Source organism: Mycolicibacterium arabiense, assembly GCF_010731815.2.
In the GTDB taxonomy this organism is placed as follows: Bacteria; Actinomycetota; Actinomycetes; order Mycobacteriales; family Mycobacteriaceae; genus Mycobacterium; species Mycobacterium arabiense.
In genome coordinates this window covers 4,304,007-4,418,824 of record NZ_AP022593.1, presented here as the reverse complement: position 1 = coordinate 4,418,824, position 114,818 = coordinate 4,304,007, and the positions used below count along the sequence as shown (strand labels likewise).

Annotated in this window: 109 protein-coding genes and 2 tRNA genes (2 of these 111 cut by a window edge); 49 read left to right on the top strand and 62 right to left on the bottom strand. The window is 69.1% G+C overall.

The window, feature by feature from the left end:
* Together G6N61_RS22870 and dacB are read right to left on the bottom strand one after the other, a co-directional pair.
* Window positions 1-767 carry the 5' portion of an Rv3626c family coenzyme F420 biosynthesis-associated protein gene (locus G6N61_RS22870; RefSeq protein WP_163921429.1) on the bottom strand. 343 nt of this gene lie to the left of the window's left edge, so the window shows 767 of its 1,110 coding nt (coding positions 1-767); it begins with the start codon at window positions 765-767; its stop codon lies off the left edge, out of view.
* A complete protein-coding gene (dacB, locus tag G6N61_RS22865) occupies window positions 764-2,152 on the bottom strand; it encodes a D-alanyl-D-alanine carboxypeptidase/D-alanyl-D-alanine endopeptidase (protein ID WP_163921426.1) in 1,389 nt (462 codons plus the stop codon). The genes G6N61_RS22870 and dacB overlap by 4 nt, the downstream gene beginning before the upstream one ends.
* A 145-nt stretch (window positions 2,153-2,297) precedes the next feature.
* Between dacB and G6N61_RS22860 the strand changes: the two genes are divergently transcribed.
* A complete protein-coding gene (locus tag G6N61_RS22860) occupies window positions 2,298-2,786 on the top strand; it encodes an inorganic diphosphatase (protein ID WP_163921424.1) in 489 nt (162 codons plus the stop codon).
* An 82-nt stretch (window positions 2,787-2,868) separates the two neighbouring features.
* Entirely contained in the window at window positions 2,869-3,387 is a 519-nt protein-coding gene (locus G6N61_RS22855) for a 2-oxo-4-hydroxy-4-carboxy-5-ureidoimidazoline decarboxylase (RefSeq protein ID WP_163925038.1), read from the top strand.
* A gap of 27 nt (window positions 3,388-3,414) precedes the next feature.
* Here the strand turns inward: G6N61_RS22855 and G6N61_RS22850 are convergent, their stop codons facing one another.
* The 11 genes from G6N61_RS22850 to G6N61_RS22800 all read right to left on the bottom strand — a co-directional run bounded on the left by G6N61_RS22850 (window position 3,415) and on the right by G6N61_RS22800 (window position 15,655).
* On the bottom strand, window positions 3,415-4,137 hold the full coding sequence (locus tag G6N61_RS22850; RefSeq protein ID WP_163921422.1) for a hypothetical protein: 723 nt from the start codon (window positions 4,135-4,137) through the stop codon (window positions 3,415-3,417).
* A gap of 79 nt (window positions 4,138-4,216) precedes the next feature.
* Window positions 4,217-5,539 carry an acyltransferase family protein gene (locus G6N61_RS22845; RefSeq protein WP_163921420.1) on the bottom strand — a complete coding sequence of 441 codons (1,323 nt, stop codon included), beginning with the start codon at window positions 5,537-5,539 and terminating at the stop codon, window positions 4,217-4,219.
* Between the two features lie 411 nt (window positions 5,540-5,950).
* The gene (locus G6N61_RS22840; protein ID WP_163921418.1) at window positions 5,951-6,934 is read right to left on the bottom strand and encodes a 2-hydroxyacid dehydrogenase; all 984 of its coding nucleotides are present in this window, start codon (window positions 6,932-6,934) and stop codon (window positions 5,951-5,953) included.
* Window positions 6,935-6,938: 4 nt separating this feature from the next.
* On the bottom strand, window positions 6,939-8,315 hold the full coding sequence (gene gudD / locus G6N61_RS22835) for a glucarate dehydratase (protein WP_163921416.1): 1,377 nt from the start codon (window positions 8,313-8,315) through the stop codon (window positions 6,939-6,941).
* Window positions 8,316-8,400: 85 nt separating this feature from the next.
* Window positions 8,401-9,243 (bottom strand): IclR family transcriptional regulator, encoded by an 843-nt coding sequence (locus tag G6N61_RS22830; RefSeq protein WP_235887263.1) that lies wholly within the window; start codon window positions 9,241-9,243, stop codon window positions 8,401-8,403.
* Window positions 9,244-9,280: 37 nt separating this feature from the next.
* Window positions 9,281-10,003 carry a sulfite exporter TauE/SafE family protein gene (locus G6N61_RS22825; protein ID WP_163921414.1) on the bottom strand — a complete coding sequence of 241 codons (723 nt, stop codon included), beginning with the start codon at window positions 10,001-10,003 and terminating at the stop codon, window positions 9,281-9,283.
* A gap of 22 nt (window positions 10,004-10,025) precedes the next feature.
* Window positions 10,026-11,033 (bottom strand): ABC transporter ATP-binding protein, encoded by a 1,008-nt coding sequence (locus tag G6N61_RS22820; protein ID WP_163921411.1) that lies wholly within the window; start codon window positions 11,031-11,033, stop codon window positions 10,026-10,028.
* The gene (locus G6N61_RS22815) at window positions 11,026-12,060 is read right to left on the bottom strand and encodes an ABC transporter ATP-binding protein (RefSeq protein WP_163921408.1); all 1,035 of its coding nucleotides are present in this window, start codon (window positions 12,058-12,060) and stop codon (window positions 11,026-11,028) included. The genes G6N61_RS22820 and G6N61_RS22815 overlap by 8 nt, the downstream gene beginning before the upstream one ends.
* Before the next feature lie 23 nt (window positions 12,061-12,083).
* A complete protein-coding gene (locus tag G6N61_RS22810; protein WP_163921405.1) occupies window positions 12,084-13,070 on the bottom strand; it encodes an ABC transporter permease in 987 nt (328 codons plus the stop codon).
* A gap of 12 nt (window positions 13,071-13,082) precedes the next feature.
* Window positions 13,083-14,012 carry an ABC transporter permease gene (locus G6N61_RS22805; protein ID WP_163921402.1) on the bottom strand — a complete coding sequence of 310 codons (930 nt, stop codon included), beginning with the start codon at window positions 14,010-14,012 and terminating at the stop codon, window positions 13,083-13,085.
* A gap of 38 nt (window positions 14,013-14,050) precedes the next feature.
* Window positions 14,051-15,655 (bottom strand): ABC transporter substrate-binding protein, encoded by a 1,605-nt coding sequence (locus G6N61_RS22800; protein ID WP_235887262.1) that lies wholly within the window; start codon window positions 15,653-15,655, stop codon window positions 14,051-14,053.
* Window positions 15,656-15,987: 332 nt separating this feature from the next.
* Here G6N61_RS22800 and G6N61_RS22795 point away from each other — a divergent pair, with 332 nt between their 5' ends.
* A complete protein-coding gene (locus tag G6N61_RS22795; RefSeq protein ID WP_163921399.1) occupies window positions 15,988-16,980 on the top strand; it encodes a 2-hydroxyacid dehydrogenase in 993 nt (330 codons plus the stop codon).
* Here the strand turns inward: G6N61_RS22795 and G6N61_RS22790 are convergent, their stop codons facing one another.
* From G6N61_RS22790 to G6N61_RS22770, 5 genes are all read right to left on the bottom strand, one after another.
* Complete coding sequence (locus G6N61_RS22790; RefSeq protein ID WP_163921396.1) at window positions 16,981-17,910, bottom strand: LysR family transcriptional regulator; 930 nt, start codon at window positions 17,908-17,910, stop codon at window positions 16,981-16,983.
* A 68-nt stretch (window positions 17,911-17,978) separates the two neighbouring features.
* Entirely contained in the window at window positions 17,979-19,250 is a 1,272-nt protein-coding gene (locus G6N61_RS22785) for a glucarate dehydratase family protein (RefSeq protein WP_179973707.1), read from the bottom strand.
* Window positions 19,247-20,188 carry a 5-dehydro-4-deoxyglucarate dehydratase gene (locus tag G6N61_RS22780; RefSeq protein ID WP_163921389.1) on the bottom strand — a complete coding sequence of 314 codons (942 nt, stop codon included), beginning with the start codon at window positions 20,186-20,188 and terminating at the stop codon, window positions 19,247-19,249. The genes G6N61_RS22785 and G6N61_RS22780 overlap by 4 nt, the downstream gene beginning before the upstream one ends.
* 74 nt (window positions 20,189-20,262) lie before the next feature.
* Complete coding sequence (locus G6N61_RS22775) at window positions 20,263-21,819, bottom strand: aldehyde dehydrogenase (NADP(+)) (RefSeq protein WP_163925035.1); 1,557 nt, start codon at window positions 21,817-21,819, stop codon at window positions 20,263-20,265.
* Between the two features lie 121 nt (window positions 21,820-21,940).
* On the bottom strand, window positions 21,941-22,324 hold the full coding sequence (locus G6N61_RS22770; RefSeq protein WP_407666293.1) for a hypothetical protein: 384 nt from the start codon (window positions 22,322-22,324) through the stop codon (window positions 21,941-21,943).
* 222 nt (window positions 22,325-22,546) lie between these two features.
* Between G6N61_RS22770 and G6N61_RS22765 the strand changes: the two genes are divergently transcribed.
* The 5 genes from G6N61_RS22765 to G6N61_RS22745 are packed head-to-tail and all read left to right on the top strand — an operon-like array spanning window position 22,547 to window position 30,040.
* Window positions 22,547-26,404: a Pls/PosA family non-ribosomal peptide synthetase gene (locus G6N61_RS22765; protein WP_163925034.1), complete on the top strand. Its 3,858-nt coding sequence runs from the start codon at window positions 22,547-22,549 to the stop codon at window positions 26,402-26,404.
* Entirely contained in the window at window positions 26,401-27,723 is a 1,323-nt protein-coding gene (locus tag G6N61_RS22760; protein ID WP_163921381.1) for a M1 family metallopeptidase, read from the top strand. Before G6N61_RS22765 ends, G6N61_RS22760 begins: the two co-directional genes overlap by 4 nt.
* Window positions 27,720-28,979: an MATE family efflux transporter gene (locus G6N61_RS22755; RefSeq protein ID WP_163921378.1), complete on the top strand. Its 1,260-nt coding sequence runs from the start codon at window positions 27,720-27,722 to the stop codon at window positions 28,977-28,979. The genes G6N61_RS22760 and G6N61_RS22755 overlap by 4 nt, the downstream gene beginning before the upstream one ends.
* A gap of 9 nt (window positions 28,980-28,988) precedes the next feature.
* Window positions 28,989-29,702 (top strand): polyprenyl-phospho-N-acetylgalactosaminyl synthase PpgS, encoded by a 714-nt coding sequence (locus G6N61_RS22750; protein ID WP_276078573.1) that lies wholly within the window; start codon window positions 28,989-28,991, stop codon window positions 29,700-29,702.
* A complete protein-coding gene (locus tag G6N61_RS22745) occupies window positions 29,699-30,040 on the top strand; it encodes a DUF2304 domain-containing protein (protein ID WP_163921375.1) in 342 nt (113 codons plus the stop codon). Before G6N61_RS22750 ends, G6N61_RS22745 begins: the two co-directional genes overlap by 4 nt.
* On the opposite strand, the gene G6N61_RS22740 is transcribed toward G6N61_RS22745, so the two are convergent.
* Window positions 30,037-30,975 (bottom strand): NAD-dependent epimerase/dehydratase family protein, encoded by a 939-nt coding sequence (locus G6N61_RS22740; RefSeq protein WP_163921372.1) that lies wholly within the window; start codon window positions 30,973-30,975, stop codon window positions 30,037-30,039. The two genes, G6N61_RS22745 and G6N61_RS22740, sit on opposite strands and share 4 nt — an antisense overlap.
* 36 nt (window positions 30,976-31,011) lie before the next feature.
* Between G6N61_RS22740 and G6N61_RS22735 the strand changes: the two genes are divergently transcribed.
* The 5 genes from G6N61_RS22735 to G6N61_RS22715 all read left to right on the top strand — a co-directional run bounded on the left by G6N61_RS22735 (window position 31,012) and on the right by G6N61_RS22715 (window position 37,399).
* Complete coding sequence (locus G6N61_RS22735) at window positions 31,012-32,814, top strand: hypothetical protein (RefSeq protein WP_179973509.1); 1,803 nt, start codon at window positions 31,012-31,014, stop codon at window positions 32,812-32,814.
* Between the two features lie 153 nt (window positions 32,815-32,967).
* Complete coding sequence (locus tag G6N61_RS22730) at window positions 32,968-35,226, top strand: TPR repeat domain-containing protein (RefSeq protein WP_163921369.1); 2,259 nt, start codon at window positions 32,968-32,970, stop codon at window positions 35,224-35,226.
* Between the two features lie 104 nt (window positions 35,227-35,330).
* Window positions 35,331-36,074, top strand: coding sequence for a hypothetical protein (locus G6N61_RS22725; RefSeq protein WP_163921366.1), 744 nt, complete (start codon window positions 35,331-35,333; stop codon window positions 36,072-36,074).
* 30 nt (window positions 36,075-36,104) lie between these two features.
* Window positions 36,105-36,482 carry a carboxymuconolactone decarboxylase family protein gene (locus tag G6N61_RS22720; protein ID WP_163921364.1) on the top strand — a complete coding sequence of 126 codons (378 nt, stop codon included), beginning with the start codon at window positions 36,105-36,107 and terminating at the stop codon, window positions 36,480-36,482.
* 23 nt (window positions 36,483-36,505) lie between these two features.
* Entirely contained in the window at window positions 36,506-37,399 is an 894-nt protein-coding gene (locus G6N61_RS22715) for an alpha/beta fold hydrolase (protein WP_163921361.1), read from the top strand.
* A gap of 18 nt (window positions 37,400-37,417) precedes the next feature.
* Here G6N61_RS22715 and G6N61_RS22710 read toward each other — a convergent pair.
* A tRNA-Thr gene (locus G6N61_RS22710) sits at window positions 37,418-37,490 on the bottom strand.
* A gap of 108 nt (window positions 37,491-37,598) precedes the next feature.
* Complete coding sequence (locus tag G6N61_RS22705; protein ID WP_163921359.1) at window positions 37,599-38,819, bottom strand: DNA polymerase III subunit delta'; 1,221 nt, start codon at window positions 38,817-38,819, stop codon at window positions 37,599-37,601.
* An 83-nt stretch (window positions 38,820-38,902) separates the two neighbouring features.
* Here G6N61_RS22705 and G6N61_RS22700 point away from each other — a divergent pair, with 83 nt between their 5' ends.
* The gene (locus G6N61_RS22700; RefSeq protein WP_163921357.1) at window positions 38,903-40,504 is read left to right on the top strand and encodes an adenylate/guanylate cyclase domain-containing protein; all 1,602 of its coding nucleotides are present in this window, start codon (window positions 38,903-38,905) and stop codon (window positions 40,502-40,504) included.
* On the opposite strand, the gene topA is transcribed toward G6N61_RS22700, so the two are convergent.
* The 3 genes from topA to G6N61_RS22685 form a co-directional block, all read right to left on the bottom strand.
* A complete protein-coding gene (topA, locus tag G6N61_RS22695; protein ID WP_163921354.1) occupies window positions 40,501-43,320 on the bottom strand; it encodes a type I DNA topoisomerase in 2,820 nt (939 codons plus the stop codon). The genes G6N61_RS22700 and topA overlap by 4 nt on opposite strands.
* Window positions 43,321-43,454: 134 nt before the next feature.
* The gene (locus G6N61_RS22690; RefSeq protein WP_163925031.1) at window positions 43,455-44,045 is read right to left on the bottom strand and encodes a hypothetical protein; all 591 of its coding nucleotides are present in this window, start codon (window positions 44,043-44,045) and stop codon (window positions 43,455-43,457) included.
* Between the two features lie 192 nt (window positions 44,046-44,237).
* Entirely contained in the window at window positions 44,238-44,441 is a 204-nt protein-coding gene (locus G6N61_RS22685) for a cold-shock protein (protein ID WP_163921351.1), read from the bottom strand.
* A 236-nt stretch (window positions 44,442-44,677) separates the two neighbouring features.
* Here G6N61_RS22685 and G6N61_RS22680 point away from each other — a divergent pair, with 236 nt between their 5' ends.
* Both G6N61_RS22680 and G6N61_RS22675 read left to right on the top strand, forming a co-directional pair.
* Window positions 44,678-47,017, top strand: a complete 2,340-nt coding sequence (locus G6N61_RS22680) for a DNA 3'-5' helicase SftH (protein ID WP_163921348.1) — start codon at window positions 44,678-44,680, stop codon at window positions 47,015-47,017.
* A 272-nt stretch (window positions 47,018-47,289) separates the two neighbouring features.
* A complete protein-coding gene (locus G6N61_RS22675; protein WP_163921345.1) occupies window positions 47,290-48,360 on the top strand; it encodes a PAS domain-containing protein in 1,071 nt (356 codons plus the stop codon).
* Between the two features lie 7 nt (window positions 48,361-48,367).
* Here G6N61_RS22675 and G6N61_RS30955 read toward each other — a convergent pair whose 3' ends face one another.
* From G6N61_RS30955 to ssd, 7 genes are all read right to left on the bottom strand, one after another.
* On the bottom strand, window positions 48,368-48,751 hold the full coding sequence (locus tag G6N61_RS30955; protein WP_276078574.1) for an Rv3654c family TadE-like protein: 384 nt from the start codon (window positions 48,749-48,751) through the stop codon (window positions 48,368-48,370).
* The gene (locus G6N61_RS30950; RefSeq protein WP_235887260.1) at window positions 48,729-49,022 is read right to left on the bottom strand and encodes a TadE family type IV pilus minor pilin; all 294 of its coding nucleotides are present in this window, start codon (window positions 49,020-49,022) and stop codon (window positions 48,729-48,731) included. The genes G6N61_RS30955 and G6N61_RS30950 overlap by 23 nt, the downstream gene beginning before the upstream one ends.
* Window positions 49,023-49,045: 23 nt before the next feature.
* Complete coding sequence (locus G6N61_RS22665; protein WP_377039319.1) at window positions 49,046-49,225, bottom strand: DUF4244 domain-containing protein; 180 nt, start codon at window positions 49,223-49,225, stop codon at window positions 49,046-49,048.
* Between the two features lie 87 nt (window positions 49,226-49,312).
* The gene (locus tag G6N61_RS22660) at window positions 49,313-49,876 is read right to left on the bottom strand and encodes a type II secretion system F family protein (protein WP_163921337.1); all 564 of its coding nucleotides are present in this window, start codon (window positions 49,874-49,876) and stop codon (window positions 49,313-49,315) included.
* Complete coding sequence (locus G6N61_RS22655; protein ID WP_163921334.1) at window positions 49,873-50,658, bottom strand: type II secretion system F family protein; 786 nt, start codon at window positions 50,656-50,658, stop codon at window positions 49,873-49,875. The genes G6N61_RS22660 and G6N61_RS22655 overlap by 4 nt, the downstream gene beginning before the upstream one ends.
* The gene (locus G6N61_RS22650; protein ID WP_163921330.1) at window positions 50,655-51,815 is read right to left on the bottom strand and encodes a TadA family conjugal transfer-associated ATPase; all 1,161 of its coding nucleotides are present in this window, start codon (window positions 51,813-51,815) and stop codon (window positions 50,655-50,657) included. Before G6N61_RS22650 ends, G6N61_RS22655 begins: the two co-directional genes overlap by 4 nt.
* Window positions 51,812-52,870: a septum site-determining protein Ssd gene (gene ssd, locus G6N61_RS22645; protein WP_308215017.1), complete on the bottom strand. Its 1,059-nt coding sequence runs from the start codon at window positions 52,868-52,870 to the stop codon at window positions 51,812-51,814. The genes G6N61_RS22650 and ssd overlap by 4 nt, the downstream gene beginning before the upstream one ends.
* A gap of 72 nt (window positions 52,871-52,942) precedes the next feature.
* On the opposite strand from ssd, the gene G6N61_RS22640 reads away from it, so the two are divergent.
* From G6N61_RS22640 to G6N61_RS22630, 3 genes are all read left to right on the top strand, one after another.
* Complete coding sequence (locus G6N61_RS22640) at window positions 52,943-53,308, top strand: type VII secretion target (RefSeq protein WP_179973508.1); 366 nt, start codon at window positions 52,943-52,945, stop codon at window positions 53,306-53,308.
* Window positions 53,305-55,071 (top strand): alpha/beta hydrolase, encoded by a 1,767-nt coding sequence (locus tag G6N61_RS22635; RefSeq protein WP_163921321.1) that lies wholly within the window; start codon window positions 53,305-53,307, stop codon window positions 55,069-55,071. Before G6N61_RS22640 ends, G6N61_RS22635 begins: the two co-directional genes overlap by 4 nt.
* Window positions 55,072-55,483: 412 nt before the next feature.
* Entirely contained in the window at window positions 55,484-56,341 is an 858-nt protein-coding gene (locus G6N61_RS22630) for an HAD-IB family hydrolase (protein WP_163921318.1), read from the top strand.
* A gap of 434 nt (window positions 56,342-56,775) precedes the next feature.
* Here the strand turns inward: G6N61_RS22630 and G6N61_RS22625 are convergent, their stop codons facing one another.
* The gene (locus G6N61_RS22625) at window positions 56,776-57,522 is read right to left on the bottom strand and encodes a Fic family protein (RefSeq protein WP_163921315.1); all 747 of its coding nucleotides are present in this window, start codon (window positions 57,520-57,522) and stop codon (window positions 56,776-56,778) included.
* A 170-nt stretch (window positions 57,523-57,692) separates the two neighbouring features.
* Here G6N61_RS22625 and acs point away from each other — a divergent pair, with 170 nt between their 5' ends.
* Entirely contained in the window at window positions 57,693-59,645 is a 1,953-nt protein-coding gene (gene acs / locus G6N61_RS22620) for an acetate--CoA ligase (RefSeq protein ID WP_163921312.1), read from the top strand.
* Between the two features lies 1 nt (window position 59,646).
* Here the strand turns inward: acs and G6N61_RS22615 are convergent, their stop codons facing one another.
* Window positions 59,647-60,309, bottom strand: a complete 663-nt coding sequence (locus tag G6N61_RS22615) for a S1 family peptidase (protein ID WP_163925030.1) — start codon at window positions 60,307-60,309, stop codon at window positions 59,647-59,649.
* A 191-nt stretch (window positions 60,310-60,500) separates the two neighbouring features.
* Here G6N61_RS22615 and G6N61_RS22610 point away from each other — a divergent pair, with 191 nt between their 5' ends.
* Window positions 60,501-61,007 (top strand): phage holin family protein, encoded by a 507-nt coding sequence (locus G6N61_RS22610; RefSeq protein ID WP_163921309.1) that lies wholly within the window; start codon window positions 60,501-60,503, stop codon window positions 61,005-61,007.
* Window positions 61,008-61,982, top strand: coding sequence for an alpha/beta fold hydrolase (locus G6N61_RS22605; RefSeq protein ID WP_163921306.1), 975 nt, complete (start codon window positions 61,008-61,010; stop codon window positions 61,980-61,982).
* Here the strand turns inward: G6N61_RS22605 and marP are convergent.
* The 4 genes from marP to nth are packed head-to-tail and all read right to left on the bottom strand — an operon-like array spanning window position 61,979 to window position 65,371.
* On the bottom strand, window positions 61,979-63,166 hold the full coding sequence (gene marP, locus G6N61_RS22600) for an acid resistance serine protease MarP (RefSeq protein ID WP_163921301.1): 1,188 nt from the start codon (window positions 63,164-63,166) through the stop codon (window positions 61,979-61,981). The genes G6N61_RS22605 and marP overlap by 4 nt on opposite strands.
* Window positions 63,163-63,945: an NUDIX hydrolase gene (locus tag G6N61_RS22595; protein WP_163921298.1), complete on the bottom strand. Its 783-nt coding sequence runs from the start codon at window positions 63,943-63,945 to the stop codon at window positions 63,163-63,165. The genes marP and G6N61_RS22595 overlap by 4 nt, the downstream gene beginning before the upstream one ends.
* Window positions 63,942-64,589: a TlpA family protein disulfide reductase gene (locus tag G6N61_RS22590; protein ID WP_163921295.1), complete on the bottom strand. Its 648-nt coding sequence runs from the start codon at window positions 64,587-64,589 to the stop codon at window positions 63,942-63,944. Before G6N61_RS22590 ends, G6N61_RS22595 begins: the two co-directional genes overlap by 4 nt.
* 29 nt (window positions 64,590-64,618) lie before the next feature.
* Window positions 64,619-65,371 (bottom strand): endonuclease III, encoded by a 753-nt coding sequence (gene nth, locus G6N61_RS22585; protein ID WP_235887259.1) that lies wholly within the window; start codon window positions 65,369-65,371, stop codon window positions 64,619-64,621.
* A gap of 94 nt (window positions 65,372-65,465) precedes the next feature.
* Here nth and G6N61_RS22580 point away from each other — a divergent pair, with 94 nt between their 5' ends.
* Entirely contained in the window at window positions 65,466-65,804 is a 339-nt protein-coding gene (locus G6N61_RS22580) for a hypothetical protein (protein WP_163921292.1), read from the top strand.
* Window positions 65,805-65,908: 104 nt separating this feature from the next.
* Window positions 65,909-66,583, top strand: a complete 675-nt coding sequence (locus G6N61_RS22575) for a Crp/Fnr family transcriptional regulator (protein WP_163795365.1) — start codon at window positions 65,909-65,911, stop codon at window positions 66,581-66,583.
* A 4-nt stretch (window positions 66,584-66,587) separates the two neighbouring features.
* On the opposite strand, the gene G6N61_RS22570 is transcribed toward G6N61_RS22575, so the two are convergent.
* The 3 genes from G6N61_RS22570 to G6N61_RS22560 are packed head-to-tail and all read right to left on the bottom strand — an operon-like array spanning window position 66,588 to window position 68,047.
* Window positions 66,588-67,370, bottom strand: a complete 783-nt coding sequence (locus G6N61_RS22570; protein ID WP_179973507.1) for an MBL fold metallo-hydrolase — start codon at window positions 67,368-67,370, stop codon at window positions 66,588-66,590.
* A 48-nt stretch (window positions 67,371-67,418) separates the two neighbouring features.
* Window positions 67,419-67,889 carry a RidA family protein gene (locus G6N61_RS22565; protein ID WP_163921289.1) on the bottom strand — a complete coding sequence of 157 codons (471 nt, stop codon included), beginning with the start codon at window positions 67,887-67,889 and terminating at the stop codon, window positions 67,419-67,421.
* Window positions 67,886-68,047 (bottom strand): Sp36 family protein, encoded by a 162-nt coding sequence (locus tag G6N61_RS22560; RefSeq protein ID WP_163921286.1) that lies wholly within the window; start codon window positions 68,045-68,047, stop codon window positions 67,886-67,888. The genes G6N61_RS22565 and G6N61_RS22560 overlap by 4 nt, the downstream gene beginning before the upstream one ends.
* A gap of 74 nt (window positions 68,048-68,121) precedes the next feature.
* On the opposite strand from G6N61_RS22560, the gene G6N61_RS22555 reads away from it, so the two are divergent.
* Both G6N61_RS22555 and G6N61_RS22550 read left to right on the top strand, forming a co-directional pair.
* The gene (locus G6N61_RS22555; RefSeq protein WP_163921284.1) at window positions 68,122-69,150 is read left to right on the top strand and encodes an ATPase BagA; all 1,029 of its coding nucleotides are present in this window, start codon (window positions 68,122-68,124) and stop codon (window positions 69,148-69,150) included.
* 34 nt (window positions 69,151-69,184) lie between these two features.
* Entirely contained in the window at window positions 69,185-70,309 is a 1,125-nt protein-coding gene (locus G6N61_RS22550; protein WP_163921281.1) for an ATPase BagB, read from the top strand.
* 4 nt (window positions 70,310-70,313) lie between these two features.
* Here G6N61_RS22550 and G6N61_RS22545 read toward each other — a convergent pair whose 3' ends face one another.
* Complete coding sequence (locus G6N61_RS22545; protein WP_163921279.1) at window positions 70,314-70,670, bottom strand: WhiB family transcriptional regulator; 357 nt, start codon at window positions 70,668-70,670, stop codon at window positions 70,314-70,316.
* A 314-nt stretch (window positions 70,671-70,984) separates the two neighbouring features.
* Here G6N61_RS22545 and ponA2 point away from each other — a divergent pair, with 314 nt between their 5' ends.
* The 5 genes from ponA2 to G6N61_RS22520 all read left to right on the top strand — a co-directional run bounded on the left by ponA2 (window position 70,985) and on the right by G6N61_RS22520 (window position 77,081).
* Window positions 70,985-73,453 (top strand): transglycosylase/D,D-transpeptidase PonA2, encoded by a 2,469-nt coding sequence (gene ponA2, locus G6N61_RS22540; protein ID WP_163921277.1) that lies wholly within the window; start codon window positions 70,985-70,987, stop codon window positions 73,451-73,453.
* 95 nt (window positions 73,454-73,548) lie between these two features.
* Window positions 73,549-74,508 (top strand): metallophosphoesterase, encoded by a 960-nt coding sequence (locus G6N61_RS22535; RefSeq protein ID WP_163921275.1) that lies wholly within the window; start codon window positions 73,549-73,551, stop codon window positions 74,506-74,508.
* Window positions 74,505-75,629 carry an L-cysteine desulfhydrase Cds1 gene (gene cds1 / locus G6N61_RS22530; RefSeq protein ID WP_163921273.1) on the top strand — a complete coding sequence of 375 codons (1,125 nt, stop codon included), beginning with the start codon at window positions 74,505-74,507 and terminating at the stop codon, window positions 75,627-75,629. Before G6N61_RS22535 ends, cds1 begins: the two co-directional genes overlap by 4 nt.
* Before the next feature lie 342 nt (window positions 75,630-75,971).
* Window positions 75,972-76,045 (top strand) — tRNA-Pro (locus G6N61_RS22525).
* 310 nt (window positions 76,046-76,355) lie between these two features.
* Window positions 76,356-77,081: a DUF6766 family protein gene (locus G6N61_RS22520; protein WP_235887258.1), complete on the top strand. Its 726-nt coding sequence runs from the start codon at window positions 76,356-76,358 to the stop codon at window positions 77,079-77,081.
* Here G6N61_RS22520 and G6N61_RS22515 read toward each other — a convergent pair.
* From G6N61_RS22515 to G6N61_RS22505, 3 genes are all read right to left on the bottom strand, one after another.
* Window positions 77,078-77,302 (bottom strand): hypothetical protein, encoded by a 225-nt coding sequence (locus G6N61_RS22515; RefSeq protein WP_163921271.1) that lies wholly within the window; start codon window positions 77,300-77,302, stop codon window positions 77,078-77,080. The two genes, G6N61_RS22520 and G6N61_RS22515, sit on opposite strands and share 4 nt — an antisense overlap.
* A gap of 84 nt (window positions 77,303-77,386) precedes the next feature.
* Entirely contained in the window at window positions 77,387-78,373 is a 987-nt protein-coding gene (locus tag G6N61_RS22510; protein WP_163921269.1) for an LLM class F420-dependent oxidoreductase, read from the bottom strand.
* 33 nt (window positions 78,374-78,406) lie between these two features.
* Window positions 78,407-78,871, bottom strand: a complete 465-nt coding sequence (locus G6N61_RS22505; RefSeq protein WP_163921265.1) for a GatB/YqeY domain-containing protein — start codon at window positions 78,869-78,871, stop codon at window positions 78,407-78,409.
* An 82-nt stretch (window positions 78,872-78,953) separates the two neighbouring features.
* Here G6N61_RS22505 and G6N61_RS22500 point away from each other — a divergent pair, with 82 nt between their 5' ends.
* The 5 genes from G6N61_RS22500 to G6N61_RS22480 are packed head-to-tail and all read left to right on the top strand — an operon-like array spanning window position 78,954 to window position 84,298.
* Window positions 78,954-80,141, top strand: a complete 1,188-nt coding sequence (locus tag G6N61_RS22500) for a glycerophosphodiester phosphodiesterase family protein (protein ID WP_407666291.1) — start codon at window positions 78,954-78,956, stop codon at window positions 80,139-80,141.
* Between the two features lies 1 nt (window position 80,142).
* Window positions 80,143-80,796 carry a DUF4129 domain-containing protein gene (locus G6N61_RS22495; RefSeq protein WP_163921261.1) on the top strand — a complete coding sequence of 218 codons (654 nt, stop codon included), beginning with the start codon at window positions 80,143-80,145 and terminating at the stop codon, window positions 80,794-80,796.
* Window positions 80,797-80,856: 60 nt separating this feature from the next.
* Window positions 80,857-81,993, top strand: coding sequence for a DUF4350 domain-containing protein (locus G6N61_RS22490; protein ID WP_179973505.1), 1,137 nt, complete (start codon window positions 80,857-80,859; stop codon window positions 81,991-81,993).
* A complete protein-coding gene (locus tag G6N61_RS22485) occupies window positions 81,990-82,976 on the top strand; it encodes an AAA family ATPase (RefSeq protein ID WP_235887257.1) in 987 nt (328 codons plus the stop codon). Before G6N61_RS22490 ends, G6N61_RS22485 begins: the two co-directional genes overlap by 4 nt.
* Window positions 82,976-84,298 (top strand): DUF58 domain-containing protein, encoded by a 1,323-nt coding sequence (locus G6N61_RS22480; protein ID WP_163921259.1) that lies wholly within the window; start codon window positions 82,976-82,978, stop codon window positions 84,296-84,298. The genes G6N61_RS22485 and G6N61_RS22480 overlap by 1 nt, the downstream gene beginning before the upstream one ends.
* Here the strand turns inward: G6N61_RS22480 and G6N61_RS22475 are convergent.
* Complete coding sequence (locus G6N61_RS22475) at window positions 84,295-85,287, bottom strand: stage II sporulation protein M (RefSeq protein ID WP_163921257.1); 993 nt, start codon at window positions 85,285-85,287, stop codon at window positions 84,295-84,297. The two genes, G6N61_RS22480 and G6N61_RS22475, sit on opposite strands and share 4 nt — an antisense overlap.
* Before the next feature lie 92 nt (window positions 85,288-85,379).
* Here G6N61_RS22475 and G6N61_RS22470 point away from each other — a divergent pair, with 92 nt between their 5' ends.
* Genes G6N61_RS22470 through lfrA form a run of 3 tightly spaced genes read left to right on the top strand, consistent with a single transcriptional unit; the run spans window position 85,380 to window position 88,551 of the window.
* Window positions 85,380-86,210, top strand: coding sequence for an RDD family protein (locus tag G6N61_RS22470; RefSeq protein WP_407666290.1), 831 nt, complete (start codon window positions 85,380-85,382; stop codon window positions 86,208-86,210).
* 53 nt (window positions 86,211-86,263) lie between these two features.
* Window positions 86,264-86,830, top strand: a complete 567-nt coding sequence (locus G6N61_RS22465) for a TetR/AcrR family transcriptional regulator (protein WP_163921255.1) — start codon at window positions 86,264-86,266, stop codon at window positions 86,828-86,830.
* Window positions 86,831-86,862: 32 nt separating this feature from the next.
* Entirely contained in the window at window positions 86,863-88,551 is a 1,689-nt protein-coding gene (lfrA, locus tag G6N61_RS22460) for an efflux MFS transporter LfrA (protein WP_163921253.1), read from the top strand.
* Between the two features lie 37 nt (window positions 88,552-88,588).
* On the opposite strand, the gene G6N61_RS22455 is transcribed toward lfrA, so the two are convergent.
* On the bottom strand, window positions 88,589-89,737 hold the full coding sequence (locus G6N61_RS22455) for a cation:proton antiporter (protein ID WP_163921251.1): 1,149 nt from the start codon (window positions 89,735-89,737) through the stop codon (window positions 88,589-88,591).
* Between the two features lie 30 nt (window positions 89,738-89,767).
* Complete coding sequence (locus G6N61_RS22450) at window positions 89,768-91,108, bottom strand: carotenoid oxygenase family protein (RefSeq protein WP_163921248.1); 1,341 nt, start codon at window positions 91,106-91,108, stop codon at window positions 89,768-89,770.
* 206 nt (window positions 91,109-91,314) lie between these two features.
* Here G6N61_RS22450 and G6N61_RS22445 point away from each other — a divergent pair, with 206 nt between their 5' ends.
* From G6N61_RS22445 to G6N61_RS22430, 4 genes are all read left to right on the top strand, one after another.
* On the top strand, window positions 91,315-92,868 hold the full coding sequence (locus tag G6N61_RS22445; protein WP_163921245.1) for an NCS1 family nucleobase:cation symporter-1: 1,554 nt from the start codon (window positions 91,315-91,317) through the stop codon (window positions 92,866-92,868).
* Between the two features lie 60 nt (window positions 92,869-92,928).
* Window positions 92,929-93,465 (top strand): PadR family transcriptional regulator, encoded by a 537-nt coding sequence (locus G6N61_RS22440; RefSeq protein WP_235887256.1) that lies wholly within the window; start codon window positions 92,929-92,931, stop codon window positions 93,463-93,465.
* Between the two features lie 96 nt (window positions 93,466-93,561).
* A complete protein-coding gene (locus G6N61_RS22435) occupies window positions 93,562-94,275 on the top strand; it encodes a PadR family transcriptional regulator (RefSeq protein WP_163921239.1) in 714 nt (237 codons plus the stop codon).
* A 102-nt stretch (window positions 94,276-94,377) separates the two neighbouring features.
* Entirely contained in the window at window positions 94,378-95,235 is an 858-nt protein-coding gene (locus tag G6N61_RS22430) for an oxidoreductase (protein WP_179973504.1), read from the top strand.
* A gap of 49 nt (window positions 95,236-95,284) precedes the next feature.
* On the opposite strand, the gene glpK is transcribed toward G6N61_RS22430, so the two are convergent.
* Window positions 95,285-96,802: a glycerol kinase GlpK gene (glpK, locus tag G6N61_RS22425; protein WP_163921236.1), complete on the bottom strand. Its 1,518-nt coding sequence runs from the start codon at window positions 96,800-96,802 to the stop codon at window positions 95,285-95,287.
* A gap of 28 nt (window positions 96,803-96,830) precedes the next feature.
* On the opposite strand from glpK, the gene G6N61_RS22420 reads away from it, so the two are divergent.
* Genes G6N61_RS22420 through G6N61_RS22410 form a run of 3 tightly spaced genes read left to right on the top strand, consistent with a single transcriptional unit; the run spans window position 96,831 to window position 99,820 of the window.
* Window positions 96,831-97,595 carry a class I SAM-dependent methyltransferase gene (locus G6N61_RS22420; protein WP_163921233.1) on the top strand — a complete coding sequence of 255 codons (765 nt, stop codon included), beginning with the start codon at window positions 96,831-96,833 and terminating at the stop codon, window positions 97,593-97,595.
* Window positions 97,596-97,604: 9 nt separating this feature from the next.
* Window positions 97,605-99,095: a glutamate-cysteine ligase family protein gene (locus tag G6N61_RS22415; RefSeq protein WP_163921230.1), complete on the top strand. Its 1,491-nt coding sequence runs from the start codon at window positions 97,605-97,607 to the stop codon at window positions 99,093-99,095.
* 32 nt (window positions 99,096-99,127) lie between these two features.
* Window positions 99,128-99,820: a class I SAM-dependent methyltransferase gene (locus G6N61_RS22410; protein ID WP_163921227.1), complete on the top strand. Its 693-nt coding sequence runs from the start codon at window positions 99,128-99,130 to the stop codon at window positions 99,818-99,820.
* Here the strand turns inward: G6N61_RS22410 and egtE are convergent.
* The 10 genes from egtE to G6N61_RS22360 form a co-directional block, all read right to left on the bottom strand.
* Window positions 99,817-100,941: an ergothioneine biosynthesis PLP-dependent enzyme EgtE gene (gene egtE / locus G6N61_RS22405; RefSeq protein ID WP_235887667.1), complete on the bottom strand. Its 1,125-nt coding sequence runs from the start codon at window positions 100,939-100,941 to the stop codon at window positions 99,817-99,819. The genes G6N61_RS22410 and egtE overlap by 4 nt on opposite strands.
* Window positions 100,890-101,855 carry an L-histidine N(alpha)-methyltransferase gene (gene egtD, locus G6N61_RS22400; RefSeq protein ID WP_163921221.1) on the bottom strand — a complete coding sequence of 322 codons (966 nt, stop codon included), beginning with the start codon at window positions 101,853-101,855 and terminating at the stop codon, window positions 100,890-100,892. The genes egtE and egtD overlap by 52 nt, the downstream gene beginning before the upstream one ends.
* Entirely contained in the window at window positions 101,856-102,548 is a 693-nt protein-coding gene (egtC, locus tag G6N61_RS22395) for an ergothioneine biosynthesis protein EgtC (RefSeq protein ID WP_163921219.1), read from the bottom strand.
* Complete coding sequence (gene egtB / locus G6N61_RS22390; RefSeq protein ID WP_163921217.1) at window positions 102,541-103,815, bottom strand: ergothioneine biosynthesis protein EgtB; 1,275 nt, start codon at window positions 103,813-103,815, stop codon at window positions 102,541-102,543. The genes egtC and egtB overlap by 8 nt, the downstream gene beginning before the upstream one ends.
* Window positions 103,812-105,095, bottom strand: a complete 1,284-nt coding sequence (gene egtA / locus G6N61_RS22385; RefSeq protein ID WP_163921215.1) for an ergothioneine biosynthesis glutamate--cysteine ligase EgtA — start codon at window positions 105,093-105,095, stop codon at window positions 103,812-103,814. The genes egtB and egtA overlap by 4 nt, the downstream gene beginning before the upstream one ends.
* 134 nt (window positions 105,096-105,229) lie before the next feature.
* Complete coding sequence (locus tag G6N61_RS22380; RefSeq protein ID WP_235887255.1) at window positions 105,230-105,871, bottom strand: sensor domain-containing protein; 642 nt, start codon at window positions 105,869-105,871, stop codon at window positions 105,230-105,232.
* A gap of 2 nt (window positions 105,872-105,873) precedes the next feature.
* Window positions 105,874-106,314, bottom strand: a complete 441-nt coding sequence (locus G6N61_RS22375; RefSeq protein ID WP_163921212.1) for an organic hydroperoxide resistance protein — start codon at window positions 106,312-106,314, stop codon at window positions 105,874-105,876.
* 76 nt (window positions 106,315-106,390) lie between these two features.
* Window positions 106,391-106,918, bottom strand: coding sequence for a hypothetical protein (locus G6N61_RS22370; RefSeq protein ID WP_235887254.1), 528 nt, complete (start codon window positions 106,916-106,918; stop codon window positions 106,391-106,393).
* Window positions 106,919-107,124: 206 nt separating this feature from the next.
* Window positions 107,125-108,576 carry a catalase gene (locus G6N61_RS22365; protein ID WP_163921211.1) on the bottom strand — a complete coding sequence of 484 codons (1,452 nt, stop codon included), beginning with the start codon at window positions 108,574-108,576 and terminating at the stop codon, window positions 107,125-107,127.
* Between the two features lie 103 nt (window positions 108,577-108,679).
* A complete protein-coding gene (locus G6N61_RS22360; RefSeq protein WP_163921209.1) occupies window positions 108,680-109,162 on the bottom strand; it encodes a hypothetical protein in 483 nt (160 codons plus the stop codon).
* 153 nt (window positions 109,163-109,315) lie between these two features.
* Between G6N61_RS22360 and G6N61_RS22355 the strand changes: the two genes are divergently transcribed.
* Window positions 109,316-109,489, top strand: a complete 174-nt coding sequence (locus G6N61_RS22355) for a CsbD family protein (RefSeq protein WP_163921208.1) — start codon at window positions 109,316-109,318, stop codon at window positions 109,487-109,489.
* 58 nt (window positions 109,490-109,547) lie between these two features.
* Here the strand turns inward: G6N61_RS22355 and G6N61_RS22350 are convergent, their stop codons facing one another.
* From G6N61_RS22350 to G6N61_RS22340, 3 genes are read right to left on the bottom strand one after another with little or no spacing between them, the layout of a single operon-like run.
* A complete protein-coding gene (locus G6N61_RS22350; protein WP_163925021.1) occupies window positions 109,548-110,660 on the bottom strand; it encodes a DUF4185 domain-containing protein in 1,113 nt (370 codons plus the stop codon).
* Window positions 110,661-110,709: 49 nt separating this feature from the next.
* Window positions 110,710-111,744: an aspartate-semialdehyde dehydrogenase gene (locus G6N61_RS22345; protein WP_163921205.1), complete on the bottom strand. Its 1,035-nt coding sequence runs from the start codon at window positions 111,742-111,744 to the stop codon at window positions 110,710-110,712.
* On the bottom strand, window positions 111,744-113,009 hold the full coding sequence (locus tag G6N61_RS22340; protein ID WP_163921193.1) for an aspartate kinase: 1,266 nt from the start codon (window positions 113,007-113,009) through the stop codon (window positions 111,744-111,746). Before G6N61_RS22340 ends, G6N61_RS22345 begins: the two co-directional genes overlap by 1 nt.
* A gap of 111 nt (window positions 113,010-113,120) precedes the next feature.
* On the opposite strand from G6N61_RS22340, the gene G6N61_RS22335 reads away from it, so the two are divergent.
* Window positions 113,121-113,723: a nitroreductase family protein gene (locus tag G6N61_RS22335; RefSeq protein ID WP_163921190.1), complete on the top strand. Its 603-nt coding sequence runs from the start codon at window positions 113,121-113,123 to the stop codon at window positions 113,721-113,723.
* A 4-nt stretch (window positions 113,724-113,727) separates the two neighbouring features.
* Here G6N61_RS22335 and G6N61_RS22330 read toward each other — a convergent pair whose 3' ends face one another.
* Window positions 113,728-114,180 carry a hypothetical protein gene (locus G6N61_RS22330; RefSeq protein WP_163921187.1) on the bottom strand — a complete coding sequence of 151 codons (453 nt, stop codon included), beginning with the start codon at window positions 114,178-114,180 and terminating at the stop codon, window positions 113,728-113,730.
* A gap of 185 nt (window positions 114,181-114,365) precedes the next feature.
* On the opposite strand from G6N61_RS22330, the gene G6N61_RS22325 reads away from it, so the two are divergent.
* Window positions 114,366-114,818 carry the 5' portion of an ammonium transporter gene (locus G6N61_RS22325; RefSeq protein ID WP_163925020.1) on the top strand. Its footprint extends 801 nt past the window's final position, so 453 of the gene's 1,254 nt are visible here — the first part of the coding sequence; its start codon is at window positions 114,366-114,368; its stop codon lies beyond the right edge, outside the window.

The following is a 114,818-nucleotide window of genomic DNA, read 5'->3' as shown; positions in this document are numbered from 1 at the left end:
CGCTGCGGTTCGGACTGGATGGCGCGCATCAGCCCCAGGATGCCCTCGGCATTGGGTTCGGCTTCGACGCCGTTGCGGCGATCGCGGACGAACTCGCTGAGCCTGCCCACCACTGCGCCGGCGTCCTGGGTGGCGTCGTCGGTGAGGACGGCCAGCGCCTGCGACATGTGGTCGGCGAGCCACGGGTTGGCGCGGAACTGCACCCGGTGGGTCACCTCGTGCAGGCAGACCCACAGCCGGAAGTCCGCGGGCTGCACGCGCAGCGTCCGCTCGACGGCAATCACGTTCGGGTACACCAGCAGCAGCTCACCCGGGCTTGAGCTACTCCCCGAGTCGCTGCGCTCCTGCCCGCCGGCACTACTCCCCGAGTCGGACCCCGTCGCGAACGGGTCGTACTGCCCCAGGATCCCCGAGGACACGAAGGCCAGCACCGCACCCGTCTGCGCCCCGGTGATGCGGCGGGTCAGGAAGCCGCTGGCGTCGCCCCCGTCGCCGCCGGTCATCACCCGCATGGATTGCGATGCGGCAGTGACCCATTCGCGACGGTCGACGATCCGCGCCTCGGTGATCGTCGCGCCCTCGACCAGACCGGTGACCTCGCGGACCGGGCCCTCGGAACGCCGTGCCGCCTCCGACAACTGCTCGATGGCCTGGCGGCGGGTGTACTCGGTGACGGGCGGGGTGGGACGGACGAGCTTGCGCGCCACCGTCGCTGCGAAGTCCCAGTCGACGGTGCGTCCGACGGTGGGAGCCGAGGCGGCGCTCACGCGCTGCACCCGCACGACCGCAGTGCGGCGGCCAGGGCGTCCAGGGAGGTGCGGCCGGTGGGCCCCGCCAAGTTGGAGATGAACGTGAACGTGAGCACCCGCCCGGACTCGTCGGTGACGATGCCGGCGAGCGCGTTGGTTCCCGTCAGCGATCCGGTCTTGGCCCGCAGGTAGCCCGCGGCCTCGCGGCCGGCGTCGGTGTCGAGGTAGCGGTTCGACAGGGTCCCGCTGCCACCGGCGATGGGCAGCAGGTCGACCAGTGGACGCAGCTTGGGCTCGTCGTCGCCGACCGCGGCGGTGACGACCTCGTCGAGGGTCTCGGCGGTCAGGCGGTCGTCGATCGACAGGCCACTGGAGTCACGCAGCACGGCGCCCGCGGTGTCGACGCCCGAGCGGCGGATCTGCTCGAGCACCGCACCGGCCGCGCCGTCGAAGCTGGCGGGGCGGTCGAGCGTGGCCGCCACCTCCCGGCCGATGCTCTCGGCCATCACGTTGTCCGACGCATTCATCATCTCCCGGAGTCGTTCCATCAGCGGCGGTGACTCCACCGAGGCAATCTCGCGGCCGTCGCGCAGTGGTGACGGCAGGACGCCGACGGTGCGCGGGTCGACGCCGAGCGCCACGGCCAGTGCACGCCCGGCATCGAGTGCCGGCGTGGTCGAACGTCGGGACTCGACGCTCACGGGCTGGGTGCGTCCACCGTCGAGCATCACCGACTCGATCGGTGCGATGTCGCCGTTCTGGATGTCCAGCGGATCCCAGCCGGGTGCCATCGTCGGCCCGCTGTAGGCGCCCAGGTCCACCCGAACCGTCCTCGGCGTGACGCCCGAGCGGCGCACCTGCGCGGCCAAGTCGGTGATCCGGGCGGCGTTGCGATACCAGGTGGCGGTCTTCGGGGGCGCGGCCGACAGCGTGGGGTCGCCGCCACCCTTGAGGACCACCACGCCCGGCTCGTCGGGGTCGGCGAGCACGGTCGTGGTCAGCGTTGCGTCGCGGTCCAGGGCAAGCAGGGCGGCGGCCGCGGTCAGCAGCTTGTTGGTCGACGCGGGCTGCATCGGCACGGACGCTCCGCGCTCCCACAACTCCTCGCCGGTGGCTGCGTCGGTGATGCGGCCGGTCAGGCGGCCCAGGTTGGGGTCGGCCGCGAACGGGCCGATGACGGCGGACAGCCGCGGGGGCGCCGGTTTCGGGGCGCTGTCGTCGAGGCCGTACACCGCGGGTTCGGCGGCGGCGGGTTCCGGTTGCGGATCCACGGCCTGCGCCTCGCTGGTGCGGGGGCCTCCCGCGACGAACACCCCGGCGACCGTGACGAGGACGGCGACCGCCAGCAGCACCCCGACGCCGACGAGGACGTGGGTGGACCTGCGCCACCGGGTGGGCCGCATGACTCTCCTGGCTCGAGATGCTGACGAGCGCTTGCCCGAGGCAATGCCCTGAGTTGACAGGGTATCGCTCGTCTATGGTTGACCCGCGTCATCGCCTGGCGAGGCGCTGACCGCACTCACCACATCACACGAAGGAGCCGCGACCGTGGAGTTCGAGGTCGTCGTCGAGATCCCCAAGGGCTCGCGCAACAAGTACGAGGTCGATCACGAGACCGGCAAGGTCAAGCTCGACCGGTACCTCTACACCGCGTTCGGCTACCCCGCCGACTACGGCTTCATCCAGGACACCCTCGGCGAGGACGGCGACCCGCTCGACGCGCTGGTCCTGCTGCCCGAATCGCTGTTCCCCGGCGCGGCGATCGACGTCCGGCCCGTCGCGATGTTCCAGATGACCGACGACGCGGGCGGCGACGACAAGGTGCTGTGCGTGCCCGCCGGCGACCCTCGTTGGGATCACGTTCAGGACCTCGGGGACGTCCCGTCCTTCGAGCTCGAGGCGATCAAGCACTTCTTCGTCCACTACAAGGACCTGGAGCCGGGCAAGTTCGTCGAGGCCGCCGACTGGGTCGGCCGCAGCGAGGCCGAGGCGGAGATCACCCGGTCGCTCGAGCGCTTCAAGACCAGCGGGCACTGAGCTTCCAGGTAGCGAATTTTCCTCGGCGTAACACGGGGTAACGCAGGCGCACCATCTGCCTCGCATCATGGGCTTCGTGTTGATGCATCAGGGAGTGGGCCTGGCCGCATTCAATGCGTGGCCCGAACGCAAGGCAGTGCACGCCGTCTACGAGTGCTGCAACAGCCTGGCGCTGGCGCGCGACATCGTCGCCGGCCGCAGTTACGGCAGCCACGACGCGCTGTTCCGCCGAGCCGACGCGCTGCTGTTCTCGATGCCGGAACCTGCGATCGACCAGATTCTCGAGGCGTGTCCCACCATCGGCCGTCGGCCGCGTAGCGCGCGGTCACAGGCCGAGCAGTGCTCGGTGTGGGACGACGACGAGACCGTGATGACCGCACTGAACGACGCGGCCGCCGAGTATGCCGAGCGGTTCGGCTTCACCTTCGTGATGTTCGTCGACGGAGCGTGTGCCACCGACGTGCTGAAGGCCGTCACCGAACGCATGCATCACGACGTGGAGACCGAGCGCAAGGTCGTCCGCAACGAGCTGGCGCGCATCAACCGCACGCGGCTGGAGCGGATGCTGGGACCCGAGGGCGGCTACCAGAACTGGTGCTGACCCGGTTCGCCGGGCCTGCGCGACGCGCTACCCGTGATCGTGGTCGTGGCCGTCCGACTCCGCGGGCGCGGGGGCGGCCGGTTCGACGACGACGACCCTCGGCGGCGGGCGCTTGCCGGTGTCGGCCAGCTGCGCGGGCGCCCCTGGAACCGGCTGCGGCGGTACGGCAGGCGTCGAATGATCGTGCTGCGCATGGTCTTCCGCGGTAGCCGGGGCATGGCCGCCGTGCGCCGCCTCGGTGCCCGAGTGGTGCTGGTGCTGCAGTCCGGAGGCGACGCCCACCGCGGCCGCCGCGGCGATGACGCTGGTGGCGCCGAGCAGGACGAGCCCGTAGCCGAAAACCGGTATGGCACCGGACCGACGACCCCGGCTCCACAGCCAGGCCGCGCCCATGACGACGTAGCCCTGCAGCATGAGCGAGCAGATTCCCGCGGCCTGCACCAACTCCGGCTCGCCGGCGTGCGGCCCGAACGGGGCACCCGCGGTTCGCGACAGCGCCCACAGCGCGACCGATCCGAGGTTGGCCAGGATCCCGGTCGCCAGGAGCACCGCGCCGGGGCGACGCGTGAGAACCGCGAGCCCCCAAGCCAGTTGGAACACCGCGATCCCGGCGAAGAAGACCCCGGAGGGCACCCAGTCGCGCCAGTGGTCGGGCATGACGGCGAAGTGGATCACCGCGGCGCCGATCGAAGCGATGGCCGTGACGCGAGCGGCCAGCCCACTGTCCGTCGTCGCCACTGAAGGTGTCACTCGAAGATGGTCGCAGGGCACCATCACAGGACGGCCACAGCGCTGCAACTCATTCGAATCAGCCTGAGCTGCAGGGCACCTAGGTGGTCTTCGGGATGCCGGCGGGCGCCAGTTCGGGATCGGCGGGCACCGCGACCTTCTTCTTGCGAAGTGCCTTGGCCCACTTCATCACTGGCTTCTCGACGCCGTAGTAGGTGATCGACGCGACGGCGATCGTGACGGCCAGCAGCACCACGACGTTGCGCCACATGCCCCATGCGTCGTCGCCCGCCATCACCCCCAGCCTGCCGAGCACCAGGATCATCGGGAAGTGCCACAGGTAGGCGGACAGCGAGATCTCACCCACGTAGCGGATGGGTCGTGCGTCCAGCCATACGGCGAGCTTGGTCTTCTGCCCGCGGGCCAGCGGGGCGACGATGACCAGGATCATCAGGGCGGCGACGACGGCGACACCCGCGGTGGTGAACTGGTTGGCCACCGCCAGAGTCACCGCGGAGACGGCCAGCATGGGCAGGATCGCGGCGGCCGAGATCAGCCGCACCCGCTTGCTGATCCGCTCGCGCAGGACACCGCGCTCCATGGCCACGAACACCACTGCGGCGAACATGCCGAGGGCGAAGTTGTCGGCGTTGGTCAGGAAGCTCTTGGTGAAGACCGCAGCCCAGTTCGGACCCCAGTTGAGCAACATGAAGTCCGTCGAGCCGGAATGCGCGAAGACGACCGGAATCAGGCTGCGGCCGATCATGCCGATGACCAGCAGCAGCGCGGGCGCCAGCGCGGCGAGCACCAACGGGTTCATCGAGACGCGCTTGCGCAGCGCGAACAACGCGATGCCGAGGAGCGGCAGCGAGGCGTAGAAGGCGTACTCCAGCGTCAGCGACCACGCGGGGTTGATGCCCGTCTGGATGTACTGCGGGAAGTAGGACTGCGTGAGCGTGAGGTTGGCGAGCAGCTGCCACGGGTCGGTGATCATCCCGGTGCCCTCGTCGGTCCCGACCTTCTGCAGGACGGGGTTCTCGACGTAGGAGACCTGCAGCAGATAGTTCACGATCAGGAAGATGACCAGGTAGACCGGCATGATTCGGGCGACGCGGTGCAGTGTGTAGTCGCCGATGCTCGGCATGCGGGCGACGTCACGGTCGTCGGACAGGTTCCGCACGTAGGGCAGGAACAGCAGGAACCCACTGAGGACGAAGAAGTAGACCAGCGAGAAGCCGAGCAGGCTCGTCATCCAGGTCTGCGCGGTGTTCGGCGAGAAGTGGGTGGTGACGTGAGTGATGGCGATCGACAGGCACAGGATGCCGCGGACGCCGTCCAGGCCGATGATCCTGGCCCGCACCCGGCCCGAACCCTTCGTCGCGGGCGGGGTCGCCGCGCCCGGCGTCTCGGTCCTTCGGGTCATGCCCACGCCTCCTGAGGTCGCACCCACGCCGAGCGATAGTCCGGACGGGCAGGATTCGATACCAACGGTTCAGTTACTCTCGGAGACCGAAACGACGGTATGGAATATGACGCCATTGTGACCACGTGTTCGGATCCATTTCGTCATTGCCGTGACATCGGGGCCGTGATGTCGAATCAGCACGTCGTGACCGGTTTTCGCGAGCGCCACAACGATAGCTGATGGTGACGAATTGCGCCGAATCCAAACGTCCGAAGCGTTATTCGGATACCCGGCGACAATTTGCCAGGACGGTATTTTCGCCAATGTCGGCAATCACCATTGCGCCGCCAAGTTGCTTGTCAACGAAAGGAATCGTGCCAGCAGCTAACTAGGCTGACGGTAGCGGTGATGCGCCGGGCGACCGCGGCCTCAGGCGGGGGTGACGACGTTGCGCAGTTGCTCGCCGCGGCCGAGCCTGCCGATGTTGGCGGCGATGTCGTCGGCGCGGCCGCGGAAGGTGTCGGTGGTGACCCCGGACGAATGCGGCGTCATCACGAGGTTCGACAGCTCGCCGAACGGCAGGTCGCCGACGGCGGTGGGCGTACCGGGCGATGACGGGTAGCGATACCAGACGTCGATGGCGGCGGCCCGGATCTGACCCTCGACGAGGGCTTCGTAGAGCGCTCGCTCGTCGACCAGCGGGCCGCGCCCGACGTTGATCAGCACTCCCTCGGCACCCAGCGCCTGCAGTTCGGCCGTGCCGATCATCCCGGTGGTCGCCGGCGTCAACGGCGCCGACACCACCATGACGTCGACCTCCCGTGCGAGCGCACCGAGGCGCGAGGTGTCGCCCACCCAGTCGAGTCCGTACGCCGCGGCGTCTTGGCGCCCCGATCCGGTCACCGCTGCGCCGCTGCACCCGACCGCCCGGAACAAGTCCCACGCGCACTGACCGATGTGGCCGAAGCCGACGAACCCGATCCGGCTGTCACGGAGTGTGCCCAGCTGCGGGATGGTGTCGTCGTAGACCGACGTCGCCCACGTGCCGCGCCGCAGCGCGCGATCCTGGGCGAGGAAGTCCCGCCGTAGCACGATCGCCGTCGCCAGAACGTACTCGGCGATCGACCGTTCGTGATGAAAGGTGTTGGCCACCAGGACGTCGGGCCCGAGTGCCGAGAAGTCGACGCGGTCGGTTCCCGCGCCCGCGACGTGGATCAGCCGCAGCTTCTCCGCCGCGCCTGCCATCTCCGCGGTGAACCGTGCGCCGACGTACACCTCCGCGTCACGGAGGTCGTCGAGCAGATCGGCCACGCCGGCACCGGGTCGCCACACCGTTGTGGCGTCGTCGGGCAGGGCCGCCTCGAGGCGCTCGCGGTGCGGGGCGAGGTTGGCATCGGCGATCAGGATCTTCACGGCGTCAGTTCCGTTGCAGTGCAGGTCGTTTGGAGTCGAACGTCCAGCCGGGGACCAGATACTGCATCGCGATGGCGTCGTCGCGGGCGCCGAGCCCCTCGCTCAGGTACAGCTCGTGGGCGGCGGCCACGGCGTCGTCGTCGAGTTCGACGCCCAGCCCGGGCGCGTCCGGCACGTCCAGGTACCCGTCGACTATCTCGAAGGGCGCTTTGGTGATCCGCTGCCCGTCCTGCCAGATCCAGTGGGTGTCGATCGCCGTGATGTCACCCGGTGCGGCGGCGGCGACGTGGGTGAACATCGCCAGCGACACGTCGAAGTGGTTGTTGGAGTGCGAGCCCCAGGTGAGCCCCCACGCGTCGCACAGCTGGGCGACGCGCACCGACCCGGCCATGGTCCAGAAGTGCGGATCGGCCAGTGGGATGTCGACCGCGCCGGAACGAATAGCGTGACCCATCTCGCGCCAGTCGGTGGCGATCATGTTGGTGGCGGTCGGCAGCCCAGTGGCGCGCTTGAACTCGGCCATCACCTCACGGCCGGAGAAGCCGCCCTCGGGTCCCACCGGGTCCTCGGCGTAGGCGAGTACACCGGCCAGCTCGCGGCAGGTGGTGATGGCGTCGGCCAGCAGCCAGCCACCGTTCGGGTCCAGGGTTATTCGGGCGTCTGGGAACCGGTCCGCCAGCGCGATGACCGCCTTGGCCTCGTCGGGCGCGGGCAGCACGCCGCCCTTGAGCTTGAAGTCGCGGAAGCCGTACCGGTCGCGGGCAGCCTCGGCGAGCCGGACGACGGCTTCCGGGGTCAGGGCCTCGTCGTGGCGGATGCGCATCCAGTCGTCGGCGTCGGCGCCTTCGTCGGCCGCCGAGCGGTAGGGCAGATCGGTTCTGGTCCGGTCGCCCACGAAGAATAGGTAGCCCAGCGCCTGCACCCTGGACCGCTGCTGACCGTCGCCGAGGAGTGCGGCCACGGGGACCTCGAGGTGGCGGCCGAGGAGGTCGAGCAGTGCGGACTCGACGGCGGTCACCGCGTGCACGGTGACGCGAAGGTCGAAGGTCTGCGCACCGCGGCCGCCGGCGTCGCGATCGCCGAAGGTGCGGCGGACGTCGTTGAGCACGGCGTGGTAGTCACCGATGCTGCGTCCCTCGACCAGCCCCCTGGCGTCCTCGAGCGTGCGCGCGATGGCGGCTCCGCCCGGTACCTCGCCGACGCCGGTGTTGCCGCTGGAGTCGGTGACGATCACCAGGTTCCGCGTGAAGAACGGCCCGTGTGCGCCGCTAAGGTTCAGCAGCATGCCGTCGTGGCCCGCGACGGGGACGACGCGCATCTCGGTGACGACCGGCGTGCGGCTGGTGCCGGGCGCGCGAAGCGACGGGGAAGGGTGCGTCATTACCTCAGCCTACGAAGCGCGGTCGATGCACGTCCAACACCCTTAAGGCATTGATTGATGCCGCAGGCGCATCGAGCAGAAGTCGTCACGCGAACCACTTGTCCCCGTTGGCGACCGGGCGGAGGACGCGAGTCACCTTGTCCCCCATGGCGCACAGCGCTTCGACGATCTCGCGTTCACGGGCGGGTGTCAGGCGCGCGATCGGCACCGATGCGCTGATCGCGTCCTGCGCGGGCCGGGTGTACCGCAGTGCGACGGCGAAGCAGCGCACCGCGGGGGTGTTCTCCTCGTCGTCGGTTGCGTAGCCACGGACCAGCGCCGTCTCCAGGGCGGCGTCCAGCCCGGCGCGATCGGTGATGGTCTTGGGCGTCAGGGCTTGGAGGACCTCGGGAACGTGCCGGTCGCGTTCGTCGCCGATCCGGTCGGCCAGCAGCGCCTTGCCGAGCGCCGTGGCGTAGGCGGGCAGACGCCTGCCCACCCGGCTCGCACCGCGCTGATACTGCCGGGATTCGCGGGTGGCGAGGTATACGACGTCGGTGAGGTCGAGCCGCCCCACGTGGAAGGTCTCGTCGAGGTCCTGGCGCAGTTCATCGACGAACGGGGTGATCATCGGCAGGTACGGGTCGCTGTCGAGATAGCTGGTGCCGACGAGCAGTGCGCGGATGCCGATGCCGTACTGCGTTCCGGCGTCGTCGGCCCGCACCCACCCCTGGGTCATCAACGTGCGGAGCAGGGCGTGGGCGCTGCTGCGCGGCATGTCGAGCGCCTCGCTGATCTCGCGGATCCGCGCAGGCCGGTCTTGCCGTGCCGCCAGGTACTCGAGGAGTTCCACGGTCCGTGCGGCCGACTTCACGCCCGACCGCGACGAATTCATCTTCCGCACAACGCCGTCGACGGGTTCCGGCGTGCCCGACGTCACCGCTGCCACCCCCGTACGGTAACCCGGTGACCGGCGCCGCGGGGCCTCACAGCGCACCCACCTGCTGGACGACGAGCACGCCCGCGCCGGCCGCGGACACCACGATCGCCGTCCAGCGTTGCCGCTGCGGGTTGAGCAGCCGGTTCGCCCACCGCGACAGCGCGTAGCCGACCACGGTGGCCGGGATCAGGAACGCGAACCAGCGCCACGTGTCCCCGTCGATCGAGCCGGTGAGGCTGAGCATGCCGATGGACAGCACCGACCCGATGAGGAAGAAGCCGCTCATCGTGCCGCGCAACTCCGCGCCCGTACTGCGCTGCCACACCAGCGCCATCGGCGGTCCACCGATCGACGTCGCGGTTCCGAGGACACCGGACGTCGCGCCGGCGAGCACCAGGTTGCGTCGCCGCGGGGTCGGCGACCAGCCGAAGCTGGTCACCAGCACGCCCGCCAGCACGACGCCTGCGATCGCCAGCGCCAGAGCGCGTTCGGGCATCGCGGCCAGCAGCAGCGCCCCGGCGACGGTCCCCGGGACCCGCCCGACCAGCGCCCAGCCGGTGCCCCGCACGTCGATCGCGGTGCGTTCGCGGATCACCACCATCAGCGTGACGAGCGAGGCAAGCATGATCAGCGTGCCGGGGATCAGGCTGGGATCGACCAACGCCACCACCGGCGCCGCCAACATGCCCATGCCGAAGCCGATCGACGCCTGCAGGCACGACGCGAACAGGATCGCGACCGCGATGACGGAGTACGCCGTGACGCTCACCGGTCGTCGTCACCGAACCGGCTCACGCGCTCTGCGACAGGGCCGCACGGTCCTCGGTCAGCGGGTGGTGGCATTCCGCGGCGTGGCCCGGCACCGCGGAATCGGTTGCCAGCGGCGGCAGTTCCTCGGCGCACACGTCGGTCGCCTTCCAGCAGCGGGTGCGGAACCGGCATCCCGAGGGCGGGTTGAGCGGTGAGGGCACCTCGCCCTTGAGCAGGATCCGGTCGGCGCGGTCCACGGCGTCGAGCTTGGGCGCCGCCGACATCAGTGCCCCGGTGTAGGGGTGGCTGGGCTGGTCGAAGACGGCGTCGGTGGGTCCGGACTCGACGATGCGCCCGAGGTACATGACCGCCACCCGGTCGGCGACGTGCCGAACAACCGACAGGTCGTGGGAGATGAACACGTACGAGATCCCCAGCTGCTGCTGCAGGTCGTTGAGGAGGTTGAGCACCTGCGCCTGCACCGACAGGTCCAGCGCCGACACGGGCTCGTCGCAGATGATCACGTCCGGGTCGAGCGCGAGCGCCCGAGCGATGCCGATCCGCTGACGCTGCCCGCCCGAGAACTCCTGCGGGAACTTTTCCATCGCCTTGGCGCCGAGCCCGACGAGGTCGAGCAGTTCGCGCACCCTGGTGTCGCGGTCCTTGCGCGACGGGTGCAGTCCGCGGTGGGTTCGCCACGGCTCGGCGATGATGTCGCCTGCCGACATGCGCGCGTTGAGCGAGGCGTAGGGATCCTGGAAGACCATCTGCACGCGGCGACGGAACTCGAGCAGCTCCTTGCCCTTGAGCGCGAACGGGTCGATGCCGTCGAAGGTGACCGTGCCCGAGTCCGGGCGTTCGAGCATCATCAGCGTGCGAGCCAGAGTCGACTTACCGCAACCGGATTCGCCGACCAGGCCGAGCGTCTGGCCGCGGGCGAGGTCGAGGTCGATGCCGTCGAGGGCGCACAGCCTGTCGTGGCCCTTGCGGCCGCCGGGCACGCGGAACGACTTGGTCAGGTCGCGGACGGTGAGCAGTTGATCAGACATTGGTGACCTCCTCGGGGAAGTGGCACGCCGACCGCCGTCCGGCGCCGACGGGCGCCAGTGCGGGCCGCGTGGTGCGGCAGATCTCGGCGGCGAGCGGGCACCGCTCCTGGTACACGCACCCCTTCGGGATGGAGTTCAGGTCCGGCGGCGACCCGCCGATCGACTTGAGGTGCGCGCCCCGCTCGGCGTTGATGGGCACGGAGTTCAGCAGGCCCTTGGTGTACGGGTGCTTTGGTTCGGCGAACACCTCGGCGACCCGTCCGGTCTCGATGACGTTGCCTGCGTACATCACCGCGACGCGATCGGCTTCCTCGGCCACCAGCGCAAGGTCGTGGGTGATGAGTACGACGGCCATGTCGTATTCAGAGCGCAGGCTCTTCAGCAGTGCCATGATCTGGGCCTGCACGGTGACGTCGAGGGCGGTGGTCGGTTCGTCGGCGATCAGGACGCGGGGGTTCAGCGCGACCGCCATGGCGATCAGCAGGCGCTGCCGCATGCCGCCGGAGAACTGGTGCGGGTAGCTCTTGAGACGCTCCTCCGGCTGCGGGATGCCAACGCGCGTCATGAGTTCCACGGCCTTGCCCTTGGCGTCCTTCGCATTCATCCCGTGGTGGATGCGGAACGGCTCGGCCAGCTGGGTGCCGACGGTGTAGAGCGGGTTGAGTGCGGTGAGCGCGTCCTGGAAGACGATGGCCAGCTCCGTGCCCGCCATCTGCCGCCGCGTCTTGCGGTCGACGGCCAGCAGATCGGCGGTGCCGTTGCGGCCTGCGAGTTCGGCGGAGCCGTCGGTCACCTCGGCGACGGGTTCGAGCAGCCCGACGAGGGCGGTCGCGGTCATCGACTTGCCGCAGCCGGATTCCCCGAGCAGGGCCAGCGTTTCGCCGCGGTGCGCCGAGAACGACACGTGGTCGACGGCGCGCACGCTGCCCGCGATGGTGCGGATGTCGACCGTGAGGCCGTCGACCCGCAGCGCGGGGTCTGCTTCGGTGTGGTCGGCGGGCGGGTGCTCGGCTACCTGGGCGGTCATGACATTCCCTTCGAGAGGCGCTTTCACGACAGGCGCTTTCCGGTCTTGGCGAAGCGGGACAGGCGTTTCTGCGGGACGGTCAGGCGCCACCGCTGACCCGGGTCGGTCGCGATCCGCGCCCAGGCGGCGAGGATGGTCGCCGACACCGTGGTGATGACGATGGCCAGACCCGGGAAGAACGACAGCCACCAGGCGGTGTGCAGGTAGGTGCGGCCCTGGGCGACCATCAGGCCCCAGCTGACGTCGGGCGGCTGGATGCCGATGCCGAGAAAGCTCAGCGAGGACTCGGCGAGCATGACGTAGCAGAAGTCCAGCGTCGCCACGGTGAGCAGCGTCGGCAGCACGATCGGCACGACGTGGCGCGTGATGATCGAGCGTCCGCTGGCCCCGAACGTGCGGGCGGCGTCGACGAACACGCGGCTCGACAGCTCGGCCGACTCGGCGCGGGCGGTGCGCAGGTAGACCGGGATGCGCGTGATCGCCAGGACCGCAACGATGTTGGCGGCACTCGGCGAGAAGACGTACAGCACCACCACGGCCAGCAGCAGTGACGGGAAGCTCATGATGACGTCTGCGATCCGCATGGCGACCGTCTCGCGCCAACCGCGGTAGAAGCCGGCCCACATCCCGACGATCGAGCCCACGATCGCGGAGATCACCACAGCGGGAATCGCGACCGAGAGCGTGGTCCGACAGGCGACGACGAGCCGGGCGAGCATGCTGCGCCCCAGCGGGTCGGTGCCGAGGATGTTCGCCCAGCCGTTGGCGAGCGTGAACGGCGCCTGATTGGAGTTGTCCAGGTCGATGTCGGTGGCGAGCCCGCCCATCAGCATCGGGCCGAAGATCGCGGTCAAGAACACCAGCCCGAGCACCACGGCGGCGGCCGCGGCGACCCGGTCGTTGACCAGCAGGCGGTACCAGCTCGAGCCCGACTTCCGTCGCTTGGCTCCGGATTCGCCGACGATCGCGGTGGTGGGCTTGACTGGTACGAGATCGAGTTGAGTGCTCATGGCGCTGCTCCCTTAGACCTTGGCCGGTTCCCGCACGCGTGCGTCGAGCAGCGCGTAGCAGGCGTCGATGGCGATGTTGAGGACGAAGATGCTCACCGCGGTCAGCAGGACCGCGGCTTGGAGCACCGCGAAGTCGCGCTGCAGGATTGCGTCGATCATGAGCTTGCCGATACCGGGCCAGCCGAAGATCGCCTCGACCACCACCGCGCCGTTGATGAGGCCGACGGCGAGATCGCCTGCGACGGTGAGCGCGGGGGCTGCGGCGTTGCGCAGCGCGTGGTGGGTGACGACGCGGAAGTCGCTGGCGCCCTTGCTCCGGGCGAGCCGTACGTAGGGCGCCGACAGTGCCGATACCATCGCGCCCCTGACCACCTGCGTGAGGACGCCGAGCGGTCGGATCATCAGCGTGGCGATCGGCAGGATCCACGACAGCACGCCCGCGTCGGTGCCGGAGGTGGGCAGCCAGCCCATGAGCACCGCGAAGAGCCAGACGCCGGTGATGGCGAACCAGAAGTCCGGGATGCTCGCCGCCGTCATCGACAGCAGGCTGGAGAAGCGGTCGGCCAGCGAGTTGGGTCGGTAGGCGGCCCAACAGCCGATGATCACGGCACCGACGATCGCGAGCAGCATCGTCGCGAACGCGAGTTGCAGGGTGGCCGGGAAGGCGCGGAACGCCATCGACGACGCCGACTCCCCGGTGCGCAGCGACGTGCCGAAGTCGAGGTGCAGGACGCCCTTGAAGTAGTCGACCAGCTGGGTCAGCATCGGCTGGTCGAAGCCGTTCTTGGCGGCGAACTCGGCACGCTGATCGGCGGTGGCCGACTCGGGCAGGTAGAGGTTGGTCGGGTCACCGGTGAGGCGGGCGAGCAGGAACACGCCGAGCAACACGATGATGAGGGGCAGTGCGCTGGTGTACATCCGGCGCCGGACGAACGAGAACATGGGCTGATCTCCTGGTCGTGGAGTTGGTCGGCAGTGGCTCAGGAGACAGCGGGATCGACCGGGTCGCCGGTGCCATCGGCGGACACGGTCATCTCGGACAGCCGCATCTCGTCACCGGTGGCGGAGTTCGGGGTGTAGTCGACGCGCGGGGACTTGCCGAGGATGCCCTTCATGTGGGCGATGTAGGCCATCTGCATGATCTCCTGGGGTTCCTCGGCGAACAGCTTCGCGAAGGCGTCTTGGCGGGCCTGGCCGGTGAGGGCTTCCGCGGCGCGAATCTTGGCGTCGAACTCCGTTGTGCCGTAGGCACTCTGCGGCCCATCGCTGAGCATGTACTGGTCCATCGTGAAGGCGGCGTCGCCGGCCTGGTTGCCGTGCATGATCATCAGGAGGTACGGGCCGGTGTTCGCAGGGAACGGCCGCAGCTGGTACTGCAGCTGGCTGGCGGTGTCCATCATCTCGATCTTGACGTTGAGCCCGATGTCGGTGAACTCGCTCTGCAGCACCTCGACGGTCTCGGCGATCTTCGGGAACTGCGCGGTGCGGGCGATGAGGCGGATCTGACGGTCGACGGGCACGCCGTCGGCCTTCGCGTCGGCGACGAGTTCCTTGGCCTTGTCCGCGTCGTGCGGCCACAGCTGCAGTTGGTCGTTGTATCCGACGACGCCGGACGGAATCAGTTGTGAGGCAGGATCGCCGAGGCCGCGGAACAGCGCCTTCACGATGCCGGTGCGGTTCACCGCGTAGTTGATGGCCTGGCGAACCCGCATGTCGTCGAGCGGGGCCTCGGTGGCCTGCATGCGAAGCGCGGTGGTCTCGTTGTTCTGGAACGGGACGCCGCGGTCGCCCGCGCCGTCCTCCGGGCCGAGCGAGGTGGCGATGTCGGCCTCGTCATTGGTGATCATGGCCGCGCGTACGCTGCCCTCACTGCGCCACTGGTATTCGGCGCGGGGGAACGCCGGCTTTGGACCCCAGTAGGCGTCGTTGCGGGCCAGGATCAGCTTCTGCCCGTACTCCCAGTCCGCGATCGCGTACGGCCCGGTGCCGATCGGCTCGCGCACCTTCTCGGTCATGCTGGTGCCGACGGGCACCATCTCGACGAACGAGATGCGCAGCGGGAGAATCGGATCGGGCTGCTCGGTGGCGACGGTCAGCGTCGCGTCGTCGGGGGTGGCGATCTTCAGCTTCTCGTCGCCGAAGACGTATCCATCGACGTTGCAACCCAAGTCGGAGTTGACGGCGCGATCGATCGAGTAGGCGGCGTCCTTGGCGCTGAACGGCTTGCCGTCGGAGAAGGTGACGCCGCTGCGGACGTCGAACGTCCACTCCGTCGGCGAGGTCTGACGCCATCCGGTCGAGAGCAGGGGCTCCAGGTCGCCACTGGTGGGGTTGCGCTCGATGAGGGGCTCGGTGATGTTCGACCGGACCACGATGCCGGTGGAGGTCAGCGAGCTCTCGCAGGGTTCCAGCGTCGGCGGTTCCTGGGACAGGACGATGCGCAACGTGTTGGTGTCGAAGCCGCCGGATCCGGAGTTCGCGACCGTGCACCCACTGGCGACGAGGCAGGCGCCGGCCACCGCGAGTGCGGTGACTCCTGCGCGGCGGGTCCGCCGATGTGGCGCAGGCATCGAAGATGCGGCCATGTTTTCCTCCATGTCGGGCTGTGACGTCCACGTATGTGGATGAGGTCTGTGACGGTAGACACACCGTATGAGTGGCCGAGGAACAGCGTCAACCCACCTCGGAGGGGCTCCGACGGCCATTCTTGGGCATGATCGGCTGTCGTGATCATGGCTAAAAACATGGCTTGAGCTGGGTCGATGCATCCGCAGACGGGTTGTTGATACCCGGCAGCGGCCCCGATTCCCGCAGTTATGCCCCTTCGGTATCAAGTCATGCTAATTCCGAGTTGGACAGGTATTCGCGCGCATCCTTAAGGTAAGTACAGGCATTCCAGCCACCCGAGGAGACAGCCGTGCCCACGACCCCCGTTCCAGGCGACCGCACGCCACGCCGCGTGCTGCAGGTGGGGCCGCTCAAGCCATCCCTGTCGGAGACCCTGCGCAGCACCTACGACGCCCTGGAACTACCCGACGATCAGCAGGCGCGGACGGAGTTCCTCGACCGGTTCGGCGCGGACGTCGGCGCAGTCGTCACCTCCGGCCGCACCGGTGTCGACGCAGAGCTGATGGCTGCGCTGCCCAACCTCGGCGCGGTGGTGAACTTCGGCGTCGGGTACGACACCACAGACGTCGACGCGGCACGCGAGCGCGGCGTCGGAGTCTCCAACACCCCCGACGTCCTGACCGACTGCGTGGCGGACACCGCGGTAGGCCTGCTGATCGACACGATGCGTCAGTTCAGCGCCGCCGACCGCTACCTGCGCGCGGGGCACTGGCCGGTCGACGGCAACTACCCGCTGACCCGTCAGGTGAGCAACAGGAAGGTCGGCATCATCGGCCTCGGCCGCATCGGCAGCGCGATCGCCAAGCGGCTCAACGCCTTTGGCTGCACGATCTCCTACCACAACCGCCACGTCGTCGACGACTCCCCGTACGAGTACGTCGGCTCACCCGTCGAGCTGGCCCGCCGGGTGGACGTCTTGGTGATTGCGGCGGCGGGCGGAAGCGGGACGGCCAAGCTCGTCGGCGCCGACGTGCTAGAGGCCCTCGGCCCCGACGGCTACCTGATCAACATCGCGCGCGGCAGCGTCGTCGACGAGCCCGCATTGGTGCGCGCGCTGACCGAGGGACGCATCGCGGGCGCCGGGCTCGACGTGTTCGCCGAGGAGCCCGAGGTGCCCGTCGAACTGCTGCGGCTGGACAACGTCGTACTGCTGCCCCACGTCGGCAGCGGCACGGTCGAGACGCGCGCCGCGATGGAGGCCCTGACGCTGCGCAACCTCGAGGAGTTCCTCGCCAACGGCCGGCTCGTCACGCCGGTGGTGGAGCCCGCTGTCCGCGTGTAGCTAGTTCCCCACGAACTCGTCGACGAGGTCGTCGGTGGTCCACTCGCGTTGGGGCAGTACGTCGCGCAGCAGCCGGATGAGCGCGGGGTTGGTGCTGTCGCTGCGCCATACGGCGTCGAGTTCGACGGGCCTCTCGCGGAACGCGCCGATCGACCGGAACTCGACGCCCTCGGGGTGCAGCGTGGCCGCCGACGCGGGCACCAGCGCGATGCCGATGCCCGAGCGGACCAGCACCAGCATGGTGTGGACCTGCGTGACGGTCTGCACGTACCGCGGCGTCGCGCCCGCGATGGTGAACGTGCTGATCAGGAGTTCGTTGAAGTAGCGGGCCTGCACGGGCGAGTACATGACGACGTCCTGGCCGTCGAGGTCGTTGAGCGTCAGCTGCCTGCCCAGTTCGGTCAGCGGGTGGCCCTTCGGCAGCGCGGCGATCAGCTGCTCGTGCAGCAGCGGACGCGACACCAGTCCGGGCCGCTTCAGCGGTGGCCGCGCCATGCCGAGGTCCAGCTCGCCGGTGACCAGACCTTCGATCTGGGCGGCGGTGACCATCTCGCGCAGGTCGAGCTTGACGTCGGGCAGCTTCGCGCGGGCCGCCTCGAGCAGCCGCGGCAGCACGGCGTGCGCGGACGCCGCGGTGAACCCCACGACCACGGTGCCCAGATCGCCTGCGGGAACCCGCTTCACGGTCTGCGCCGCCCCCTCGGCGAGCTGCAGGATCCGCCGCGCGTCGGGCAGGAACGCGACGCCGGCGGGCGTCAGCGTGACCGTCCTGGTGGTGCGGTCGATGAGCTGGACGCCGAGTTCGGCTTCGAGCTGCTGGATCTGCCTGCTCAGCGGCGGCTGCGTCATGTGCAGGCGCTCGGCCGCCCGGCCGAAGTGCAGTTCTTCCGCGACGGCGATGAAGCATGACAACCGAGCCAGCGAAAACACCGATGCACTCCCAGTATCAACCAGGCCGCCTTCGTTGGCGGTCGTGCATCAGTGTAGAGCGGCGGTTCTCACCAGCGGGGGCTGATCGCCTCGTAGGTCGGGTCGATGCTGCGCATGTAGCCAGTGTCGTCGCGGTCGCGAATCCCGCACCGCAGGTACTGCTCGTGCAGCGCGCCCAGCGCCTCGTCGTCGATCTCGACGCCGAGGCCCGGCGTCGTCGGCACGGCGACCGCACCGTCGCGGATCGCCAGCACGCCAGGCTTCACCACATCCTCGGTCTTCCACGGCCAATGCGTGTCGCATGCGTACGACAGGTTGGGGGTGGCGCCGGCCAGGTGCACCATCGCGGCGAGGCTGATGCCCAGGTGCGAGTTCGAGTGCATCGACAGGCCCAGTCCGAACGTGTCGCAGATGCCCGCCAGCAACCGCGACCGCTGCAACCCACCCCAGTAGTGGTGGTCGGACAGCACGACGCCGACGGCCCGCTCGGCGATCGCGGGCTTGAGGTGGTCGAACGCCACGACGCACATGTTCGTGGCCAGTGGCATCGGCGCCTGCGCGGCGACCTCGGCCATGCCCGCGATGTCCGGCGTGGGGTCTTCGAGGTACTCCAGGATGCCCGCCAGTCCGGCGGCCACCTTCACCGACGTCTGCGGCGTCCAGGCGGCGTTGGGATCCAACCGCAGTGGATGATCGGGGAAGGCCTCGCGCAGCGCCTCGATCGCCTTCATCTCCTCGTCGGGCGGGAAGACGCCACCCTTGAGTTTGATTGCGGTGAAGCCGTATTCGTCGATCATGCGCTTGGCTTGGGCGACGATGCCCGCCGGGTCCAGCGCCTCGCCCCAGGAATCGGGTGCACCGCCGGGGTGGGCGGCCCACTTGTAGAACAGGTACGCGCTGAACGGCACCGCGTCGCGCACCGCACCGCCGAGGAGGTCGCAGACCGGTCGCCCGGTGGCGTGCCCCTGCACGTCGAGGCAGGCCACCTCGAGCGGGGAGAAGACCCGGTCCACCACGCTGGCGGACGTGATCATCCCGGCCAGGCCGGAGCCGTCACCAGTGCTGTCGCCGCCGAGCCGATCCGAGATCGCTGCACGAATGTGGTTGAGCGCGAACACGTCCAGACCGACCATCGCGTCGGCGGCCGCTTCCAGCCGCTGCAGGTGCACGACGTCGGCGTAGGTCTCCCCCAGCCCGACCAGGCCTGCATCGGTGTCGAGCTGGATGATCGCGCGCAGTGCGTACGGCTGGTGCACGCCGACGGTGTTGAGCAGCGGTGGGTCGACGAACGCGACGGGCGTGATCCGCGCCCCGGTGACCCGAATCGGAGCCGCCATCAGCGCGACGCGACGAGATCGTCTGCCAGCACCGCTCGACCCGCGGCGACGATGCGGGTCAGCTCGTCGAGGTCCTCGGGGGCGGGCATGACGAGCGGCGCGCGAACCGGACCGGCCTCGATGCCCTCCATCGTCACACCGGCCTTGATGAGCGAGACGGCGTAGCCGGGCACGGTGTCGCGCAGTCGAACCAGCGGGTGGAAGAACTCGCGCAGCAGCGCAGCGGTACGCGGCTCGTCACCGCGCTCGAGTGCGTCGTAGAACGCCAGTGCCAATTCGGGGGCGAACGCGAACGTCGCCGACGAGTACAGCGTCACGCCGATCGCGCGGTACGCCTGCTGCGACACCTCGGCGGTGGGCAGGCCGTTGAAAAACTGGAACGGCTTGCCGGTCGGGGCGAGCGCATCGGTCACGGCGCGCACGATCCTGGCCACCCGGTCGATGTCGCCGGTGCCGTCCTTGAAGCCCACCACGTTCGGGATGTTCGCGACCTCGATGGCCGAGGCCTCGGTGTAGCGGGCGTTGGACCGGTTGTAGACGATCACCGGCAGGTCGGTCGCGCCTGCGACCTCGCGGGTGTAGGCGATCAGGCCCTCCTGCGGCATCGTCACCAGGTACGGCGGCAGCAGCAGCAGGCCGTCGGCACCGGCCTCGGCAGCGAGGCGGGCGAAGATCTTCGCCTGCGCGACGGATCCGCCCGCACCGGCGTAGACGGGCACCCGTCCACCTGCCACCTCGACGGCGGTCCGCACGATCTCCGCGAACTCGTTCGACTCGAGTGCGTGGAATTCCCCCGTGCCGCAGGCGATGAACACACCGCCGGGGCCGGCGTCGATACCCCGGCCGACGTGCTCGGCGAGCGCGGTCAGGTCGACCTCACCGGTCTCGGTGAACGGTGTGACGGGGAAGAACAGGACTCCATCGAGGGGCGAAGCGGGCATGGCGGAACTCCTTTTCACGGAATGTGAGTGGCTCTGGCGGGTGGATGGGTGAGCCGGAGTCCTCCGGCCGATGTTCAGTCTCGGGTGAGTTCGCCGTCGATCCGGCGCCATGACCCGTCGGGGTTGCCATCGGCGATGGCGCTGGGCAGCAACGCCTTCGGCACGTCCTGGTAGGCGACCGGCCGCAGGAAGCGCTCGATGGCACGTCCGCCCACCGAGGTGGTCCGGGAGTCCGACGTCGCAGGGAACGGGCCGCCGTGCACCATGGCGTAGCCGACCTCGACGCCGGTGGGCCAGCCGTTGAACAGGATTCGGCCCGCCTTGGTCTCCAGAGTCGGGAGCAATGCGCGCGCCGCGTCGAGATCGGTGTCGTCGGCGTGCACCGTGGCCGTCAGCTGTCCTTCGAGACCTGCTGCGACGGTGGACATCTCGTCGACGTCGGCGCACCGGACGATGATGCTCGACGAGCCGAACACCTCGCCCTGGAGCACCTCGGAGCCGGCGAACGTGGGTGCGTCGGTGCTGAACAAGGCCGGGCGGCAGGCCACGGGGTTGTCGCTGTCGGCGCCGCGCTCCACCAGATCGGCCTCGGCCGAGAGCGCGTCGACGCCGGATGCGTAGCTCTTCGCGATCGCCGGGGTGAGCATCGGGGTGGCCGACGACTGGCTCAGTGCGTCGCGTGCTGCGGCGACGAAGGCGTCGAGGCCGGGCCCGTCGACGGCGATCACCAGGCCGGGGTTGGTGCAGAACTGTCCGGACCCCATGGTCAGTGAGCCGACGAACGCACGGCCGAGGTCGCCGCCGCGGGTCGCCAGGGCGCCGTCGAGCAGGAAGACGGGGTTGACCGAACTCATCTCGGCGTACACCGGGATGGGTTCGGGCCTGCCTGCGGCCGCGGCGACGAGCGCCAGTCCGCCCGAACGCGATCCGGTGAAGCCGACGGCCTTGATCCGCGGGTCGGTCACCAGTGCGGTGCCGAGGCCCGGGCCGGAACCGAACAGCAGCGAGAAGGTGCCCGGGTGCAGGCCCTCGGCGGTGACGGCGTCGGTGATGGCGCGGGCCACCAGCTCGGAGGTGCCGGGGTGGGCGTCGTGCGCCTTGACGACGACGGGGCAGCCCGCGGCCAGAGCCGACGCGGTGTCGCCGCCGGCGACCGAGAAGGCCAGAGGAAAGTTGCTGGCGCCGAACACCGCGACGGGCCCGAGCGGGATGGCCCGCTGGCGGATGTCGGGACGCGGGAGCGGCTTGCGGTCGGGCAGTGCCGGATCGATGCGGGCTCCGGTCCAGCTGCCCTCGCGCAGGATGGCGGCGAAGAGCCTCAGCTGGCCGGTGGTGCGGCCGACCTCGCCGGTGATCCGGGCCTCCGGCAGGCCGCTCTCGGCGACGGCACGGGCGATCAGGGGTGCGGCGATGGTCTCCAGATTGGCGGCTATCGATTCGAGGAAGCGTGCGCGCTGCTCGGAGGTCGTGGCCCGGTAGGGGCCGAACGCCTCGGCGGCCGCTGCGCAGGCGGCGTCGACGTTAGCCTCGTCGCCGTAGCGGTAGCCGGGGTCGAGCAGGGTTCCGTTCGCGGGGTCGAAGCCGCGGATCTCCTGCCCGGTGCCGGTGACGAGCTTGCCTGCGATGAGCATCTGTCCGGTGAGTCGAGTGGACTCGGCGATGGTTGCTGTCACGCGCCCAACGCTATTGCCCCCACCGATACATGTCCAAGACCAATTTGGCAGCGACTAATGCAACGCCTGCATCAGTGCGTCATGCGGATTTCTGGTCCCGATCCGTCAGCAGGCGCAGGACGTCGTGGCCCAGCCGACGCAGCTGCTCGGGTTCCAGAGCGGTGGAGGGGACGAGTGTCACCCCGTCGGCGACGCCTGCCGAGTCGATGTCGGCGATCAGACCCGTCAACCCGGCGACGGTGCCCGCGTAATGCACGGTCCCGGTGTCGCCGATGGACCGGAAGTCACCGGGGACCGCCACGGCGACGTCCAAGATGACCGCGACGTCGGCGCCGTCGGCGTGGATTCGGTCGGTGCGCCGCTTGGCGCGCTGCAGGTCCGGCGCGGTCAATCGGACCACCGGCCCGCCGCCCGCCGTCAACTCACTGAGGTCGCCGGGGTCACTGCCTGTCTGATCTGCCACGAAGAGCCGCACCTCCGCGAGGCTAGCGACGGAGTCCGGCATCGACGAGGGTTCCGATCAGGGCGAGTTCATCGGGATGGACCGGTGGTACCGCCACGGTGCGGCGCGCGTCGGCGGCCACCGCGCGCTTAGTAGTTTGTAGCCGTGACAGCAGAGAGTGGCGACGTCGAACTCCAGGGACAAGACCTACTCGGGATTCCGGCTCAGTACCTGCTCTCGGAGATGGCGCCGCCACCGCGGACGCTCATCGACATCCTCTACGCCACCGCCGAGCGTCACCCCGATGCGCCTGCTCTCGATGACGGGGACGTGCAGCTCACCTACGCCGAGTTAGTTGCCGACGTCGAGGAAAGCGTGGCCTGGCTGGCGCAGCGGGGCATCGGACGCGGCGACCGCATCGGCATCCGGATGCCGTCGGGCAGCTACGCGCTGTACGTGGCGATCCTCTCGACGCTCGCGGCGGGCGCTGCCTACGTTCCCGTCGACGCCGACGATCCCGACGAGCGCGCCGCGCTGGTGTTCGGCGAGGCCGGTGTGGTCGGCGTCATCACCGAACAGGGTCTGGTCCGCGGCCACGGCTCGTCGCGCGGGTGGCGCGCGGGGAAGCCGATGGTCCGCGACGACGCCTGGATCATCTTCACCTCCGGCTCGACCGGAACGCCGAAGGGCGTCGCGGTCACCCATCGCAATGCCGCGGCATTCGTCGACGCGGAGGCGCAGATCTTCCTGCGCGACAACCCGCTCGGCCCGGGTGACCGGGTGCTGGCCGGGCTCTCGGTCGCCTTCGATGCGTCGTGCGAGGAGATGTGGCTGGCATGGCGGCACGGCGCCTGCCTGGTGCCCGCGCCCCGGTCGCTGGTGCGCAGCGGCATGGACCTGGGGCCGTGGCTGGTGTCGCGGGACATCACCGTGGTGTCCACCGTGCCGACCCTCGCAGCGCTGTGGCCTGCCGAGGCGCTCGAGGCCGTGCGGCTACTCATCTTCGGCGGCGAGGCGTGCCCACCCGAACTGGGCGAACGGCTCGCGGTCGACGGGCGCGAGGTGTGGAACACCTACGGCCCCACCGAGGCCACGGTCGTCGCCTGCTTGGCACCGCTCGACGGCAAGGGTCCCGTCAGCATCGGCCTACCGCTGCCCGGCTGGGACCTCGCGGTGGTCGACGCCTCCGGCATCCCCGTCGCGCTGGGCGAGGTCGGCGAGCTGGTGATCGGCGGGGTGGGACTGGCGCGCTACCTCGATCCCGAGAAGGACGCCGAGAAGTACGCACCGATGCCCACCCTGCAGTGGCCGCGCGCCTACCGCAGCGGCGACCTCGTCCGACTGGAGGCCGACGGGCTGTACTTCCAGGGCCGCGCCGACGACCAGGTCAAGGTCGGGGGCCGCCGCATCGAACTCGGCGAGGTGGATTCCGCCCTGGTCAACCTGCCCGGAGTGAGCGGCGGCGCCGCAGCCGTGCGCAAGACCGCGAGCGGCACCCCGCTGCTGGTCGGCTACGTCGCCAGCGCGGACCCGGCGTTCGACGTGGCTGCGGCCCGCATCGCACTCGCCGAATCGCTACCCGCTGCACTCGTCCCGCGCCTCGTCCTGGTCGACGAACTGCCCACCCGCACCTCCGGCAAGGTCGACCGCAACGCGCTGCCGTGGCCGATCGAGGGCGACACCGCTGCCGACGATCCCGACCTCGCAGGCACGACGGGCTGGCTCGCGGGGCTGTGGCGCGACATCCTGGCCGCCCCCATCGACGGTCCCGAGGCCGACTTCTTCGCCGTGGGCGGCGGCTCCCTGTCGGCTGCCCAGTTGGTGGCCGCGCTGCGCAGGCGCTACCCGCAGGTGACGGTCGCCGACCTCTACGACCATCCGCGGCTGGGTTCGCTGGCCGGTTACCTCGACGAACTCGCGCCGCCCCCGAAGGTGGAGATCCGCACCGTCCGGCCGGTGTCCACGGCGACCCAGGTCGCGCAGGTCGCCCTGTCGCTGCCCCTGGCCACGCTGACCGGCATGCAGTGGCTGGTGTGGCTGGCCCTGCTCAACAACGTCGGCGCGTCGATCGGCGTGCCGTGGACGCAGCCGATCGGCTGGTGGTGGATCCTCGCCGGCTTCCTCCTGTTCGTCACCCCGCCGGGCCGGATGGGCATCGCGGTGCTCGGCGCCCGCATGCTGCTCGGCGGGCTCCAACCCGGGACGTACCGCCGCGGCGGCTCGGTCCATCTGCGGGTGTGGCTGGCCGAACGTCTCGGCGAGGCCAGCGGAGCAGAGAACCAGGCGGGCGCACCCTGGCTGGTGTACTACGCCAGGGCGCTGGGCAACCGGGTCGGCAAGGGCGTCGACCTGCACTCCGCACCGCCGGTCACCGGCATGCTCACCCTCGGCCACCGGTGTTCGATCGAGCCGGAAGTGGACCTGACCGGGCACTGGATCGACGGCGACCTCTTCCACGTCGGCCCCATCGACGTCGGCAACGACGCCACGATCGGCGCGCGCACCACGCTGCTGCCCGGCGCGAGCGTCGGCAAGAACGCCGACGTCGCACCGGGTTCGGGCGTGGTCGGCAAGGTCAAGGCCGGCCAGTACTGGAAGGGCTCGCCCGCGATGAAGTCGGGCAAGGCCCGCCATCCGTGGCCCGACGAGCGGCCGCCCCGCGCACCGGTCTGGGTGGCGGTGTACGGCGTGACGTCGGTGTTGCTCGGCGGCGTCCCGCTACTGGCGCTCGCCTCTGGTCTGGCCGTACTGGGGTGGGCCGTGCACGACACCGCGTCGGTGAGCGACGCCATCGGACCGGCGCTGCTGTGGACGCCCGTGGCGGCCCTGCTCGCGATCGTGGTCTATGCAGGCCTCACGGTGCTCGGCGTCCGCGGGCTCGCGGTCGGCCTGCGCGAGGGGTACCACCCGGTGCGCAGCCGCGTCGGCTGGCAGCTCTGGGCCACCGAACGGCTGATGGACATGGCCCGCAACTACCTGTTCCCGCTGTACGCCAGCCTGCTGACACCGTGGTGGCTGCGTCTACTCGGGGCGACGGTGGGCAAGGGCACCGAGATCTCGACCGCGCTGTTGACACCGAAGTTCACGGTCGTCGAGGACGGCGCGTTCCTGGCCGACGACACCATGGTCGCGTCCTACGAACTCGGCGGCGGGTGGATCCACGTCGCGAAGGCGACCATCGGCAAGCGCGCGTTCCTCGGCAACTCCGGGATCACGCAACCGGGCCGCCGGGTGCCCGACGACGGACTCGTGGCCGTGCTGAGCGCGACGCCGCACAAGGCGAAGGCCGGGTCGTCGTGGCTGGGCAGTCCGCCGATCCGGTTGCGGCGCAAGCCGACCGCGGCCGACGCGCTGCGGACGTTCGAGCCCTCGACGCGGCTGAAGGTGATGCGCTCCCTGGTCGAGACGTGCCGCGTCATCCCGATGATGGTGACGTTCGGAATCGGCGTGGCCGTATTGCTCGCGTTCCAGTGGCTGGTGACCGACGCCGGCTACCTATGGGCCGCGCTGGCGGGCGGGGCGATCCTGCTGGTCGCCGGCGCGGTGGCCGGCACCATCGCCGTCATCGCGAAGTGGGCGGTGATCGGGCGCATCGACGCCATCGAACACCCACTGTGGTCGTCGTTCGTCTGGCGCAACGAGGTGTCCGACACGTTCGTCGAGGTCGTCGCGGCGCCTTGGTTCGCCCGCGCGGCCAGCGGCACCGTCGTGATGAACTGGTGGCTGCGGGGGCTCGGCGCCTCCATCGGCAACGGCGTCTGGTGCGAGACGTACTGGCTGCCCGAGGCCGACCTGGTGACCCTGGGCCCGGCCGCCACCGTCAACCGGGGCTGCGTCGTGCAGACCCACCTGTTCCACGACCGCATCATGAGGATGGACACCGTGGTACTCGACGACGGAGCGACGCTCGGACCGCACTGCGTGGCGCTGCCCGCTGCCCGGATCGGCGCCGGCGCCACGGTGGGCCCGGCCTCGCTGGTGATGCGCGGTGACGAGGTGCCGCCCTCGTCGCGGTGGCAGGGCAACCCGATCGCACCGTGGAATCCGTTGCGCAAGAAACGCGCCGAGCGGGCGCAGAAGCCCAAGAAGAACGCCGCGTGAAGAAGCACCCGCGAAGGCACGCGCCGGTCATCGATCCCTATTTGCCCGGCAACGGCAACTTCGGCTACCGGGTGTCGCGGTACGACCTCGACCTCGCCTACAAGGTCAACGCCAACCGGCTCTCGGGTGCGGTGACCATCACGGCGACCACCCTGGCGTCACTGCAGACGTTCACGCTGGACCTCTCGCACGCGCTGTCGGTCTCGAAGGTGACCGTCAACGGCCGTCGCCCCGAGTCGTTCCGCACGTCGCACGACAAGCTGCACGTCACGCTGGGGTCGGCCCTGCCCGCAGGCGCGGCGCTGTCGATCGAGGTGCGCTACGCCGGCAATCCGCGTCCCATCCGCTCGATGTGGGGTGAGGTCGGCTTCGAGGAGCTGACCAACGGCGCGCTCGTCGCGGGCCAACCCAACGGCGCCGCATCGTGGTTCCCGTGCGACGACCACCCGAGCGCCAAGGCCAGCTACCGCATCGCCATCAGCACCGACAACCCCTACCGCGCGGTGGCCAACGGCGAACTCACGTCGAAGCGCACGCGCGCGGCGATGACGACGTGGACCTACGAGCAGGCCGAGCCCACGTCGACCTACCTGATCACCCTCCAAATCGGGATGTACGACGAGCACCGGATGACGAAGAGTCCGGTTCCGATGAAAGCCGCCGTGCCGCACCGGCTTCGGCACGACTTCGAGCACGCCTTCGCTCATCAGCCGCAGATGATGAAGTTGTTCGTCAAGCTGTTCGGCCCCTATCCGCTGGCGACCGGCTACACCGTCGTGGTCACCGACGACGACCTGGAGATCCCGCTCGAGGCGCAGGGCATCTCGATCTTCGGCGCCAATCACTGTGATCGGCACGGGAAGTCGGAGCGCCTGATCGCCCACGAACTCGCTCACCAGTGGTTCGGCAACTCGGTGACCGCGCGCCGGTGGCGTGACATCTGGCTGCACGAGGGCTTCGCCTGCTACGCGGAGTGGCTGTGGTCCGAGGAGTCCGGCGGGCGCAGCGCCGACGAGTGGGCCAAGCACTACTACCAGCGCCTGGCGTCGTCGCGGGAGGACCTGCTCCTGGCCGACCCGGGGCCGCGCGACATGTTCGACGACCGGGTGTACAAGCGCGGTGCGATCACCCTGCACGTGTTGCGGCGCGCGATCGGCGACGACGCGTTCTTCGACCTGTTGCGGGACTGGACGACCCGGCATCGGCACGCGACGGCGGTCACCGACGACTTCACGGGTCTGGCGGCCAAGTACTCCGAGAAGCCGCTGCGACCACTGTGGCAGGCCTGGCTGTACTCCACCGCCCTGCCGGATCTGTGAGCGACGGCGCGGCGGCCGCACTGGGGCCGGTTACCCGGGGCAGTGTCGTCCGCGTCGGCATCGCGACCGCCGTCAGCGCGCTGTGCGGGTACGTTGTGCTCTACCTGGCCGCCCGCGATCTGGAGCCCGCGGGGTTCTCGGTGTTCGCGGTGTTCTGGGGTGCCTTCGGGCTCCTGGCAGGCGCGGCCAACGGTCTGCTGCAGGAGTCGACCCGCGAGGTGCGCGAGACGCTGCAAGCCGGCGTCGATCCCGAGGCACTGACGGGACCACGAATTCACCCGATGCGGGTCGCGCTGTTGGTGGGACTGGGTTCGGCAGCGGCAGTGGGGATCACCGCGCCGGTGTGGTCGAGCCACGTGTTCGTCGAGGCCCGATGGCTGAGCGTGGCGCTGCTGGCGATCGGCATCGCCGGGTTCTGCGTGCACGCGACGCTGCTCGGCGTGCTGGCCGGGGTGAACCGGTGGAGTCAGTACGGGACGCTCATCGTGGGCGACGCCATCGGGCGGGTGGCCGTGGCGATCGCGACGTTTTTGATCGGATGGCAGCTGGTCGGCTACCTGTGGGCCACGGTCGCCGGGTCGATGGCGTGGCTGCTCCTGCTGCTTGCCTCCCCTGCGGCGCGCGCCGCGGCACGGATCCTCACCCCCGGGACGGTCTGGACGTTCCTGCGTGGCGCCACGCACTCGATCGCCGCGGCGGGCGCCAGCGCGATCCTCGTGATGGGGTTTCCGGTGCTGCTGAGGGCAACCTCGTCGGATCTCGGCGCGGCAGGCGGGGTGGTGATCCTCGCGGTCACGCTCACCCGGGCTCCGCTGCTGGTACCGCTGACGGCGATGCAGGGCAACCTGATCGCCCACTTCGTCGATCAGCGGGAGTCCCGCCTGCGAGCGCTGCTCGTGCCCGCGCTGGTGGTCTGCGGGCTCGGCGCCCTGGCGGTCCTGGTCGCGGGTCTGGCCGGACCCTGGCTGCTGCAGACGGCGTTCGGCTCGCAGTACCAGGCGGCCGGCGGGCTGCTCGCGTGGTTCACCGCGGCCGCGATCGCCATCGCGCTGCTGACGCTCACCGGCGCCGCCGCGGTCGCGGCGGCACTGCACCGGGCGTATGCCGTCGGCTGGGTGGGAGCCACGCTCGCGTCGACGCTGCTGCTGCTGTTGCCCCTGGATCTGGAGACTCGGACGGTGGTCGCGCTGATGTGCGGGCCGGTCGTGGGAATCGTCGTGCACCTGGTCGCGCTACGCAGGGTTTCGGCAGCTTGAGCGTGTAGCTTGTTCCGCATCGACACTCCGGACAGTGCGTACCACGACGTGTGGATCGTCATCCCAGCCTTCAACGAGGCGAGCGTCATCGCCGACGTCGTCTCCGACGTGCGCGCGGTCTTCCCCAACGTGGTCTGCGTCGACGACGGCAGCCCCGACGACACCGGTGAGCGGGCGCTGCGGGCGGGCGCGCACGTGGTGCGTCATCCGGTGAACCTCGGTCAGGGCGCGGCGATTCAGACCGGCGTCGAGTACGCGCGCAGCCGGCCGGGTGCGGCGGTGTTCGCGACGTTCGACGCCGACGGCCAGCACCGGGTCAAGGACGTGATTCGGATGATCGACCGGCTGTCGGTCGACGACCTGGACGTCGTCGTCGGAACGCGGTTCGGCGGGCAGGTGCCGACCAGGATGCCGCCGCTGCGGCGGGTCCTGTTCCCGCTGATCGCCAAGCTCAGCCCGGCCAGCCGCAAGCTCGGCCTGACCGACGCGCACAACGGGTTGCGGGTGTTCGGCAGGACGGTGGCCGACGGGTTGAACCTGACCATGAACGGCATGAGCCATGCCAGCGAGTTCATCTCGCTCATCGTCGAGAACGGTTGGCGGGTGGCAGAAGAACCCGTCGAGATCATCTACACCGACTACTCGATGTCGAAGGGCCAGCCGTTGGTCAACGGCGTCAACATCGTCTTCGACGGGCTGATGCGCAGGAGGATGCGCCGATGAATTGGATTCAGGCACTGCTGATCGCCGCGGTGATCACGCTGCTGGTGTACCTGCTGAGGTCGCGGCGCAGCGCGCAGGCCAGGGCCTGGGTCAAGGTCGGTTACGTGGTGTTCGTCATCGCAGCGGTGTACGCGATCCTGCGGCCCGACGACACGACCGTGCTCGCGAATTGGCTTGGCGTCGACCGTGGTTCGGATCTGCTGGGTTACGCGTTGATCATCGTGTTCCTGTTCACCACGCTCAGCACGTACATGCGGTTCAAGGATCTCGAGCTGAAGTACGCGCAGTTGGCGCGCGCTGTCGCGCTGGAGGGGGCGCGGACGCCGGAGGACCGCTAGTCCTCGCGGAAGAAGTCGACCGTCCTGACCACACCGTCGGTGAGCGCCACCTGGGGCGCCCACCCCAGCACGTCACGCGCACGGGAGATGTCGAGCCGCGACCGCTTGAGGTCGCCGAGGCGCGGCGGGTGCAGTTCCGGGTCGTCGGGCTTGCCTGCGGCAGCGGCTATCGCCGTGTGCAGTTCGCGCGTCGAGGTCTCGACGCCGGTGCCGACGTTGAAGCGTAGGCCGCTGCCCGCCTCCCCGCCCGCGCGCACGAAGGCGTCCACGACGTCGTCGACGTACACGTAGTCACGGGTGTCGCCGCCGTCGCCGAAGATCTTGGTCGGTCGCCCGGCGAGCAGGGCCTGGGCGAAGATCGCGACGACACCTGCCTCGCCATGGGGGTCCTGGCGCGGGCCGTAGACGTTGGCGGGCGCGATGTGGCTGCAGTCGAGTCCGTAGAGGTTGCGGAACATGTCGAGGTACACCTCGCCACAGACCTTGCTCGCCGCATATGGCGATGAGGGATCGACGGGCATTTCCTCGGTGGTTGGGTAACCGGGCGGGTTCTTGCCGTAGATCGAGCCACCGGAGGAGGTGTGCACGATCTTGCGGACACCGGCCCTGCGCGCGGCCTCGGCCAGGCGGACGGTGCCGACCACGTTGACGCTCGAGTCGCGCTGCGGGTCGTCGACGGAGAGCTTCACCGAGATCTGCGCGGCGAGGTGGAACACGACCTCGGGCTGCACGTCGGCGAGCAACCCGTTCAGATCAGCCTCGACGATGTCGGCCTTGGCGAACTCGAACGCGTCACTCTGCTCGGCCGCAGTGATGTTGGTGCTCTTGCCGGAGCTGAGGTCGTCGACGCCGACGACGCTGTGACCGTCCGCCAGCAGGCGATCTACCAGCGTCGATCCGATGAAACCGGCCGCGCCGGTGACGAGAGTCCGCATCGGGTCACCATACCGAGGCACGTACAGTCGGCGGACGTGGACGTCCGGCGGGCAGGAGTAGAGAGGCCCGGGTTCCGTTGGGTTCCCTACGCCGCCGCTGCGTTGATCGCGCTGCAGTTGGCGGTGCGGGCCGTCGTCGCGTTCCACGGCTACTTCTACTGGGACGACCTGATCCTCACCGGGCGGGCCAGCACGCAGGGGCTGCTGTCGCCGTCGTACCTGTTCGACGACCACGACGGTCACGTGATGCCAGGGGCGTTCCTCATCGCGGGCGGCATCACGCGGTTGGCGCCGTTGGAGTGGATCGGGCCGGCGCTGAGTCTGGTGGTCCTGCAGCTGATTGCGTCGTTGGCGTTGCTGCGCGCGCTGCACGTGATGCTCGGCTGGCGGCCGGTGCTGCTGGCGCCTCTGACCTTCGCCCTGTTCACGCCGCTGGCCCTGCCGTCGTTCGCGTGGTGGGCCGCGGCGCTGAATGCGCTGCCGATGGTGGCGGCGCTGGCGTGGGTGTGCGCCGACGCCGTCCTGCTGGTGCGCACCGGCGATCGGCGCTACGCCGTCACGGGGACCGTGGCGTTCCTCGTCGGCCTGACGTTCTTCGAGAAGGCCGCGGTGATTCCGTTCGTGGCCTTCGCGGTGACCGCACTGCTGGTCCACGTGACGGGTGACGGTTCGGCGGTGCGGACGACGTGGCGTCGCGGCGTGCGGCTGTGGTCGGCGTGCCTGGCGGTGACGGCGGCGTGGGTCGGCGTGTACCTGCTGGTGGTCGATCAGCAGCGGTGGAGCTTCGACCTCGGCATGACGTGGGACTTGTTGCTGCGCTCAGTGACTCACGGGATCGTCCCGGGTCTGGTGGGCGGACCGTGGGACTGGCAGCGGTGGGCGCCGGCCTCGCCGTGGGCGACGCCGCCGGTGGTCGTGATGGCGCTCGGATGGTTGGCCTTGGCCGCCGTCATTGCGGTGACCGTGGCCCGCAAGCAGCGCATCGGACCCGTGTGGGCAGTGGCCGGAGCGTATGCCGTCGCGTGCCAGGTGCCGATCTACCTGATGCGGTCCTCGGAGTTCACTGCGTTGGAGCTGGCGCAGGCGCTGCGCTACCTGCCGGATCTGGTGGTCGTGCTGGCCCTGCTGGCGGCAGTGGGGTTGTGCGCACCGAACCGGGAGACGTCTGGCCGGCTGGACCGATCGCGTGCGCGGGACGTCGTCATCGCTTGTCTGGCAGCGCTATTCGTGGGGAGCAGCCTGTACTCGACCGCGACGTTCGACGCCATCTGGCAGGACAACCCGACGAAGGCCTACATGGAGACGGGCTCGGCAGCGCTCGCGCAGGCGGGGCGGGAGTCGGACGCACCGATGCTCGATCAGGAGGTCGATCCGCTGATCCTGCAGCGCATCCAGTGGCCGGAGAACCTGGCCAGCCACGTGTTCGCGCTCTCGCCTGGCCGACCCGAGTTCGCCGACTCGACGACGAACCTGCGAATGCTCGACATGTCGGGTCGGTTGCTCGACGCGAAGGTGACGTGGGTGCGGTTCATGAAGCCGGGTCCGCTGCCGCAATGTGGCTACCTGGTGCAGCCGGACGCGCCCGCGCGGATTCCGCTCGACGGGCCGCTGTTGCCGTCGGAGTGGACGGCCGAGGTCAACTACTTGGCCAACAGCGACGGCTCGATGACGCTGTCGCTGTCGGAGGGCAGCGAGGTGAAGGTGCCGGTGCGGCCGGGTCTGAACAGGGTGTTCGTCCGGCTCTCGGGGGCGGGCGACGCGCTGCACGTGCGGGCGAATACGTCGGCGCTGTCGGTGTGCGTCGCGTCCGGACCCGTAGGGTACATCGCGCCGAAGTAGCGGTTTCCGGGCCGGCGGCGCCCGGTTGGCGTCGTCCTCCCGGGCCCGTCAACAATCGATGACGCCGCCGGAACGACAACAAGTGCTCTTGCCCTGCCCGGCCGTCGGCGATAATCGAAGTTCGGGTGTAGGGACGGTCGGGGGGTGCTTCGAGTGGGCGTGATCGACGGGTTCGATGCGACGTGGTCGCAGGCGCGCCAGACCTACGGCGAGGGCACCCCGACCACCGGCGAGAAGTTCGACCAGAGCAGCACGCTGCACAACCTGAAGTCGACCATGGACGGTGCCGCGCCCGGCTCGCGCTGGTCGGGCGGCGCGTCGGAGGCCTACGGCGCAGCCAATACCGAGCATCAGCGGGTGATCGGCGCGATCGGCGACCTCGACAAGCAGCTGGGCACCCAGGTGACCAACGCCGCCAACCTGGTGAACTCGGGCCGCAACGACCTCGACTCGGTGAAGAAGTGGGTGCACGACGCCGCGGCCACCACCCAGAACAATCAGGCCGGCGAGCGCATGAAGATGACCATCGTCAGCAAGGGCCTGGGCCAGCTCACCGAGGTCATCAACAACACCGACGGCCAGATGCAGAAGGTCAAGGGCGAGATCGACAAGATCAAGGGCGAGTACGAGGCGCTTGGGACGGGTCAGAAGTTCGCGAAGGAGGGGCAGGGAGAGGGCGAACCAAAGGACGAGGAGAAGAGCGAAGAAGAGAAGAAGGAAGAGGAACTCGGGAAACGCGCCGAAGAGGATGTCCGTAAAGCGCTCGAGGACGGCGACGACGAAGCTGCCGCCCGGATCGACGGAGTGTTCGAGTCGATGACAGCCGAGCAGAACTCGGGCGCCAAACCACTCTCACCTGAGCAAAACGCCTACTTGAGCCAGATGCAAACGCAAATGAAGGGTATGAGCGTCGCCGACTTGAAGTCGGCCGAAGAACGGCTGGGCGATCACGGCAAGATCGTCGGTGACTCTTGGCAACTCATGACCAACGACGACATCGACTTTTCTGACGCCGAAACGGGACAGGTAGCGCCGGACGACCAGAAGTTTGGGAACCTCCCGCAGAGTGTGCAAGACGCCATCAAGTCGCCTGGGCTTCTTGGCGACCAGCAGGTGCAAGACATCGCAGCGATTATCAAAGACGGCAGTCCCACCTATCAGACCGGCACCGAACTCGACCGTGAAATGATGCGCAAGGCGGACCGCATGATGGATGCGCCGTTGTGGGAGAAGAGCAACGGTCAGGAAGGGCCTGGCCGACCTCAATATGACGTCGTCCTACAGGACGTCTTCGAATCGGCTGGGCGCGATCATCAGATTGTCCACGATCACCTCCTTGGAACACATGGCGACGACGGCAACGACTTCCTCCACGACGTGAATCAACATGCGTGGAACGACAAGGGCGCAGCGGCGGGATCGTTGTTCAGCTGGACGGAGAACGCTCAGGGAACGTCTGAAGAGACCATCGCTGCGGCTACCGCAGAAAAGTACGGAACCTACATAGGTGAGAACGACGCGAAATTACTCGATCTGCCTGGCGACAAGACTCTGGGTCAGGTCAACCCTGAACTAGTTCAGGCATACGCGCACGGCCTCGGGAACTACATCCCCGATATTGCCGACCTTTCGACGGCAGATCAGACAGATCGCTTCGATGCCCCGGACAGTGGGAATGCAGACATGCCGATCGCCAAGGGAATCTTCTCGGTCATCTCGTCGGACGCCGAAGCCTCGGATTGGTTCAATGGGAAGGCAAATGCGGCGGGACTCGCCGCCCAGAATGAGTACGCCGCAGCAGTCAAGAATGGTGTGCCGGACATAGAGAATTACAACAAGCATCTTCTTGATGCCGCCAACCTACGTGGGCTAGTCGAAGTGGGAACATCGAACGCCGCCTTCGCCGAGGGGCTAAACGGGCACGACGCCGAGGTTCGCGCGTACGAACGTCAGAAGTCGTCCTATGAATTTGGCGTCAAAGCCGCGGGGAACGTTGCTGATTTCATTCCGGGAGCAGGAGATTTCGTCAGCGCAGGTATCGACCATGTCGGGTCAGCGATGCAAGAAGCCTGGCTAGGGCCCGCCCCTGGTTCGGCGCCCGACGCGCCAATCATTTCGAACATGGGTTATGCGGGAGCGGCTCAAATGACGCTCAACCCGTTGCTTGCAGCGGGGGTGCCCGTTGACATTCCCGCGGAATATCGCGTACCAGTGGACCCAAACCGACCAGAACTAGGTGACAAGATCGGGACCGTCGCCGAGATCAGGGAGTTCAATGGGGTCAAGGTGCCCGAGAATGTTTGGGAGACGACTCTCAGCAACACGGTGGGGAACATCGTCGGGAAGGACAACAATCCAGTCGGCCAAATTGCGCAGGGCTACGAGGATCTCGTGAAGAATCCGAACCCGTAATGGTGAACTCTGTCGGTCGACGTGTATGCGTAGTTCTGGCTCTGATGCTCAGCCTGTCCGGTTGCACGCCAAGCTCGCCCTCGACGAAAACAACACAAGGCCCGGTGGACGATTCGGCGTGGGACGGCGTAGTGGCGGAGCTACGGGTCACGTGGGGCGGCGAGCCAGGCGTGAATCTCGTTGAAGGCCCGGCAGTGCCCCTGCGCGCCTACGTCGAGTCAACGCTGCTAGCGGGATTCACTGGTTCAATCGAGGACGTTTACGCCGGGTTTCAAGGGGCCGTTCTACCGAATGAACCGAGCAGTCCATCGATAAGCGCATGGGACCGATGGCCAAACCTGAACACTCGCCAGCAAGCGCCCTTACTCGGCAGCTACAAGTCACACATCCTGCGGGTCGCGGAGAATGGTGAGGATACGACCGCTCTCGTCTGTGGCTACGACTACGCCGTTGCCGAACGCACTCCTGAGGGCGATGCCATTTCCGTGTCTCAGAGCGCGGCCGACCGCGGCTTGGCGTTCCCCGGCATAGGTGTCATACGGGTCAACATGAAGGCACCGACTGATCGGGGTGCCGCCGCGTCGACTCCGCAGGAAGGTCCGAGGCCGGCGCCCGCCTCCAATGTCTTCGGAGAATGGAAGATCACCGGGTTCTTGAACTCGTTCGCAGTTGCCCTGCCGGGGTTCGCCGACGAGTGGCCTACCTACGACGCCGACATGGCGGAATGCGTACAGAAGGCTCCCGACGATGAAGCCCGCCGGACGTTCCTCATCACCGGGCGCCATCCGCGCTCCGACTTTCCCACACAACCAGCGAGCCCCGGCTGGCCGGCAGAGATCGACTCGTAGCACCCAATAGCCCTGTGCCAAGCTCAACCCATGACCAACCCACGCGCCGAAGGACTTCGGGTCTTCCGCGAGCTGCTGCCCGGTGTCATCCCCAACGACGACGCCGACGTCGACTTCCGCGAGGGCTTCGCACCGGAGTTGATGGACCTCGGGGTCGAGGGCATCTTCGGCAAGCTCTGGACCCGCGACGGCATCAGCCGTCGCGACCGCAGCCTCGTCACACTCGGCATCCTCATCGCCCTGCGCGCCACCGACGAACTGCACGCGCACTTCCAGATCGCCCGCAACAACGGTCTTTCCGACGAAGAGCTGGCCGAGGTCGTCTACCACGCCAGCGGCTACGCCGGCTTCCCCGCCGCGAACACCGCCAAGAACGTCGCAGAGAAGGCACTCGCGGAAGACGTTTAGGCGCTGGAGCGTTGGAAAGACACATGAGCGTGGAGTCCGCGTCCGCACCCATCGTCAACCGCCGGATTATCGTCGACGGCGTCGACGTCTTCTACCGCGAGGCGGGGCCGCCCAACGCACCGGTAGTCCTGCTCCCCCACGGCTATCCGGCCTCGTCGTTCGTCTATCGCAATCTCATGGCGGGGCTCGGCGACCGGTGGCGGCTCATCGCACCCGACCTGCCCGGGTTCGGCTACAGCGCAACGCCTTCGGCCGACGACTTCGACTACACCTTCGCGGCGTACGCGCACTTCCTCCGGCGGTTCGTCGACACACTGAACCTCAGCCGCTACGTCATCTGGCTGCACGACTACGGCTCGCAGTTCGGGTTCCCGCTCGCCCTGAGCGCACCCGAGCGGGTGGCCGGGCTGATCATCCAGAACGGCGACATCTACGAAGACGCCTTCGGACCCAAGTACGACTTCCTCAAGAAGTCCTGGAACGACCCCGGCCCCGAGGCACGCCGACGCATCGCCGACCACGTCACCCTCGAAGGTTTCGTCAGCGAGTTCCAGGGCGAACTGCCCGACGACGTCGCGGCCCGCATCAGCCCCGACCTCGCCCAACTGCACTGGTCGCTGATGAACACCCCGCAGCGGATCGCCAACCTCATCCGCCTGCTCGAGGACCAGCCCAACACCCTCGCGTGGTTCCCCGACGAACAGGCGTACCTGCGGGAGCACCAGCCGAAGACGCTGATCGTCTGGGGGCCGCACGACGGCTACATGCCCGAGCAGTCCGCGATGGCCTACCGCCGGGACCTGCCCGACGCGCCCATCCACCTGCTCGGCGGCGGACACTGGCTGTTGGAGACCCATCTCGGCGAGGTGCTGCCACTCGTCGCGGACTTCCTCGACGGGGTGTACCCGTCGACGTGACGGCGAGATCTTTGGGTGAGCCGCCTGGGGGAATCGAACCCCCGACCTTCTCATTACGAGTGAGACGCTCTACCGACTGAGCTAAGGCGGCGTGCCCGCGTTCAAGCACTTGCGCGAACGCAAGAGCCGGAGCAGCGGGCGCAGCAGAGTCTACGGCAGGCCCCGCCGCCGACCCAATTCCAGGCCCCGCCCACAGCAGTCAGCCGCGCAGCGCCTGCCCCACGGTCGCGACCATCGCATCGACCGCGAACTTGGGCTTGACGTTGATCGCCAGCGCCTCGCGACACTCCAGCACCGCCTCGATGCAGCGCAGCAACCGGTCGGGCGGCACGTGCGACGCCATCGCGGCCACCTTGTCGGCCATGTCGGGGTGATTCGGCTGCACGGCCCCTGCCCCGGAGGACACGACGAGCGCGTCGCGGAAGTAGGTCGCCAAGTCGATCAGCGCACGATCGAGTGCATCTCGCGACGCGCGTGTCTGCCGGGACTTCTGCCGCTTCTCCAGGTCGTTGAGCGCGCCGACGGACCCGCGCATCGCTCCCCCGGCGCCCTTGCCCGTGCCGCCCGCTCCCAGCGCGGTCCGCAGCTCCTCGGTCTCGACCTCGTTGCGGTCGACGGTCAGGGCCTTGGCCTCTGCCTCGGCGGTCGCCACCAGTTCCTCCGCGGCGGCGTACGCCCGCGAGGGTGTGGCCGCGTCCCTGGCCAGCCCCAGCGCCCGCTCACGGCGCTGCCGTGCCTCGCCGTCAGTGGCCAGCCTGCGCGCACGGCCCACGTGCCCACCGCTGACCGACGCCGCCCACCGCGCATCCGCCTCGGGCAACCCGTCGGTGTCCTGCAGCACCTGGGCGATCGCATCGAGCCGCGGAGTCACCAGCGCAACGTGCCTGCACCTCGACCGCAGCGTGATCGCGATGTCCTCGGGATCCACCGACGGCGCGCACAGCAGGAACACCGTGGACGGCGGCGGCTCCTCGACGACCTTCAGCAGCGCGTTCGCCGCGCCCTCGGTCAGTCGGTCGGCATCCTCGACGACCACGATCTGCCAACGACCCGTGGCGGGCCTGCGCGACGCGATCTGCACGATCGCGCGCATCTCCTTGACGCTGATCGAGAGCCCCTCGGGGATGATCCGCCGCACGTCGCCGTGGGTCCCGGCCATCGTCGTCGTGCACGCCCGGCACTCGCCGCACCCCGGGACGCCCTCGGAGGTGCACTGCAGGGCCGCGGCGAAGCACAGGGCCGCGATCGACCGTCCCGACCCCGGCGGGCCCGTGATCAGCCACGCGTGGGTCATCCGGCCGCCGACCGCATCGGCCGCCGACCCGCTGTGAGTGGAATCACCACGGGCGGCGACGGCCGCGCTCACCAGTTCCGCCTCGACGACGTCCTGGCCCACCAGACGCGAGAAAACACCGCTCATCGGGTCCAACCCTAGTGCCGACTACGACACGTACCTGAGCGACAGCGGCGGTATCGGTCAGCCCGGAACGTTACGGTTGTCGGGTGACGACGGCGGCGACACCGATTGGGCGAATCAACGCATTCGTCCGGTGGGTCGCGCGTACGCCCTGGCCGGTGTTCACCCTGGGGATGCTGCAGGCCGACATCATCGGCGCATTGCTGGTGCTGGGCTTCCTGCGCTTCGGCCTGCCGCCGGACGACCGCATCCAGTTGCAGGACCTGCCCACGTTCAACCTCGCGATCTTCCTCGGCTACCTGTTCGTCTCGTTCACCGTGGGCGCCTACCTGACGCTGCGGATGCTGCTGCCGGTGATCCGCTGGCAACGCCGCGACACCCTGCTCGCCAGCACCGACCCCACGATCACCGAGATCGCCCGCGTACGCGCCCTGCGGATGCCGTACTACCGCTCGGTGATCAGCGTCTCCAACTGGTTCCTCGGCTCGATCGTCTTCATCGTCGCGAGCTGGCCGGTGGCCAGCCAATCCGCCCCGGTCGTGGCCGTGGCCTCTCTGCTGGGCGCCACCGCCACCGCGATCATCGGTTACCTGCAGGCCGAACGCGTGCTCCGGCCCGTCGCCGTCGCGGCGCTGCGCGGGGGCGCGCCCATGAACTTCCGCGCGCCCGGCGTCATCCTGCGGCAGGTGCTCACCTGGGTGCTCTCCACCGCGGTGCCGATCCTCGCCATCGTGCTGGCCCTGGTCGCCAGCAGGTTCGAGATCCTCACCGCTCCCGCCGAGCGGCTGAACACGCCGATCCTGCTGCTGGCCATCTCGGCTCTGGTGATCGGCCTGACCGGCACCGTCCTGGTCGCGATGTCGATCGCCGACCCCCTGCGCCAACTGCGCTGGGCACTGAGCGAGGTGCAGCGCGGCAACTACAACGCGCACATGCAGATCTACGACGCCAGCGAGCTGGGCCTCCTGCAGGCAGGCTTCAACGACATGGTCCGCGATCTGGCCGAGCGGCAACGCCTGCGCGACCTGTTCGGGCGTTACGTCGGCGAGGACGTCGCCCGGCGCGCCTTGGAGCGTGGCACGGAACTCGGCGGCCAGGAACGCGACGTCGCCGTGCTGTTCGTCGACCTCGTCGGTTCCACGCATTTGGCGTCGACGATCCCGGCGGCCGAGGTCGTCAGCCTGCTCAACGAGTTCTTCCGCGTCGTCGTCGACTCCGTCAACCGGCACGGCGGGTTCGTCAACAAGTTCCAGGGCGATGCGGCGCTGGCCATCTTTGGCGCGCCGATCGAGCACCCGGACGCCTGCGGCGCGGCGCTGGCGGCGTCGCGCGAACTGCACGACGACCTCATCGAGGTGCTGGGCCAGACCGAGTTCGGCATCGGTGTGTCCTCCGGCCGTGCCATCGCCGGCCACATCGGCGCCCAGGCACGCTTCGAGTACACGGTCATCGGCGACCCGGTCAACGAGGCCGCCCGCCTGACCGAACTGGCCAAACTGGAGGAAGGCCACGTACTCGCGTCGGCGATCGCCGTCAGCGGCGCACTCGACCAAGAGGCGCTGTGCTGGGACGTCGGCGAGATCGTCGAACTGCGCGGTCGGGTGGCGCCCACGCAGCTCGCGCGCCCGGTGCGACTGGTGTCACCGGATCAGGCACGCACTCGCGTGCCGTCCGACGCCCAGAACTAAGCCTTCTTGACGGCCTTCTTGGCCGGGGCCTTCTTCGCAGGCGTCTTCTTCGCAGCCTTCTTGGCCGGTGCCTTCTTCGCGGCGGCCTTCTTCTTCACCGGCCCGCGGGCACGACGATCGGCCAGCAGCTCCGAGGCCCGGGCATCGGTGATGGACATGACGTCGTCGCCCTTGCGCAGGCTCGCATTGGTCTCGCCGTCGGTGACGTACGGACCGAACCGGCCGTCCTTGATCACCATCGGCTGCTCGGACACCGGGTCCTTGCCCAGCTCGCGCAGCGGCGGCGTCGCCGCCCCCTGCCTGCCGCGCCGCTTGGGCTCTGCGTAGATCTTGAGCGCCTCGTCGAGCGTGATGGTGAACATCTGCTCTTCGTTCACCAGCGAGCGAGAATCAGTGCCGCGCTTCAGGTATGGGCCGTACCGGCCGTTCTGCGCGGTGATCTCCTCGTTGGTCGCCGGGTCGATGCCGACGACGCGCGGCAGGGACAGCAGCTTGAGCGCGTCCTCCAGCGTGACGGTCTCGATGTCCATCGAGCGCAGCAGCGATCCGGTGCGCGGCTTGGGGCCGACGGGCTTCTTGCCCTTCTTCGCCGGTGCGCCGTCGTCTGGCTCCTCCGGCGGAGGCGGCAGGATCTCGGTGACGTACGGCCCGAATCTGCCGTCCTTGGCGACGATTTCGTGCCCGGACTCCGGATCGACGCCGAGCGAACGGCCCTCCTGCGGCGTCGAGAACAGCTTCTCGGCCAGCTCGAGGGTCAACTCGTCGGGAGTGAGTTCGTCCTTGAGGTTGGCGCGCTGCGGTGTCGGTTCGCCGTCCTCGCCGAGGATCATGCGCTCGAGGTACGGTCCGTTGCGGCCCACGCGAACGTTGACCGCGCGGCCTTCGTCGTCGTCGAAGAGCTTGATGGAGTTGACTTCTCGGGCGTCGATGTCCTCGAGGTTGCCGCCGACGAGCTTCTTAAGACCACCCGAACGGGCGATCGAGCCGTCGGCACCGTGCTCGCCACCGAAGTAGAAGTTGTTGAGCCAGTTGGTCCGCTGCTCGGTGCCCGACGCGATCTGGTCGAGTTCGTCCTCCATCGCGGCGGTGAAGTCGTAGTCGACGAGACGGCCGAAGTGCTGTTCCAGCAGCCCGATGACGGCGAACGCCACCCAGGACGGCACCAGCGCGCTGCCCTTCTTGTGCACGTACCCGCGGTCCTGGATCGTCTTGATGATCGAGGAGTACGTCGACGGGCGACCAATGCCGAGTTCTTCCAGCGCCTTGATCAGCGAGGCCTCGGTGTAGCGGGCGGGCGGGCTCGTGGTGTGGCCGTCGGCGGTCAGGTCGGCGGCGTCGACGCGCTGGCCCTGGGTGAGGTTGGGCAGCCTGCTCTCGGCGTCGTCGGCCTCGCCGCCCGCCTGCTCGTCGACGGTCTCGACGTACGCCTTGAGGAAGCCGGGGAACGTGATGGTGCGGCCGCTGGCGTTGAAGACGACCTGCTCGCCGGAGGTGGCTGTGCCAGAGATCCGCAGCGACAGCGTCGTGCCGCGCGCGTCGGCCATCTGCGATGCCACGGTGCGCTGCCAGATCAGCTCGTAGAGCCGGAATTCGTCGGTATCGAGCTGCGCGTGCAGCTGGCCTGGCGTCTGGAACACGTCGCCGGCCGGTCGGATGGCCTCGTGGGCCTCCTGCGCGTTCTTCACCTTGCGGGTGTACTGGCGCGCCGTCGGGTGGACGTACTCCTCGCCATAGAGCTGGCGGGCCTGGTTGCGGGCGGCGTTGATGGCCGACTCGGACAGCGTCGTCGAGTCGGTGCGCATGTAGGTGATGTAGCCGTTCTCGTACAGCCGCTGCGCGATGCTCATCGTGCGCTCGGAGGAGAAGCGCAGCTTGCGGCCGGCCTCCTGCTGCAGCGTCGACGTCATGAACGGCGGGTACGGCCGGCGGGTGTATGGCTTCTGCTCGACCGAGGACACCTCGAGCTGCGCGCCGCGCAGGCCCGTGGCGAGATTCGTGGCCGCGGCCTGGTCGAGCACCAGCACTTCGTTGGGCTTCTTGACCCCGCCGAGGGAGTCGAAGTCCCGGCCGCTGGCGACGCGGCGGCCGTCGACGGTGTTGAGCTTCGCCGTGAACTTCGGCGGCGAGGCCTCGGGATCGGAGACGCTCGCGTCGAGTTCGGCGGTGACGTCCCAGTAGCCGGCGCTGCGGAACGCCATGCGTTCCCGCTCGCGCGACACGATGATGCGCGTCGCCACCGACTGCACGCGGCCGGCCGACAGCTTAGGGGCCACCTTCTTCCACAGCACGGGGCTGACCTCGTAGCCGTAGAGGCGGTCGAGGATGCGTCGGGTCTCCTGGGCGTCGACCAGGTCGATGTCCAGGTCGCGGGGGTTCTCGGCGGCTGCGCGGATCGCCGGCTCGGTGATCTCGTGGAAGACCATCCGCTTGACCGGGACGCGCGGCTTCAACGTCTCCAGCAGGTGCCAGGCGATGGCCTCACCCTCGCGGTCACCGTCCGTCGCGAGGTACAGCTCGTCGACGTCCTTGAGCAGCGCCTTGAGTTCGGTGACGGTGCTCTTCTTCTCCGGGCTGACGATGTAGAGGGGTTCGAAGTCGGCGTCGACGTTGACGCCGAGGCGCGCCCACGGTTCCGACTTGTACTTCACGGGGACGTCGGCGGCTGCTCGAGGTAGGTCGCGGATGTGTCCACGCGACGATTCGACGACGTAGTTGGAGCCGAGGTAGCCCGCGATTTTGCGCGCCTTGGTCGGCGACTCGACTATGACGAGTCGCCTAACCCTTCCGTTGCCGCTGCCACCATCCTGGTCAGCCAACCTCGTACACGCTCCACTCTTGAGTCGCGATGGGTGTCCGGATCAGGTAGTAGATACCCGCCCTGGGCCATCGGCAACTGACAATTTCGCACTACGCGGCAGCGTACGCAAACCGGCTCGCCTCGAGACGGACGTCAAGTACGTGGCCACATGGAGAACGCCTCGGTGTCCCGCGGAGGTTCCCCCACGTTCTCTACCAGGCGCAATAGCCTCCGGCGACCACTGATGCGCAGTGCCGGGCGGGACCCCCTGGTGCCGATCAGGGTCGGAGCGATGCCGATCCGCATCATGGCCGACGCGAGTGCGGAATGCGTATCGGGTGCATGCGGGTCGAGGCCCAGCAGGTAGCGGTCCGCTTCCGGGTATCCGGCCGCCAGCGTCCACGCGCGCAGCTCTCGCGGGCCGGGCAGCCACTGCGGCGGCACCGTCTTCACCGCGCCGCGCGTCCACGCGGCCGCGATCGGCGTCAGACGCTCGTCGACGTCCGTGCGCACCAGCGGGCTGTCCTCGTCCGTGCGGGCGATCTCGGCGGTGAGACCCGCCTCGTTGATCATGTCGGCGAGCGCCTCGGCCCGCCACAGCCGATCCACCACCACCGACAGTCGCGCTGCCCGCTGCCCACTTTCGCTCACCAGTACCGCCTGGCCAGGGGCGGCGAGGATCCCGGTCAGATCGGCGACCGCGGGCGGCACCGACTCAGCCGAGAAGAAGGACAGCTGGCTCATCAGCGTCGGTTCCTCGCGCAGGCGCACGTCACAATCCCGACCCTAGGCCAGGGATCGCCCGGTTACGCCGCACGGGGCCGGGCATCAGAGGGTCAATCAGCCGGCACCGGCCGCGACCAACGCGACGGGAGATAGGGAAACCCCCGCAGTCCCGGACGAGAGCTGCGGGGGTTCTCTGTCAGCCGGCGTCGCTCAGACGGTGCGAACGCTGAGTGCCTGAGGGCCCTTGGGGCTGTCCTCGATCTCGAACTCGACCTTCTGGTTCTCTTCGAGGGTGCGGAATCCGTTGGACTGGATCTGCTTGTAGTGAACGAAGACGTCGCCGCCACCGTCCTCCTGTTCAATGAATCCGTAACCCTTCTCCGGGTTGAACCACTTGACAGTTCCCTGTGGCATCTGGTGCTTCTTTCGTTCTACTACAGCGGGTGCGGTCCACCGTGCTTCGGTGCTGACACACGAACACAGAAGCTGCGACCGCCATAAGTCAATCACGTCGAACGCCCACGCGACAGGTTCCTGATCAGTAGGTGGGGAACAATTGTCCAGGGGCGCCGTGAAGGGCCCGAGCGGACCGCGATGGAACCGTTCGCGAACCGCACGGGGATCACCCCAATAGCGTGAGGAGGCAACCCGTGTCGGGTCTGGCGCCGGACTTCGGTCGAGAGCTTCTCGACTGCGCGGTCGCGGGTGGCGAAGCCGACGAACACCCGCTGCGCCACGTCGCCGATCTCGCCGCGCGCAGTGCCCGCAGGCGGCCGTGGCCGCACTGGGCGCCACGCGACGTCGTGGACGCGTTCATCGCGCGCGGCATCACCGAACCGTGGACCCATCAGGTGACCGCCGCCGACCTGGCGCACTCCGGGCGGCACGTCGTGCTGAGTACCGGCACGGCGTCGGGTAAGTCACTGGCCTACCAGCTTCCGATCCTCACCGCCCTCGCGGACGACCCGCGTGCCCGCGCGCTCTACCTGTCCCCAACCAAGGCGCTCGGCCACGATCAGCTGCGTGCAGCGCAGTCGCTGACCGACGCCGTCGAGAGACTGTCGAGCGTGGCGCCGTGCCCGTACGACGGCGACAGCACCACCGACGCCCGGCAGTTCGCCAGGGAACGGTCGCGGTGGTTGTTCTCGAACCCGGACATGATCCACTTCTCGATGCTGCGCAACCACGCCCGCTGGGCGGTGTTCCTGCGCAACCTGCGGTTCATCGTCGTCGACGAATGTCATTACTACCGTGGCATCTTCGGCTCCAACGTCGCGATGGTGCTGCGCAGGCTGATCAGGCTGTGCGCCAGGTACTCCGCCGACGGGTCCGAGCCGACGGTCATCTTCGCCAGCGCCACCACCGCCCAACCCGCGGAGACGGCGTCGGAACTGCTGGGCCACACCGTCGCCGAGGTCACCGAGGACGGCTCCCCGCACGGCGGACGAACGGTCGCACTGTGGGAACCCGCGTTGCGGACGGACCTGGTCGGCGAGAACGGGGCGCCGGTCCGGCGCACCGCAGGCGCGGAAGCCGCCCGCGTGATGGCCGACCTCATGGTCGAGGGCGCGCGCACGCTGACGTTCGTCAGGTCGCGCCGCGGCGCCGAACTCACGGCGCTCGGCGCGCGCGCCCGACTCGAGTCGGTGGCACCCGATCTGACCGATCAGGTGGCGTCGTACCGGGCGGGCTACCTGTCCGAGGAGCGCCGCGCGCTGGAGGCCGCGCTCGCCGACGGCACCCTGCGCGGGCTGGCCACCACCAACGCACTCGAGCTGGGCGTCGACATCGCGGGCCTGGATGCGGTGGTCCTGGCCGGCTTCCCGGGCACCGTGGCGTCGTTCTGGCAGCAGGCCGGGCGGGCGGGCCGGCGTGGTCAGAGCGCACTGATCGTGATGATTGCCCGCGACGATCCGCTCGACACCTACCTGGTTCACCATCCGGCGGCGTTGTTGGACAAGCCGATCGAACGCGTCGTGATCGATCCTGCCAACCCGTACGTACTCGGCCCGCAGCTCCTGTGCGCCGCGACCGAACTCCCCCTCACCGAGGCCGAGGTCCGGACGTGGAACGCCGAGGAGGTCGCGGCGGCACTGGTCGACGACGGGCTGTTGCGCAAGCGTCCCAGTGGTTACTTCCCGAGCCCCGGCGTCGATCCCCATGCCGCAGTGGACATCCGCGGCTCCTCCGGCGGACAGATCGCGATCCTGGAGGCCGACACCGGCCGGATGCTCGGCACGACCGGTGCCGGGCAGGCGCCGTCTACGGTGCACCCGGGCGCGGTGTATCTGCACCGCGGGGAGACCTACCTGGTGGACTCGCTGGACTTCGAGGACGGCATCGCGTTCGTCCACCCGGAGGATCCCGGATACAACACGTCCGCACGGGAAGTCACCGACATCATCGTCACGGGCCCCGGCGAACGCAGCAGCCACGGCGACGTCACCATCGGGCTGGTTCCCGTGTCGGTGTCGCACACCGTGACGAGCTACCTGCGGCGCAGACTCAACGGCGAGGTGATCGACTGCGTCGAACTCGACATGCCCACGCACACCCTCGACACGATGGCCGTCATGTGCACGATCACGCCGGAAGCGCTGCAGCGCAACGGGATCGACCCGTTGCGGTTTCCCGGGTCGCTGCACGCCGCCGAGCATGCGTCGATCGGCCTGCTACCGCTGGTCGCCAGTTGCGACCGCGGCGACATCGGCGGCGTGTCGACGGCGGTGGGGCCGGAGGACGGGCTCCCGACGATCTTCGTCTACGACGGGTATCCGGGTGGGGCGGGTTTCGCGGACCGCGGATTCCGTCAGATCGTCACGTGGTGGTCGGCGACGGCCGACGCGATCGAGGCCTGCGAGTGCCCGAACGGATGTCCGTCGTGCGTGCAGTCGCCCAAGTGCGGCAATGGCAATGATCCACTGGACAAGGCGGGTGCGGTGACGGTGCTGCGACTGGTGCTGAGCGAACTCGACCGACGGCGTACGTGAACCCGGCCGTGGCGACGACCCACCCCTCGATGGTCGTCGGCCACGGATGCCGGCGCGCCCGCGTGGGACTTCGGCGACAACGGACACTACAACGTGATCCGTCGTCTGCCACGGCCAGCAGGGCGTAGTCGGAAAGTACCCTCAAGCAGGTGAAAGGGCAAGGAGTTTCAGTCTTGCGCCAAGGGGCGGACCAGGCATAACGGCCGAACGGTACGAAATTCGCATCGGTCGATCCGCCCGGTCCGAAAACCTCGCGCCGTTAGAATTCGCCCATGACCCCCGACTGGCTCCTGGTGGAGACTCTCGGCACCGAACCGGTGGTGGTGGCACAGGGCAACCACACCTTGAACCTGGTGCCGGTGAGCGCCTTCCTGCGTCGCGACCCGAACTCGATGACGATCCAGACGGCGATCGCCGAGACCGTCCGCGCAGGTCAGGGCCTGAGCAGCATCACGCCGAAGAACGACCGGGTGGTGCGCACCGAGGTGGTGCAGATGACCGACGGCACCATTCACGGCGTGCACCTGTGGGTGGGACCCCCGAACGTCGATCCGCCGACACGGCCGCTCCCGGGGCCGCTGAAGTGGGACCTCACCGACGGCGTTGCCACCGACACGACGGAATCACTCGCCAACAGCGGCCGCGACCCGTCCGTCGAGACGACCCACGGGCGGGCGTTTGCCGAGGACCTGCCGACCCGTGACTTCAACGAGCGGGAAGCGCACGTGCTCTCGGCGGCCATCGAGCCCGAGCCGGGCAAGGTCCACTGCAGTTCGTGGGACCTCACCGACCACGCGGGCAACCCGATCGTCGTCGGCTTCGTCGCACGGATCATGGCCGAGAGCGACGGCGGGCCGGACCGGTTGATCTGCCGCGCCATCAATTGGCGCAGCGTCCGCGACGAGTCCACGAAGAGCCCCGCCGAGGTCGGGCGCAGCGTGCTCGACGACGAACCGCAGCCGGGCGTGCACAGGGCGCTGGTCGACCTCAAGTCGTGGACGTTGCTGAAGTGGCTCGACGAGCCGTGCCCCTACTACGACTGGCGGCACCGCGACGACGGCGAACCGATGGTCCATCCCGACGACGCCGACGACGTCGCAGCCATGACGGCGGACTTCGGGTCGAGGGACTTCGGCTCGCAGTCCGCGTCGCGGGTGCTGCGCCTGCACGGCAACTACGGCGGCTGGACGCCGATCCACGTGACCGTGAACCGCGTCGAACTCGGCGACGGCGTGTACGCGGGAATGCTGTCGCTGCGCGAGCCGACCGAAGCCGAGCGTGCTGCCTACGAGGGCCGGCCCTCACGGCTTCGCCTGCTGCGCAACAGGATCGCGCGGGCCTGAGCCGTACTCACCCGGGACGGGTCGCCCAGGCGCCTCGTTCCTCGGGCCCGGCTCTGGCCGCTGCCCGCGCCGTCCCGACACCCCATCGCCCCAGCTGGGCGGTGACGTCCACCCGGACCACGACGTCGAGCCCGTCGACCAGGCACTCGGTGACGCGTGCGCGCATGGGGGCGGCGATCGACTCCGCCCACGCACACGCGGCGTCACGCCCGAGCCCGAGCCGGCCGGCGGCCGCCAGCGCGGCGAGGTCGGCGGCGGACTGAGCGCGGTGGCGCGCGGAGACGGCCGAGCCCACCGCGACACCCCCGAGCGCCACCGCCACCAGGACCGCGACCATCGCCGCCGCCACCACGGTTGCCGAGCCGCGGTCATCGGTTCTCCAACGCGGCAACGGCTTCGGCGGAGATGACGATCCCCGGCAGCAGCGTCGACGTCGAGGTGACGCGGGCGACCACTCGGCCAGCCTCGCTGCGCACCTCGAGCCGCGCGCCTGCCGGACCCGCACGGTCGAGCACCCCCGACGCGTCGTCACCGCGAGCCGCCAGCCGGGCGGCCTCGCGCGCCGCATCAACGCAGCGCACGTGCGTCGCCACGCCGGTGAGACCCGCGAGGCACAGCACCAGCACCGCCACCAGCGATGCGACCGCCAGGGCCGCCTCCACGGTGACGCTGCCGGCATCACGGGTCAGACGTTGGTCGTGAGCGCGCGGCTGATGATGTTCGTCAGCGCACTGACGATCGAGTCGCCGGTCACCACCGAGTAGAGGATGGCGCCGAACGCGGCGGCCGCGATGGTGCCGATCGCGTACTCGACAGTCGACATGCCCGTCTCGTCGACCGCCAACAACGTCAGCCTTGTCCTCATCCATCGAATCGCGTTGCCCATGCTCGGTTTTCCTCTCCTCCATCGTGACCGCGGGCCGTCCGCGAGCCAGTACGTCGTCGTGCGATCTCACAGCACACCGGTGGTCAGCACGTCGCCCGCGAGCCCGACGACCACCGGCACGATGCCCAGGCACAGGAACGCGGGCAGGTAGCAGAGTCCGAGCGGACCGGCGATCAGCACCGAGGCACGTTCGGATGCCCCCGTCGCCGCATCGGCCGCGTCGTGGCGCGCCTGCTCGGCGAGTTCGGTGACGCCCTGGGCGAGCGCGGTGCCCGACGCGGCGGACCGCCTGGCGAGCCGGACCAGTGCCGTGATCGCCACGTGGCCGGTGGTCGGGTCGGCCCACGCGCGGGCGGGATCGGCACCCATCGCCAGCAGATCCGCTGCACGCGACAGCACTTCGGCCAATGGCCGCGGCGCCGACCAGGCCGCCGCGGATGCAGCGCCCGCCACCGTCATCCCGGACGACAGACACGCCGCGAGGATGTCGAGACTCGACGCCATCGCCAGCGGGTCGTCCGAGTCGTCCGCCCGCGCGCCCGAGACGGGGCGACGGCGAGACGTCCCGGCTCGGCGCGACGTCCCACCGAGCAGCACCGCCGCTGCCAGTAGGAGTGCCGCCCACGTCATGCGACCACCCGATCCACGATGCGGTCGGACCACAGCAGCCCCGCGCAGACCAGTCCCGTGCCGACCAACAGCAGCCATCCGCCGAGGCCGTCGCTCAGCAGGAAGGGCACGGGGTCGGCGCCGATGAGCTGACCAAGGCCGATCCCGAGCATCGGCAGACCGGCGAGTATCGCGGCGGTGGCACGCGCGCCCGCCATGCCTGCTCGCACCCGGGACGCGAACCGTTCGCGCTCCACGATGTCGCGCTGCGCAGTGCGCAGCAGCGTCGCGATGGCCAGACCGTGGGCCTGCGCCAGTCCCCAGCACGCCGAGAGTCGCTCCCAGTACGCCGGCGACGCTGAACCGTCCGCAACCGCCAGCAGTCCCGAACCGACGTCCGCACCGAGACGCGCCCTGGCGGCGACGTCGCTCAGGGCTGCGGCGACCGGGCCATGGGTCTCGCGGGCGGCGGTCTCGAACGCCGCGACGGGATGCGCCCCCACCCGGAGTTCGCCAATGAGCACCGCCAGGCCGCTCTGCAGGACGCCGGCTTCCTCCGACCGCCGGCCGTGCCGTCGCGACGCGTGCCTGCGCCTGCCGAGCGTCGCCACCAAGACCGCGGCCGCCGCGACCACCGGGATCGGCATGACGAAGGCCAGGGTCACCAGCGCTGTCAGCGCCGCGGCCGTCACCGGTCCACGCCCCACGGTTCGCCGTCGGGCCTCGCGTCGGATCAGCCGGCGGCGTGGCGACGCCGGTGCCAGCAGCAGAGCGGCGGCGAGCGCCAGGGCCGCCCCCGTCACCGCCCGCCCCGTTCGGCCAGCATTGCGCGCAGCCGCGCCATGCCCGTCCCCTCGCCGCGGTCGGCATGCCAGGCGGTCTCGGTCGACACCTCACCGCCCGAACCCCGGACGAGTACGGCGATCTCGGCGAGCCGTCGTCGCCCGCCTGCGTCTCGGCTGACGTGCAGCAGCACCTGGACCGCGGCGGCGAGCTGACTGTGCAGTGCCCGGCGGTCGAGTCCACCGGCCGCGGCGAGCGCCTCGAGCCGCGCGGGCACCTCGGCCGGACTGTTGGCGTGGACAGTTCCGGCTCCCCCGTCGTGGCCGGTGTTCAGCGCGGCGAGCAGGTCGACGACCTCTGCGCCACGCACCTCGCCGACGACGATGCGGTCGGGTCGCATCCGCAGCGCCTGGCGAACCAGGTCGCGCACGGTGACCTCGCCGATCCCCTCGACGTTCGCGGCGCGGGCCACCAGCTTGACCAGATGCGGGTGGCGGGGCGCCAACTCGGATGCGTCCTCGACGCACACGATGCGCTCGTCTTCGGCGACCGCGCCCAGCGCAGCCGACAACAGCGTCGTCTTTCCCGCGCCGGTGCCGCCCGCCACCAGGAACGCGAGCCGGGTCGCGATGATCTCGTCCAGCAGTCCCGCCGCCTCGGGTGCGATCGCGCCCGACCGCACCAGCGCGGCGAGATCCTGGCTGGCCGGCCGGAGCACCCGCAGCGACAGGCAGGTCCCCGCCTCGGCGATCGGCGGCAGCACCGCGTGCAGCCGGACCGTGAACGTACCGAACCCCGTGAGCTGGCCGTCTACCCAGGGCTGCGCATCGTCGAGGCGACGGCCGACTGCCAACGCCAGCCGTTGCGCGAGCCGCCGCACCGCTGCCTCGTCGGCGAAGCGAATCCTGCTGGGCCGCAGTCCCGAACCGTCGTCCACCCATACCGCGTCCGGGGCGGTGACGAGCACGTCGGTGGTGCCGTCGGCCCACAGCAGCGGCTCCAGGATGCCCGCGCCGGTCAACTCGGTCTGCATGACGCGCAGCTCGTTGAGCACCTCGGTGTCGCCGAGCACGCCGCCCGACTCGGCGCGGATTGCGGCCGCAACGACGTTGGGCCGCAACGTGAGTGCCTCACCGGCCAGGCGCTCGCGGACCCGCTCGACTCGCGATGCGCTCACGCCGCACCCACCGCGGACTGCCCAGCCAGCACCTGGTGCACCTGCCGCGCCGCGACTGCGAGCGGAGACGTGGTGCGAACGGTCAACCCACCGTGCTCGAGGACGTTCGACAGCTGGGGTTGTGGCCGCATGGCCGCCAGCAGGGGCAGGCCGGTCAACGCCGCGACGTCGCTGGCGCGCAGCCCACCGGGCGCCGGGCCGCGCACCACGACGCCGACGTTGGGGTTGAGCCCCGTCACCCAGCTGCCGACCGCGGCCGTCGCGGCACACGACCGCACGTCCGCGGACGTGACGAGCACGACCAGATCGGCAGCCTCGAGCACCACTTCGGTGGCAGGACACGCCCGCCGGGCGACGTCGCAGACCGTCAGCACGCCGCCGCGGGTGGCTGCGTCGAGCACCGCAGCGAGCGCCCGGGCGTCGATCTCGTGGGCGGTCCGTCCGGCTGAGAGCACGGTGACCCCGCGCTTGCGGGGAAGCGCATCGTGCAACGCGGCGTAGGCCAGCCGACCGCCCTGCAGCGCCAGGTCGGGCCAGCGCAGACCCGTGGACGACTCACTACCCACGACGAGGTCGATGCCGCCGCCCCACGGGTCGACGTCGACCAGGAGCGCCTCGGCGGCGACCATCGCGACCGCCGTCGCGAACACCGACGCACCCGCCCCGCCCCGACCTCCCAGTACGGCGATCACCGTGCCGCGGCGGCCGCGCTGCGGCTCTCCCGCATCGGACAACTCCGCCACCAGCTCGGCTTCGCCGTCCGGCAGCGTCAGCACCCGCCGCACCCCGATGGTCATCGCAGCGCGCCAATGATCCGCATCGAGTTCGCGTCGGCTCACCAGGTAGACGTGGTCGCGCCGGGCCAGTACGAGGTCGACGCAGCGACGCGCGGCCTCGGCGTCCACGACGACGGCTGACGCAGCCGACCAAACCTGCTGTCCCGATGGCTGATCCGCATGCACCACCCGCAGCCCGACCGCAGCCGCGATGCGGTCGACGTCGGATCGCAGACCCGTATCGGAAACCACGCAGAGGATGCCACCAGTCGAACTCACGACGACCACTCTGCTGCGGTGGACCGACGGAATGCGATACCCCGAACGATATCTGGGGATGAATCCGGGACTGTGGATGAATCCGACTCCACCCGCGAGCACGGCCATAGAGTCGCCGCCATGGCTTCGTCGTTGCGAGTCGACCCATCCGCACTGTGCGCCTCTGCCGCCACGGATGCCAAGGTCGCCTGCTTCATGTCCGAACTCCCTGTCGCGCAGTCGATGACGCGCGCCGCCGGAGACCTGGCCGATCTCAGGAGCGGCTCGGCCTGCCGGTTCGTGGGCGACGTGCTCGACGGTGCCGCCCGCGGCCTGACCGACGAGCTGTCGACCCACTCCGAGCGCCTCGTCGCAGCGGCGCAGCGCTATCGACGAGGCGACGAAGATCTCGGCCGGCGCCTCGGCATGACGGACTGCCATTCGATGACACCGCCATGACTCTCACGATCACCGCGGTCCGCGCCTCCCGTCCCGGGGAACTCAGTCGGATCGGGCTCGACGTCGCCGAGGCCGTCGGCGCCCTGGCGGCGCACACGTCCTCCCACCGTGCTGCGGTGCACGGGCTGCGCGCGACGTGGCACGGCCCGGCATCGGACGCCGCCACCGGTGTCGCTGAATCGATGGCCGAGCGGATGGCGGTGGTGCACGCCGCGCTGACCCGGTTGCAGGCCGCGCTTCATACGGGCTCCGCCGCGCTGACCGCCGAGCGCACGGCCATCGTGCACGCCGTCGATCGGCTCGACGGTCAGGGCTGGTCCGTCGCGCCCGACGGCTCGGTCTCGGTGCAACCGGGCAGCGCGCTGGCGAGGTTCGCCGCCGCCAGCCCGGTCGACGCGATCCGCGTACGAGTTCTGGCCACGAACCACACGGCACGGCTGACGGAGCTGCTGGCGTGGTTCGACGAATCCGACCGCCGCCTCGACCGGAACCTTCGCGACGCCGTGAGTGACGTCCCCACCGATCGGCTCCGGACTGCGTCCGGCGACCCTCCAGACAGCGCGGAACACGGACCGGCCGTTCCGATCGACGGCGACCCCGTCGAAGTGAGGGACTGGTGGAACGCGCTCACGCCCGCCGAGCGCATCCGGGTCGTCGCCGAACAACCGGATCAGATCGGCGGCCTCGACGGCGTTCCCGTGTCGGCGCGCAGCGACGCCAACGTTCGAGTCATGAACCGGGACGTCGACCGAGTCGAACGGCGCGCCGCCGTCACGGGCGGCACCGTGGATCAGCTGAGAGCGAACGCCGAGCGATTCGGCCTGACGCCGGCGGCCGTCACGCGGTACGACAACGCACTGAGGGTGCGGGCGGCGCTGGCCGCGAATGCCGCGAAGACCGGTGGCGTTCCGGGCTTTCTCTACGTCTACGAGCCAGAGGCATTCGGTGGCGAGGGGCGCGTCGCGGTGGCGATCGGCAACCCCGACGAGGCCGACAACACCACCGTCGTGGTGCCGGGCGCCGGCAACGGCGTGAACACCGGCTGGCTCACGGGCGACGATGCGGTGAACGTCTACGAGGAAACGTTCGCCGCAGATCCGAGCCGCAAACTCTCGGTCGTGGCGTGGATGGGCTACGACGCACCCGACAGCCTGCTCGACCCCCAGATCGCGCAGCCGGCTCAGGCCCGTCACGGTGGCAACCTGCTCGCCAACGACGTCAACGCCCTCGACGTCACCAACAGCGCCGACTCGCACGTCACCGTCGTCGGCCATTCCTACGGCTCGACCACCGTGGCCGACGCATGCGCCGGCTACGACATGCGCGCCGACGACGTCGTGCTGATCGGGTCGCCGGGCACCGACCTGGCGCGCACCGCCGACGACTTCGGCCTTCCGCCGGGGGGCCAGGTCTTCGTCGGTGCGGCGTCCACGGACCCGGTCACCTACGTCGGCGGCGACACCCGAGGCACGGGTGTCGGCGTCGCCCTCGGGGCCGACCCGGCCCAAGCCGATTTCGGCGCGACCCGCATCAAGGCCGAGGTCGCCGGACTGTCGACACCGTGGGACGACCACAGCGGATACCTCGCCCTCGGCGGCGAGTCGCTCTACGGCATCGCCGAGATCGCCTCGGGTCACGCCGATCTGCTGGACGATCGCGGCCTGATCGCCGGCGAACGGCACACGGTGGGAATCCCGGGTATGCCGGATCTCGACTTCGATCCCGAACTGTTCCGGCCGGCCACCGGCGGGCACGCACATTGACCGCGCCCGAGGGGTTCGCGGACGGGCGACTTCTGCGTCGGTTGCCCGAAGAGCCAAATCGGTTGGCGGAATTACGAAGTGGCGTGGCTGCCCGGCTACCTCCGGAGCGGCTCTAGTGGGTGCGTCCGAGCGGGGGTGCCAGCAAAACCTCCCCCAGAAAAGGGACGACCCCCGCCAGGGGGGGAGGAGGCGGAGGTCGTCGTGTATCAGCCCCGGGGGGTCGGGCTGATCCACACCCGGCATAAGCCGAGTGATGTTCACTATACACACGCCGACAGGTCGCAGCGCAAGACTTGCCCGTTGCCGAAACCACGTCGTGACCTGGAATGTTGCAGCCACCCGCAGGTGGCTGATTCTGCCACCCCGCCGCCGGCTCGGGGTCGGGTCACGCCCGGCCACCTATGCTGTGATCGTGACCGCCTCCGACTCGGCCTCGGACGACGTCCGCACGGTTCCGCCGGCGCCCGAGGCCGACCACCCGGTGCGGACGGCCGCGTTCTTCGACCTGGACAAGACCGTGATCGCCAAGTCGAGCACCCTCGCGTTCAGCAAACCCTTCTTCGATCAGGGCCTCATCAACCGGCAGACGGTGCTCAAGTCGGCCTATGCGCAGTTCCTCTTCCTGATGTCGGGCGCCGATCACGAGCAGATGGACCGGATGCGCTCGTACATCACCAACATGTGCACCGGGTGGAACGTCGACCAGGTGAAGTCGATCGTCGCCGAGGCGCTGCACGACATCGTCGATCCGCTCGTCTTCGCGGAGGCCGCGAACCTCATCGCCGACCACAAGCTCTGTGGCCGCGACGTCGTCGTCGTCTCGGCGTCCGGCGAGGAGATCGTCGCGCCGATCGCGCGGGCCATCGGGGCCACGCATGCCATGGCCACCCGCATGGTGGTCGAGGACGGCAAGTACACCGGCGAGATCGCGTTCTACTGCTACGGCGAGGGCAAAGTCGACGCCATTCGCGAACTGGCTGCGCGCGAGGGCTACTCGCTCGAGCACTGCTACGCCTACTCCGACTCGATCACCGACCTGCCGATGCTCGAGGCCGTCGGCCACCCCACGGTGGTGAACCCCGACCGGGCGCTGCGCAAGGAGGCCGCGGCGCGCGGTTGGCCGGCACGCACCTTCAACCGGCCGGTCCCCCTGCGCGACCGGATCCCCGCTCCCTCCGGCGCCGCCGTCGCCACCTCGGTCGCGGTCGGCGCCAGCGCACTGGCGGCCGGTGCGCTCACCTACTCGCTGCTGCGCCGATTCGCGTTGTGACCCACCGGACGACGTAGCTGAGCGCTTCCGCCGTAACGATCCGGCGACGCGCTGGTTTTGACCCTTGATGTGACCGCCGTCACGGAGTACAAAGGAAGCACGGAAGCTCGACGAGGCCAAGACCGCACCGGAAGAGAAGGTACGTTCTCCCGACTCGAGCTACCCAGCACGGATCCCCGGTACCCACGCGGAGCACGCCGCGATATGGCAAAAGTGTTGCGGGCCTGCGGAATCGAGAAAAGCGAGCGGTGACGACGACTTCTTGGGTGGAGTCACAGCCGTAGCGCATCGCGAGAACGCCGAGGTCAACCCACGCAGCCCACCAAGCACGCTTGGTAACCGGGTTCCGTGCTAGCGGGCGACGAGCCGAGTCACATCTCGAATGTGGATCGGAGCGTCGCCCGCTTTACGTTTGCTGGCGCCCGGCCGGCCGCTCACTCGGATAGCGCCTGGGCGATGCTCAACGCTTCCCGAGCGCCGGCATGCAGACCACGCGCACTGTTGATCAGCCACGCCGTCAGCCCGTCCGGCGTACCGGCGGCGAATCCGCGAGCCGAGGCCTTGTAATCGCCCGACTGCCGCATCCAATACATCTCCGGCACGCCGAGGCCGTGCGGATCCAGCCCGCTGTTGATGGTGATGAGCCGGGACACCGCCCGCGCCACCACGCCGTCGGCCACGCCGAACGGCTCCAACGTCAGCAGCTCGCCGTGGGCGACGGCCGCCAGGACGTGGGCGGGCACCTTCGTGCCGCTGGTCATGATGTCGCCGAGCAGTTCGAGGCGACGGGCCGCGTCACCGTCGGCTCGCGGCCTGCCCAACCGGTCGTCGTCGGCGAGATCCGATGCCGCCAGCGCGTGCAGCCGCGCAATCGCCTGCAGCGGCGCGCGCTGCCACACCCCGACCAGCGCCGTGGCACCGCCCTCCAGCGCCTCGGCGACCCGCAGCGCGCCGGACAGGATGGGGTCGGCCTCCCCCGCATTGGCCAGCACCAGGGTTCCGCCGTCCAGCACCGACGACGCCCGAGCGGCGCGGACCGACGCCTCGGCCGCCGCGGTGGGCCAGCCCCGCAGGTTGTACTTGTGCCGGTGCGCGCGGCCGAGGGCTTCACGCGCCTCGTCGCCTGCGGCGGCCACACCGGGGAGGTCCGCGAGCGGGGCGAGGGGATCGAAGTCGGCCACGACCGCACACGGTAATCCCCCTCGCGACACGGTCTCCGCACGGTGTCCGGGCAGCAGCGACGACCGTTGAGCCCGACTCTCCGCTCGCTCGTCGCTCCTGCGGCACCGCCCGCAGCCGACGATGTGAGTCAGCAACCGCGGTGCAACGTCTGGTGACTACAGTCACATCCATGTCCGACACGCACACCGAGGCCCAGTCGTCCTACCCGCCTTCCGCCGACTTCGCCTCGAACGCCAACGCCACCGGTGAGCTGTACGACGCGGCCGAGCGGGACCGGCTCGCCTTCTGGGCCGACCAGGCCAACCGGTTGTCCTGGGAGACACCGTTCACCGAGGTGCTCGACTGGTCGGAGGCACCGTTCGCGAAGTGGTTCGTCGGCGGCAAGCTCAACGTCGCCTACAACTGCGTCGACCGCCACGTCGAGGCAGGCAACGGCGACCGGGTCGCCATCCACTGGGTCGGTGAACCGGTCGACGATCAGCGCACCATCACCTACGCCGAACTCAAGGACGAGGTGTGCAAGGCCGCCAACGCCCTGACCGAACTCGGACTGGTCGCCGGTGACCGCGTCGCGATCTACATGCCCATGATCCCCGAGGCCATCGTCGCGATGCTGGCGTGCGCGCGGCTCGGCGTCATGCACTCGGTGGTGTTCGCCGGCTACTCCGCGTCTGCGCTGCGCGCACGCATCGAGGACGCCGAGGCCAAGATCGTCATCACCACCGACGGGCAGTACCGCCGCGGCAAGGCGGCGTCGCTCAAGGAAGCCGTGGACGAGGCCGTCAAGGGCGAGACCACCGTCACCAACGTTCTGGTGGTGCGCCGCACCGGGATCGACGTCGAGTGGACCGAAGGTCGGGACCTGTGGTGGGACGAGGTCGTCGATCGCGCCTCGACCGACCACGCCTACGAGGCGTTCGACGCCGAGCACCCGCTGTTCCTGCTCTACACCTCGGGCACGACCGGCAAGCCCAAGGGCATCATGCACACGACCGGCGGCTACCTGACGCAGTCGTCGTACACCCACTACAACGTCTTCGACGTCAAGCCCGAGACCGACGTGTACTGGTGCACGGCCGACATCGGCTGGGTCACCGGGCACACCTACATCGTTTACGGCCCGCTGTCGAACGGCGTGACGCAGGTGGTCTACGAGGGCACGCCGACCTCACCGACCGAGCACCGGCACTTCGAGGTCATCGAGAAGTACGGCGTCACAATCTATTACACGGCGCCGACCCTGGTCCGCACGTTCATGAAGCTGGGCAGGCAGATCGCCGCCGAGCACGACCTGTCGAGCCTGCGCCTGCTGGGCTCGGTGGGCGAGCCCATCAACCCCGAGGCGTGGCGCTGGTACCGCACGGTGTTCGGTGCCGACAGGACGCCGATCGTCGACACGTGGTGGCAGACCGAGACCGGCGCCATCATGATCTCGCCGCTGCCCGGCGTCACCGACGCCAAGCCGGGTTCGGCCATGACGCCGCTGCCGGGCATCTCGGCCAAGATCGTCGACGACGACGGCAACCAGCTCGAGCCGGGCACCGACCACGGCGAGCAGGCCAACGGCTACCTGGTGCTCGACAAGCCGTGGCCGTCGATGCTGCGCGGCATCTGGGGCGACCCGGAGCGGTTCAAGGAGACCTACTGGTCGCGGTTCGCCGAGCAGGGCTGGTACTTCGCCGGTGACGGCGCCCGGTACGGCAAGGACGGCGAGATCTGGGTGCTGGGCCGCATCGACGACGTCATGAACATCTCCGGGCACCGCATCTCGACCGCCGAAGTCGAGTCGGCACTCGTCGGGCACTCGGGCGTCGCCGAGGCCGCCGTCGTCGGCGCTACCGACGAGCAGACCGGTCAGGCCATCTGCGCGTTCGTGATCCTGAAGGCGAGCGCCAAGGGCGGCGCCGAGGACATGGTCGACGAGCTACGTGCCGAGGTGGCGAAGGAGATCTCCCCGATCGCCCGGCCCCGCGAGATCCACGTCGTGCCCGAGCTGCCGAAGACCCGCAGCGGCAAGATCATGCGCCGCCTGCTGCGTGACGTGGCCGAGGGCCGCGAACTCGGCGACACCTCGACGCTGGTCGATCCGAGCGTCTTCGAGGCGATCCGCGCCAGCAAGTAGGTCAGGCCGCGGGGACCGCCCCGACCGGAACGAAGCCGGATCCGGGGCGGTTCTTGGCGGTGATGTCGGCCAGCACGGCGTTGATCGACATCGTGACGGCGGGCGTGTGCAGCGGGACGAACTTGACCACACAGGTGGGCAGTTCCTCGCTGAACGCGCCGTGGATCATGCCGACGAGCCGGTTGTTCACCGTGACCGGTGCGCCCGAGTCGCCGGGCTGGCCGCACACCTGGCTGACGATGGTGCCGGGCTCCTTGCCGGGGCCCCACGTGACGCCGCAGGAGTAGCCGGTGGTGCGGCCCAGCTTGCACGACACCTCGCCGAACGCCGGGTCCGGGCCAATGCCGTCGATCTGGAAGCCGTTAACGTTGTTGACGGGCAGCACCCGCGCCGGATCGAACTGGATGACGGCGTAGTCGAGCGCGTCGTTGCCCGCCACCATCGTCCCGAGGATGCCCTGGTTCTCGGCGGCCTCGGAAGCGACCTGTGCGCCCGGGCCTCCGCAGTGTGCCGAGGTGAAGCCGATCAGGTTGCCGCGGCTGTCGTTGCCGATCGCGGTCAGCGTGCAGAACGCCTCGCCGTTGATCACGATGCCGGAGCCACCGCCCAGCGGCACCAGGTCCGCGGCCCGAGCCGGCGTGACCGTCGGAGCGAGCAGCGCCATCGCGAGGGCGACGACGCTCACGACGACGGCGCCGCGCCACCACTGTGTTCTTTGCTGCACTCCTGGCACCTCTAACGTCTGCCCCGACCCGCTGAACGCGAAACTCGGTCAGTCTAGGCCGGGCGGGACGGTTGAGCCCCGCGCGACATGGCAACATGATCCGCAATGACCCCGACGCGGAGGACCCGTCCATGAGCGCTGGCGACCGTAAGAACGGCGTGCCGACCACGGTGGCGTCGATCCCTCTGGTGGATCCGCATGCCCCCAAGGCCGATCCATCGGTCGGCGACCTGGTGAAGGACGCGACGGCGCAGGTGTCGACGTTGGTCCGGGCCGAGGTCGAGCTGGCCAAGGCCGAGATCACGCGCGACGTGAAGAAGGGCCTGACCGGAAGCGTCTACTTCATCCTGGCGCTCGTCGTGCTGTTCTACTCGACGTTCTTCCTGTTCTTCTTCGTCGCCGAGCTGCTCGACACCTGGATCTGGCGGTGGGCGGCGTTCCTGATCGTGTTCGGCGTCATGGTGCTGACGACCATCCTCTTCGCGCTGCTGGGCTACCTGAAGGTCCGCCGGATCCGAGGTCCGCAGAAGACGATCGAATCGGTCAAGGAGGCTCGGGAGGCGTTCACGCCCGGCGGCCACGACCCCAAGCAGCCGGCCATTCCGGCGCAGTCGACCACAGACCCCTCGGGCTGGTAGATGGCCGGCCGCTCACGCGGTGACGTCCGGCAGCCGCCCGACCCCTCGGTCGTGCGGATCGACGGGCCATGGCGGCATCTGCAGGTGCACGCCAACGGGATTCGGTTCCACGTCGTGGAGGCGCACTCCGAGCCGGTCCCGGCCAACGCGGAACGGCCCCTGGTCATCATGCTGCACGGGTTCGGGTCCTTTTGGTGGTCGTGGCGGCACCAGCTGCGCAGCCTCAGCGGCGCACGCGTGGTGGCCGTCGACCTGCGCGGCTACGGCGACTCAGACAAGCCGCCGCGCGGCTACGACGGCTGGACGCTGGCCGGCGACACGGCCGGTCTGATCCGCGCACTCGGCCACGAACGGGCCACGCTCATCGGTCACGCAGACGGCGGACTGGTGTGCTGGGCGACCGCGATGCTGCACCCGCGGGCGGTCCGTGCGGTCGGTCTGGTCAGCTCACCGCACCCGGTCGCGCTCCGGTCGTCGGCGCTGCGCCGGCGCGATCAGGGTCTCGCCCTGCTGCCGTCGTTGCTGCGTTACCAGGTTCCGTTCCTGCCCGAGCGCAGACTCGTCCGCCACGACGCCGCGCAACTCGAGTCGCTGGTCCGCAGCCGTTCGACCGGGAAGTGGCAGGCATCCGAGGACTTCGCGGAGACGATCCCGCATCTGCGCAAGGCGATCCAGATCCCGTTCGCGGCGCACACCGCGCTGGAGTACCAGCGCTGGGCCGTCCGCAGCCAGCTCCGCGGTGAGGGTCGGCGCTTCATGAAGTCGATGAAGCGTCCGCTGACGGTGCCGATGCTGCATCTGCGCGGCGACGCCGATCCCTACGTGCTGCCCGACGCGGTGCACCGCACCCAGCGGTACGCCCCGCACGGCCGGTACGCGACCATCGAGGGTGCCGGGCACTACGCCCACGAAGAGGCGCCCGAGGCGGTCAGCGAGCAGTTCACCAGATTACTCGCCCAGGTGTACGGCACCTAGGAGATGCAGGTGCCGGTGGCGACGCGCTCGCTGCTGCCGACCTTCGCCATCTGCTTGGCCACCTCGTTGGCGGTCAGCACGAAGCCGGTGTCGACGTCGTCGACCGCGGCACCGAACACCACGCCCAGCACCCGGCCCTCGCGGTCGATCAGCGGCCCACCCGAGTTGCCTTGCCGCACAGTGCCCCTGATGGTGTAGACCTCACGAGTCACCGTCGTGGTGTGGTAGATGTCGGGCCCGTTGAGCTGAATGATCTCCCGGATCCTGGCCGGGGTGGCGGTGAAGTCCCCGCCGCCCGGGTAGCCGAGCACGACCGAGTCGGTCCCGGACTCCGCCTCGGCCATGTGGAACTCCAGCGGTGCCGACGGCAGGTTCGGCACGTCGAGGATCGAGATGTCGGCGTTCGGGTCGTAGGACACCACGCTGGCATCGTAGCTCTGGCCGTCGACCTCGACGGTCACGGTCTCGGACCCGGCGACCACGTGCGCGTTGGACATCACCCGGTTCGGCGCGACGACGAAACCGCTGCCCTCGAGCACCTTTTGGCAACTCGGCGCCACGCCGCGGATCTTGAGCACGCTGGGCCGGGTGGCTGCGACAACCTGGTCGGTGGCGAGCGCGGCGTCGGGAACGTCGACGTTGGCGATCGGCGTCCTGCCGAACGGTTGCAGCACGTCGGGCAGTCCCGAGGTGTCCAGCAGGGCCGAGAGCCGCGCGGGCACCCGCTGCAGCCACGACGGGGCGACGTCGTTGACTTCGGCGAGCACGCGCGAACCGCGTACGGCGGCAGCGAGATCCGGCTGATCCGACGACGTCAGCGGGGTGGCGAGCAGCCAGGCGGCGATCAGCACGGCCACCAGTTGCAGTGCCACGCCGACCACGGAGTCGGCTGTGCGCATCGCCCGGTTGCGGATGGCGCCCCGCACGGCGCGGCCCAGCACCACGCCTGCGATCTCGCCGATCACCACCAGCCCGAGGATCAGGAACAGCGTCACGAACAGCTTCGAACGCGGGCCGTCGACGTGGCTGACGACGTGCGGTGCGAGCAGGACGCCTGCCACCGCGCCGAGTATCACGCCGACGAAGGACAGCAGGGAGCCCAACGCCCCGGAACGCCAGCCGGAGACGGCGGCGACGAAGGCGACGGCGAGAACGGCCAGATCCAGCCACTGCGAGGAAGTCATCGTTGGCCCTCACCGTAGCTGCTGGTGGCGTCGACGAGCGCCATTGCCGAGTCGAGTTCGCGCACGTCGTCGGTGTTCCACGGCTTGGCCCAGCCCGCGACGTCGAGCAGAGCGGAGATGACCTGACCGGTGAAACCCCACACCAGCATTTGGTTGAGCAGGAATGCCGGGCCTGCGTAGCGGCGTGACTTCTGCTTGCGGTAGACCATCAGCCGGTTCTCCGGGTTCACGAAGGCCCGCACCGGCACGCGCGCGACGATCGCGGTCTCACCGGGGCTGACGACGCCGACGGGGCCCGGGTCCGCCGAGTACGCGAGCACTGGTACGACGTGGAAGTTCGACGGCGGGATGAACATCCGCTCGAGGACCGCGAGCGGATGCAGTCGGTCGGTGTCGATGCCGGTCTCCTCACGGGCCTCGCGCAGCGCCGTGAACACCGGACCGGTGTCCTCCGGGTCGCTGGCCCCGCCGGGGAAGGCGGCCTGGCCGGCATGGTTGCGCAGCGTCGAGGCGCGCACGGTGACGAGCAGGTCGGCGTCGTCGGGCAGTGTCCCTGCGGGCGCGTCGCGTGGACCGGAGAAGAGGACGAGCACCGCGGCGTCGCGTCGGGTGCCCGTCACCGTCGCGGCGGTGCTGGCCACCTCGAAGGCCGCGCGGACCTCAGGTGGGACGCGCCGGGTGTAGGCGTCGGGGATGTCTCGGACGTTGTCGACGAGACCCTTCAGCCAGGCCGGGGCGGCATCGGGGGTCAATCGATCCCCGTCGTGCTCCGCGCTCAACCCTGCACTCCAATCCGTGGGTTCACAGCCTCCGCGATCTCGTCGGCAGTGGCGAATGACCGGGGCAGGATCTCGGCAACGCTACCGTCCATGCGCAGCACGACGGTCGCGGGCATCACGTTGGGCACCTTCAGTGCCGAGGCGACGAGGCGGCGTCCGTCCTGCAGTGTCGGCAGGCGAACGCCCAGTTCGGCGAGACGCAGCAGCGCCGCCGTTTCGTTCTCGTCCTGATGGACGGTGATCACCGAGACCGCCGAACCCATCCGGCGCTGGTACTCGGCCATCGCGGGCAGTTCGTCGGCGCACGGCCCGCACCAGTAGGCCCACAGGTTCAGCACGACGGGGCGGCCGTCGACGGCGCGGCCCACGTTCACCGGCGCGCCGTCGCCCGCGCACTCGAGGGTGACGTCGCGCAGCGGCTGCGGTCCCGCGCCGGGTCCGGGACCGGGACAGGGTGGGAGGTCGGCCGCGGCGCGCGGGCCCGCCAACGCCTCGGGGGTGTCGGCGTCGCGGTGGTCGCGCGCCACGTAGGTGTCGCGCGGCCCGGTGGTGGTCTGGGTGCCGTCGAGTTCCCGCCAGAAGGCGACGCCGAGGCCGACGAGGACCACCAGCACCACGACCGTCCAGCGCGCCGACCTGCTCATCGTCGCGTTCCTCGCGTCACGGAGCCGACCTACAGGCCGGCCAGGGCCAGCAGGTGTTCGGTCTCCGGTCCCTTCACCAGCGGGGCGGCCAGTGCCGGGTCGGTCGGGCCGGTACCGAACGACGGGCAGTCCTTGGCCAGCACGCAGACCCCGCACGCCGGCTTGCGCGCATGGCAGACACGCCGACCGTGAAAGATGACTCGGTGGCTCAGTAGCGTCCACTCCCGGCGCTCGATGAGTCCACCGATCGCGTGCTCGACCTTGACCGGGTCCTCGAGTTCGGTCCACCGCCACCGCCGCACCAACCGGCCGAAGTGGGTGTCGACGGTGATGCCGGGGATGTCGAACGCGTTGCCCAGTACGACGTTGGCCGTCTTGCGTCCGATGCCCGGCAGCGTGACGAGTTCTTCGATGGTCTTGGGCACCTCGCCGTCGAAGCGTTCGACGAGTTCCTGACCGAGCCGCAGCAACGACGTGGCCTTGTTTCGGTAGAAGCCGGTGGGGCGGATCAGCTCCTCGAGTTCGGCCCGGTCGGCCTGGGCGTAGTCCAGCGCGGTTCGGTACCGCTTGAACAGTGCTGGAGTGGTGAGGTTCACCCGCTTGTCGGTGCTTTGCGCGGAGAGGATCGTGGCGACGGTCAGCTCCAGCGGCGTGGTGAAGTCCAGCTCGCAGTAGACGTGTGGAAATGCTTGCGCAAGAGTGCGATTCATCCGTCGCGCCCGGCGCACCAGGCCCAGGTGAGTTTCGTTGTCCCATTTCCCACCGGGCGCCCGCACAGTCACGTCGTCCAGCCTACTGACGAGGCACTTCTACGATGCTGGGACCGGTGGCAATTCGTGATCCCGCTGAGATGTTCGGCGTGTTTACTTCAGCGTTGTGTCGTGGTTGCTCGTCGCCTTCATCCCAGCATTGTTGATGCTGGCGACGTTCGGGCTGAGCCGTCTCGAGGAGAACCTCGTCGACGATGCCGTCTCCCCTGCCGACGTGGTCGCTGCGTTGGAGAAGGCCAAGGCCGACTGCGCCCGCCCCGCGGCGCCCCGCGACGACGTCGACGAGTACGACTCCAACGCCTTCTACGAACCGTACGAGCCCTTCGGCGGGCGCTACGGCGACCCCGTACTCGCCGAAGCGCCATCCGGTTTGCCGGCTCGGATATACGTCCATCACCGGACCAATCCGGAATTTCAGCCGACTCGCCAGGCGGATCGTGTGTAGCGTTGGCACGTCGAGAAGCGGCCAACCACTAGACTGAATCTGCCATTCCAAACCGGTTTTGGCCTGCGCGTGTCGTGATGACCCGAGAACATAAGAGGGGCAACGTGGACGAGATCCTGGCTAGGGCCGGAATCTTCCAGGGAGTCGAACCAGCAGCGGTCTCCGCGCTGACGAAGGAACTTCAACCTGTCGACTTTCCGCGCGGGCACACCGTCTTCGCCGAAGGCGAACCCGGTGACCGGCTGTACATCATCATCACCGGCAAGGTGAAGATCGGTCGCCGCTCCCCCGACGGTCGCGAGAACCTGCTGACCATCATGGGTCCGTCGGACATGTTCGGCGAGCTGTCGATCTTCGATCCGGGGCCTCGTACCTCGAGTGCCACCACAATCACCGAGGTTCGCGCCGTCGCGATGAACCGCGATGCGCTCAAGGCGTGGATCAAGGATCGGCCGGAGATCGCCGATCAGCTGCTGCGCGTGCTGGCCCGCCGCCTGCGCCGCACCAACAACAACCTGGCCGACCTCATCTTCACCGACGTGCCCGGCCGCGTCGCCAAGCAGCTGCTGCAGCTCGCGCAGCGCTTCGGCACCCAGGAGGGTGGTTCGCTGCGGGTGACTCACGACCTCACCCAGGAAGAGATCGCTCAGCTCGTCGGCGCCTCGCGCGAGACGGTGAACAAGGCGCTGGCCGACTTCGCCCACCGCGGCTGGATCCGCCTCGAGGGCAAGAGCGTGCTGATCAGCGATTCCGAACGGCTGGCTCGCCGAGCGAGGTAGCGAATCACTCGCGCAGGTAGTCGAGCTGCGCCTGCACCGACCACTCGGCGTGGTCCCACAGCTTCTCGTCGACGTCGGTGTACACGTGTTCGACGATCTGGCGGGCCGTGGCATCCTCGCCGAGCGCCCGTAGCGCGTCGCGCACCTGTCCGAGCCGTTCCTCGCGATGCTGCAGGTACGTCGCCGCGACGGCCTCGAGGTGGGGAAGGTCGGGCCCGTGTCCTGGCAGCACCGCACGCCGACCCAACCCCTGCAGTCGACGCAGCGACTCGAGGTAGTCGCGCAAGCTGCCGTCCTCGTTGTCGATGACGGTGGTGCCGCGGCCCAACACGGTGTCGGCGGTGAGCACCGCGTCGTCCACCAGGAACGACAGTGAATCGGCCGTGTGTCCGGGCGTCGCCAGCACGGTGATGCGCAGGCCGGCTGCGTCGATGACCTCGCCGTCGGTCAGTGGGCCGCCCATCCCCCGCAGGAATCCGCTGCCGACCGCGCGGACCACCGCACCGGTGCGGTCGACGAGTGCGTCGATGGCGTCGGTGTGGTCACCGTGCTTGTGGCTGATCAGGACGAGCGGGATCTTGCCGAGGGCCGCGATGCGCTCGACGTGTTCGTGGTCGTCCGGGCCCGGGTCGACGATCACCATCTCGTCGCTGCCCGGCCCCCGCAGCACCCAGGTGTTGGTGCCGTCGAGCGTCATCATGCCGGGGTTGTCGCACAGCAGGACCGACGCCGTGTCGGTGACGCGGCGGAGCTTCCCGTAGGCCGGGTGCTCCAGGACCTCGCTCACGCGACCTCCGCCCGATCGTCGCTCACGCCACCTCCGCCCGATCGTCGCTCACGCGACCTCGACGATGAGCTCCACCTCGACCGGCGCATTGCGGGGCAGTTCCGACACCCCGACCGCGGAGCGGGCGTGCGCGCCGGCCTCGCCGAAGATCTCGCCGAAGAGGTCCGACGCGCCGTTGACGACGGCCGGTTGCCCGCCGAAACCGGGCGCGGATGCAACGAAGCCGGTCGCCTTCACGACGCGCACCACCGAGTCGATGCCGACCAGCGCATGGACGGCGGCCAGGGCGTTCAGTCCGCAGGTCCGGGCGAGTGCCTGTGCGTCCTCGGCGGTGACCTCGGCGCCGACCTTGCCCGTCGCGACGAGTTCGCCGGCGACGATGGGCAGCTGACCTGCGGTGTAGACGAGGTTGCCTGTCCGGACCGCGGGGACGTAGGCCGCCAGTGGGGCGACCACGTCGGGCAGTTCGATGCCCAGCTCGGTCAGCCGCTCCGACCACGCCTTGTTGGCGGAGGTCACCTAGGCCGCTTCAAGTAGGCGACGTGCTGCTCGCCGGTGGGGCCCTGCAGCACCGACACCAGCTCCCAGCCGTCCGCACCCCACTGATCGAGGATTTGCTTGGTCGCATGGGTCAGGAGGGGGACCGTGGCGTACTCCCACTTGGTCGTTTCGCTCACGCGGTCCACCTCGTCATGTCAGTCATGTCGCTGAGCTTATCGGGCCGGAGGTCCGCCTTGGATAGCATGCTGGTGTGACTACGTCGTCCCCGTCCAGCAGCCGCAGCACGGTCGGCTGGCCATCTCGGCTGTCCAAGGCGAAGCTGCACTTCGTCACCGGGAAGGGCGGTACCGGCAAATCCACGGTCGCTGCCGCGCTGGCTCTGACGCTGGCCGCAGGTGGACGCAAGGTGCTGCTGGTCGAAGTCGAGGGGCGCCAGGGAATCGCGCAGTTGTTCGACGTGCCGCCACTGCCCTACGAAGAGGTCAAGATCGCCACGGCCGACGGCGGGGGCCAGGTCAACGCGCTGGCGATCGACACCGAGGCGGCGTTCCTCGAATACCTCGACATGTTCTACAACCTGGGCATCGCCGGCCGCGCGATGCGTCGCATCGGTGCGGTGGAATTCGCGACGACGATTGCACCCGGGCTGCGCGACGTCCTGCTCACCGGCAAGCTCCGTGAGATCGTGACGCGCGGCGACAAGCCGGGCAAGCAACAGGTCTACGACGCGGTCGTCGTGGACTCGCCGCCGACCGGCCGCATCGCGCGCTTCCTCGACGTGACGAAGGCCGTGTCGGATCTAGCGAAGGGCGGGCCGGTGCACGGTCAGGCCGAGAGCGTGGTCAAGGTGCTGCACTCCGACCTCACCACCATTCACTTGGTGACGCTGCTCGAGGCGTTGCCGATTCAGGAGACGGTCGAGGCGATCGAGGAACTCCGGCAGCTCGATCTGACGATCGGCAGTGTCATCGTCAACCGGAACATCCCGGCCTACCTGGCACCCGAGGATCTGAGCAAGGCCGCCGAGGGCGTCGTCGATGCCGATGCCGTGCGGGCCGGGCTGACCAAGGCGGGAATCACGTTGTCCGACGAGGACTTCGCGGGTCTGCTCACCGAGGCCATCGAGCATGCGACGCGCATCGCCGCGCGTGCCGAGAGCGCCGAGCAGCTCGACGAGATCGACGTGCCCCGGCTGGAATTGCCCGCGATCCGCGACGGCGTGGACCTCGGCAGTCTGTACGAACTCGCCGAGGAACTCGCCGCCCAGGGCGTGCGATGAGCACCCGTGCCCCGATGAACGAAGGAACCGTCTGATGAGCAGCACGGCACGCGCACTCGACATGAGCGCGATCCTGAAGGACCGGTCCAATCGAGTCGTGGTGTGTTGTGGCGCAGGCGGTGTCGGCAAGACGACCACCGCCGCGGCGATGGCGATGCGGGCCGCCGAGTACGGACGCACGGTCGTCGTGCTCACCATCGACCCGGCCAAGCGACTCGCGCAGGCGTTGGGCATCAAGACCCTCGGCAACACTCCGCAGCGGGTGCCGCTGGCGCCGGAGGTGACCGGCGAACTGCACGCGATGATGCTCGACATGCGCCGCACGTTCGACGAGATGGTGCTCCAGTACTCCGAAGGCGACCGCGCCGAGGCCATCCTGGAGAACCAGTTCTACCAAACCGTCGCGACGTCGCTGGCCGGCACGCAGGAGTACATGGCGATGGAGAAGTTGGGACAGCTTCTGGCCGAGGACAAGTGGGACCTCGTGGTCGTCGACACTCCGCCGTCGCGCAATGCGCTGGACTTCCTCGACGCGCCGAAACGACTCGGCAGCTTCATGGACAGCAGGTTGTGGAAGCTGCTGCTCGCACCGGGTCGCGGCATCGGCCGGCTGGTGACGGGCGCGGTCGGGCTGGCGATGAAGGCCTTGTCGACGGTGCTGGGTTCCCAGATGCTCGCCGACGCTGCCGGTTTCGTGCAGTCCCTCGACGCGACGTTCGGCGGTTTCCGCGAAAAGGCCGATCGCACATACGAATTGCTGAAGCGGCGCGGTACCCAGTTCGTCGTCGTATCGGCCGCGGAGCCCGACGCGCTGCGCGAGGCGTCGTTCTTCGTGGACCGGCTCACGCAGGAGAGCATGCCGCTGGCGGGGCTGATCCTGAACCGGACCCATCCGACGCTGTGCGATCTCAAGCCCGATCAGGCCAGGGATGCCGCCGAGGCGCTCGAATCCGATGACGCGTTGACCGCGGGTGTGTTGCGGATCCACGCCGACCGCGCGTTGACGGCCAAGCGGGAGGTGCGGCTGCTGTCGCGCTTCACCGGCGCGAACCCGCACGTTGCGATCGTGGGCGTTCCGTCACTGCCGTTCGACGTGTCCGACCTCGACGCGCTGCGCGCCATCGCCGATCAGATCACCGGCGACGTCGACGCTGCGTGAGGGATCAGACGGCGCTGCGCTGCTTGCGCTGGCCGGCGAAGAAGTCGGCCCAGGAGACGACCTCGGGATGCTGCTTGAGCAGGGCGCGGCGCTGACGCTCGGTCATGCCGCCCCACACGCCGAACTCGACGCGGTTGTCGAGGGCGTCGGCGCCACATTCCTGGATCACCGGGCAGTGCCGGCAGATCACGGCCGCCTTGCGCTGTGCGGCGCCGCGAACGAACAGTTCGTCGGGATCGGCCTGGCGGCACCGTGCTTGCGAGACCCACGCGATGCGAGCTTCCGCTTCCGCGCTCTGTACTACTGCGTTGACTGGGGAACTAGTTATGGTCCTGCGTGCCGCGGGCCGAGTAGCTGACACCTGCGATCCCTCCGTCCAGCCGCCGCCATCTCAGCGGTCCGTTCCAGGTGTAGAACGCTGGTGCGATCTACGCCACATTGCGACCTGAAGTGTTACCTAGATCGCACTGTGTGTCCAAGCTAGGTGGTCAGGGGTCTTTTGCGCAACAGTCAAATCACGATTTTTTGGCACGACCGTGCCGTGATGCGTACTAAAGCTGGGCTGCCGCTCGTTCGGCGTCTCCGACCGGCGGCGATGCAACCGCGGCGCCCGCGGTTGCCGAGGATGGAACGGCTCGGGCACTGAGGTCCCGCGACCTCGCTAGTCTGTAACCCATGTCCGAGAGTCCGACGTCTCGACCGCCGGGTTCGCCACCCCGCGCCGTCACGTTGATCAAGTTGTTCTGGTGCTGCGTGTTGGCCAGCGTGGTGGCTGCGGCTCTCATGTTCCCGCTCGTCGGTGGCTTCGGCCTGATGTCGAACCGGGCGTCCGACGTGGTCGCCAACGGTTCCTCCCAGCTGGTCGAGGGCGAGGTGCCCGCGGTCTCGACGATGGTCGACGCCAGGGGCAACACCATCGCGTGGCTGTACTCGCAGCGCCGGTTCGAGGTGCCCAGCGAGCAGATCGCCAACACGATGAAGCTCGCGATCGTCTCGATCGAGGACAAGCGCTTCGCCGATCACAACGGTGTCGACTGGCAGGGCACGCTGACCGGTCTGTCCGGTTATCTGTCCGGCGCCCCCGATACCCGCGGCGGGTCGACGTTGGAGCAGCAGTACATCAAGAACTACCAACTACTGGTGGTGGCGCAGACCGACGCCGAGAAGCGCGCGGCCATCGAGACCACTCCCGCGCGCAAGCTGCGCGAGATCCGCATGGCACTGACGCTCGACAAGACGTTCACCAAGCCCGAGATCCTCACCCGTTATCTGAACCTGGTGTCGTTCGGCAACGGTGCGTTCGGCGTGCAGGACGCTGCGCAGACCTACTTCGGCATCAACGCCTCGGAGTTGAACTGGCAGCAGGCCGCGCTCCTCGCGGGCATGGTGCAGTCCACCAGCACACTCAACCCGTACACCAACCCCGACGGTGCGCTGGCCCGGCGCAACGTCGTGCTCGACACGATGATCGACAACGTCCCCCAGGAAGCGGCGGCGCTGCGCGCGGCCAAAGAGCAGCCGCTGGGCGTGCTGCCTCAGCCCCAGGAGTTGCCGCGCGGCTGCATCGCGGCGGGTGACCGTGCGTTCTTCTGCGACTATGCGCTGGACTACCTGGCGCGCGCGGGCATCAGCAAGGAGCAGGTCGCCAAGGGCGGCTACCTGATCCGCACGACCCTGGACCCGGACATCCAGAACACCGTGAAGTCGTCGATCGACGGCATCGCCTCGCCGGACATCGAGGGCGTGGCCAGCGTGATGAGCGTGATCAAGCCGGGCAAGACGTCGCACCCGGTGCTGGCCATGGCCAGCAACCGCACCTACGGCCTGGACCTCGACGCCGGTCAGACGATGCAGCCGCAGCCGTTCTCCCTGGTCGGCGACGGCGGCGGCTCGGTGTTCAAGGTCTTCACCACCGCCGCGGCGATGGACATGGGCATGGGGATCAACGCCAAGCTCGACGCGCCGGGGCGGTTCCAGGCCAAGGGGCTCGGCAGCGGCGGCGCCAAGGGCTGTCCGCCCGCCACCTGGTGCGTGGAGAACGCGGGCGCCTACCGCGGCCAGCTGAGCGTCACCGACGCGCTGGCCACCTCACCCAACACCGCGTTCGCGAAACTGATCTCGACCGTCGGTGTTCAGCGCACCGTCGACATGGCGGTGCGGTTGGGGCTGCGGTCGTACGCGCTGCCCGGCACGGCCCGCGATTACGACCCCGAGAGCAACGAGAGCCTGGCCGACTTCGTCAAGCGGCAGAACCTCGGTTCGTTCACCCTGGGGCCCATCGAGGTCAACCCGCTCGAACTCTCGAACGTGGCGGCGACACTGGCCTCGGGCGGCACGTGGTGCCCACCGAGTCCCATCGACAAGGTCTTCGACCGCAATGGCGAAGAGGTGTCGGTCACCACCGAGACGTGCGATCAGGCCGTTCCCGAGGGTCTGGCCAACACCCTGGCCAACGCGATGAGCAAGGACGACACCGGCTCCGGCACCGCCGCGAGTGCCGCCGGGTCCGTCGGCTGGAACCTGCCGATGGCGGGCAAGACCGGCACCACCGAGGCGCACCGCTCGTCGAGCTTCCTCGGGTTCACCAACGAGTTCGCCGCCGCCAACTACATCTACGACGACTCGACCGCGCCCGGCGAGTTGTGCTCGTTCCCGTTGCGGCAGTGCGGGTCGGGTGACCTGTTCGGCGGCAACGAACCCGCCAGGACGTGGTTCACGGCGATGAAGCAGTTCACGCCCGACACGGTGTCCCTCCCGCCCACCGACCCCCGGTACGTCGAGGGTGCGCCGGGGTCGCGCGTTCCCAGCGTCGCGGGCATGAGCGAGGGCCTGGCCAGGCAGCGGCTGAAGGAGGCCGGTTTCCAGGTCGCGGACCAGACCACGCCGGTCAACAGCGGGTCGTCCGCAGGGTCGGTCGTCGGCACCTCCCCCTCGGGCGAGACCGTGCCGGGTTCGACGATCACGATCCAGGTCAGCAACGGCATCGCGCCGGCGCCACCACCGCCGCCGGTCGGCATCCCGATCCCGGGCATCGACGCGCCGCCGCCTCAGGTGGGGTCGACGGTCGTGCAGATCCCGGGCCTGCCGCCGATCACGGTGCCCGTGCTCGGACCGCCCCCGCCGCCACCTCCGCCGCCACCGTGACCGTGAGGGTGGACGTGCCGCTCGGACCTGCGGGTCGACCCCGTCGAGTGGCACGGAAACCCGACCGCGCGCGCCGGTGGCAGTAAGCTGCGTACATGCCCGACCCTTCCACCGTTCTGAAGAGTTCGGCGGCGGCAGCCACAGGCACGCTGGTCGCCGGGCTGGCATATGGCTCGCTGATCGAGCGCAATGCGTTCGTCGTCCGCGAGGTCACGATGCCGGTCCTGACTCCCGGCTCGTCGCCGCTGCGCGTCCTGCACCTGTCGGACTTCCACATGCGACCCGGACAGCGCCGCAAGCAGGCGTGGCTGCGTGAGCTCGCGCAGTGGAGTCCCGACCTCGTCGTCAACACCGGCGACAACCTCGCCCACCCCAAGGCGGTGCCCGCCGTCGTCCAGGCGATGGGCGACCTGCTGTCGGTGCCGGGGCTGTTCGTGTTCGGCAGCAACGACTACTTCGGGCCGCGGCCGAAGAACCCGGCGAGCTACCTGTTCGACAAGTCGCGGCGCGTCACCGGCTCTCCGCTGCCCTGGCAGGATCTGCGCGCAGCGTTCACTGAGCGCGGGTGGCACGACATGACCCACAACCGCCGCGAGATCGACGTCAACGGACTGGTGATCGCGGCAGCAGGCGTCGACGATCCGCACCTCACCCGGGACCGGTACGACACGATCGCCGGCCGCCCGAACCCGGCCGCGAACCTGTCGCTCGGTCTGGTCCACGCGCCCTACACGCGGGTGCTGGACCGGTTCGCCGAGGACGGCTATCAGCTGATCATGGCCGGCCACACCCACGGCGGTCAGCTGTGCGTGCCGTTCTACGGCGCGGTCGTCACCAACTGCGACCTCGACCCGTCGCGGGCCAAGGGACCGTCGCGGTGGGGTTCGGGTACCCAGCTGCACGTGTCGGCGGGCATCGGCACCTCGCCGTACTCACCGGTGCGGTTCTGCTGCCGACCCGAAGCCACGTTGCTGACCCTGATCGCCGCTCCCACCGGAGGCGGTTTCGCGGGCTCGACGGCGAGCGAATCGCAGCCCACCATGTCGGCGCGTTGACCGACGGGTCGTCGGTCGCTTCCCGAAGCCAGCCACGTCAGTGGGCCGACGATGCGGTCCGGTTGATCGAAGCCGACGCTCGCCGCAGCGCTGACACCCACCTGCTGCGGTATCCACTGCCTTCGGCGTGGAGCGCGTACCCGGGGCGGAGCAGCTCGGGCGGGCCGGACGTGCAGCTGTATCTGAAGGACGAGACGACCCACATCACGGGCAGCCTCAAGCACCGGTTGGCGCGCTCACTGTTCCTGTATGGGCTGTGCAACGGCTGGATCACCGAGGGCACCACGGTGATCGAGGCGTCATCGGGCTCGACGGCGGTGTCGGAGGCCTACTTCGCGGCGATGCTGGGCCTGCCGTTCATCGCGGTGATGCCTGCCTCAACCAGCGCGTCGAAGATCCGCCTCATCGAATCTCAGGGCGGGCGTTGCCATTTCGTCACCGAGGCGTCTCAGGTGTACGCCGAGGCGGAGCGGCTCGCAGACGAGACCGGTGGGCACTACCTCGATCAGTTCACCAACGCCGAGCGGGCGACGGATTGGCGCGGCAACAACAACATCGCCGAGTCGATCTTCCAGCAGATGGGCTCCGAGGCGCACCCGTGCCCAGAGTGGATCGTCGTGGGCGCGGGCACCGGCGGGACGAGCGCGACCATCGGCCGCTACATCCGCTATCGACGCCACCAGACCCGGTTGTGCGTCGTGGATCCGGAGAACTCCGCGTTCTTCCCGTCCTACGCCCAGGGGCATGCCGTCGCCGGGGCGTCGTCGCGCATCGAAGGAATCGGCAGGCCGCGGGTCGAACCGTCGTTCCTACCGGACGTCGTGGACCGAATGGTTCAGGTCCCGGACGCGTCCTCGGTGGCAGCAGCGCATCACGTGAGCGCAGTGCTGGGGCGTCGAGTGGGTCCTTCGACGGGGACGAATGTCTGGGGCGCGTTCGCCTTGATCGCCGAAATGATCGCCGACGGTCGCAGCGGGTCGGTGGTCACGCTGATCGCCGACAGCGGTGATCGCTACTCCGACACCTACTTCAGCGACGAGTGGCTGGCCAGCGCGGGGCTGGACCCTTCCGCCTCCGCGGCGACGTTGGTCGAGTTCGAACGCTCCGGCGTCTGGCCCTGATCTTCCCGGCGGCCGACCGCGTCGGACGTCAGGAACAGCCACAGGGCTGCAAGACCGAAGAATCCACCGTAGAGGGCTGCTCCCAAACCGGTCATCGATCTCTCCTTCTCCGGGCCGTGCTCGTGCACGTCCTTCGATTGTCATCAACGCCGCGATCTGCCACTTTCATCCCGCGCCGAGTCGTTACCCGATGGAGATCTTTCGTGGTCGCAACGTTGCCGTCGCGGCGTCTCGTGCTGCACTGTGGCTACCCACCCGCGTCGGGTACTACACGCGTCGTCGGTGTGACGTCGGCGTTTGGCTTCCATCGGCCCCCGTGCGATACGCTGTCGTGGCTCTCCGCGGGGTGTGGCGCAGCTTGGTAGCGTGCTTCGTTCGGGACGAAGAGGTCGTGGGTTCGAATCCCGCCACCCCGACTCGCGTTGGTGCAGTAGAAGGCTCTGATCTGGTTCATCTGGTCAGGGCCTTCTTGCATTCCACGGTCCGCCGGCTCTGCGGCGAAGGCATCCCCTGACGGTCTCGCCGACTCAAGGGGGGGAGTGAGTCGACGAGACCTGAACGAGCGCGGCACAGGGGGGTCGGCCAACCGCTCGTCTTATGTCAACACTACGGGGACGTTCGCCGAACCTGCGATCCGGCGCGCTGGCGACGACCGCGGTGAACGGTTCCCAGCACTAAACTGGTAGGGCTCGATCGACGTTCGTCGCAGTCCAACGGGAGGCAGTCATGGTGCGCCAGGACACTTCGTCTGCGAACCGCCGTCGGTCGCTGCTGCACGACAACGGCCTGCTGCTGGCCTGTCTGGCGCTGTTCGGCGCCTTCTTCGTCGGGATGATCTTGGCGGGCACCGCCACCTACAACGAGGAGCAGCGGGAACACGGCTCCACCGAGCAGGTGTCGATCATCGGGTACCTGACCACCGGCGACTTCGTGGAAGCCACCTTCGAGAACTGGGAGTCGGAATTCCTCCAGATGGGCATGTACGTCGTGTTGACGGCATTCCTGTATCAGCGGGGGTCATCGGAGTCCAAGCCGATCGACGGCGCTGCGCCTCAGGACGAGGATCCACGCAAGGCGGACGTGACCGATGCGACGCCGTGGCCGGTCCGCCGAGGCGGGTTGGCGTTGTCCGCGTATGAAGTCTCGCTGGCCGTCGCGTTCTTCGTGCTGTTCTTCGCGTCGATGGCCCTGCATGCGCTGGGAGGCAGCAGGGCGTTCAACGACGAACGACTCCAGCACGGGCAGGCTGCCATCTCGTGTGGCGGTACGTCACGACGTCGCAGTTCTGGTTCGAGTCGATGCAGAACTGGCAGAGCGAGTTCGTCGCCGTCGCCGCGATCGTCGCGCTCTCGATCTTCCTGCGTCAGCGCGGTTCGGCGGAGTCGAAGCCGGTCGCAGCGCCACACGACGAGACGAGCGCCTGATTCGCGGCGCTCGTCGGCGCGGCCCTAAGTGAGAACCGTGGCGCGGTCGTCGGCGTGTTCGTGCGCCTTCGCGTACATCGCGAACGAGCCGAACTCGGCGATTCCGATCAGGAGTACGGGCCAGATGGCACCGGCGCACAGGCTGAGCACTGCTCGATGGGGTGCAGGACGCCGGTCATCGGATACCCGGTCGCTCAACACGAACACTGTGACCGCGCTGACCAGCGCAATGACGGCGTATGTGAACATCAGCGTTGAAATCACAATTCCCCCTCGTGGTTTTGTGCTTCACGCGCGCCTGTACCCCTGGGTAGGCGACCCTAAACCCGGCGATCAACCGAGTTCATCACGCAACTTGCTGAGCAGCGGTTGAGCCGCCTCGGCGAGGAACCGATCCTGGCCTTCGTCACCGACCTGAACGAGGGCGATGTCGGTGAAGCCGGCGTCCTTGTACTCGCGCACGCCCTCGACGATGGCGTCCAGATCCGGCCCGCACGGGATCGACGACGCGGTGTCCTCCGGTCGCACGAATTGCGTGGCCCCGGCGAACCCTGCCGTCGTCGGCAGGTCGGCGTTGACTGCCCACCCGCCGGCGAACCAGCGGAACTGGTCGTGGGCGCGGCCGACCGCAGCCTCGCGATCGGGGTCCCAGCAGATCGGCATCTGACCGACCACCCGGACGTCGCCGGGTAGCCCGGTCGCCCGGCGCGCCTCGTGCCACTTGTCGACGACGTCCTTGTCGGGTTGCACGGCGATGAGGTCGTCGGCCAGCGGCGCGAAGATCTCCACCGACCGGTCCCCCGACACGGCCGCCGCGATGCGCACCCCACCCTCGGGCACGTCCCACAATCTGGCCGAGTCCACCTCGAAGTACTCGCCCTTCCAGTCGACGAGGTCGCCGGTGAACAACTCGCGCATGATCTGGATCGCCTCCCGCAGCATGTCCTGCCTGCGGGCGATCGTCGGCCAGCCCTTGCCCACCACGTGTTCGTTGAGGTTCTCGCCGCTGCCGACGCCGAGGGTGAACCGGCCGTCGGCGAGAATCTGCAGCGTCGCCGCCTGCTGCGCCACGACCGCGGGGTGGTAACGCATCGTCGGACAGGTGACGTAGGTGAACAGCTCCACGTTCTGGGTCGCGTGCGCGACGGCGCCGAGCATCGTCCAAGCATTGGGGGCGTGGCCCTGCGAACTCAGCCACGGCGAGAAGTGGTCGCTGCTCACCTCGAAGTCGAAACCGGCCTGCTCAGCTGAAACCGCGTACTCCACAAGCTGTTTCGGTCCGCTTTGCTCTGTCATCAAGGTGTAGCCAAAACGCGTCATGTCCGCCGTGTACCCGCACGACGGTGCGGAAAACTAGAGCCGCTGCTTGACCGCAGCCGACAACCGGGAGCCGTCGGCCTGGCCCGCGGCGATGGCGGTCGCCGCCTTCATCACCTGGCCCATGTTCTTCATCCCGGGGCGTTCCCCGATCTCCTCGGCCACCTGTGCGATCGCGGTGTCCGCCACGTTGGCGACTTCCTCGTCGTTCAGCTGCGTCGGCAGGTACTCGTCTATGACGCTGGCCTCGGCCCGCTCGTTGGCCGCGAGTTCGCCACGTCCGTTCTGCACGTAGATCTCTGCGGCCTCGCCGCGCTTGCGGGACTCTCGGGCGAGCACCTTCAGCACGTCCTCGTCGGTCAGGTCGCGCGCCGCCTTGCCCGAGACCTCCTCGGCCTGAACTGCGGCCAGCAGCATGCGCAGCGTCCCGGTGCGCAGCTTGTCCTGCGCCTTCATCGACGCCGTCAGATCCGCCCGCAACCGCTCCTTGAGTTCCGCCATGAGCCAAACGGTACGCCGGGGACGGGTTGGCGCGATGATCGAACGCGTTGTGAAACCCCTCGGCTGTCGACAGGATGGGGGCATGAGCAACGACGCCGGCGGGTACGGTCCGCCCCCGGGTTACGGCACGCCTGCCTACGGTGCGCCGCCTGCCTACGGACCGTCCGGTTACGGACCGCCACCGGGCTACTACGGTCCACCACCGGGATACGCGCCACCACCGCCGGGCTACCCGGGTCATCCGCCGCCGGGATATCAGCCGGGGTTCGGCGGGTTCACGCCTCCCCCATTGAAGCCGGGCATCATTCCGCTGCGGCCGCTCACGCTGTCCGACGTGTTCAACGGTGCGTTCGCCTACGTGCGGGCCAATCCGAAGGCCACACTCGGGCTCACCGCGATCGTGGTGGTCGTCGCGCAACTCATCTCGCTGCTGCTGCAGGTCGGGCCGATCGCCGCGGTGTCGTCGGTCGACTACGCCGAACAGAGCAGAGACATGGAGATCGCGGCCGTCCTCGGTCTCGCGCTGTCCACCACCCTGGGGGCGCTCACCACGGTGCTCTCGGCGATCGTGCTCAGCGGCCTGCTCACCGTCGTGATCGGCCGCGCGGTCTTCGGCGCCGACATCAGCATCGGCGACGCGTGGCGCCGGGTGCGCGGTCGGCTGCTCGCCCTGTTCGGCATCGTCGGCATCGAGGTGCTCGGGGCGACGCTGATCATCGGTCTGGTGATCGGGATCATCGCGATGGTCGCCTACATCATCGGCGGGGTCGCAGCCGTGGTCCTCGGAATCCCGTTGGGTCTGGCTGCGATCGCGGCACTGTTCTACCTGGGGACGATCCTGCTCTTCGCACCCACGCTGGCGGTGCTGGAGCGCCTGCCGGTGATGGCGTCCATCCGACGGTCGATCGCGTTGGTGAAGAAGGACTTCTGGCGCGTGCTGGGGATCTGGCTGCTCGGCCAGTTGGTGGCCGCGATCATCGCGGGTGCGGTGTCGATTCCGTTCAGCATCGGCGGCCAACTCTTCCTCGGCACCGACCCGTCCGCGTCGGGCACCGTCCTCGCGCTGGTGCTGTTGTCGATCGGTTCGGCGATCGGGCAGATCGTCACCGCCCCGTTCACCGCCGGCGTGGTCGTCCTGCTCTACGCCGACCGCCGCATTCGTGCCGAGGCGTTCGATCTGGTGTTGCAGACCGGCTTTGGCATCCCGCCGTACGCGCCGTCGGACTCCACCGACCACCTCTGGCTGACGTCGCAGACTCCACAGCGGTGACGTGTCGGCTCTAGACATCGACGGCGATGCCGCACGCGACGCCGCGCAACGTGAACTGTCCAAACCCATCTACCCGAGGGCATCGCTGACCGACCGCATCGGGGACTGGGTCGACGACCTGATCTACAAGCTGATGGTCGAGGGATCGTCGATCCCCGGCGGTTGGATAACGATCGGGGTGCTGCTCGCGATCGTCGCTGCCGCAATCGTGGTCGCCGCGCGGATAGCGCTGCGCACCATGCGAACCGACCGCGGACACGACGCGACATTGTACGGTAGCCAGGAACTCACGGCCGCCGAGCACCGCGCCGCGGCCGACCGGGCCGCTGCGAGCGGCGAGTGGGCGGTGGCCATTCGGCACCGGCTGCGCGCCGTCGCACGCAGCCTCGAGGAGAGCGCAGTGCTGACCGCCGTGCCCGGCCGCACGGCCACCGAACTCGCACGTGACGCGAGTGCCCCATTCCCGGCACTGCGCACCGAATTGCGTCGCGCTGCAGACGTCTTCAACGACGTCACCTACGGTGAGCGGCCGGGCACCGAAGCCGAGTACCGCCTCGTCGCCGACCTCGACGACCACCTGGGCACCCGTGCCTCGTCGGCGGTCGAGTCGACTGCCGGCGATGGTGAACGTGGCGGATGGGCTGAAGTCCGATGAGCGCTTGCGCGAAGAGAGTCGAGTCGCGATGAGCGCTTGCGCGAAGAGAGTCGAGTCGCGATGAGCGACACCGTAATCGGGCAGTCCGTCGGCCAGCGCTGGCGCACCATCCGCTGGGTGCTGCTGGCACTCGGCGTCATCACCGCGGTGTCGGTGCTCACCACGTACCTGACGGAGTCGCATCCGGGCGGGCCGATGGACCCGGAGTCCACCTCCCCCGACGGCGTCCGGGCCCTGGTCTCGCTGCTCCGCGAGGAGGGCGTCGAGGTCATCGACGCATCGAGTCTCGAGGAGGTACGCCGCGCGGCACGGCCCGACACCCTGCTCGTCGTGGCCGAGACGTACTTCCTCGTCGACGACGACGGCCTGCGCGCCCTCGCCGGGTTGCCGGGCGACCGGCTGCTGGTGCAGCCGGTGTCCCCCACGCGGGAAGTGCTCGCTCCGGAGATCTCGGTCGCCGACGAGACCAGCTTCGGCGGCGAACCCGACTGCGACATGCGCGAAGCCGAGCGCGCCGGTGCCGTCGAACTCGGCACCAGCGCCACCTACGAGGCCGCGGGCGGCGTCGACCTGACCCGTTGTTACGGCGGCGCGCTGGTCCGCTACAACGACGGCGAGCGCACGATCACGACCGTCGGCACCGCCGACTTCATGACCAACGCCAAGCTGGCCAAGGAGGGCAACGCCGCCCTCGCGATGAACCTCGTCGGTAGCCGCGACCGCGTGATCTGGTACGTGCCAACCTTCGTCGAGGGCGAATCGGATTCCACCGCGTCCGTCACCGACCTCATCCCCGACCGGGTGGCGTGGATCGTGCTGCAGCTGTGCCTTGCCGTTCTGCTCGTCGCGCTGTGGCGCGGCCGACGGGTAGGCCCCCTGGTGGCGGAGGAAATTCCGGTCGTGGTGCGGGCATCGGAGACCGTCGAGGGCCGCGGCAGGCTGTACCGGTCTCGGCGTGCCCGCGACCGCGCTGCCGATGCCTTGCGAACGGGCACGCTGCAACGCATGCTGCCGCGCCTCGGGCTGACCGCGACGAGCGATCCGCCCGCCGTGATACAAGCCGTCGCATCGCGCATCGGCGGCGATCCGAATGCCCACGCACACTGGTTGTTCGGGCCGACGCCCAGCACCGACACCGAGCTGGTCACCCTGGCCAACAACTTGGACGACATCGAAAGGCAGGTCTCCCAGTCGTGACAGTGCCAACTCCCGCCCACCACCCCACACAATCCGACCCGGACTCCGCACGAAACGCGCTCCTCGCCCTGCGCGGCGAGATCGGCAAGGCGGTCGTGGGTCAGGACGCCGTGGTCAGCGGCCTGGTGATCGCGCTGCTCTGCCGCGGCCACGTGCTGCTCGAAGGCGTGCCGGGCGTGGCCAAGACGCTGTTGGTGCGCACGCTGTCGGCCGCACTGCAACTGGACTTCAAGCGGGTGCAGTTCACGCCCGACCTGATGCCCGGTGACATCACGGGTTCGCTGATCTACGACGCCCGGACCGCCGAGTTCGAGTTCCGTTCCGGCCCGGTGTTCACGAATTTGCTTCTAGCCGATGAGATCAACCGCACCCCACCCAAGACCCAGGCGGCGCTCCTCGAGGCGATGGAGGAGCGTCAGGTCAGCGTCGACGGCGAGGCGCGACCGCTGCCGGACCCGTTCATCGTCGCGGCGACGCAGAACCCCATCGAGTACGAGGGCACCTACCAGCTGCCCGAGGCTCAGCTCGACCGGTTCCTCCTCAAGCTCAACGTGCCACTGCCACCGCGCGATCAGGAGGTCGCCATCCTGTCGCGGCACGCACACGGCTTCAATCCGCGCGACCTGTCGGCCGTCCGTCCCGTGGCCGGCCCGGCCGAACTGGCCGCCGGCCGCGCGGCCGTCGCGCAGGTCCTGGTCGCCGACGAGATCCTCGGCTACATCGTCGACATCGCCGGTGCCACACGGCGATCGCCGTCGCTGCAGCTCGGCGTCTCACCGCGTGGCGCGACCGCTCTCCTGTCGACCGCGAGGTCGTGGGCGTGGCTGTCGGGTCGCAACTACGTGACGCCCGACGACGTCAAGGCCATGGCACGACCGACCCTGCGACATCGCATCGCGCTGCGGCCCGAAGCCGAACTCGAGGGCGCCAACCCCGACGGCGTCCTCGACGGCATCCTGGCCTCGGTCCCGGTCCCCCGCTAGTGTTCCTCACCGGCCGCACGGGACTGATCGCACTGCTGTGCGTTCTGCCCGTCGGCCTGTCTCCCTGGCCCGCAGCGACGTTCGTGGTCCTGCTGGTCCTCCTGGTGGCGGCGGTGGTCGCCGACGTGGCGCTGGCCGCGGGCACCCGACGGCTGACGTTCACCCGCTCGGGTGACACGGCGGCCCGCCTCGGCGAGCCCGTCGACGCCACGCTGGTGGTCGAGAACGTCGGCGGCCGTCGCTTCCGCGGGGTCGTCCGCGATGCCTGGTCGCCTTCGGCGCGCGCCGAACCGCGCATGCATCACGTCGACGTCGCGGCGGGACGCCGGCACGGCGTGGTCACCACGCTGCGGCCGATGCGCCGCGGCGATCAGCGCTCCGCGGTCGTGACCGCGCGTGCGCTCGGCCCACTGGGTTTGGCGGGCAGGCAGAGTTCGCACCGGGTGCCGTGGCAGATCCGCATCCTGCCACCGTTCCTGTCCCGCAAGCACCTGCCGTCGCGGCTGGCGAAGTTGCGTGAGCTCGACGGCATGGTCCCGGTCCTCATCCGTGGCCAGGGCACCGAATTCGACTCGCTGCGTGAGTACGTCGTCGGCGACGACGTCCGGTCGATCGACTGGCGCGCGACTGCTAGGCGCGCCGATGTCGTGGTCCGCACGTGGCGTCCCGAACGCGACCGCCGCATCGTCATCGTCCTCGACACCGGCCGCACGTCGGCGGGCCGCGTCGGCATCGACCCCACGTCGAGCGACCCCAGCGGTTGGCCGCGGCTGGACTGGTCGATGGACGCCGCACTGCTGCTGGCGGCGTTGGCCTCTCGCGCGGGCGACCACGTCGACTTCATCGCCCACGACCGCGTCTCGCGGGCAGGGGTGTTCAACGCGTCCCGCACCGAACTCCTGGCCCACCTCGTCGAGGCGATGGCGCCGCTGCAGCCCGCACTGGTCGAATCGGACGCCGCCGCGATGGTGGCGACCGTGCAGCGGCGCATCCGCAGGCGGGCGCTGGTGATCCTGCTGACCGACCTCAACCCGTCGGCGCTCGACGAAGGGTTGATGAGCGTGCTGCCGCAACTGGCGGCCAAGCACCAGGTGATGGTCGCCGCGGTTGCCGACCCTCGGGTCGACGCGCTGGCCGCAGGGCGGGCCGACGCCGCTGAAGTCTACGACGCAGCGGCCGCCGAACGCTCGCGCAACGAGCGGCTGGCGATGGCCGCTCGGCTGCGGCGTCACGGCGTCGACGTCGTCGACGCCGAACCCGAAGACCTTGCACCGGAACTCGCCGACCGCTACCTCGCGATGAAGGCGTCGGGCAAGCTCTAGCCGGTCGGAACCACGTCGGGCGCGTCGGCGACGTCCCCGGTCTCACCCGCGCGAACGGCCCTGCGGCCGAAGTGTATTACGTAGGCCAGGAATGCGACCTCGGCGGCCACGCCGATCGCGATCCGCACGAACGTCGGGAACGGTGACGGCGTGACGAGCGCCTCGATCAGGCCGGACACCAGCAGCACCACCGCGAGACCGACGGCCACCGGAATCATGGCGCGACCACGTTCGGCGAGGACCTGACCGCGCGGCCGGTCGCCCGGCGCCACCACCGACCACCCCAGCCGCATGCCTGCCGCAGCAGCCAGGAACACCGCCGTCAGCTCGAGCAGTCCGTGCGGGGTGAGCAGGCCGAGGAAGAGGTCGCCCTTGTCGGCGTTGAACATCAGCCCGCCGGTGACGCCGAGGTTGGCGGCGTTTTGGAACAGCACGTACGGGATGGGGATGCCCAGCACGATCGCGAACGCGATGCACTGCGCGGCCACCCAGGAATTGTTGATCCACACCCGTAGCGCGAACGACCCCGCGGGGTTCTCGCTGTAGTACGAGGCGAAGTCCTCGTTGACGAGCCGCGCGATGTCCGTCGGCGTCCCGATCGCCGACTGCACCTCGGGGTTTCCAGCCACCCAGACGCCGATGAGTCCCGCGACGGCGAAGAACACGACCGCCGTGGACAGCCACCACCGCCACGTCTGATAGGCGACGAGGGGGAACGACACCGTCCAGAACCGGGTGAACTCGCTCCACAGCGGCGCGTGCGCCCCGGTGACGGCCGACCTGGCCCGCGCAACCAGACCGGAGAGCCGCCCGACGATGACCGGATCGGCCGACGCCGACCGCACCATCGACAGATGGGTCGACACCCGCTGGTACAGGTCGACCAGCTCGTCGACCTCGTCGCCGGTGAGTCGCCGGCGCCGCTTCACGAGGTGCTCGAGGCGGTCCCACGTCGCGCGGTGAGCGAGCACGAACGCGTCGACATCCACGTGAAAAATCCTACGTGCGCGACCTAGTAGCGTGGGTCATCATGGTGGCGCAGCCGATGGTGACCGGCGACGCGGTGGTGCTCGACGTCCAGGTGGCGCAGCTGCCGGTGCGTGCGCTGTCGGCGTTCATCGACGTCACCGTGGTGTTCGTCGCGTACGTGATCGGCATCGTCCTGTGGGCGTTCACGCTGGCCGACCTCGACCCGGCGTTCTCGGCGGCGGTGCTCATCATCTTCACCGTGCTGGCGATGGTCGGGTATCCGGTGATCTTCGAGACGGCGACCCGCGGTCGCTCGCTGGGCAAGATCGCCATGGGTCTGCGCGTGGTCTCCGACGACGGCGGTCCCGAGCGGTTCCGGCAGGCGCTGTTCCGCGCGCTGGCCGGTTTCGTCGAGATCTGGATGCTGGCCGGCGGCCCCGCGGTGATCTGCAGCATGGCCTCGGCGAAGGGCAAGCGCCTCGGCGACGTGTTCGCGGGCACGATGGTGATCAGCGAACGCGCGCCCCGGATGAGTCCTCCCCCGCCGATGCCGCCGCAGCTGGCGTGGTGGGCGGCGTCGCTGCAGCTCTCCGGCCTTTCGTCGGACCGCGCCGAGCGGGCACGCCAGTTCCTCTCCCGCGCACCGCAATTGGACCCCCGGTTCCGGGACGAGATGGCGTACCGGATCGCCACCGAGGTCGTCGCCCAGGTGTCGCCGCCGCCCCCGCCAGGTGCCCCACCGCAGCTGGTACTGGCCGCGGTACTGGCCGAACGTCACCGTCGCGAGCTGGCGCGGATGCAGTCGGCCGCGCAGCAGTCCCCGCCCGTCGGCCCTCCGCCGCCCGGGTACGGGCCGCCGCCGCAGCATTGGAGTCCGCCGCCGGCCGCACCTCAGCCGCAGCCGCAGCCCCAGGCGCCCGGCGGTTTCGCCCCGCCGGAGTGAGCCAGTGGGACATCACTGTCCCACTATGGACCAGCTGTGCTAGATTTGGCGTCATGGTTGCACTCCCGTCGAACGAAGGTGGTCCGCGCTCGCGGACGCGCCGGGCGATCCTCGAGGCCGCCATGGTCGTGCTCGCCGACAATGGCACCGCGTCGTTGGCCGACATCGCGTCGGCCGCCGAGGTGGGTCGCAGCACACTGCACCGCTACTTCCCGGAACGCTCGGAGCTGCTCAAGGCGCTCGCGCTGCACGTCCACGGCCTGAGCAACGCCGCGATCGCCCGTGCGGAACCCGACTGCGGGCCGCCGCTCGAGGCGCTGCGACGCGTGGTGGAGAGCCAGCTCGACCTGGGCCCGATCGTGCCGTTCGTCTACGCCGAGCCGAGCCTGCAGGCCGACAAGGAGCTGGCTGCGATCCTCGACACCGGCGACGAGGCGATAGTCGAAGTGCTCGACCGGGTGGCGACCGACGGCACCGCCGGGCCGCCCTGCTGGCCCCGCCTCGTCTTCTGGGCGCTGCTCAACGCCGGCTACGAGGCCGTCGCCAAGGGCACCCCGCGGGTGCAGGTGGTCGACGCCATCATGGCGAGCCTCGTCCACGGCACCATCAACTCCGACTGACCAAGCTCGACCCAACCTCACCAGGAGCGACAATGTCTTCCCGGTCAGACGCCGTGACGGCGTCCGTCCCCACCCCGCGACGCGCGTGGGCAGCACTGACGGTGCTGCTCCTACCCGTGCTGCTCATCGCGGTGGACAACACCATCTTGGCGTTCGCGCTGCCGAGCATCGCCCAGGAGTTCCGCCCGTCGGCGACCACGCAGTTGTGGATCGTCGACGTCTACTCGCTGGTGCTTGCGACCCTGCTGATCGCGATGGGCAGCCTGGGCGACCGGATCGGCCGCCGCCGGCTGCTGATGATCGGTGCCGCGGGCTTCGCGGTCGTGTCCGCGGTGGCGGCGTTCGCGCCGAGCGCGGGCGCACTGGTCGCGGCCCGTGCGGTGCTCGGCTTCTTCGGCGCCATGCTGATGCCGTCGACGCTGTCGTTGATCCGCAACATCTTCGCCGACGCCAACGCTCGCCGGCTCGCCATCGCGATCTGGGCTTCGTTCTTCACCGCGGGATCCGCGCTGGGACCGATCGTCGGCGGCGCGCTGCTCGAGCACTTCCACTGGGGCGCAGTGTTCCTGGTGGCGGTGCCGATCCTGCTGCCGCTGCTGATCCTGGCGCCGCGGCTGGTGCCGGAATCGCGTGACCCCAACCCGGGCCCGCTCGATCCGATCAGCGTCGTGCTGTCGCTGACCACCATGCTCCCGCTGGTGTGGGCGGTGAAGACCGGTGCGCACGACGGGTTGTCGTGGCCGATCGCCGCCGCGCTCAGCCTCACCGCGGTGTCGGCATTGGTGTTCGTCCGTCGCCAGAACCGCAGCGCCACACCGATGCTCGACATCAAGCTGTTCGGCTACGCCCCGTTCGCGTCGTCGGTGCTCGCGAACTTCCTGTCGATCGTCGGCCTGATCGGGTTCATCTTCTTCATCTCCCAGCACCTGCAGTTGGTGCTCGGACTGAGCCCGCTTGCGGCTGGTCTGATGACGCTGCCGGGTGCGGTGCTGTCGATGATCGCCGGCATCTCGGTGGTGCGGTTCGTCCGCTGGTTCGCGCCGCACACGCTGACCATCGTCGGCCTCGTGCTGGTGTCGGTGGGCTTCTGGATGATCCTGCTGTTCCGCCACGACCTGACCGTCGCCGCGGTAGTGGTGTCGTTCATCGTGCTCGAACTCGGCGTGGGCATCTCGCAGACGATCACCAACGACACCATCGTGTCGTCGGTGCCCGCCGACAAGTCCGGTGCGGCCTCGGGTGTCTCGGAGACCGCCTACGAGTTGGGTGCCGTCGTTGGCACGGCGACGCTCGGCACGATCTTCACGGCGTTCTATCGCAACAACGTCGACGTGCCAGGTGGGTTGACCGCCGCTCAGAGCGCCGACGCGGGCGAGAGCATCGGTGGCGCCGTGTCGGTGGCCGCACAGCTGCCACCCGCCCAGGGCGAGGGACTGTTGGCGTCGGCGCGGGTCGCGTTCGACTCGGGCATCGCGCCGACCGCGACCATCGCGGGGACGCTCGTGCTCGTCGCCGCGGTGGCGGTCGCGTGGGCGTTCCGCAAGCGGAACACCCAGGGGGATGACGCGGACCGGCCCGTAGCGGCACCGACCCCACCGGTGGCGTCGCGGCCGGGACGCGGTGCCACGGCCCTGAGCAAGCAGTCCAGCCGTGCCGCGCGTCGGCCGCGGACGCCTCGGCCGGATCGACCGCGTCCGGTCGGGAGTCCAGCGGAACGTTGACGGCCGTCGTGCCGGCGTAGGCCGTCAGCCCCGTCGCCTACTGGGCGGCAGCGGGCTGACGGCGCCTGGCCACGCTGCCGGCAACCGACGTGACGGTGATGGTGATGAGGGCGCCGAGGATGAGTGCCGCCGGCTCACCGGGGCTGAGCAGGCCCTCCTCGGTGCCCAGTGTGGCGGCGGCGACGGGTACGCCGAGCTGCGCTGCGGACAACGCCGCCAGCGGAAGTGGTTGGCCCAGTAGACGTCCCGTGCCGTGTGCGATCACCGCACCGATACCCAGCGCCACCCCGAGTCCGATGAACTCCGGATGTTCGCCGAGTTCGCGCACCTGCAGCGAGGCGCCCAGCCAGACGAAGAACAGCGGTCCGAAGAAGCCCTCGGTGATGCCGAGCAGTTGCCGCGCCAGCCGTTTAGGCTCGCCGATGCCGTTCACGACGAGCCCGAGTGCGAAGCCCGCCAGCATGACCGATACGTGGGTGCGCAGGGCCAGGGCCGACAGGGCGAAGAGCAGGATCAGGCTGAGCCGCAACTCGAGTGCCAGCTCGTGGCGCTTCGAGTACTCGCGCACCTTCTTGCGAGTGCCGTTGTGTTCGAAGTGTCGCAGTACGAAGAAGATCGCGACCGTGCACACCGCGATGGCCAGTGCCCCCAACGCCGCCTGCAGCGCCCGGCCGGGGGCGATCGCCAACGGCAGCGCCACGATGCACGCGGCGTCGGCGATGGCGATCTGCGCCTTGACCGACAACACGGGGGGCCCGTTGAGCTTCAACGCGTCGATGATGGGCAGCGCGACGGCAGCCGACGAGGATGCCATCAGCACCGCGTACAGCAGGGCATGGCCGGTGCCGAAGACGTAGGCCATCGCCACCCCGAGCACCGCTGCGACCACGCCGACGGCGACGGCGCGCAGGGCGGCCTTGCCGACGCCCGCGCGAAGCGTCGAGTCCCGGACGGGCACATGGGTTCCGACGACGAACATGACCAGCGCGAAGCCGATGTCCGCCAGCAGCTTGAACGTCGGATCGGTGGTGTCGACGACGTCGAAACCGGTGCGGCCGACGAGCATTCCCGCCACCAGCTCGCCGATGATGACGGGTATGGCCAGCCGTGGCACCGCGGTGAGCAGTGGGCCCACCATGCCGATGACCACCAGCAGGGCCAGCGTGTGGAACCCGAAGCCGGCCATCAGGTCACGATAGACCCGATGGCCGCCCCGTTAGCTGGAGATCCAGTTTCCGTGAAAGCCGTACGGCACCCGGGTGGGCAGCTGGATACGGGCGACCGGCGCACCTGCGAAGTCGGACGCGTCGAGGATCACGAGGTCGCTGCCGTTGCGCGCGGGGTCGTACACGTAGCCGAGGTAGTACCCGTGGGTCTCGTCGGCCGACCCCGCGGCGGGCACGAAGACCGCTTCGCCTGGCCCGCCGTCACCGAGGTCGTGTGCCACGGCACTGCCGTCGCCGAGGTCGTGGCGTACCCACCCGTTGTCGCCGACCGACACCGCGTACCGGGCGGGCAGCCCGGTGAGCCGATCGTCGATGCGCGGGAATTCGACGGAACGGTCGTCGAGCTGACGCTCGCTGACCCGGCCCGATTTCAGGTCGACGGTCCACGACCACAGCACGGCGTCGGTGTCGAATCCGCCGTTGTTGCGCCACAATTCGGGGTAGCGGACGGCCTGCAGCACGATCCCGCCGCCGTCCGGCGTGTCGTGGGCGTTGGCGACGTGGAACACGTAGCAGGGGTCGATCTCGAACCAGCGCACCTCGCCGAACGGATCGTCGCGGCGCATCACGCCGAGTCGGGCGCCGTACTCGTCGTCCCAGCGGAAGGGCATGTCGCCCTCCATGGCGCGCTCGGCGTTGAAGACGATCGGCAGGTCCATGAACACGACGTGGTTCGCGGTCAGCGCGAAGTCGTGCATCATCGTCAGCGCCTTGACCTCCAGCGGCCGGTTGATCGTCAGCTCGCCGTCAGCGTCGGCCCGGTGGTAGGTGACGTGCGGTTCGAAGATGTTGCCGTAGCCGAAGAAGTGCAGCTCCCCGGTCGTCGGGCAGATCTTGGGGTGCGCGGTCATGGCGTCGACGAGCTTGCCGCCGAAGTCGTAGGCGCCGACAGTCTCGAGGTCGTTGGTGATCTCGTATGGCAGCGACGATTCCACCAGCGCCAGCGTCTTGCCTGCGTGGTTCACGACGTGGGTGTTCGCGACACTGGAGCGCAGGTTGCGCGTCCCGTCCTCGCGGTAGAGCGGGAAGTCCTCGATGAAGCTGTCGGTGCGCACCCACCGGTTGCGGTACCACTTCGCTCGCCCGCCCTCGATGCGGACGCCGTGGATCATGCCGTCGCCGGTGAACCAGTGCCCGCCGGCCTGCCGCGGGTTGGGGCCGTTGCGCAGGTACCACCCGTCGAGGTCGGCCGGAATGGCGCCGTCGACGGGTAGGTCGTACTCGGTCAGCTCGTCGTCGACGGGCGCGTAGTTGCCGACCTGGAAGAACTCGCCGGGCGATGGCTGGTCGTCGGCGACCGTGGACTGGACGCCGTCGTGGGTGTCGGTCATGTGTGGGCTCCTGAGGCTGTACAGAGATCGCGCCACGAGCATCACACTCCACTAATGACATGTCAATGGTGATATGTTGAGGAAGCAGGCGGCCGAGCCGGTTTCGTCTCTTGGGCAGTCCAAAAATATCTCCGGCGAAATCGCGGTGAAACACACCGCGGCTACGTTCCGTTCATCGCCCCGCCAGATGGACAGGAAACAGCGACATGACAGAGATCCGGGACCTCCCGCCGAGCGCCGTGGTCGGCGCAGGCGACATCGTCGAAGCCGCAGGCCATCCCGTGGGTGGCGGCCTCATCAAGGAGCACTACGACCCACGGCTGACCAACGAGGACCTCGCGCCACTGGCCGAGCAGAAGTGGTCGACCTACAACATCTTCGCGTTCTGGATGTCCGACGTGCACAGCGTCGGCGGGTACGTGACCGCGGGCAGCCTGTTCGCCCTCGGGCTCGCCAGCTGGCAGGTGCTGATCGCCCTGCTCGTCGGCATCGTCATCGTCTACTTCCTGTGCAACCTGGTCGCGAAGCCGAGCCAACTGGCCGGCGTGCCGTACCCGGTGGTGTGCCGCAGCTCGTTCGGCGTCCTCGGCGCGAACATCCCAGCCATCATCCGCGGTCTGATCGCCGTGGCCTGGTACGGCATTCAGACCTACCTCGCCTCGGCCGCGCTCGACATCGTCCTACTCAAGCTGTTCCCCGGGTTGATGCCCTACGCCGACGTCGAGCAATACGGCTTCACGGGGCTCTCGCTGCTCGGATGGTGCAGCTTCACGCTGCTGTGGATCCTGCAGGCGGCCGTGTTCTGGCGGGGCATGGAGTCGATCCGCAAGTTCATCGACTTCTGCGGCCCCGCCGTCTACGTCGTGATGTTCATCCTCTGCGGCTACCTGCTGTGGAAGTCCGGCTGGCACGTGAGCCTCTCCCTCGGCGGCGAGAAGCAGGGCAACACACTGGTCGTCATGCTCGGCGCCATCGCGCTGGTGGTGTCGTACTTCTCCGGCCCGATGCTGAACTTCGGCGACTTCGCCCGCTACGGCAAGAGCTACCAGGCGGTGAAGAAGGGCAACTTCCTCGGGCTGCCGGTCAACTTCCTGGTGTTCTCGCTGCTGGTCGTGGTGACCGCCGCAGCCACCGTCCCGGTGTTCGGTGAACTCATCACCGACCCGGTCGCCACGGTTGCGAGGATCGACAGCGTCACGGCAATCATCCTGGGCGCCTTGACGTTCACGATCGCCACCATCGGCATCAACATCGTCGCCAACTTCATCAGCCCCGCATTCGACTTCTCCAACGTCAGCCCGCAGCGCATCAGCTGGCGCATGGGCGGCATGATCGCCGCCGTCGGCTCGGTGCTGCTGACCCCGTGGAACCTGTACGGCAACCCCGAGGTCATCCACTACACGCTGGAGACCCTCGGCGCGTTCATCGGCCCACTCTTCGGCGTGCTGATCGCGGACTTCTACCTCATCCGCAAGCAGAAGATCGTCGTCGACGACCTCTTCACGATGAGCAAGACCGCCAACTACTGGTACTCGAAGGGTTACAACCCGGCGGCCGTCGTCGCCACCGTGGTGGGCGCGGTCCTGGCAATGGCGCCCGTGCTCCTCGGCGGCGTGGTCTTCGGCATGGCCGGTGCGGCGCAGTACAGCTGGTTCATCGGGTGCGGCGTCGCGTTCGGCCTCTACTCTCTGCTCGCGACGCGCGGGCCCTGGCGGCTGACGGCGCTGCGGGTGGCAGAGGGAGCGACGCTGGTCTCGTGACCCGACACGCGTGCGGCCCGACATTCCAGGATTGGAATGTCGGGCCGTACGCTTTTCGGGGTGAGTCTTCGCTACGCCGCCCTCGGCCTCCTCGCCCAGCACCCTGGCAGCGGGTACGACCTGCTGAAGCGTTTCGAGCGGTCGGTGGCCAACGTGTGGCCCGCAACCCAGAGTCAGCTCTACGGGGAGTTGAACAAGCTCGCCGACGCTGGGCTCATCGAGGTCGCCGACATCGGCCCGCGCGGCCGCAAGGAGTACCGCGTCACCAACGCCGGTCGCACGGAGCTGCGGCGGTGGATCGGCGATCCCTCCGACGACCCGCCGCTGCGCAGGCCCGATCTCCTTCGCGTCTTCCTGCTCGGCGAACTCTCGCCGGCAGCCGCCCGTCGATACGTCAGGACCTTCGCCGAGCACGCCGCGGCCGAACTCGAGCGTCTCGAGCAGCTGCGCGACTCGGTGCCCTGGAGTGATGACGACGCGAACTTCTACGGGCGCGCAGCGCTGGAATTCGGCCTGCGTGACGCCGCGATGGAGGAGCAGTGGGCGCGCTGGTTGATCACCGCTCTGGACGCTCGTATGCCCGCCGGGGACCGCTAAGCGGGAATCCGACGTTGCATCGCGATAGTTTCCGATATATCGTCAACGTATCGGAAGCGCGATCGGCGTTTCCCGCCCCAGAAAAGGACACCCCCCATGAACACCCCATTCACACCTCAAGACGGCCCCTTCGGCCGACCCTTCGGCTTCGGTCCGACCGACAGGCGCGCCCTGCACGAACACCGCCGCCAAGCCCGGCGCGACTTCCGCGACCACGTCCGCGAACACCGCGGCGAGGGCTTCACCCCCGGCGGCCCGGGCTTCGGCCCCGGCTTCGGATTCGGCGGCGGCTTCGGCCCCGGCGGCCCCGGATTCGGGTTCGGACCCGGCGGACGCGGCGGTCGGCGTGGCGGCCCGCGTGGCGGCGGTCGCGGTAGGCGCGGCGACGTCCGCGCGGCGATCCTGACGCTGCTGGTCGAGCGGCCGATGCACGGTTACGAGATGATCCAGGAGATCAACGAGCGCAGCCAGCAGCTGTGGAAGCCCAGCCCCGGCTCGGTCTACCCCACGCTGCAACTGCTGGTCGACGAGGGCCTGATCGTCTCGACCGAGTCCGACGGCAGCAAGAAGCTCTTCGAACTCACCGACGACGGCCGGGCCACCGCGGAGAAGATCGAGACCGCCCCGTGGGACGCAATCACCCAGGACGCCGACCCCGGCGCCGTCAACCTCCGCAGTGCGGTCGGCCAGCTGATGGGCGCCGTCGCCCAGTCCGCCCACGCCGCATCGCCCGACCAGCAGCAACGCGTCGTCGACATCGTCAACAACGCCCGCCGAGAGATCTACCAGATCCTCGGCGAGACGGAGTAATCGCGTGATTCGTGGAGCATTTCCTGCGCTCACCGCGGGTGATACTCCACGAATCACCACCAAAGCGGAATAGGTCCAGCGGGAAGGGCGTAGGAACTGATTGTGCAGACCACCTTCCCGCTGGGCTCGTTCACCGTTCACCGCGTCGGCTTCGGCGCCATGCAGCTGCCGGGGCCCGGCGTCTTCGGCCCGCCCCGTGACCACGATCAGGCGATCGCCGTCCTGAAGCGCGCCGTCGAACTGGGCGTCGACCACATCGACACCGCGCAGTTCTACGGCCCCGACGTGGCCAATCAACTCATCCGCGAGGCGCTCTACCCCTATCCCGAGAACCTCGCGCTGGTCTCGAAGGTGGGCGCCCGACGCGATGACGAGGGCAACTGGACGTCGGCTCAGGAGCCCGACGATCTGCGCGCCGACATCGAGCACAACCTCCGCGAACTCGGAGTGGACAAGCTCGCCGCTGTGAACCTCCGCATCCACTCCGGTGACCCGAACGCGGTCGGACCCGTCGACCGCGACCTGTTCGACCGGCAGCTCACCGCGATGATCGCCGCCCGCGACGAAGGGCTCATCGGGGGCATCGGCCTCAGCAGCGTCTCGGTCGACCACCTGCGAATCGCGTTGGACCGCACCGAAATCGTGACGGTGCAGAACGCCTACAACCTCGTTGACCGCAGCTCGCAGCCGGTGCTCGACCTCACCACCGAGCACGGCATCTCGTTCGTGCCGTTCTTCCCACTGGGGTCCGGCTTCAACGCCGACAACCCGGTGCTCGGCAACCCCGCGGTCAAGAAGGCCGCCGCGGACCTCGGCCGCACCCCCGCCCAGATCGCCCTGGCGTGGACCCTGTCGGTCGCGCCTAACGTGCTGCTCATCCCCGGCACGTCGTCGGTGGCGCACCTCGAGGAGAACCTCGCGGTCGCCGACATCGAACTGCCCGAGGACTTCGCGCCCTAGGCGATTCGTGCACGCTCGGGCGCGCCTGGCGCAACGGAGCGTGCACGAATCACTCGACGTCGACCCAGTCCAGCGTGCGCGTGACGGCCTTCTGCCATCCCGCGTAGCCGGCGGCACGCTGGTCGTCGCTCCACGACGGCGTCCAGCGCTTGTCCTCCTGCCAGTTGGCGCGCAAATCGTCGGGGCCAGACCAGAACCCGACGGCCAGACCGGCGGCGTACGCCGCACCCAGGGCAGTGGTCTCGGCCACGACGGGCTTGACCACGTCGACGCCCAGCACGTCGGCCTGGATCTGCATGCACAGGTCGTTGGCGGTGATGCCGCCGTCGACCTTGAGCACCTCGAGGTGCACGCCGGAGTCGGCCTCCATCGCGTCGACGACGTCGCGGCTCTGGTAGCAGATCGCCTCGAGCGTCGCGCGCGCCACGTGGGCGTTGGTGTTGAACCGCGACAGCCCGACGATGGCGCCGCGCGCGTCCGACCGCCAGTACGGCGCGAACAGGCCGGAGAACGCGGGCACGAAGTACACGCCGCCGTTGTCGTCGACCTGACGCGCCAGCGACTCGCTCTGCGCCGCACCGCTGATGATGCCGAGCTGATCGCGCAGCCACTGCACGGCCGAGCCCGTCACGGCGATCGAACCCTCCAGGGCATAAACGGGTTTCGCGTCGCCGAACTGGTAGCAGACCGTGGTGAGCAGACCGTTGCGCGACCGAACGATCTTCTCGCCGGTGTTGAGCAGCAGGAAGTTTCCGGTGCCGTAGGTGTTCTTCGCCTCGCCCGCACTCAGGCACACCTGCCCCACCATCGCCGCCTGCTGGTCGCCCAGGATGCCGGTGAGCGCCACCTCTCCGCCGAGCGGACCGTCGGCGAGCGTGGTGCCGTAGGACTCCGGGCACGACGACGCCTTGATCTCCGGCAGCATCCGGCGCGGGATGTCGAAGAACGACAACAGTTCGTCGTCCCAGTCCAACGTCTCGAGATCCATCAGCATCGTGCGGCTGGCGTTGGTGACGTCGGTGACGTGGACACCGCCGCGCGGCCCGCCGGTGAGGTTCCACAGCACCCAGCTGTCGGCTGTACCGAACAGCGCGTCACCCTTCTCGGCGTCGGCGCGCACGCCGTCGACGTTGTCGAGGATCCACTGCACCTTGCCCGCGGAGAAGTACGTCGCCGGTGGCAGCCCGGCCTTGTCGCGGATGACGTCGCCGCGCCCGTCGCGAGTCAGCGCCGACGCGATGCGGTCGGTGCGGGTGTCCTGCCACACGATCGCGTTGTAGTAGGGACGGCCGGTGCGCCGGTTCCACACCAGCGCCGTCTCACGCTGGTTGGTGATGCCCAGCGCCCCGAGGTCATCCGACGTCAGCTTGGTCTTGTTCAGCGCCGACATGATGACCGACGCGGTGCGTTCCCAGATCTCGACGGGATTGTGTTCCACCCAGCCGGCCTGCGGCAGGATCTGGTCGTGCTCGAGCTGATGACGGCCCACCTCGGCGCCGTCGTGGTCGAAGATCATGCACCGGGTGCTGGTGGTGCCCTGGTCGATGGCCGCAATGAAATCGGGCACGCGCGCTCCTTCTGGCTAGGGGTCCATCATGGACTACATGACCTCGCGCACAGTCGGCATCAAGGACATCGCCCGCATGCCGCGCGGCGGCCCGAAGGCGTCGTGCCTGGACCGGGTGCTGCAGACCGGTAGGCAGGAGTACCTGGATCGAGACGACGTCGATCCCGCCGTCAAGCGCAGCGTGGTGCGTGCCCTGGAACTCACCGGGGAGTGGTTCGGCAACCACGAGCGGTTCGCGGCCATCGCGCTCGACGAAGTGGCCGAGGTACCCGACCCCCGCATCGTCGAACTGGGCGCGGGCCACGGCGGGTTGTCGGCGAAGCTGCTCGAGATGCACCCCACCGCCCAGCTCACCGTGACCGACGTGGAACCCGACTCCGTCGCCGCGATCGCCGCGGGCCCGCTGGCCGAGGACCCGCGCGTGACCGTGCGCGAGATGGACGCCACGGCGATCGACGCGCCCGACCGCCACTACGACCTGGCGGTGTTCGCGCTGTCGTTTCACCACCTTTCGCCGACGGCGGCGGCCGCGGCGATCGGCGAGGGCACCAGGGTGGCCGACAAGCTGCTGATCATCGACCTGCCGCGACCGCCCGCCCCGCTGCACCTGCTGCGACTTGCGACGATGCTGCCCTTGGCGCCGTTCGTGCCGTTCGTGCACGACGGGGTGATCAGCTCCCTGCGCACCTACAGTCCCTCGGCGCTGCGGGCGCTGGCCGACCACGCAGGGGCCGACGTGGAACTGCGTGGCGGGCTGATCAGTCCTCAGGTGGTCGTCGCGACTCGCCGCTAGGCTCACCTGATGGGCGAAGACGTCACCCGAACAGCGTTCAGCAGGGCGCACCGCCGGGACTACCGGCGCAAGGTCCAGCTGTGCCTCGACGTGTTCGAGACCATGCTCCAACAGTCGAGCTTCGAGTTCGAGCGGCCGCTGACCGGCATGGAGATCGAATGCAACCTCGTCGACGGGGAGTACCAGCCCGCGATGACCAACTCCGACGTCCTCGCCGCGATCGCCGATCCGGCGTATCAGACCGAATTGGGCGCGTACAACATCGAATTCAACGTTCCTCCCCGCCCGCTGCCGGGGCGGTCCGGCCTCGAGCTGGAGAACGAGGTCCGCGCGAGCCTGAACGCCGCGGAGACGAAGGCCGACGACAACGGAGCGCACATCGTCATGGTGGGCATCCTGCCCACGCTCATGCCCGAGCACCTCTCGGGTGACTGGATGAGCGAGTCGACGCGGTATCAGGCGCTCAACGACTCGATCTTCACCGCCAGGGGTGAGGACATCATCATCGACATCGCGGGCCCGGAGCGGCTCAGCCTGGAGACGGCGACCATCGCGCCCGAATCCGCCTGTACGAGCATGCAATTGCACCTGCAGGTGTCGCCTGCCGACTTCGCGCAGAACTGGAACGCCGCGCAGGTCGTGGCCGGCCCGCAGCTGGCGATGGGCGCCAACTCCCCGTTCTTCTTCGGCCACCATCTGTGGGCCGAGACGCGGATCGAACTGTTCGCCCAGGCCACCGACACCCGGTCCGACGAACTGCGCACCCAGGGCGTGCGGCCGCGGGTCTGGTTCGGCGAACGATGGATCACCTCGATCTTCGACCTGTTCGAGGAGAACGTCCGCTACTTCCCGTCGCTGCTGCCCGAGATCTCCGACGAGGACCCGGTCGCCGAACTGGCCGCGGGCCGCACGCCGAAGCTCGCCGAACTGCGCCTGCACAACGGCACCATCTACCGGTGGAACCGGCCGGTGTACGACGTCGTCGGCGAGGGCGACGCCGCCAAGCCGCACCTGCGGGTGGAGAACCGGGTGCTGCCTGCTGGGCCGACCGTCATCGACATGATGGCCAACGCCGCGTTCTACTACGGCGTGCTGCGGGCGATGTCGGAGGAGGAGCGCCCGATCTGGACGAAGCTGAGTTTCGCTGCGGCCGAACACAACTTCCTCGCCGCCGCGCAGTACGGCATGGACGCCAGGCTGTACTGGCCCGGCGCGGGCGAGGTCACGCCCGACGAACTGGTGCTGCGGAAGTTGCTACCGATGGCACACGAGGGGTTGCGTCGCTGGGGTGTGGCGACCGAGGTGCGCGAGCGCTTCCTCGGCGTCATCGAGGGCCGCGCCAAGGCGGGCCGCAACGGCGCGGTGTGGCAGGTCGAGACCGTGCGCGCGCTGCAGGAGCGCGGGCTGGCGCGGCCGCAGGCACTGGCGGAGATGCTGCGGCTCCACTGCGAGCGGATGCACTCCAACGAGCCCGTGCACACCTGGGACGGGCCTACGTAGGACAGGGCCCAGGCGGGCGTACTTTGGAGGCCATGAGCGACTCCATGAACCCCGAGGTGTTGGACTGGGACAGCGCATACCGCGGCGAGGGCGAGATGCCCGGCCCGCCGCCGTGGAACATCGGCGAACCGCAGCCCGAACTGGCCGCTCTGATCCGCGAGGGCAAGGTGCGCGGCGAGGTCCTCGACGCCGGATGCGGGCACGCCGAACTGAGCTTGGCGCTCGCGGCCGCCGGCCACACCGTCGTCGGCATCGACCTGTCCCCCACCGCCATCGAAGCGGCGAAGCAGGCTGCGGCAGAACGCAATCTGACCAACGCCACGTTCGTCGCCGACGACATCACCAAGTTCACCGGCTTCGACGGCCGGTTCACGACGATCATCGACTCGACGCTGTTCCACTCCCTGCCCGTCGAGGGACGCGACGGCTACCAGCAGTCGATCCTGCGCGCGGCCGCGCCGGGCGCCACGTACTACGTGCTGGTCTTCGCCAGGGGCGCCTTCCCCGGCGAATGGGAGACCAAGCCCAACGAGGTCGACGAGGCAGAACTGCGCGGCTCGGTCGGCAAGTACTGGGCGATCGCCGACGTGCGGCCCGCGTTCATCCACGCCAACGTGATGACCGCTCCTCCGGGCGTGGACCTTCCACTACCCGAGCATCCGCGAGATGACAAGGGGCGCATGAAGTTCCCCGCATTCCTACTGACCGCGCACAAGCCCGGCTAAGACAGCTCGGTCAGCGCCCGCGCGAGCAGTTCGAAGTCGTCGGGTGTGACGTCGACGTGCGGCGACACCCGCAGGGCAGGGGCCGTCATCTCCCGCGGTGCCCGCTCGACGCCGGCGTAGGTCGTGACGATCCGGTACTCGGCGATGAGGCGGGACCGGACCACCTGCGCGTCGACGCCGTCGGGTGGGGTCAGCGTGGTGATGGCGCTCGGCTCGTCGACTGGTTCGACCACCCGCCAACCGGCGACGCCGTCGAGTGCCGTCCTGGCCATCGCACCCACCTCGGCGAGGCGCGTGCGGATCGGCTCCGGACCGGTCGCCACGTGCTCACCCAAGGCCAGCGAAAGTCCAACGTGGGCAGCGACGTTCGCCTCGGCGTGCGCGATCCTGGCCAGCAGCTCCTCCGACAGCAGCCCCGGCCGGGTCGCCAACAGCCCCACGCCACGTGGACCGGCGGCCCACTTGCGCGACGCCGTGTACACCGCGTCGGCACCCATGTCGCGGCAGTCCACGTGTGCGAACGCCTGCGCGGCGTCGACGAGCAGCGGGATGCCGTCCGCGCGGCAGGCCGCCGCCAGCTCCGCCACCGGCTGCACGATGCCTCGGTGACTGCCCAGCGGGGTCAGGTGCACCAGGCCGGGCGGCTCGGCAGCCAGCACTTTCGTCGCCGCCGCCGCATCGAGCCGACCCGACGAATCGACGGGCAAGGGGCGCACCTCGAAGCCGTGACGCGCCATGGTCAGCAGATTCGGACCGAACTCCCCCGGTAGGCAGGCCAGCGTCCGCTCGCCACGCCAGTCGCCGAGGAGCAGATCCAGGGCGTGCCCGGCGCCCGTGGTGAACACGACGTCGGCGGGCTCGTAACCAGTGAGCGCACCGACCGCGGTGCGCCCGGCCTTCAGCACGGGTGCTGCCGCCTCGGCCGCCACGTACCCGCCGACCTCGGCCTCATGCCGCGCGTGCTGCGCGGTCGCCTCGATGACTGCCAGCGTCTGCCGGGAACAGGCTGCGCTGTCGAGATGGACTCCCGCCACTGCCGGACGGGCGGCGCGCCACTGCTCGCCGAGGCTCACCTGCTCGACAGGGACAGGCCGAAGTCGCCTGCGGGGTCGGTCCACCAGTGCGTGCGCCGCAGGCCCGCCGCGGCCAGTTCGGCCGTCACCTTCTCGGGCCGGAACTTCGACGACACCTCGGTGAGCATCTCCTCGCCCGCGGCGAAGTCGACGTCGAGGTCGAGCGCCCCGATGCGAACGTGCTGCTCCGTGCGGGCTCGCAACCACATCTCGATGCGCTCCTCTCCCGCGTTCCACCGCGCCACGTGCTCGAAGGCGGCCAGGTCGAAGTTCGCGTCGAGTTCGCGGTTGACGACCGACAGCACGTTCAGGTTGAACTTGGCGGTGACGCCCGCGGCGTCGTCGTAGGCCCGCTCCAGGCGCCCCACGTCCTTGATCAGGTCGGTGCCCAGCAGCAGCGTGTCGCCGGGTGCCAGGGTGTCGGCGAGCGCGGCGAGGAAGTCCGCGCGCGGGCCGGGCGTCAGGTTGCCGATGGTGGAGCCGAGGAACACGACCAGCCGCCGACCGCCCGGCGGGATCTTGCCGAGATGCTCCTCGAAGTCGCCGCACACAGCGTCGACGTCGACGCCGGGGTACTCGGCGGATACCGCCTCGCCCGCGGACGTCAGCACGCTGGCGTCGACGTCGAACGGGATGAAGCGCCGCAACGATCCACCATCGCGCATCGCGTCCAACAGGATTCGGGTCTTCTCCGAGGTTCCGCTGCCCAGCTCGACGAGGGTGTCGGCCCCGGATGCCGCGGTGATCTCGGCGGCGCGGGCGCGCAGGATCTCTGCTTCCGCACGGGTCGGGTAGTACTCCGGCAGCCGGGTGATCTGGTCGAACAGATCGCTGCCGACGGCGTCGTAGAACCACTTCGGCGGCAACGACTTCGGCGATCCGGTCAGCCCGTCGCGCACGTCGCGGCGCAGGGCCGTCGCGGCGGCGTCCGCAGCCAGGTAGTTGGCCAGCGTGATCGACATTCAAGATCCTCTCAGAGCGGTCAGGGTCAAGCCGGTGTCGCGATCGACCTCGACGAGGTGCCGGTCGGGCACCTCCTCCCACGCGGGGTCGTCGTCGTACGGTTCGCTGGCCACGACGACACCGTCATCGCGCCGCAGCACCGACAGCGTGTCGCCCCACGTCGTGGCGAGCAGCCGAGATTCGTTGCCCGCGATGATGTTCAGTCGCCCGTTGGGGTCGGCGGCGCCGACCTCGGCGATCGTGTCGCCGAGGGCGTCGAGGCCACGATCGAAGATCAGTGCCGCGAGCAGCGCACTGTCCACCGTCGACTCCGCCTTCGCCGACAGTGGCAGCACCCCGCGATCGACGACGCCGTTGTGCGAGAGCAGCCACGTGCCGTCGGTGAACGGCGCCGACGCCGACGGCTCGATGGGCATGCCGATGGTGGCCGAGCGGACGGCGGCCACGATGGACCCGCTGCGCAGCGCAGGCGCCACCGATGCGAACGACGCGTCACCCCACATCGGAGCCGCACTGCGCCAACGCCTCTCATCAGGACCGTCGAAGAAGCCGACACCCCACCCGTCGGCGTTCACCAGGCCGTGCTTCTGCCTGCGCGGCGCGTAGGACTGCACGAGCAGCCCGTGCGGTCGGTCCAACACCAGCGATGCCACGGTCACGGGCTCGCCGAGCCAGCCGAGGTGTCTACACATCCCAGGCCAGCCGCACGCCGGAGAAGATCTGTCGTCGGATCGGGTGGTCCCAGTTGCGGAAGCTGGGCCGCAGGATGCCGGGCGCGACGGCCCACGAGCCACCCCGCAGCACGCGATAGTCGCCGCCGAAGAACGGCTGGGTGTACTGCTCGTAGAGCATCGGCGTGAACCCGGGCCACGGGCGGATCGACGAAGTCGTCCACTCCCACACGTCGCCGAGCATCTGCTGCGCGCCGTACGCCGACGCACCGGCCGGGTAGGCGCCGACCGGCGCCGGGCGCAGCGCACCACCCCCGAGATTCGCCAGCGCCGCGGTGGGTTCGGATGCGCCCCAGGGGAATCGGCGTCGCGCGCCCGCGACGGGATCCCATGCGCACGCCTTCTCCCATTCCTCCTCGGTGGGCAGGCGCGCTCCCGCCCAGGCGGCGTAGGCCTCCGCTTCGAAGTACGTGACGTGCTGGACGGGCTCGTCGGCCGGGAGCTGCTCGACGCGACCGAATCGGGTCCGCGTTCCGTCGGCGCCCCAGAACTGCGGGGCCGTCAGGCCTGCGGCCTCGCGGTGCTGCCAGCCGCGCTCGGACCACCACCGGCGTTCGCGATAGCCGCCGTCGGCGATGAAGTCGGCCCACTCCGCATTGGTGACGGGCACGGTGCCGATCCGGAACGACGCGACGTCCACGACGTGCGCGGGCCGCTCGTTGTCGAGTGAATGCGGCTCGGTGACCGCGTCGACGCCGAGCACGAACGGTCCTCCGGGCACCAGCACCGAGGTGCCCGCCAGGTCGGGCCTGCCCGTGGGCAGCGGCGCACCCGAATCGAGCAGCGCAGGTCCCGTTCGCAGATTGAGCGCCTGCAGCATCGTCTCGCCGTGCTGGTTCTCGTGGCTCACGACGAGCCCGAAGTCGAACTCGTCGGCGTCGGCGGGGAGCGCATCGAGGCGGTCGAGTGCCTTGCCGCGCACCGTCGAGCAGTAGGACCGCGCCTGCGCGGGTTTGAGCAACGGGAGGTCAACGCGGCTTGCCCGTGGGTTGGAAAAGGCGTCGTAGCAGCGCTCGACCCCGGGCTCGAGCATTCCGGGTCGCCGCGGATCGTTGCCGCGAAGCAGCCACAGCTCCTCTTGCCAGCCGATGTGCGCGAGGTCCCACACCAGCGGGCTCATCAACGGGTCGTACTGGCGGTGCAGCTCGTCGTCGTCGAACTCGACCAGTCGTAGCGTGCGCTCGCGCGCCAGGGTGAGGTCGCGGGCCAGGGTCTCGCGCGTACTCACGGGTCGACTCCATTCGCCATGGCGGTGACGGCCCCGCCGATGCCGCGGGCGACCACGCTGTCGGCGAAGTCGTCGGCGGGGCTGCGGCCCTGCTCGACCTGCTCCAGCAGGCGCGTCATTGCCGGTCGCAGCTCGTCGGGGGCACGGTCGGCGGCGGCCCGGACGCACCGCACGGCGGCCTCGTGCAGCCGCCGGTCACCGAGGCCCACCTGGGCAGCGCGATCCCACGCCGTGGCGACGGTCTCGGTGGCGTCAGCGGCTATCGCGGCAGCGGCCGGATCGTCGAGGAGCGTGACGAGTGTGAACACCACTGCAGGCCACACCGTGTCGGGCACGCTGTCGAGATATCGGATCTCTAGGAATCCACGGGGTCGTACCGGCGGGAACAGCGTGGTGAGGTGGTAGTCCACGTCGGCCTCGGTAGGGCGCCTGCCGCCGAGCAGGGTGGTGCCGTCTGCCCATTCGGCGAACGGCACCCATTCGGTGACCGCGACGGCCTCAGGGGTGTGCACCAGCATGACGGGCGCCTTCAGCGCGTAGCGGGTCCAGTCGTTGACGGGATCCTCGTCGTTGGCGCCGAGGATGGGCCCGCAGCGGGCCGAGTCCAGTCGGCTCCAGACGTGCTGACGGGCGCTGCGCCAGCCGGTGAACTCGCCGCCGAGCAGCGGCGAGTTGGCGGTGATCGCGATCATCGTGGGTCCCAGCGCATGCGCCAGCCGGACCCGTTCCGCCCAGCCGTCGCGGGGTCCGGCGTCGACGTTGACCTGGACCGACGCCGTGGAGGTCATCATGGCCGCGCCGGCGTCGGCGGTGCCGCTGGCCGAGAAGAATTCCTCCATTGCCCGGTAGCGGCCGCCGGGGTTGACGCGTTGCGCCGGCCGTAGGGGGTCGGCGCCCAGCAGGACGAGGCCGAGGCCGCGGCGGCGGAACGCGTCGACCAGGACTCGCCGGTCGGCACTCATCGCGTCGATGGCGGCAGGCGCGTCGGACAGCGGTGGGCCGGACAGCTCGACGGCGCCGCCCGGCTCGACGGTGATGGCACTGCCGCCGGGCAGGACGGGAACGGTGGCGATGACGTCGCTCAGTTCCTGCCAGCCTGGGCGTCGCATCGGATCCGTGATGTCGTAGCAGTGCGCCTCGATCTCCAGTCCGACGGTGCCCACTGGGCCGTCGCGAAGGGAGTCACCACCGATGTAGAGGGCGGCCCCGTAGGCGTCGGTGAATCCGGCGCCGGTTCGCGGCGTTCGTGGTCCGGGCACGTCGGCCTCGGCGGTGGTCATGAAACCATCCCCTCTGCGAAGCGCGGACTGCTCGGCTTCGCCGTCGCCATGCCCACCATCTTGGACAACGACACCGACAGAGTCGCGTGAATTCCCATGTGCGTTGGGCATGAATTCACGTACTTCGGTGGCCGCTATTGGCCGAGCGCGTTCTGCATCGCGCCAGCCAGGACGTTCACCGCGGGTCCGCCGTTGCCCGGTTGGCACACTTTCGCTTGTAGCAGAACGTTCTCGCGCAGCCGGGTCTGGACGAAGCACCGCCGGTCGGTGCCCGTCTCCTGCTTGACCCACGCGGCGTCGTTGCCCGTGGGCGGGCCGCCGGAGTACGACCAGACCTGGGTCCGGAAGTCCGCCAGGTGCATGGCAGTGGTCTGGCCGTCGCATCCGCGGGTGCGGTCCGTGACGCGTGCGAATGCACGGGCCGCCGCGTCGTTGGTGGCGTACACCCCGACCGCCTGCTTGACCAGATTCGTGTCGTCGTCGGCCGCCCGTTGTGCGACCGCGCCGTTGAACGAGGCGAGGTCCGGGTCGGCGTAGACGTCCGGCAAGCCGATGTCGGCCCAGTCGTTGCACTGCGGCGCGTCGACGTAGAAGCTCTGCACGGGTGCGGCGAACGTGGACTCCCACGTCATCCTCGCGCCGACGATGTTGCCCACCGACCCCTTGCCCATCACTGCGTAGTTGACGACGCCCGGATCCGACGGGCGGGCAGCGGCGGGCGCCGCGGTGACGATCAGGCCGAGGACACCGGCGAGGACGGCGATGGCGCCGCGCACGGTCAGACCTTCGCCGACAGCGAGACGTCGATGTTGCCGCGGGTGGCCTTGGAGTAGGGGCAGACTTCGTGGGCCTTGGCCATCAGGTCGTCGGCGGCGTGCTGCTCGAGTCCGGGCAGGTAGCCGATGAGGTTGGCGGTCAGGCCGAACCCACCCTCGGAGTCCTTGCCGAAGCCGATCTGCGCGGTGATGCCGCTGGCGTCGTCGATGGAGATCTTCTCGTTGCGGGCGACGAGTCGCAGCGCGCCCAGGAAGCAGGCCGACCAGCCGGCCGAGAAGAGCAGTTCGGGATTGACGCCCTCGCCGCTGCCGCCCATCTCCTTTGGGGGCCGCGTGTCGAGGTCGATCTTCTGATCGGTGGACTTGACGTGGCCGTCGCGGCCTCCGCCGGTTGCCGTGGACTCTGCCGTGTAGACGACTTCGATGCTCACGCCATCGATCATGCCGAGTTCGGTCGGATAGCGAAAGTGAGGGGGGTGGTAGGTCAGAACACCGTCAGGGCGGGCGGCGCTGGGCGGGCTAGAAAACGGTGAGCGTGCAGTACGTCCGCGCGGGCGAGGGGTAGGGCCATGCGAACTGCCCCGCTTCGGCCGGGCACGCCTGGTGGTCGCGCACGTCGAGTCGCTGGGTTATCTGAACCAGCAGACCGTCCTGGCCCCGTTCGGTGCAGTCGGCACGCTGCACGACGCCGATCGGCATGTCCAGGACGTAGCAGTGGTTGGCGACGAGGTTGGGTACCAGGCACAGCCGCGCCGTGGTCGGGTCCGCCTCCGAAAGGTGTTGGTACTCCTTGCTCGGGCAGAGGCCTGCGTCGTTGGCGGTGGCGCCCACCGTGTAACTCGCGTCCACGCTGCAGGGCACCTTCTCGGCCCGCAGGGATCCCACCGCGTCGGGGGTGCTCGCCGGGATCTCGACGCAGTCGCCCACCTCGAAGACGTCCATGCTGGCGCGGGGCAACGGTTCCGGGCGGAGGCCACAGCCGGCCGCCATGGCGACGACCGCGACCGCGACGGCGATCCAGAAGCGGGCGTGACGGGAGCACGTCATGGTTAGCGACACTCTCACGAAGAGACGCCGTATGCCACAGGAACATCAAAGTTCTCAATGGTCCCACAGACCACACGAGAATTACAGCATTGCGATTCGTGGGCGTGTCACGCGGGACCACCCCTCCCGCCGAAACTGCTGGGAGATCGCGATTTCGGAGAGAAACGCGATCTCCCCGCAGTCTCGGCGGCGGGTGAGACGAGGGCTCAGCCCTGGCCGGACCGCACGCCTTCCTCGACCTTCTTGCCGAGATCGGGGTCGACGTTGCGCCAGTACTCGAACACCCGCGACAGCACGGGCTCCTTCACGCCGTCGGAGACGTGGCCGATGATGTTGCTCGCCAAGCGATCTCGCGCTTCGTCGTCGAGCACCTCGCGAACCAGGGTGCCCGCCTGACTCCAGTCGTCGTCCTCGGCACGCGGCGTGTAGGCCGCGCGCACCATGTCACCGTCGGAGGCCCAGTGCGCCTCGGCAACCCGCCGCGGATCGTCGGCCACCGGCCCGCCCATCGAGTTCGGCGTGTACACCGGGTCGGTCGCGAGCTTCATGCGCATCGCGCCGTCCTTGGAGTAGGCGTTGACCTCGACCTTGGGTTCGTTGACCGGAATCTGCTTGTAGTTCACGCCAAGCCGCGCGCGGTGCGCGTCGGAGTAGGAGAAGCCACGCGCCAGCAGCATCTTGTCCGGTGACAGGCCCGTACCGGGAACCACGTTGTTGGGCTCGAACGCCGCCTGCTCGATCTGGGAGTGGTAGTCGACGACGTTGCGGTCGAGCGTCATCCTGCCGACGTCGATCAACGGGTAGTCGGCGTGCGGCCACACCTTCGTCAGGTCGAACGGGTTGATCCGGTAGGTCTTGGCGTCCTCGAACGGCATGATCTGCATCTTCAGCGTCCAGGTCGGGTGGTCGCCCGCCTCGATGGTGTCGTAGAGGTCGCGCTGGTGGTAGTCGGCGTCCTCGCCGGCGAGACGGTCGGCGTCCTCCTGGGTCAGGAAGTCGACGCCCTGGTCGGTCTTGAAGTGGTACTTGACCCAGAACATCTCACCGGCGGCGTTGATCCAGCTGTACGTGTGGCTGGAGTAGCCGTTCATGTGCCGCCACGTCTTGGGGATCCCGCGGTCGCCCATCAACCAGGTCACCTGATGCGCCGACTCGGGAACGAGTGTCCAGAAGTCCCACTGCATGTTGTGGTCGCGCAGGTTGTTGGCTGCCATGCGCTTCTGCGATCGGATGAAGTTCTGGAACTTCATCGGATCCTTCATGAAGAACACGGGCGTGTTGTTGCCGACGAGGTCGAAGTTGCCCTCGGTCGTGTAGAACTTCAGCGAGAATCCGCGCGGGTCGCGCCAGGTGTCTGGGCTGCCCCTCTCCCCCGCCACCGTGGAGAACCGGGCCAGCATCTCGGTCTTCACGCCGGGTTGGAAGACCGCGGCCTTGGTGTACTGGCTGACGTCGTTGGTGACCTCGAAGTGCCCGAACGCTCCGCCGCCCTTGGCGTGCGGTTGACGCTCGACGATGCGCTCCCGGTTGAAGTTCGCCATCTGCTCGATCAGGTAATGGTCTTGCAGGAGGAGCGGACCGTCCGGTCCCACCGACAGCGAGTGCTCCAGGCTGGGTACCGGTGCACCCGAGTCGGTAGTGGCGATCTTCTCGGTCATGTAGTTCTCCTCTTGGCGGGCGGCTTCCGGGCTGGGCCGCAAAAGGACACCTGGGGTATCCGCAGCGCGAATACCCCAGGACCGGGTCATGGGAAACCGTCGCTCAACGTGGCGGTGTCGGGGCCGTCGACGACGGCGACTGGCCGGGCGCGCCCGGGTTCTCCCCGCCCGGGGTACCGGGGCCACCCGGGCCGAACGGACCGAAGCTGCCACCGGGTCCGCCAGGGAAGACGAAACCGGGGCCGGGCCGCACCATCGGACCCATCGGCATACCCGGCGGCGGCCCGCCGCGGTGCATCATGACGTCACCACGGCCGAGTCCACCACCGTGTCCCCCGGAGTGGGCGCCCAGCATGAAGCCGGTGCCGAAGATGACCGCGACGATGAACACGACGCCTGCGACGATGCCGACCCATGCGGCGATCAGCGGCACGCGTCCGTTCCTGCGCGGCGGCTCGGTGGCGTAGACGGTCGGTGGCGGGCCCACGTGCGGCGGGGGCCCCACCGGCGTGATCGGGCCCGTGACGGGTTCTGTCGCGGACTGGGAAGACGAGGCGGCCGGCGCGACCGGCGTTGCATCACTCATGGCTTCGATCGTGGCCGTCACTGCCATGCGTGGGTTCTGAATCACCTTTGAAAACCCTGTGAGCACGGTCCCAGCCGGTTTCGGCGCGACGGCTTCGAGGTACACGGTCGGCACGCCCGGTGAACATCGGGCTGTGAGACTAAGGAGTCAAACATGAGCGCACTGGACAAGGCCAAGAACAAGGTCGACGACCTCGGTGGCCAGGCCAAGGAAGGCATCGGCAGCGCCACGGGCGACGAGAGCACCAAGAACGAGGGCAAGGCCGATCAGGTCAAGGCCAACCTGAAGGATGCCGGCGAGAAGGTCAAGGACGCCTTCAAGAAGTAGGCATTCTCGACAGTTCGATTTCGGCCCGCCACCCACCCGGTGGCGGGCCGAATCGCGTCTAGGGCTTCAGCGGGTTGACCGCGAACTGGATCACCCGATACGGCGCGTTGTCGGCCTCGGGCTGGGTGTTCCACTGGCTGACGAACACCCTGACCTCGTCCGGCGTGGACCCCGGTGAGATGTATCCGCCGTACGGCTGGGCGAGGCTGTTGTCCGACGGCGGCGGTAGCTCCTCGGCCCGATCGGGCCACGAGGCGGCCCGCACCACGGTGGTGACGGGGGCGGCGCCCAGACCCGTCGGATCGTCGGCCACCCGCATCTCGATGTTTCCCGTGGAGGCGTTGAAGTACGACAGCACGGTGCGGCCGTCGATCTGACGCACGCTCATCTCGCCGACCGCGTCGGGCCACAGCGGGGTGGGGCGCCTACCCCAGCCGCCGTCGGCACCGGGCAGTCCCGACCACGCCTGCCACGCGCTGCGGTCGGTGAAGTCCTGCGGCCTCGACCGGTACAGCTCGACGGGCTGGCTGCGATCGAAGTCGTTGGCGACGACGTACACCCACCCGCGCTCGGAGTCCGGCTTGGGGATCGGGTCGTAGTAGCCGCTGATCTGCGACTGCCGACCCTCGGCCCACCCGACGTCGCGCTGCGATCCCGGCACCGTCGGCCAGCTGCCCCGCGACGGCAGCGCCTTCACCAGCCGCGAGGTCGCGGGCACCAGGTCCCTGGTGGTGGTGACCAGCATGTAATTCTCGCGGTTGATCGACACGATTCCCGCGGGCAGCTGCGACGTGCCGGGCGCCGAGCGGTCGGCCAGCAGCGGCTCACCGACACCGGTGACGCCGTCGTAGCGCACCCCGGTCGGGTCGTCGATCGAGTCGGTCTCGACGTGCAGCGCAATGGGCGACCACCAGCCGCCGAAGCCCACACCTTGGCCGGCGAAGCTGTCGCCGCAGACCTGCAGGATCCCGCTTGGGAACTCCATGAACTCGCACAGATCGGTCGCGCCGATCCCGTAGTCCTTCGTGGGCGTGCCGGTCCCGGCGGCGGGCCCGATGCGAATCACCTGACCGGGCGCCAACGGCGGCAGCGCAGGCCCGGGGACCGGCGCAGCTGGATCGGCGTGCGCGGGTGCGGCGACCAGCAGCAGAATGCCGAACGTCGACTTCAGCCACGCCACGACGCCCCACCGCGTGACCCGAACCGACACTCGGCGCAGCTCAGAGCTGGGCGGCGAGCAACTCGGCGATCTGAATGGTGTTGAGCGCGGCGCCCTTGCGCAGGTTGTCGCCGGAGACGAACAGCGCCAGGCCGCGGCCGTCGGGCACGCCCGGGTCCTGCCGGATCCGGCCGACGAGCGAGTCGTCCGCACCCGCCGCCGCCAGTGGTGTCGGGACGTCGCTGAGCGTGACTCCGGGTGCGCTGGCGAGCAATTCGCGAGCGCGATCGGGACTGATGGGCCGCTCGAACTCGACGTTGATCGACAGCGAGTGGCCGGTGTAGACGGGCACGCGCACGCAGGTGCCGCTGACCAGTAAATCCGGGATGCCGAGGATCTTGCGACTCTCGTTGCGCAGCTTCTGGTCCTCGTCGGTCTCCCCCGAGCCGTCGTCGACCAGTGAGCCGGCCAGCGGAACGACGTTGAAGGCGATGGGCGCCACGTACTTATCCGGCGCCGGGTAGGTCAGGGCCGAACCGTCGTGCACGAGTTCGCGGCTGCCCTCGACGACCGCGGTCGCCTGACCGAAGAGTTCCTCGACGCCTGCGAGTCCGCTGCCGGACACCGCCTGGTAGGTCGACGCGATCATCCGCACGAGGCCCGCTTCGTCGTGCAGCACCTTGAGCACCGGCATCGCGGCCATGGTGGTGCAGTTCGGGTTGGCGATGATGCCCTTGGGCCGATTCGCGGCATCGCGTTCGAAGTTGACCTCGCTGACGATCAGCGGAACGTCGGGATCCTTGCGCCAGGCCGACGAGTTGTCGACGACGACCGCACCTGCCGCGGCGAACCGCGGCGCCTGCACCCGCGACATCGTCGCGCCTGCCGAGAACAGCGCGATGTCCAGACCGCTCGGGTCGGCGGTCTCGCTGTTCTCGACCTCGATCTGCTGGCCGTGGAACTCGAGCTTCTTGCCCTCGGACCGCGCCGAGGCGAAGAACCGCACGCTGGTGGCCGGGAAGTCGCGCTCCTCGAGGAGGCGACGCATCACCTGACCGACCTGGCCGGTGGCACCCACTACGCCGATGCTGACCATCAGATCCCACTTCCCGCGTATACGACCGCAACCTCTTCGCCGCCCAGGCCGAAGGCTTCGTGCAGCGCGGCCACGGCCTTGTCCAGCTCGGTGTCCTTGACCAACACCGAGATTCGGATCTCGGAGGTGGAGATGAGGTCGATGTTCACGCCGACCGCGGCGAGTGCCTCGCAGAACGTGGCGGTCACGCCGGGATGGCTGCGCATGCCTGCGCCGACGAGTGACACCTTGCCGATGTGATCGTCGTAAAGCACTGCGCTGAAACCGATGTCGTCCTTGAGCGCCGTCAGCTTCGCCACTGCGCCGGGTCCGCTCTCCCGCGAGCAAGTGAACGTGATGTCGGTCTTGCCGTCCTCGACCTTGCTGATGTTCTGCAGCACCATGTCGATGTTGACGTCGGCGTCGGCAACGGCGCGGAACACCTGGGCCGCGTAGCCCGGAACGTCGGGCAGGCCGACGACGGTCACCTTCGCCTCGCTGCGGTCATGGGCTACCCCGGTGAGAATGGCGTCTTCCATGGGGATGTCCTCCATCGATCCTTTGACGAGCGTGCCCGGCTTGTCCGAGTACGACGACCGCACGTGGATCGGAACGTCGTACCGGCGGGCGTATTCCACGCAGCGCAGCATGAGCACCTTCGCACCCGCCGCGGCCATCTCGAGCATCTCCTCGAAGCTGACGGTCTCGAGGTGCCGCGCGTTGGGCACGATCCGCGGGTCGGCGGTGAAGATGCCGTCCACGTCGGTGTAGATCTCGCAGACGTCGGCGTTCAATGCCGCGGCCAGCGCGACGGCGGTGGTGTCCGAGCCACCGCGGCCGAGCGTGGTGACGTCCTTGCTGTCCTGGCTCACGCCCTGGAAACCGGCGACCAGCACGATCAGGCCCTCGTCGAGCGCCTCCCGGAGCCGGCCCGGTGTGACGTCGATGATCTTGGCGTTGCCGTGGGTGCTGGTGGTAATGACGCCGGCCTGCGAGCCCGTGAACGACCGCGCTTCGGCGCCCAGCGAGGAGATGGCCATCGCGACGAGCGCGTTGGAGATGCGCTCGCCCGAGGTGAGCAGCATGTCCATCTCACGGGCCGGGGGCGCGGGGCTGACCTGGCGCGCGAGATCGAGCAGGTCGTCGGTGGTGTCGCCCATCGCGGACACGACCACGACGACGTCGTTGCCCGCCTTCTTCGTCTCGACGATGCGCTCGGCGACGCGACGGATCCGGTCGGCGTCGGCCACCGACGATCCGCCGTACTTCTGGACGACGAGCGCCACTATCGAGCCTTCCCTGGGTCCCTACCGAGTTTCCCGTCAAGGATAAGGGGTAATGGCATCCGGTTTTCCTCCACAGCCGGCCGGGCTCCCCCGCGGGTAGCGTGAATCACCGTGACTGCGCGCCCCGCCGACCGGACTGCCCGGACGCGGGTGCCGATCCACCGGGAACTCGCCGACCGCTGGAGCCCGCGGGCCTTCGACGCCGACGCGACCGTGTCCACGGTCGAGGTGACCGCGCTGCTCGAGGCTGCCCGTTGGTCGGCGACGTGGGGCCACCGGCAGCCGGTCCGCTTCGTGGTGGGGCTGCGCGGCGACGACACGTTCGGCGCCTTGGCAGCGACGCTCAAGCGCGGGAACTCCTACGCCCACGCCGCGGGCCTGCTGATCCTGGTCTGCGCCGACGAGGGCGACGACGAGAAGACCGCGCTGTACGCCGCGGTCGACGCCGGGGCGGCGATCGCCAACCTCACCGCCGAGGCCGTGTCCCGCGGGTTGGTCGCACACCCGATGGCCGGCTTCGACGCCGACGCGGCAAGCGCGGCCTTCGCAGTACCCGCCGGAGTCCGCCCGCTCGCGGTCGTCGCGGTTGGCTCGCTGGGCGACTACGCGACGGCTGAGCCCAAGGTCGTCGAGCGGGACTCGCAACCGCGCGAACGGCTATCTCTCGAGCAGATCGCCTTCTCGGGCACGTGGGGCAGCGCGGTCGTCCTGTGACCGGTCAGGAGCAGGCGGCCGACAGCTCCGCGAGCTTGTCGGAGACCCGGGCGTTGGTCGCCTCCATCTGATACATCTCCGGCGGCGTGGGCGCGCCGGGTGCCTGCGACTCGGCCTTGGCCCGCAGCTCGGGCAGTCCGCGGACGAATTCGTCGGCGAGGATCGCGAGGTCGGTGCTGGTCTTCGCCAGCTCGGGCGAGGTGACCCGCTGCGCCCGCTCGGCCAGCCCGTCCGCCCACGCCTGGTAGGCGATGTCGTCGGTCGCGGTCGGCAGGCCCTCGTTCTCCGACAGCCGCGACGTGATCCGCTCGGTCTGCTCCGCGTTGAACGCCAGCAGGTCGGCAACCGGACGGCACTCCTCGGACGGTCCCGAGAAGAACGTCCGTGACACCACCAGGGCGATCAGGGCAACCACCACGACGCCGATTGCGATCCACCATCGCCGATCCAGGTTCACCGTCGGCACTCTAGGCGTCCCAGATCGCCTGTCAATTTCCTGCCGCCGCACTGTCGTTACGTGCTCGCAACACCAGAAGACTTTCCGTGTAACAGAAACAACGGTTACTGCCAGTGAACGGCCTACTGATCGGCCGCCTCACCGAGGGGAATCATCACGATGGACGGAGTTTCTCGATGGACGTAGTGGACACGGGCACCACGGCTTTCATGCTGTGTTGCATCATCGGGCTCACGCTCATGATCCCGGGCCTTGCGCTGTTCTACGGCGGCATGGTCTCGGTCAAGAGTTCGACCAACATGATGATGATGACGTTCGGAGCGGTCGCCGTCGTCGGCGTGCTCTGGGTGCTCTTCGGCTTCTCTATGGTGTTCGGCACCTCGTACGGCGGCTTCGTCGGTAGCTTCACCGAATTCGCCGGCATGAAGGACCTGCTCGAGACGCAGACGACGATCTCCGGGCTGCCGGTCAGCTTGTTCGCACTGTTCCAGGCCCTGTTCGCCGCGATCACCGTCGCCCTGATCTCCGGTGCGGTCGCCGACCGCATGAAGTTCGGCGCCTGGATGCTCTTCGCCACCGTGTGGGCGGTGCTGGTCTACTTCCCCGTCGCGCACTGGGTGTTCGCGTTCGACGGCGTC

What these genes read in the sequence shown, in the direction of transcription:
- G6N61_RS22635 (WP_163921321.1), top strand. Translation starts at nt 53,305, where the DNA reads ATGACTCTCACGATCACCGCGGTCCGCGCCTCCCGTCCCGGGGAACTC.
- G6N61_RS22705 (WP_163921359.1), bottom strand. Translation starts at nt 38,819, where the DNA reads ATGAGCGGTGTTTTCTCGCGTCTGGTGGGCCAGGACGTCGTCGAGGCG.
- G6N61_RS22820 (WP_163921411.1), bottom strand. Translation starts at nt 11,033, where the DNA reads ATGTCTGATCAACTGCTCACCGTCCGCGACCTGACCAAGTCGTTCCGC.
- G6N61_RS22775 (WP_163925035.1), bottom strand. Translation starts at nt 21,819, where the DNA reads ATGCTCATCGCAGGCAAGCTCGTCACCGGCACCGGGCAGGAGATCCGC.
- lfrA (WP_163921253.1), top strand. Translation starts at nt 86,863, where the DNA reads ATGTCTTCCCGGTCAGACGCCGTGACGGCGTCCGTCCCCACCCCGCGA.
- G6N61_RS22365 (WP_163921211.1), bottom strand. Translation starts at nt 108,576, where the DNA reads ATGACCGAGAAGATCGCCACTACCGACTCGGGTGCACCGGTACCCAGC.
- G6N61_RS22360 (WP_163921209.1), bottom strand. Translation starts at nt 109,162, where the DNA reads ATGAGTGATGCAACGCCGGTCGCGCCGGCCGCCTCGTCTTCCCAGTCC.
- G6N61_RS22550 (WP_163921281.1), top strand. Translation starts at nt 69,185, where the DNA reads ATGAGCAGCACGGCACGCGCACTCGACATGAGCGCGATCCTGAAGGAC.
- dacB (WP_163921426.1), bottom strand. Translation starts at nt 2,152, where the DNA reads ATGCGGCCCACCCGGTGGCGCAGGTCCACCCACGTCCTCGTCGGCGTC.
- G6N61_RS22535 (WP_163921275.1), top strand. Translation starts at nt 73,549, where the DNA reads ATGCCCGACCCTTCCACCGTTCTGAAGAGTTCGGCGGCGGCAGCCACA.
- G6N61_RS22745 (WP_163921375.1), top strand. Translation starts at nt 29,699, where the DNA reads ATGAATTGGATTCAGGCACTGCTGATCGCCGCGGTGATCACGCTGCTG.
- G6N61_RS22720 (WP_163921364.1), top strand. Translation starts at nt 36,105, where the DNA reads ATGACCAACCCACGCGCCGAAGGACTTCGGGTCTTCCGCGAGCTGCTG.
- G6N61_RS22685 (WP_163921351.1), bottom strand. Translation starts at nt 44,441, where the DNA reads ATGCCACAGGGAACTGTCAAGTGGTTCAACCCGGAGAAGGGTTACGGA.
- G6N61_RS22590 (WP_163921295.1), bottom strand. Translation starts at nt 64,589, where the DNA reads ATGAGCAGGTCGGCGCGCTGGACGGTCGTGGTGCTGGTGGTCCTCGTC.
- egtC (WP_163921219.1), bottom strand. Translation starts at nt 102,548, where the DNA reads ATGTGTAGACACCTCGGCTGGCTCGGCGAGCCCGTGACCGTGGCATCG.
- G6N61_RS22415 (WP_163921230.1), top strand. Translation starts at nt 97,605, where the DNA reads ATGGGCGAAGACGTCACCCGAACAGCGTTCAGCAGGGCGCACCGCCGG.
- G6N61_RS22505 (WP_163921265.1), bottom strand. Translation starts at nt 78,871, where the DNA reads ATGGCGGAACTCAAGGAGCGGTTGCGGGCGGATCTGACGGCGTCGATG.
- G6N61_RS22815 (WP_163921408.1), bottom strand. Translation starts at nt 12,060, where the DNA reads ATGACCGCCCAGGTAGCCGAGCACCCGCCCGCCGACCACACCGAAGCA.
- G6N61_RS22435 (WP_163921239.1), top strand. Translation starts at nt 93,562, where the DNA reads ATGAACACCCCATTCACACCTCAAGACGGCCCCTTCGGCCGACCCTTC.
- G6N61_RS22465 (WP_163921255.1), top strand. Translation starts at nt 86,264, where the DNA reads ATGGTTGCACTCCCGTCGAACGAAGGTGGTCCGCGCTCGCGGACGCGC.
- G6N61_RS22800 (WP_235887262.1), bottom strand. Translation starts at nt 15,655, where the DNA reads ATGGCCGCATCTTCGATGCCTGCGCCACATCGGCGGACCCGCCGCGCA.
- G6N61_RS22715 (WP_163921361.1), top strand. Translation starts at nt 36,506, where the DNA reads ATGAGCGTGGAGTCCGCGTCCGCACCCATCGTCAACCGCCGGATTATC.
- G6N61_RS22845 (WP_163921420.1), bottom strand. Translation starts at nt 5,539, where the DNA reads ATGACCCGAAGGACCGAGACGCCGGGCGCGGCGACCCCGCCCGCGACG.
- G6N61_RS22445 (WP_163921245.1), top strand. Translation starts at nt 91,315, where the DNA reads ATGACAGAGATCCGGGACCTCCCGCCGAGCGCCGTGGTCGGCGCAGGC.
- G6N61_RS22605 (WP_163921306.1), top strand. Translation starts at nt 61,008, where the DNA reads ATGGCCGGCCGCTCACGCGGTGACGTCCGGCAGCCGCCCGACCCCTCG.
- G6N61_RS22500 (WP_407666291.1), top strand. Translation starts at nt 78,954, where the DNA reads ATGAGCAACGACGCCGGCGGGTACGGTCCGCCCCCGGGTTACGGCACG.
- egtA (WP_163921215.1), bottom strand. Translation starts at nt 105,095, where the DNA reads ATGACCACCGCCGAGGCCGACGTGCCCGGACCACGAACGCCGCGAACC.
- marP (WP_163921301.1), bottom strand. Translation starts at nt 63,166, where the DNA reads ATGACTTCCTCGCAGTGGCTGGATCTGGCCGTTCTCGCCGTCGCCTTC.
- G6N61_RS22515 (WP_163921271.1), bottom strand. Translation starts at nt 77,302, where the DNA reads ATGTTCACATACGCCGTCATTGCGCTGGTCAGCGCGGTCACAGTGTTC.
- G6N61_RS22370 (WP_235887254.1), bottom strand. Translation starts at nt 106,918, where the DNA reads ATGACGTGCTCCCGTCACGCCCGCTTCTGGATCGCCGTCGCGGTCGCG.
- G6N61_RS22610 (WP_163921309.1), top strand. Translation starts at nt 60,501, where the DNA reads ATGAGCGCTGGCGACCGTAAGAACGGCGTGCCGACCACGGTGGCGTCG.
- G6N61_RS22615 (WP_163925030.1), bottom strand. Translation starts at nt 60,309, where the DNA reads ATGGCGCTGCTCGCTCCGACGGTCACGCCGGCTCGGGCCGCGGACCTG.
- G6N61_RS22455 (WP_163921251.1), bottom strand. Translation starts at nt 89,737, where the DNA reads ATGGCCGGCTTCGGGTTCCACACGCTGGCCCTGCTGGTGGTCATCGGC.
- G6N61_RS22510 (WP_163921269.1), bottom strand. Translation starts at nt 78,373, where the DNA reads ATGACGCGTTTTGGCTACACCTTGATGACAGAGCAAAGCGGACCGAAA.
- G6N61_RS22765 (WP_163925034.1), top strand. Translation starts at nt 22,547, where the DNA reads ATGGCGCCGCCACCGCGGACGCTCATCGACATCCTCTACGCCACCGCC.
- G6N61_RS22675 (WP_163921345.1), top strand. Translation starts at nt 47,290, where the DNA reads ATGACCCCCGACTGGCTCCTGGTGGAGACTCTCGGCACCGAACCGGTG.
- G6N61_RS22410 (WP_163921227.1), top strand. Translation starts at nt 99,128, where the DNA reads ATGAGCGACTCCATGAACCCCGAGGTGTTGGACTGGGACAGCGCATAC.
- gudD (WP_163921416.1), bottom strand. Translation starts at nt 8,315, where the DNA reads ATGACGCACCCTTCCCCGTCGCTTCGCGCGCCCGGCACCAGCCGCACG.
- G6N61_RS22805 (WP_163921402.1), bottom strand. Translation starts at nt 14,012, where the DNA reads ATGTTCTCGTTCGTCCGGCGCCGGATGTACACCAGCGCACTGCCCCTC.
- G6N61_RS22855 (WP_163925038.1), top strand. Translation starts at nt 2,869, where the DNA reads ATGCATCAGGGAGTGGGCCTGGCCGCATTCAATGCGTGGCCCGAACGC.
- G6N61_RS22520 (WP_235887258.1), top strand. Translation starts at nt 76,356, where the DNA reads ATGGTGCGCCAGGACACTTCGTCTGCGAACCGCCGTCGGTCGCTGCTG.
- G6N61_RS22690 (WP_163925031.1), bottom strand. Translation starts at nt 44,045, where the DNA reads ATGAGCCAGCTGTCCTTCTTCTCGGCTGAGTCGGTGCCGCCCGCGGTC.
- G6N61_RS22810 (WP_163921405.1), bottom strand. Translation starts at nt 13,070, where the DNA reads ATGAGCACTCAACTCGATCTCGTACCAGTCAAGCCCACCACCGCGATC.
- G6N61_RS22740 (WP_163921372.1), bottom strand. Translation starts at nt 30,975, where the DNA reads ATGCGGACTCTCGTCACCGGCGCGGCCGGTTTCATCGGATCGACGCTG.
- G6N61_RS22450 (WP_163921248.1), bottom strand. Translation starts at nt 91,108, where the DNA reads ATGACCGACACCCACGACGGCGTCCAGTCCACGGTCGCCGACGACCAG.
- ponA2 (WP_163921277.1), top strand. Translation starts at nt 70,985, where the DNA reads ATGTCCGAGAGTCCGACGTCTCGACCGCCGGGTTCGCCACCCCGCGCC.
- egtD (WP_163921221.1), bottom strand. Translation starts at nt 101,855, where the DNA reads ATGTCGATCACGCTGGCCAACTACCTGGCTGCGGACGCCGCCGCGACG.
- G6N61_RS22490 (WP_179973505.1), top strand. Translation starts at nt 80,857, where the DNA reads ATGAGCGACACCGTAATCGGGCAGTCCGTCGGCCAGCGCTGGCGCACC.
- G6N61_RS22780 (WP_163921389.1), bottom strand. Translation starts at nt 20,188, where the DNA reads ATGCCCGCTTCGCCCCTCGATGGAGTCCTGTTCTTCCCCGTCACACCG.
- G6N61_RS22660 (WP_163921337.1), bottom strand. Translation starts at nt 49,876, where the DNA reads ATGACGTGGGCGGCACTCCTACTGGCAGCGGCGGTGCTGCTCGGTGGG.
- G6N61_RS22375 (WP_163921212.1), bottom strand. Translation starts at nt 106,314, where the DNA reads ATGATCGATGGCGTGAGCATCGAAGTCGTCTACACGGCAGAGTCCACG.
- G6N61_RS22355 (WP_163921208.1), top strand. Translation starts at nt 109,316, where the DNA reads ATGAGCGCACTGGACAAGGCCAAGAACAAGGTCGACGACCTCGGTGGC.
- G6N61_RS22420 (WP_163921233.1), top strand. Translation starts at nt 96,831, where the DNA reads ATGGACTACATGACCTCGCGCACAGTCGGCATCAAGGACATCGCCCGC.
- G6N61_RS22665 (WP_377039319.1), bottom strand. Translation starts at nt 49,225, where the DNA reads ATGAGGACAAGGCTGACGTTGTTGGCGGTCGACGAGACGGGCATGTCG.
- acs (WP_163921312.1), top strand. Translation starts at nt 57,693, where the DNA reads ATGTCCGACACGCACACCGAGGCCCAGTCGTCCTACCCGCCTTCCGCC.
- G6N61_RS22345 (WP_163921205.1), bottom strand. Translation starts at nt 111,744, where the DNA reads ATGGTCAGCATCGGCGTAGTGGGTGCCACCGGCCAGGTCGGTCAGGTG.